The organism is Burkholderia sp. IT-111MI5 (genome assembly GCF_949752865.1).
Classification (GTDB): domain Bacteria; phylum Pseudomonadota; class Gammaproteobacteria; order Burkholderiales; family Burkholderiaceae; genus Burkholderia; species Burkholderia pyrrocinia_C.
In genome coordinates this window covers 1-113,759 of sequence record NZ_CATKIF010000044.1, presented here as the reverse complement: position 1 = coordinate 113,759, position 113,759 = coordinate 1, and the positions used below count along the sequence as shown (strand labels likewise).

The window sequence follows — 113,759 nt, the reverse complement described above, 5'->3', positions numbered from 1 at the left end:
TTCTCGACCTTTTCTTCGTTCGCGATCGCCATCGTCAACAGCGCATCGCGTGCGCGGTTGCGCAGTTCGTGCACGGTGTCCTCGTCGAACGCCTCGATTTCGAGCATTTCGTTGAGCGGCACGTAAGCGATCTCTTCGAGGCTCGTGAAGCCTTCGTCGATCAGGATGTCGGCAACTTCTTCGTCGACGTCGAGACGCGCCATGAACAGCGCACGCAGCCGGTCGCGCTCTTCACCCTGCTTCAGGGCGGATTCGTCCGGCGTCATGATGTTGATCTGCCAGCCGGTCAACTCGCCGGCAAGGCGAACGTTCTGACCGCTGCGGCCGATCGCGACAGCCAGCTCGTTCTCGTCGACGACGACGTCCATCGAATGCTTTTCTTCATCGACGACGATCGACTGGACAGCTGCCGGCGCGAGCGCGCCGATCACGAACTGGGCGGGATCCTCCGACCATAGCACGATGTCGATGTTTTCGCCACCGAGCTCGTTGCGCACGGCCTGCACGCGCGAGCCGCGAATGCCGACGCAGGTGCCGATCGGATCGATCCGCTTGTCGTACGCGATGACGCCGATCTTCGCGCGCACGCCCGGGTCGCGGGCCGCCGCCTTGATCTCGAGCAGGCCCTGCTCGATTTCCGGCACTTCCATCTCGAACAGCTTCATCAGGAACTCGGGCGCCGTGCGCGACAGCTCGATCTGCGGGCCGCGCGCGGTGCGGTCGACCTTCGCGATGTACGCGCGCACGCGGTCGCCCACGCGCAGGTTTTCCTTCGGGATCAGCTGGTCGCGGCGCAGCAGCGCTTCGACACGGCCCGATTCGACGATGAAGTTGCCCTTGTCGAGGCGCTTCACCGTGCCCGTCATGATCTTTTCGCCGCGCTCGAGGTAATCGTTCAGGATCTGCTCGCGCTCCGCGTCGCGCACCTTCTGCAGGATCACCTGCTTCGCGGCCTGCGCGCCGATGCGGCCGAACTCGATCGACGGTACGGGTTCCTCGACATATTCGCCGACTTCGACGTCGGGCTTCTGCTCACGTGCTTCGAACAGCAGGATCTCGCGATCCGGCTCCTGCAAGCCTGCCTCGTCGGGCACGACGAGCCAGCGACGGAAGGTTTCGTGCTCGCCGCTTTCGCGATCGATATGGACGCGGATTTCGGCGCCTTCGTCGAACAGCTTCTTGGAAGCGGACGCGAGCGCAGCCTCGAGGGCGCCCAGCACCACATCCTTGTCGACGTTTTTCTCGCGCGCCAGCGCATCCACCAGCATCAACACTTCGCGACTCATTATTTGCGGCTCCTAAAGTCAACTTGCGGAATCAGGCGGGCTTTGTCGATATCGGCCAGCGTGAAATCCAGCATGGCCGCCTCGCCCTTCTTCCCTTCAAATTCCAAACCGATCGTTTCGCCATTCGGCGCGTGCAGAATGCCCCGGTACGTCTTGCGCCCGTCCAGCGGCTTTTTCAAGGTCACGGAAACTTCGCTGCCGGCGAAGCGCTCGAAGTCGGCCAGCTTCTTCAACGGGCGGTCGAGCCCCGGGGACGAGACTTCGAGCCGTTCGTAATCGATGTTTTCGACCGTCAAGACGTGCTGGAGCTGACGCGTGACCTTTTCGCAATCTTCGAGCGAGATGCCGGCAGGCTGATCGATATAGATGCAAAGCATGCCGCGCCCGGTGCGCTCGAGATCCACCAGCTCGTAGCCGAGCCCGGTGACCGTGGTTTCTATCAGTTCCGTCAGTTGCACAGTGTCCTCTCAGGTGTTCGCGCCCGCCGCTCGCGATTCACCCGCGGGCGCGCGCCTTAGCCGGCGCAGGAAGCGCTACCCGAGATGCCTAACCGTTTCAGCAAAAAAAAATGGGCGGAACGCCCATCTTTCTTACTGGTGGTCGCACCTGAGCCGCACATTGAATCCGTACGCCCAGCGACTCCGCGATTATAGCGATTTTTGGCGCAAACGCCAAGCCAGCCGGTGAAAGCAGCGTTTCGACTGCCTTTACGGACCGAAAATGCGAAATCGGGCTACCCGATCAACCGGCGCAATCCGGCCGCACCGGAGATCGGGCATGCCGGCTGCCATCCAGCGGCACGCGGCATATATATACAGTCGAAATCAAGAAACGCAACGCGTCGCGCCGACAAAACCGGACGGATGCCGATCCTGCCGGCACGCCGGCGGCTTTGCGCCGCCGCATGCCGCGATACGCTTAGCGGCTGCGCGTGCGGCTGCGCTGCGGACGCGGGCTACCGCCGCGCGGGCCGCCGCCGTTGCCGGCGCCTTCGGTACGATTACCGTTCGGATTGCGATTGCCGCCCTTGCCGCCGCCTCGCTTGCCGCCCGCCGGGCCCTCACGCTTGGGGCCCGCGCCGTACGACGCGCGGTTGCCGTCGACATCACGGCCGCCGCCAGCGCGGTTGCCATCTCGGCCGCCGCCGCCCGAGCGGTTGCCGTCGCGGCCGCCGCCAGCACGGTTGCCGTAGCCCGACGGCGCAACCGGCAGGCTGCCGTAGCCGCTCAGGCCCGGCAGACCCGGCCCGCCGCGACGGCCACCGCCACGGCGCGGCTGGTCAAGCTGCCCGTGCGTCGTCAGCACCGGCTCGCGACTGATGAAGCCCATCGACGTCAGCATCGGATCGGGCTGGCGGCGCTCTGCCTGGCCGGCACCGCCACGCTTGCCTTTCTCCTCGGACGGTGCCTTCAGGCCGACGGTCGCCATCAGCTTGCGCACCTGCGCGTCGTCGAGCTCCTCCCAGCGACCGCGCTTCAGACCGCGCGGCAGCGGGATCGGGCCGTGACGCGTACGGATCAGGCGGCTCACCATCAGGCCGGCCGCCTCGAACATCCGGCGCACTTCGCGGTTGCGGCCTTCGGCCAGCGCGACGTGATACCAGTGGTTCGTGCCTTCGCCGCCGCCATCGCGGATGCGCAGGAAATTGGCGGGGCCGTCGTCCAGCTCGACGCCGTGCAGCAGCTTTTGCCGGTTGCCTTCGGTGAGCTCGCCGACCACCCGCACCGCGTACTCACGCTCGACGCTGTAGCGCGGATGCATGAAGCGGTTCGCGAGGTCGCCCGACGTCGTCAGCATCAGCAGACCTTCGGTATTGAAGTCGAGGCGGCCCACCGCAAGCCATTTCGCCGTCTTCATCGGCGGCAGGCGGTCGAACACCGACGGACGGCCTTCCGGATCCGCATGGCTGACGATTTCGCCCGTCGGCTTGTGGTACAGCAGCACGCGCGGCGGCTTGTTCGGCAGCTTGCGCTTGACCGGCTTGCCGTTGATCCGCACCTGGTCGGTCGGCATGATGCGCTGGCCGATGTGCGCGGGCTCGCCGTTCACCGACACGCGGCCGGCGACGATCAGCTCTTCCATTTCGCGACGCGAGCCCATCCCCGCTTCCGCCAGCACCTTGTGCAGCTTCGGCGCATCGTCGTCCGGCGACAGCACGCGCTTGTTCGCCGGCTGGCTGCGGCCGCGACGCAGCATCGGCGCACGCACGCCGCTGCCGCCCGCGGAATTGTCCGCGTCGAATGCGGGCGACGTCACGTATGCGAACAGTTCGTCCTGGGACGCATCGCCCTCCGCCTTGGCCGGGCTGCCTTCAGCCTTCGGTGCGCCGCCACGGCCGCCTTGTGCACCCTGGCCGCCCTTGGCAGCGCCTTCGCGCTTGCCGGCCGGCTTGCGGCCGCCCTTGGCGGCGCCTTCCTTGCGCGGTGCGCGCGCGGGCTGCGCTTCGACGGCCTCGGCCGGCTGCGCGTCCGCGCCTTCGCCGCCCTGCGGCTCGCCTTCGGCGCCCTTCGACTTGGCCGCCGCGCGACGCCGCGCGATCAGGCTGCGCGGGCCTCGCCGCAGACCGCGGCGGGGACGCTCGTCGCCACCCGCGGCCGAAGCGTCCTGCTCCGGTGCATCGTCGGCACGCGCTGCCTGCACGGCAGGCGCGGACGATTCAATATCGTGGATATCTGTCAAAACAACCTCAAAATGTCAGGTCTCGCGCCCGGCGCGGGCGCGGCAAGAAGTTGGCCGCGTTCAGGCGCGACGCTGTTCGGGTTCTGCTTCGTCGTCCGGCAGCGCGTCGGCGCCGATGGGCGCACTGGCGCTTCGTACGGCATCGGCGAGACTGTCGGACGTGTCGTCCAGCATCTCGCCGTCCGCGGGACGCGAACGGGAGGCGTCGGCCTGGCCAACCTCGCCGGGCATGTCGCCGGCCGCTTCCGCTCCGTCTCCGGCAGCCGCTTCGGCGGCCGGCTTGCGATCTTCCTCGCTCCGATCCGCGCGCAGCGGCTCGGGCTGCACATCGGTCGGCACTGCTTCGGCGCCAACCTGTTCCGTTTGTTCCGTTTGCCGGCGATCAGCATCGAGCGTATCGCGGTTCGGCATTTCCTGCGTCGACGCGACATCGGTCGCGGCATCCCCCGGCAATTCGGCCAATTGGCCGGCGGACGCTTCATCCGCCTGCGCCTGCGGCACGTCGTCTGCTGCGTCACCGGCTTGCGGCGTGTCGTCGGCAACCGGTACGGCGCCGTCGAAGTCCATTGCGTGCTGCGCAAGCAGCGCGGCCTCGATGTTCGCTGCCGGCTCCTCGAGCGCCGGCAGCTCGTCGAGCGCCTTCAGGCCGAGATCGTCGAGGAACTGCTTGGTCGTCGCATACAGCGCCGGACGCCCCGGCACGTCACGATGACCGATCACCTCGATCCAGCCGCGATCCTCGAGTTGCTTGACCACCTGCGTATTGACCGTGACGCCGCGAATCTCTTCGATGTCGCCGCGCGTGACGGGTTGCCGGTACGCGATGATCGCGAGCGTTTCGAGCACCGCGCGCGAATATTTCGGCGGCTTCTCGGGATGCAGGCGATCCAGATAGTGACGCATCGCCGGCTTGCTCTGGAAGCGCCATCCGGTCGCCAGCGCCACCAGTTCGACGCCGCGGCCGGACCAATCCTGTTTCAGATCTTCGAGCAACGTGCGGACCGTGTCAGCCGACACGCCGTCGGCAAAGAGCTTGCGCAAATCGCCGAGCTTCAGCGGTTCCTGCGCGCAGATCAAAGCAGTCTCGAGGACGATCTTCGCCTCTTGGGTATTCATGCAGCTAGGCCAGACCCTGTGGTCAAACGAACCGGATCAACAAACAGACGAAAGGAACGGAAGACGCGCTCGCCCGATTCTGATCGGTCATATTGATGGGAGCACGAACCGGGGGCGGCGAACCAACTTCAGGCCAGGCCCAAACCGGACGGAACAGCACGGCTCAACGACGGAACCGCGTGACTGAGCGCCATATTACGCAAAATTGCCCGGTGCGTAAAGATGAGCAGATCGGCCCGCCGCCAGTGCGCCGCGCCCGCTCCGGCCCTGCTTCAGCGGGCAGCCGCGCCGCGCGCGAGGAACCGGCGCAGCCGCTCGACGCCCGCGTCGAGTCGTGCCGGATCGCATGCGTAGCACCAGCGCACGAATCCTTCCCCCTCCGGGCCGAATGCCCGCCCGGGCGCAAGGCCGAGCCCCGCATCGCGCACCAGCGTCTTGCAGAACGCGAGACTGTCGGCCGCGCCCGGCAGGCGCAGGAACAGGTACATCGCGCCCGGCGGAGGCGGCACCTCGACGCCCGGCAGCGTCCGCAGCGCGGCGACCAGGTGATCGCGCGCTTCGCGCAGCGCCGCGACGAACGACCGCACGAACGGCTCGCCGTCGCGCAGCGCGACCTCGCCCGCGGCCTGCACGAAGCCCGGCGCGCACGACGTGTTGTATTCGACGAGCTTCGACAGATCGCCCATCACCGATGCCGGCGCAATGAGCCATCCCAGCCGCCAGCCCGTCATCGCCCACGCCTTCGAGAACGAATTCACGACAACGACCCGCTCGTCGCGCGATGCGATATCGAGGAACGACGGCGCGCCGCCATCGCCGAACGCAAGCCGTTCGTACACCTCGTCGGCGACCAGCCAGATGCCGTGACGCCGACAATGGGCAAGCACGGCCCGCTGATCGTCGCGCGACATCGTCCAGCCGGTCGGATTGTTCGGCGAGTTGACCAGCAGCATCCGCGTATCGGGCGTCAGCGCGTCGAGCAGCCGGTCGACATCGAGCTGCCAGCCCGCGTCGCCATAGCCGAGCGGCACGCATTCGACCTGCGCGCCGAGGATCTTCGGAATCTCGACGAGATTCGGCCACAGCGGCGTGACCGCGACGACGCGCTCGCCCGGGCCGACCAGCATCTGCGCGGCCAGCATCAGCGCGTTCACGCCCGAACTCGTCACGGCGACCGTGTCGGCCGCCGTCGCACCATGACGCGCGCTCACGTAGGCCGCAATCGCGTCGCGCAGCGGCGCAGTGCCGAGGTTGTGCGTGTAGAAGGTCGCGCCGTCGCGCAGCGCCGCTGCCGCGGCGTCGCGGATGAAATCCGGCGTCACGCGGTCGGACTCGCCGAACCAGAACGGCAGCACGTCCGGCACGCCGAAGCCGGCGTTCGCCACCTCTCGGATCAGCGACGGACGCAGCGCGTGCACCGCGGCGCGCGCCGCCGGCTCGTCGGTCGTCGGGGAAAAACCTGCGGAATGCGTCATCGAGAACCACCGCCCAGGAACACGATCCACGTAGTGTACCGGCCCGCAAGCCGGGCCGCGTCGCTTCCGCGCACGTCAGTCGAGGTCTTCCGCCCTCGCCGGCATCTGCCGCACGAGTTCCCAGATCGCCTGCGCCGCGGGCGACAACGACCGGTCGCGGCGGCGCACCAGTTCGACCGTGCGCTCGGTGCGCGGCGTGAGCGGCCGCGCGACGAGTGTCGAGCCGGCCGGCAGCGGCAGCGACAGCCACGGCTGCACGCTCACGCCGACGCCGGCCTCGACGAGCCCGAACACGGTCGCCGAATGCCCGAGTTCCTGCATCACCGTCGCATTGACATGATGGGCGGCCAGCGCGGCATCGATCAGCGGCCGGCTTCCCGACGCGTGATCGAGGAGCACGAGGCGCTCGCCGTCCAGCGCCGTCCACGGCACCTCGGAACGCGCCGCGAGCGGATGATCGGCACGCGCGACGAGGCAGAACGAATCGGTCATCAGCGGTTCGCAGACGAGATCGGCGACCGTAAGCGGCCCGATCACGACGCCGAAATCGACTTCGCTCGACTTCACCTTGCGCAGCACGTCGCTCTGCACGTCGTCTCGCAGGCCAAGCGTCACGAACGGAAACTGGCGCTCGCACGATGCAACCACGCGCGGCATCAGCCTGCAGGCGATCGTCGGGCTCGCCGCGACGATCACGCGCCCGCGGCGCTGCTCACCGATCTCGCGAATCTCGCGCAGCGTGTCGTCGAGATCGTCGATCAGACGCGACACGCTCGCGATCAGGTTCGCGCCGACGTCGGTGAGTTGCACGTCGCGCGTCGTGCGGTCGATCAACTTCAGCCCAAGCTCGGCCTCGAGCTCTCGCACGCAGCGGCTGACCGCGGACTGCGTGAGCCCGATCTCGTCGCCCGCGCGACTGAAGCTCTTGAGCCGCGCTACCTCGATGAATACGCGAAGCTGGCGCAGCGTGACGTTCATCTCCTGACCTCATCAATCGTCGATATCGATGCACGATTTTAATGCGTGAATCCGGCTTCGATGCGCGAATCCGGCACTGGTCGCACATGTTTCGCTGCGGTGCAATACACAAGCAAACGCACGCAGCACGGGCGAACTGCACAAGATTGGTGATTGTCCCGATTTGCTGGCGGGTTATTTTGGCGTCTTATACGCCCCTAGCTGACTTAGCCGTTAGCTCGCTGCCAAGCGGCTCTCGAGGGATTCGCCTCCGACGTGGCACGCTTCGTGCATTACCTGGCGCACAGGGCGTAGGTTTCGTCGGATGGAAAGGCAGAAACGCCGCTGCCGGCCAACCGGACGCCCCCACCCGGCACTCGACGATCGAGTGCTTGAAGAGTGCGCGGCGCAGGGCAGCGCACCGGAGTTAGCTTCGCTGAGGTGAGGACATGATGCTGTTCGACGATTTGAGAGATAACGAGTGGGCGCTGGTCGAAGGTCTGTTTTGCTCGGAACCCGCACGGAGTGAGCGGCGCGGCCGCCCCCGAGTGGAAGCACGCTCGGTGGTAAACGCCGTGTTGTGGGTGCTGTCGACGGGTGAAGGCTGGTCGAAGCTGCCGGGCCGCTATCCGTCGCCGCCGACCTGCCGCCGTCGCTTCGACGAATGGCAGGCGGATGGCACGCTCGCCGAAATCGTGAAACGACTCGGCACGAGCGGCCGGCAGATCTCGCTGCGCGGGCGCATCGGCGCGAGCGCCGCGAAGCCGCCCGCACCGCCGAGCCGCGACCGGCTGCGCGGCGCCTTCTGGACCAATCCGGAATCCTGGCGCGCCCCCGTCAAGATGGCGTAACGAATGCTCGATCGGGCGGCTTCGGCCGCCCGGTTTCTTTCCGCGACGCGATCTTTTCGCGACGCCTGCGTTGCTGTCGAATACCGTTGTCGTGCCGCGATACAACTATTTACCAATATTTACAGCAAGCCTGCACTCCCACGCTTACCTTAGCGAAATATCAACAGGCCGCACCGACGGCTTGAAGGGAGCCCCGCCATGAGACCAATGTCACTGCTCGTCGCATGCGGCATTGTCATTTCCCTGGCGCTGACCGCTCCAGCTCACGCCGACGATCGCGCAAAACCGCCTCATCGCCAGCAGGATCACCGCAATACTCTCCGCCAGCCGCCGTCTGCAGCCCCGTCCGGCCGGCAAACCGTGCCGCGCGGCGACCTGCGCGGCGACATCGCCAGCAATGCGCGTGCGCGCATCGGCTCGCAGCCGTCCGACATGCCGCGTCATCCGTAGTCCTGCCAATTTCAGGATATCGTCGAAGAAAATGCCCGCTTTCGGGAACTGCGCCGCATGCGACGAGTCACATCGTTGCCATGAGCACAGCGTGGCAACAGCAAAAGTATCCGGTACGCCCGTATCCTCGCGATACGGGCTTTTTTTTGACGTCGCCGGCTTGCGCGGCGACGCCCGAGGCGGGATGGTCCGCCGCTACAGGCGGCTTTCGAGAATCGCCACGGCGCTGGCTTCGCTCAATGCGTAGTCGTCCATGCGGCGATCGGTCCAGGAAAGTAATTTCTCGTCGCGCTCGAGGCGCGAAAATTCGGCTCGACCACTGTCGGTCAGCACGGCGATGTCCACCGGTGCGTGAAAACCCGGCGCGGGGGCAACGGTCTTCTGCCTGACCGTGTCCATCAGCCCGAGCGACCGGAGATACTCGAACACGCCCGGGCGGCGTGCCCACGGTACCTGGCGGTACTGCACTCGTCTCAATGCGTCGAGCACCGCTTCGTTGGAATACGTGGCCATCTCGATTCTTTCTTAAAGTGCAGCGACAATGCGAAGCGGTGCGCCGGGCAGGGTCTCCGCCCGCCGATACCGCCACCGATTCTGGAGGCCGACGTTCGGCGTCGCTTCAGGGCCGGATCGTCAGCCGTCCATAAAAAGACACCATACCCCAATCAAATTGATTCTGTTCGATTCATTTGTACTTCTCTTCATCTGTTTCATGCTCTGCCGCAAGCGGCGACGAGTCATCTCGATCGCCGCCGTTGCGCTGTTCTGGCTGCTCGCGACAGGCTGGCTCACCGCGCCGCTGATCGCGTGGAGCGAGGCGGGCGTCGTGCCGGTCGAGCACCCGGACATGCATGGGCGAACCACGCTGATTCTGCTCGGCACCGGCACGCGCCGCACCGACTCCGGGCTGCAGCCGCCGCCCGATGGCATCGCGCGCATCCACAAGGTGGCGGCGCTTTATCGCGTGTGCCGGCAGCAGGCCGAGCGCTGCACCGTATTGATGTCGGGCGGCGACCCGCAGCATCACGGCGAAACCGAGGCAGCCATATACGGCCGCCAGCTCATCGCGGAAGGCGTCGCCCCCGGCGACCTCGTTCTCGAACCGAACAGCCGCACAACCTACGAAAACGCGAAATTCACTGCGTCTATACTACGCCCACAGTATGACGACGCACGCATTCTCGTCACCTCGTCGTATCAGATGCGCCGTGCTCTGCTCGATTTCCGCCGATTTGGCATCGATCCGCAGCCCGTTTATGCGAATCGCCGGCGTGCGCAAACGGGCTGGCTGCCACGCTGGCGCAACGTGGCCAACGCCGAGCAGGCGCTGCACGAGCTGGTCGGCATCGCGCAATTCCACGTCTACCGATGGCTCGGATGGTTCTGACGACTGCGCGAAAACGGGAGCGGAATGGCAGTACTGCCCAGGATGGCAGGCGCGTGACGAAGTGCGCGAAGTGTTGCGCGACTTCAACGCGGCCTTGCGTCGCGCCACGATCCGGTGCACATTGATCCGTCACTTTTGTTACACTCGACACGCACTCGTTTGCAGTCGCCAGACAAAACGGCAACATTCGGGTTCATCACCACTTAGCGGAGGTAAAGCAATGAAGAAGACGTCCCTGGCTATCCTGGTAGCGATGTCGGCGCTGACTGGCGCAGCGTATGCGCAAGAGAGCACGGAAATCAAGACCATTACCGATCCGGCCAAGATCTCCGAGATCGAGCAGCGCGCACAGGCGCTGCAGCAGCAACAAGCGGCCGAAGCCGCTCAGCCGGCGATGCAGGAAGAGCATCACCACGGCAAGAAGGCTGCTCACCACAAGGCTGCTGCGAAGAAGGCCGGCAAGAAGGCTGCCAAGGCCGCTCCGGCAGAAGCTGCCAGCCAGTAAGTTCGGCGGTACCGCACAAGCGAAAAGCCGAATCCGGGCAACCGGGTTCGGCTTTTTTGGTTGCGGTGCCCGCGCGCTGTGCTAAAGTCGCGCACCGAAATTTTCCACCCGTGCGCACCCCGGTGCGGAGGACAGCATGAGCAACATTCAACTCGACATCGAGTGGACCGAAGCCGCCACTCGCCAGATCAAGCAACTGATGCCCCGCGGCTCGGCCGACGCATTCCTCGCGCTGCCGCCGATCGAGTGCCTGCCGATGGAAGGCGACGTGCTCTTCCTCGGCCCGCAAGGCAAGCAGCAACCGTTCATCGTCGCCGAGCGCCAGTATCATCACGACGGCGACGCCGACTGGACGATCATCCTGATCCTCGACGTACCCGGCACGTCGCACTGACGCGCTACTGCGACCGGACACGTCCGGTCGCCCCCCCTGCTCAGACGAGCTTCGACAGCACGCGGATTTCGGAACTTTCGATCCAGTCCGCGGCCGCTTCGCGATAAGCGAGAATGTGCGCGGAACGCGCATGGGCGGCCAGCGCCTCCTCGCTCTCCCAGCGCTCGACGAACACGAACCGAGCGGGCTCCTTCAGATCCCGGTGCAGGTCGTACTGCAATGCACCGGCTTCGTTGCGGGTCGGCTCGACGATCCCTTCGAGCGCGGTGCGCAGCTTGTCCTCGGCGCCCGGCTTCGCGACGATCAGCGCCACGACTGCAATTTCCGCCATTCCCGACTCCTTCATCCAGAAAATTCCGAGAATACGCGAATCACGCATCGCGCATCGGCCACGCCGATGCAGCACTGCACGACGGCCCAAAAAAATAGCCCGCGCTTCGGAGAAGCGCGGGCGAAACCGTCGCCCTACGAGGATAGGCGACGGGGCCATCGAGATCCGCGCGCTGGCGCACGGATCGTCATCAGTTGCGCCGGCACTTGTCATGCCGGCATTTGAAAACGTCGAGACCGTTGATCGAGCGCTCGCGACGCACGCCCGGCATCTGACGCCATCCTCCCTGCTCTAACGATTCCAACATATAAAGCAGTTTGCGTGCCAAGCGTCGAACACCGGTCATACCATTGATTCATAAGGACAATTTTTCGGTCGACAACAATGTGACACGTGTTCTGCCGCCGTAACGCACGGATGTTACGTAACGTCACGATGAGGGACCGAACCTCTCGCACATGCGCACGCAAGCCGCACGCCGGCGAGCGGCCATAAAAAAAGCCCGCCATTCGGCGGGCTTTGCACGGATGCGGAGAAGCGTCGGGATCAGCGGAGCTGATTCACGAGCAGCCCCATGATCTGACGAGCCGGCGACGACGTGTCGATCGAACCCGAATCGTCGACGACCGCGACGCGCGTCTGGTCGGCCGTGAGTGCTTTCACGTTGACGCGGTACTGCTTCGCCTGCTTTTCCTTCTTGCCGTGGAACAGCTGGCTCCAGAAGCCCTGCTCGGCCGAACTCAGGTCCTTCGGATCGACATAGCGCACGAAATACAACCCCTTCGAGCGATCGCGATCGTCGACCGTGAAGTTCGCGCGATCGAGCGCGAGACCGACGTGCAGCCACGATCGGTCGTACGGCTCGCCGAGCGTGACTTCGGACGGCACGGCCGCGTCGGCCGCATCGTTACCCTGCGCCGATGTGCGCGAGACATTCTGCGCGGCGATCGCGGCGGCAGCCTTCGACGATGCGTCGGCGTCGGCCTTCTTGTCCTTCGGCACCGCGTTGTCCTTGATGTTCGCGATCGGCGGCTCGCCGTTCTTCGCGCGCTGCTCGTTCTGCGCGAGCACGGCCATCAGCCGCTTCAGGTATTCGGTCTCGAGCGCCGGATCGTTCGGCTTCGGTTCCCACTTGCTCGAATCGTTGTTCGCGCCGGTGATCGCCTCGCGCATCCCCTTCTGGCTGATGAACACGTAGGTGCCGCCGTTCGGTGCCGAATCGAGACGCGTGCGGTACTTGTTGCGCTCGGCCGTCACGTACGAGTTGCCCATTGCCTTCGAGATCACGCTGCGGATCAGGCCGTCGTTGATCTGCGGATGGGTTTCGTTCCAGTCGGTTTCCATCACGCCCTTGTCGCGCTGGTCGACGACGAGCAGGAAGCCCTGCTCCTGCCAGAAACGACGCACCTGCGGCCAGATGGCGGCCGGCTGCTTGCCGTCGATCACGAGCCAGCTCTCGGTGCCGTCGCGCTGGATATGCATGCCGGCCACGGCTGGCGCGACGGTGTCCAGCGCAGGCGCCGCCTGCTGGACCTGCTGAAGCGCAGACAGGGAAGTCGCGCCGCCCTGGGGCGGCAGCGAACGCTGATCGGCCGTCTCGTCGAGCATGTTGGGCGGCACTGCGAGCGACGCTTCCTTCGATTTCGAATCGCTCTTGTAGTCCACTTTCGTGGGCGACGACGTACCGCAACCGGCGACGAGCGCGCCAGTGGCGAGCACTGCAGCGAACCGCATGGTAAGACGAAGATCAGTCATGTTCGGGGAATCCTCTTCCGCTAAATCACGGCGCTTTCCGTGGATCAACCTTGCATTTTACCGGGGCCGCGCCGCGATGTGCAAAAAAGCGACCGGCAAGAAAAAACCCGCGTCAGCATGAACTGACGCGGGTTCTTGTCTGGTCGGGGCGAGAGGATTTGAACCTCCGACCACCTGCACCCCATGCAGGTACGCTACCAGGCTGCGCTACGCCCCGAAAGAAGAAAAGTATAACAGACACTTTTCAGATTTAGAATCGGGTCGCATGCATTTTGTGAATGTTCTTGTGAAATTTTTTGGCGTGACGGTGCCGATACGAGTGAAGCCGCGCATGCTGGCGCGATCTGCGCTCCCACTGCACGGCGCCCGCATCGCATTCACCGCTTGCGCGCAACGCAGATGACCGTCAGGCCGGCAACGCGATTGAACCGGAACATCGGCAACTCGACGCGACAGATCGTCTTGAGCAAGCCGTTGACGAGCGGATGGTGCCGGCGCAATTGCGACGCCGGCTCGCGCGGATGCCGACGCGCCCGCTCGCCCAGCCGCAGCGCTGCAGCAAGCGGAAACGTGAGGCCGAAGTAATAGGCGCCGCGCTCGACGTCGAGCCCCGCACGACGAACCACATCCTCGAGACCGCCGAGCGTATACCTGCGCTTGTGCTCGAGAAAATCGTCATGGCCGCTCCAGAGGAACTGGAACGCGGGAACCGTGATCAGGAACCGGCTGCCCGGAGGCGCCCCCTTCACATACTGCGCCAGCAGCCCGACGTCGTCGTCGACATGCTCGAGCACGTCCATCAGCAGAACGAGATCGGCATCGAATCGCTCGACGGACCGTCGAAAGTGGATGGGTTTGCCGGCCGTCTCTTCGTCGGTATCGTCGGCGTAGCTCGTATCGACACACCACGCTTCCGTCGCCTGCGTGCGTTCGAGCAAGTGTTTCGAGAAGAAGCCGGAGCCTGCACCGACGTCGAGTATCCGGTTCGCGCCCGCCCCGCCCAGGAACCGACGGATCGCGCTCGCCTTCGACGCGTAGTACCAGTGGTCGCCCACACCCGCACCCAATACATCGACTTCCTTCAGATCCATGACGCTTCCCCGTGATGGCCAAGTGTTTTGATCCGTACAGCCATAAAGCTGATCTTACCTCGCCGTTGCCGCCGATCGTACCTGTCGACGCCGCACGGCCGGGAAGGATCGCACCGGCTGGGCGACCGCGATTCTGCATACGATCCTCGGCCTCTGTCGGCAAACGATTTTCGCGGACTACCTGCCGACCAACGTGCATGGCGCATCCGGAATTGCCGCGTCTGCCGCCCAAGCTCAAAAAACCGGCGGGCATGATGACCGCGCTGCAACGCGCGCACGCCGATCATCTGCGGGCGGCATTCGATCAGGTCACCGCGTCGTACGGCTCGATGACGTCGTACATCGTGCACGGACTACAACTCGACCAGGCGACGCTGAACGCAATCCGGCGGCGCATGCTGGTCTGATCGGCCCCGCAGGCGAGCACGACGGGGCCGGATCGCCCGCTTGCTTCGACCGCCTCGACCGACGCGTCGCGAATCCGGTGAAAACCCGCGCCGGCCAAGGCTGGCAGCGGATTCGCCCGTTCGTCCAGAAACACGTCGGCCGAGGGCCCGCACAAACCAAACGACCGTTTGATCCGGCCGCCCCGCCACCCCGAATCCATTGCCCCGCAGCCCGTCGGCTCGCCGTGCCCGGGCGCCCGTTGTTTGGTAACGCCGCTCTAGCGCGCTATGACACACTGCACGGCATCGACGCTCGCGCCGTGCAGTGCCGTGGCGCGCGCCGCCGTCGATCACGACAAGACATGGAGACAGACGATGCGGAATGCGGTCCGGCGCGGCCATCGCTCGCCTTTGGCAATTTTCGACTGGATTTCCGGCCCGCGACGCGCGGCCGCCCCGGTCTCGCACAAGACATCCCGCGTGTTCGGCTGCGGCACGCTGGCGCTCGCGCTGCTCTGCACCGGCTGTGCGGAATCGTCCGCGCAGCGCGACGGCAACGCGTCGGTCGCGTCGACTAAGATCGAGCGCACCAAAGCCGAACGCCTCGCCCGCGAGCAGCAGATCGCGCGCACCGTGCCGTCGCTCGCGTCGATCAGCCTGACGCAACCGCGCCCGTTCACGCTGCGCGACTCGGGCCAGAACGGCGCGATGACGTTCCTGCGCGACGTCGATTTCCGCATCGTCAACAACCTCGGCTTCTTTATCCATCAGTTGTCGGCCACGCTCGTGCCGACGCAGGCCGGCGCGCCGATCGTGTTCGACGATCCGACGAGCTTCGAGATCGACGTGCACGAAGGCACGGTCACGCTCGACAACGCGAAGCTGACCGCCCTCTTCAATACCTATATCTTCGGTTACCGCAACGCACCGCTGCGCAAGCTCGCCGTGTCGGCCGGCGACGGCGTGATCCACCTGCAGGGCGAAATGCAGCGCGACGGCTGGGTGCCGTTCTCGCTGACCGGCACCCTCGCGATCCGCGACGGCAGTCAGCTCGTGTTCCACCCGACCGGCGTGCGCGTGTCGGGCATCAACGCGCAGCCGGTGATGCGCGCAGCCAACGTGAAGATGGCCGACCTGCTGAAAGTCCAGACGCCGATCGCGCAGCTCGCCGGCGACGACCTCGTGATGTCGGTCGACAAGCTGATGCCGCCGCCGCGCCTGAAAATCACGATCACCGCGCTGCGCGTGACGCCGGCCGGCCTCGACCTTACGCTCGACGACGGCACGCATGCGGGCTTCGCGATGCCTGCGAACGCGCCGCAGCAGGCGATGGTCATCCGCGGCGGCGACGTGAAGTTCATGCGCTCGATGCCGATGAACGCCGACATTTTGATCGGTCCGGTCGATTCGACGAAGCGCGACCAGAATTTCGTGTTCGACCTGTATCACTATCGCGACCAGGTGTCGGCCGGCTACTTCAATTTCGACGAAAGCGGCGTGATGGCCATCCGCATGCCTTCGTACACGGGCCCCGCCAGCGGCGCGCTGCTCGGCAATGCGGCCGCACGCCTGAACGACAGCTTCCTCGCCACGCAGCAGAATGCGCTGCGCGATGTGCGCCAGCACTGGGAAGCCTACGCGCTCGCGGCGGACACCGCACGACCGGGCATGCAGAAGGTCGCGATGCGGCGCACGTCGACCACGCCGTTCAACGAGCGGCACGTGTCGAACCGCAACCCGACGATCCATCTGCGCAACGTCGACTTCAACCTGTCCGGCGATATCGGCTTTCATGTCGAGGATCTCGACGTCGAACTCGTGTCGAAGCGGCCCGGCGAGCCCGTCGACCTCGACGATCCGAACCAGTACGACATCCGCATTCTCGGCGGCACGGTCGTCGAGTCGTGGAAGGCGATGTCCGCGCTCTTCAACAACTACCTGCTCGACTACTCGCCACGTTCGCTGAACGACCTGCAGCTCAGTGCGGACGGCCAGAACCTGCGCGTCCAGGGCGGCATCAAGCTGTGGAATCACGTGCCGGGCGTCTGGCTGCCGACCGACATGAAGGGCTCGCTGACGGTACTCGACGACCGGCACCTCGCGTTCAAGCCATCCGAGGTGTCGGTGCTCGGCATTCCGCAGGCGAAGCTGCTGCGCTCGCTCGGCATCGAGCTCGCTTCGCTGACGCCGCTGCAGCGGCGCGGCGCGGAACTGCGCGGCGACACGCTCGTGCTCGACCAGTACACCGTGTTCCCGCCGCCGGTGCTGAACGGCAAGCTCGGGCAGGCAACGGTCGAGCGCGACGGGCTGCGCCTCACGTTCCGGCGGGCGGCGGGCGCGCCCGCGCCGAAGCGGCCGCAGATCGATGCGCCGAGCTACATGTGGATGGAAGGCGGCGACATGAAGATGTTCAACGTGCTCGAACTGAACGTGCGCGCGCTGATCCGGAATTCGGCCGAGGCCGGCCCGATGCGTTTCGACCTGTACGGCTACCGCAGCCAGGTCGCGCAGGGCTCGGTGAGAATGCTGCCGGACGGCACGCTGGTCGTCGACATGGGACAGAAGAACCCACTCGCGTCGCGCTGATCCGCGCGCGCGACACGCATGAAAAAAGCCCGGTGGCGCTTCGCCAACCGGGCTTTTCATTTCGTCCTCGTACTTCGCGCTTCAGTCGTGCTTCAGTCCGTCGATCACGTCGAGCAGCGCCTGCCGCAACGCGACGACGTCGACGGTTGCGCCCGGCTTGCCGGGCACACGCGCGTCGGTGGCCTGCTCCTCGGCGGATTCGACCGGTTCCGCCGCAGCCCGCCCGCCGCTCGGCGAATCGAGCCGATTGCGTGCACCGTTGATCGTGAATCCCTGCTCGTACAGCAATTCGCGAATCCGCCGGATCAGCAGCACTTCGTGATGCTGGTAATACCGACGATTGCCGCGCCGCTTCACCGGCCGCAGCTGAGTGAATTCCTGTTCCCAATAACGCAGCACATGCGGCTTGACCCCGCACAGTTCGCTGACTTCGCCGATCGTGAAGTAGCGCTTCGCGGGAATCGGAGGCAAAACGACTTTCTCAACCGTGGTGGTCATCGTCGGTTAACCGTCGGTAAAGGGTGCGCGGCGGCCGCGCGGAGACGTCAGCGGGGCTTACTCCGCGCCGTTTTCGACCAGCGCCTTCAGCTTCTGGCTCGCGTGGAAGGTTACCACCCGGCGGGCCGCGATCGGAATCGCCTCGCCCGTCTTCGGATTGCGGCCCGGACGCTGCGGCTTGTCGCGCAGCTGGAAATTGCCGAACCCCGACAGCTTGACGCTTTCGCCGTTTTCAAGCGCGTCGCGGATCACCTCGAAAAACGCCTCGACCATGTCCTTCGCTTCACGCTTGTTCAGCCCGACGCTGTCGAACAGCAGCTCCGCCAGTTCCGCCTTCGTCAGCGTGGGCGTCTCGGCGGACGCCGGCGCCGAAGCGTCGCGGTTCATGGCGCTGCGTTGCGCCGTCAGGAGGGCTTCGAATTCACTCGAGGTCATGTCGTTCATATCTGCCATACAGCGCGTTGAATCAAAACTTACGATGGGAAAAAGCCGCCCGCAAGCGGGCGGGCCCTCTCCTTAGCCGCGCAGGCGCGCACCGGCACGAGCCATCCGCTCGACCAGCGTCTGGATCGCCTGATCGACGACCTCGTCCTGTAGCGTGCCAGCCGCGTCCTGCAGCGTCACGCGGAAGGCAAGGCTCTTCTCGTGCGCGGCAAGACCACCGGAAGTATTTGATTTTGCACGAAATTCGTCGAAGAGTACAACCTTCTGAACGAATCGGCAGGCTTCTTCGGCAAGCGCCTTCTTCATTTCGTCGAAAAGTGCCTGAACCTCGACCGCCTGATCGACGACAACGGCGATATCGCGACGTACCGGCGGGAATTTCGACACGTCGGTCGGCGCGGGCAGCGCACGCGTAATCAGCGCGTCCGCATCGATCTCGAACATCACCGGCGCGTGCGGCAGCTCGTACTTCTGCATCAGGCGCGGGTGCAGCTCGCCGATCCAGCCGACCGCGCGGCCATCGACCTCGATGCGCGCGCTGCGGCCCGGATGGAGGGCCGGATGCTCTGCCTTCACGAAACGTGCGGCCGCAGGCGCGAGCAGCGCCTCCAGATCGCCCTTCACGTCGAAGAAATCGACCGGGCGGGTCGCGACGCCCCACTGCTCGTCGAGTGCCGGACCGTACGCAAGCGCGCCGACACGCTTCGGCTGCGAATGACCCTCGACGGCCAGCTCGCCGGCCTTCACCGACGGATCGGCGAGGAACACGCGGCCCGACTCGAACACGCGCACGCGATCGGCACGGCGGTTCAGGTTGTGGCGCAGCACGGCGATCAGACTGCCGAACAGTGTCGTGCGCATCACCGAAAGCTGGCTCGCGATCGGGTTCAACAGCCGGATCGGGTTGTCGTTGCCGGCGAAATCGTGCTCCCACTCCGCATCGACGAAGCTGAAGTTGACGGTTTCCGCATAGTCGCGCGCAGCGAGCGCATGACGGATGTCGTGGATCGAGCGCCGCGTCTCGTTGGTCGCACGCATTTCGCTCGTCGCGACCGGGGGACGCGCGGGGATCTTCTCGAAACCGTAAATGCGCGCCACTTCCTCGATCAGGTCTTCCTCGATCTCGATATCGAAGCGGTGCGACGGCGGCGTGACGAGGAACGCGTCGTCGTCACGCTCGAACGGCAGGCCGAGGCGCGTGAAGATGCTGGCGATCTCGTCGGCGCCGATCTTCACGCCGATGATGCGGTTCGCGCGCGACACGCGCATCTTCACCGGCGCGCGCTGCGGCAGGTTCACGGACTGATCGTCGACCGGGCCGGCCTTGCCGCCGCAGATCTCGAGAATCAGCTGCGTGATGCGCTCGACGTGCTCGACGGTCGTCGCGTAATCGACACCGCGCTCGAAGCGATGCGCCGCATCGGTCGAGAAGTTGTACTTGCGCGCACGGCCGCGGATGCTGTCCGGCCACCAGAACGCGGCTTCCAGGTAGATGTTGGTCGTGTCGAGCGTGACGGCCGTGCTGTCGCCGCCCATGATGCCGGCCAGGCTTTCGACCTGGCGGTCGTCCGAAATCACGCCGACCGTTTCGTCGAGTTCGACCGTATTGCCATTGAGCAGCTTCAGCGATTCGCCGCGCTTGCCCCAGCGCACCTCGATGCCACCGTGGATCTTGTCGAGATCGAACACGTGCGACGGGCGGCCGAGCTCGAACATCACGTAGTTCGAGATGTCGACGAGCGCGGACACGCTGCGCTGGCCCGAACGCTCGAGGCGCTCGACCATCCACTGCGGCGTCTTCGCATGCGCGTTCACGCCGCGGATCACGCGACCCGAGAAGCGGCCGCACAGATCCGGTGCGGCAATGCGCACCGGCAGCGTTTCGTCGAGCTCGACGCGCACCGGGCGGATGTCGACCGGCGTCAGCGGCGCGCCGGTGATCGCAGCCGTCTCGCGCGCGATGCCGAACACGGACAGGCAGTCGGCCTTGTTCGGCGTCAGCTTGATTTCGAAGATCGTATCGTCGAGATTGAGCGTCTCGCGGATGTCCTGACCGACCGGCGTGTCTTCCGGCAGGATCAGCAGGCCGCTGTGATCCTCGGACAACTTCAGCTCGCGCGCCGAGCACAGCATCCCCTGGCTCTCCACGCCGCGCAGCTTCGACAGCTTGATCGCGAACGGCTTGCCGCCCTCTTCCGCCGGCGGCAGTTCCGCGCCGACCAGCGCGACCGGCACCTTGATGCCGGGCGCCACGTTCGGCGCGCCGCAGACGATGTTCAGCGTCGCGCCGGTGCCGGCGTCGACCTGGCAGACATTGAGCTTGTCCGCATCCGGATGCTTGACGACTTCGAGCACGCGGCCGACGACGATCTTCGACGTCGGCGGCGCAGCCTTGCTCAGCGATTCGACTTCGAGCCCCGCCATCGTCAGCGCGTGCGACAGTTCGTCGGTCGTGAGCTGCGGGTCGACAAAGGTTCTCAACCAGGATTCAGGGAATTGCATGGATGTCTACGTTCGAAACAGGTTAGATCGACGCCCGGGGCCCCATCGGATCGTCCGTCGGGGCGTGCGCGGGCACAGGTCGGCGCGGCGAGCGGCGTTATGCGAACTGGCGCAGGAAACGCAGGTCGTTCTCGAAGAACAGCCGGAGATCCTGGACGCCGTAGCGCAGCATCGTCAGGCGCTCGAGGCCGCTGCCGAACGCGAAGCCGATGTAACGCTCGGGATCGAGGCCCATGTTGCGAATCACGGTCGGATGCACCTGCCCCGAGCCGGAGATCTCGAGCCATTTGCCGGCGTTCTTGCCTTGCTCGAACATCATGTCGATTTCGGCCGACGGTTCCGTGAACGGGAAATACGACGGACGGAAGCGCACGAGGATGTCGTCGCGCTCGAAGAATTTTTTCAGGAAGTCGGTATAGACGCCCTTGAGGTCGGCGAAACTGATGTTCTCGTCGATCCACAGCCCCTCGACCTGATTGAACATCGGCGAGTGGGTCGCATCGCTGTCGACGCGATACGTGCGTCCCGGCGCGATCACCTTGATCGGCGGACGGTTCATGCGCGCGTAACGCACCTGCATCGGGCTCGTGTGCGTGCGCAGCAGCAGCTGGCGGCCGTCGGCGTCCTTGCCTTCGACGTAGAAGGTGTCCTGCATCGAACGCGCCGGATGGTTCTCCGGGCTGTTCAGCGACGTGAAGTTGTACCAGTCGGTCTCGATTTCGGGACCGTCGGCCACGTCGAAACCGATCGAGCGGAAAATCTGTTCGACGCGCTCCCACGTGCGCATCACGGGGTGCAGGCTGCCTGCACCGGCGCCGCGGCCCGGCAACGTCACGTCGATCGCCTCGGCGGCGAGGCGCTGGTTCAACAGCGCGTCGGCCAGCGCCTGGCGACGTGCGGTCAGCGCGGCTTCGACCTGCTGCTTCACGACGTTGATGCGTGCGCCTTCGGTCTTGCGTGCTTCGGGATCGAGCTTGCCGAGGCCCTTCAGCAACTCGGTCAGCGCACCCGACTTGCCGAGAAATCGTGCTTTCTCGTTTTCGAGCGTGGTGATGTCGGCAGCCTGTTCGAAGGACTGCTGCGCGTCGGCGACAATCTGGTCCAGATCCATAGATCCCATCATTTCCAACGTCATTCGGTCTTGGCGAGCGAAATCGCCCACCAACAAAAAACGGCCCCCACGCTCTCTTCTTTCGCTGCCCCCCGAGGGGGCGATCGGCCCTCTTGGGGCGGCCCAGCGAGGGCCGATAAAAAAAGGGGCTCGGAAGAGCCCCGTTTTCGCTGCAGCGGCCGAGACTACCGGATCATCGCTGCAACTAACCACGCAGTGCTAATTTCGCAATTAGGCTGCAACGGCGGCTTTCACCTGCTTGACGATCGCAGCAAAAGCAGCCTTGTCGAACACCGCCATGTCGGCCAGCACCTTACGGTCGAGTTCGATCGACGCCTTCTTCAGGCCGTTGATGAACACGCTGTAGGTCATGTCGTGCTGGCGAACTGCCGCGTTGATACGCGTGATCCACAGTGCGCGGAACACACGCTTCTTGTTGCGGCGATCGCGGTACGCGTACTGACCAGCGCGCATCACCGCCTGCTTGGCGATGCGGTAGACGTTATTGCGGCGGCCGCGATAACCCTTGGCCAGGTTGATGATCTTCTTGTGGCGGGCCCGTGCGGTTACCCCACGTTTGACTCGAGGCATGTTTCTCTCCTTAGAGTATCGATTGAGGGGTTACGCGAACGGGAGCATCGCGCGGACGGAGTTCAGATCGGAATCATGAACTGCCGTTGCGCCGCGCAGATGGCGCTTGTTCTTCGTGGTTTTCTTGGTCAGGATGTGGCGCTTGAAGGCTTGACCGCGCTTGACGGTACCGCCCGGACGCACCACGAAGCGCTTTGCAGCGCTCTTCTTGGTCTTCATCTTAGGCATGACGAACAACTCCAGTTTATTAGATGGCGATGGGTGTGCGGTTGGCTTGCGCCCTTGACCCGCCCTTCGAAACCCAGTCCACTTGTGTACGGCGTACCGCTTGCGCAGCCGCCGTCATTGTTGGCGCGCCGCCCTGACCGGGCAACGCGCCGAACCACTTCCGAACCTGCGCGCGAAGCGCGCGAGCCCGTTACTTCTTTTTCTTCGGCGAGAGCACCATGATCATCTGGCGCCCTTCCATCTTCGGCATCTGCTCGACCTGGCCGACTTCCTCGAGATCCGTGCGCAGACGCTCAAGCATCCGCATACCGATTTCCTGGTGAGCCATTTCGCGACCGCGGAAACGCAACGTGATCTTCGTCTTGTCGCCCTCTTCGAGGAAGCGCACGAGATTGCGGAGCTTGACGTTGTAATCCCCGTCATCGGTACCCGGGCGGAACTTGACTTCCTTGACCTGGATGACCTTCTGCTTCAGCTTCGCTTCGTGCTGCTTCTTCGATTCCTGGTACTTGAACTTGCCGTAATCCATCAGACGGCAAACCGGGGGAACCGCTTGCGGCGCGATTTCCACCAGGTCAACATCCAGTTCTTCCGATTTACGGAAAGCATCAGCGAGTTTTACGATACCGAGCGGTTCGTTCTCGATCCCGACCAGACGCACTTCCGGCGCAGTGATTTCACCGTTGATGCGATGCGACGACTTATCAGTAGCGATGTTACGTTTCCTCTAAAAATTAAAAAAACGAGCCGCGCTGCCAGGGTGGTTACTTGAACGAGCGCAGGTCTTCCTGCAGACGCTCAACGAAGGCATCGACCGGCATCACGCCAAGATCGACGCCGCCACGGGCACGCACGGCTACCGTTTGCGCATCACGCTCCTTATCGCCCACGACGAGGAGATAAGGCACCTTTTCCAGCGTGTGCTCGCGTATTTTATAGCTAATCTTCTCGTTGCGCAAATCCGCCGTCACTCTAACCCCTTGTTTTTGCAACGATTGGGCCAGAGATTGCGCATATTCGACCTGACTTTCGGCGATATTGAGCACAACAGCCTGCATCGGCGCGAGCCAGACCGGCATCGCACCAGCGTGGTGCTCGATCAAAATGCCGAGGAATCGCTCCATCGAACCGACGATCGCACGGTGCAGCATCACGGGCCGGCGACGGCTGTTGTCTTCCGCCACGTACTCGGCGCCGAGGCGTTCCGGCAGCATCATGTCGAGCTGCAGCGTGCCGCACTGCCACGAACGGCCGAGCGCGTCCTTGATGTGGTACTCGATCTTCGGACCGTAGAACGCACCTTCGCCCGGCAGCTCTTCCCACTGGAGGCCGCACGCCGTCAGCGCTTCACGCAGGCCCTGCTCGGCACGATCCCACGTTTCGTCGGAACCCATGCGCTGCTCCGGACGCAGCGACAGCTTGATGTCGATGTGATCGAAGCCGAAATCGCCGTACACGCTCATCGCGAGCTTGTTGAACGCGATCGACTCGGCAATGATCTGGTCTTCCGTACAGAAGATGTGCGCATCGTCCTGCACGAAGCCGCGCACGCGCATCAGGCCGTGCAGCGCGCCCGACGCCTCGTTGCGGTGGCACGAGCCGAATTCCGCGTAACGCAACGGCAGGTCGCGGTACGAACGCAGGCCGTGCTTGAACACCTGGACGTGCCCCGGACAGTTCATCGGCTTGATCGCGTAGTCGCGCTTCTCCGACTCCGTCGTGAACATGTTCTCGCGATAGTTCTGCCAGTGGCCCGACGCTTCCCACAGCGAGCGGTCCATGATCATCGGCGTCTTGATCTCGAGGTAGCCGGCTTCGTTCACGCGGCGGCGCATGTACTGCTCGACCTGCTGCCACAGCGCCCAGCCCTTCGGATGCCAGAACACCATGCCCGGCGACTCTTCCTGCATGTGGAACAGATCGAGCTGCTTGCCGAGCTTGCGGTGGTCGCGCTTTTCCGCTTCCTCGAGCATGTGCAGATACTGATCCTGGTCTTCCTTCTTGGTCCAGGCCGTGCCGTAGATGCGCTGCAGCTGCTCGTTCTTCGAATCGCCGCGCCAGTACGCGCCCGCGACCTTCATCAGCTTGAAGACCTTCAGCTTGCCGGTCGACGGCACGTGCGGGCCGCGGCACAGATCGGTGAAGCCGCCGTGCGAATACAGCTTGATTTCGTCGCTCTGCGGAATCGACTCGATGATCTCGGCCTTGTACTTCTCGCCGAGACTGCGGAAATAACCCGCGGCCTCGTCGCGCGACACGACACGGCGCGTCACGGGCTCGTCCTTCTTCACGAGTTCCTGCATGCGCTTTTCGATCTTTTCCAGATCTTCCGGCGTAAACGGACGGTTATACGAGAAGTCGTAATAGAAGCCGTTGTCGATCACGGGGCCGATCGTCACCTGCGCATCCGGATACAGGTCCTTCACCGCGTATGCGAGCAAGTGCGCCGTCGAGTGACGGATGATGTCGAGGCCGTCGGCATCCTTGTCCGTGACGATGGCGAGCGACGCGTCGCGGTCGATCACCGTGGACGTATCGACGAGTTCGCCGTCGAGCTTGCCACCAAGCGCAGCCTTCGCAAGGCCGGGACCGATCGAGGCTGCAACCTCGGCAACTGTCACCGGATGCTCGTATTGTCGAACTGAGCCGTCAGGCAAGCGTATCGAAACCATACCAATCTCCGTGATGCCGACAGTGGGCGGCAGACCAGGCACGCGATGTAAAAGTCACGCGCGGAATTTTCGCGACAAAAAAAATGCGGCCCCGCTTTCGAGGGGCCGCATTCGATACTTCACTCAAACTGAAAGGGCGAAAACGTTCCTCGACTAGCGTCGCTCCGAAGTGGTTTCGGTCAACGTTCGCGGTGTCATAACCGTATTCGCCTTGTTCGCGTTGAGCTATTTACTGCATCGAACACCCGGAGACCGGGCATTCTCAATTCGTTGGTAGGCTCGATTGGACTCGAACCAACGACCCCCACCATGTCAAGGTGGTGCTCTAACCAGCTGAGCTACGAGCCTAGAGAAGCTGAAATTATATGGAGCTGCTATCGGTTTGGCAAGCGTTTTTATGCAGTCGCAGCAAAATAACGGTGTTCCAACCCCATCATGCCTTGCGACCGGCCCGCACCACGCCCTGCACCTCACCGAGCAGCGTACAGGCGCGCTGGACTTGCGCCGAGTTCGACACCTCGACCGTGAACTGCATGAATGCCGCATTGCGGCGACTCTGCGTCTTCACGCCCACCACGTTGATCTTTTCGCGTGCGAACACTTCGGAGATGTCGCGCAACAATCCTTGCCGGTCGCTCGCCTCGATCATCAGGTCGACCGGATAGACGGATGCGCCGCGCCCGCCCAGCACGTCGGCCGACCAGGTCGTCTGCAGCACGCGTTCCGGCGCGCGCTCGACCATCCGGCGAAACGTCGGGCAGTCGCTCCGATGGATCGACATCCCCTTGCCGCGCGTGACGAAGCCGCTGATCGGATCGGGCGGTGCCGGCCGGCAGCAACGCGCGAGCTGGGTCAGCAGCGCGTCGACGCCCACCACCAGAACGCCGGTCGACGCACCGTGCGCAACGCTCGCGCCGCTGCTGCGCTTTTCGAAATCGGCAGGCGCCTCGGGCGCAGGTTCAGGCGGCGGCGCATCGGACAGCGCGTGCTCGACATTGCGCAGGCTGAATTCTTCCTTGCCGACGACCGAGAACAACTCCTCGGGCGACTTGAAGCCGAGCTTCGCGGCGAGGTTGTCCAGGTTGACCGACGTCTTGCCCTCGCGCTGCAGCGTCTTTTCGACGAGCGCCCGGCCATGCGCAACATTTTCTTCCTGCTCGATCGAGTTGAACCACGCCCGCACCTTCTGGCGCGCGCGCGAGCTCTTCAGGTAACCGAGCTGCAGGTTCAGCCAGTCGCGCGACGGCCCGCCCTCCTTCACCGCGACGATCTCGACCGTCTGGCCGTTCGCGAGCGGCGTGTTCAGCGGCACCATCACGCCGTCGACGCGCGCGCCGCGGCAACGATGACCGAGCTCGCTGTGCAGGTGGTACGCGAAATCGACCGGCGTCGCGCCCTGCGGCAGCGCGATCACGCGCGCCTGCGGCGTCAGCACGTAGATGTGGTCGTCGTCGAGCGACGTCTCGCGCAATTGCGCCCACGCCTGGTCGCCCGATACCCCCGGGCCGTCCTCGACATCGTCCTTCCATGCGAGCAACTGACGCAGCCACGCGATCTTCTCGTCGTACTTGTCGCTCGCCGAGAACTGGCCGCCGTAGCCGCGCGCGCCGGCCTCCTTGTAGCGCCAGTGCGCGGCGACGCCGTACTCCGCGAAGCGGTGCATCTCCTGCGTGCGGATCTGCACTTCGAACGCACGGCCGTCGTCGCCGATCACGACCGTATGCAGCGACTTGTAGCCGTTCGGCTTCGGCCGCGAGATGTAGTCGTCGAACTCCTTCGGCACCGGCTGCCACAGGTGATGCACGATGCCGAGCACCGCGTAGCAATCCTTGATGTCGGGCACGATCACGCGAAACGCGCGCACGTCGTACAGCTCGGCGAAATCGAGCTCCTTGCCGCGCATCTTGCGCCAGATGCTGTAGATATGCTTCGGCCGGCCGCTCACGTCGGCCTGGATGTGCGCGTCCGCCAGCTCGTGCTGCAGCCGACCGATCGCCTGCGTGACGTACGCCTCGCGTTCGATGCGCTTCTCGTCGAGCAGCTTCGCGATCCGCTTGTAGGTGACGGGATCCTCGAAGCGGAACGCGAGATCCTCGAGCTCCCACTTCAGTTGCCAGATCCCGAGGCGGTTCGCGAGCGGCGCATAGATCTCGAGCGTCTCGCGCGCGACGTCGGGCGGCGGGTCGATCTTCGCGGCCGCGTAGTAGCGCAGCGACTGCAACCGCGACGCGAGCCGGATCAGCACCACGCGGATGTCCTGCGCAAACGCGAGCAGCATCTTGCGCAGCGCCTCGATCTGCGTGCGCCGCTCTTCCGCCGCGTCGCGCCCGGCGTCGGGCACCGCGTTCTGCGCGGCGCGCAGGCTGACGGTGCCGAGCCGCAACAGCTTGCGCACGTCCGACACGAGCCGCGCCACTTCGTCGCCGAAACGTTCGGTGAGCTCGCGCTCCGGGTCGTTCAGGTGCGGCGTCAGTACGAACAGTGCGGCGGCCTGCATCGCGGACGGATCGACGTTCAGCGTGCGCATGATCGACGCCGTGCCCGCCGAGTGATCGGCGAGCAGTTCGCCGGACGACAGCCGTGCGTCGCCGGCCCGCTCGCGCACGAACGCGAGCACGTCGTCGAACGACGGTGCCGCGACGGGGGAAGTGGAAACGGACTCGGTCATTGCACGGCCTGACGGAATGCGGTCATCGTCGGTTAATGCTCAACTCAACTCAGCGCGGCTCAGCTCCGCTGCGCGGCGACGACCACGATCTCGACGAGCAGCGCCGGATCCGCGAGCTTCGCCTCGACGGTGGCGCGCGGCGGCGTGTTGCCCTGCGCGACCCATGCGTCCCACTCCGCATTCATGCCTTCGAAGTTCGCCAGATCCGAGATGTAGATCTGCACCGACAGCAGATGCGCCTTGTCGCTGTTCGCTTCGGCGAGCAGGCGGTCGATGTGGCCGAGCACTTCGCGCGTCTGGCCCCTGATGTCCTGCGCGGTGTCTTCGGCGATCTGGCCGGCCAGATACACGGTACCGTTGTGGATCGCGGTTTCGGAGAGACGGGCCCCGACGTGATGACGAATGACTGCCATGGAATGTTCCGGTCTTGAGTGGGTGAAGAATCGGACGACGGCACGGCCCGCGTGCCGCCGAACCGCATATTATGACGCGTTTATGCGTCGCCTTCGACGAAAAACCGCCGCGCGAGCGCAATCTGGTCGGCGCCGATGAACGCCGGCGCGTGGCCCGCACCCGGAATCTCGACCTGCGTCACATGCCGGCCGCGACGCACCATGTCGGCCACCGTCTCGCGCGACAGCAGGTCGGACGTCTCGCCGCGCACGACGAGCAGCGACGCGTCCGTCGTCTCGATGGCGTGCCACAGTGCGGCCTCGCCGAGCGCGGCCAGTTCGGGCGTCGTCGCCTTGAACGGCTCGGCGATGCGCGGATCGTAGCGCATCGTCCAGCCGCCTTCGGGCAGTTCGCGCAGCAGCGGCCCGTTGAGCTCGCGCCACTCGTCGGCGGTCAGCGCGCCGAACGGCAGCGACAACGACGTCAGATAGTCGACACCCTCCTGTTCGGTCGCAAAGCGCGGCTGCACGCCGAGATACTCGCCGATGCGCGTCAGCGAATCGGGTTCGATGCGCGGGCCGACGTCGTTGACGATCATCCGCCGCAGCGGCGAACCGGGCAGCCCCGCGAACGCGATGCCGATCAGGCCGCCCATCGACGTGCCGAACCAGTCGACCGATTCGACGTCGAGCCGCGCGATCAGCGTCACCATGTCGGCCACGTATTGCGGGATCGCATAGAGCCGCGGATCGGCGAGCCAGTCGGACCGGCCGCGCCCGACGACATCGGGGCAAACGACGCGATAGGTATCGGACAGCGCGGCGGCGAGCCTGTCGAAATCGCGCCCGGAACGGGTCAGGCCATGCACGCAGACCAGCACGCGCGGATTGGCGGGGTCGCCCCATTCGGTATAGGCGACGTGATGAAGGCCGGCAGCGCTCGCACACTGCACGCGCCGCTGGCGAGGAACCGGGGGATTCGCTTGGGTCGTTGGCATCGTTGGCATCCTGTCGAACGGGGGCGCGCAGCGAGGCAACGCTGGTGCGGCCCAATGCAGACGATTGTAAACCGCTTCGGTCGCGCGGCGCGGCCCGACACGGTCCGCCGCCGGCCATCCGTGCCGCGGAATGCTGCGCGCGTGATGTTCGCCGGGCGCCCTCTTTCGACGAAACGATCCGCACAATCGCGCGCAACGTCAGCTCTCGTCCCAGTGCCACGCCGCCTGCAAGCGCTCGCGCATGAAGTCGACGAACGTCCGCACGCGCAACGCGAGATGCCGCCCGCCCGGATAGACCGCATGCAGCGGCGCCGCCGGCGCCGCATACGCAGGCAGCACCCGCACGAGCCGGCCCGCCTCGAGATCGGACGCGACGTCCCAGATCGACTTCAACGCAATGCCCGCGCCGTCGAGCGCAAGCATGCGCGCCGCGCCCCCGTCGTTGGTCAGCACCGCCGCCGCGACCTCGACCGCGATCGGGCCGTCCAAGCCATCGAACCGCCATTCCGCCTGCAGTTGCTCGCCCATCACGATGCAACGGTGCGCACGCAGCTCGCCGGGATGCACCGGTAAGCCGCATTCGGCCACGTATGCCGGCGACGCGCACAGCACGCGGCGGTTCGGCGCCAGTTCCCGCGCGATCATCGACGAATCGGCGAGACTGCCGATCCGCACCGCGACGTCGATCTCGTGCGCGAGCAGATCGACGACCGTGTCGGTCAGAATCAGTTGCACGCACACCTGCGGATGCCGGCGCCGGAACTCGGCGACGAGCGGCGCGATCCGCAGGCGCCCGATGTCGCCCGGCGCAGTCACGCGCAGCAGGCCGCTCACCGTGCCGCGACGATCCTGCATCAGCGTTTCCGCCAGGTCGACTTCGGCGAGGATGCGCAGCACCTGTGCATGGAACAACGCGCCCTCGTCGGTCAGCGTCTGCCGGCGAGTCGTCCGGTGCAGCAGGCGCACGCCGAGCCGTGCCTCCAGGTGCGCAAGCCGTTTGCTGATTACCGACAGCGACAAGTCCTGCTCCCGCGCCGCCGCCGACAGGCTGCCCGCCGCGACGACGATCGAGAAGGTTTCCAGCGCGGGCAGGTCGTCGATCAGCATTCGAGCATCCTCAAGCCGCCACCCTTTCCTTTTTTCGAACAATCCATTCGCTTCCCCTCGGTATTTATATCGAATTCGGAAACCTACCATGACGTCACTGCGCCATCCAGGCGCACCATCATGAAAAAGGAGAATCCGATGTCTGCGTTGCAACGATTCCTGCGCCGCTCGATTGCCGGCACGCTCGCGACGACGTTTGCCGCAGTCGCGCTACCGCCCGTCACCGCCAATGCGGCCGACCTCGCGGCTCCGCTGCACCTGACGGTCGCGGCCGGACTGCCTGCCGCGCAGGCGAACGACCAGATCCTTGCGGCGCGCCGCTACGCCACGTTCTGGGACACCGGAGACGAGACGCTTGCGCGCGCGGCACTCGCTGCCGACTTCACGGATCGCACGCTGCCGGCCGGACGCGCCCAGGGCCTGCCGGGGCCGCTCGCGGCATCACGAACGATGCGCGCGGCGATTCCCGACCTGCATTGCGAGATCGAGCAGATGATCGTCGCCGGCGATCGCGTCGTCGTCCACCTGCGGTTTCGCGGGCATTTCACCGCGGTCTTCGGTAACACGACCGGTCATGGACAGGCAGTCGATTTCATCGCGACCGACATCTACCGGATCGCGGCCGGCCGGATCGCCGAGAACTGGCACATCGAAGACAACCTGACACTGATGCGCCAACTCGGCGTCGCAAACTGAGGGCCCGGCCGATGACGAACTACGATCCTTCGATGCGCACGGCCCGCCGCGCGTTCCTCGCACAGGCCGGTGCCGGCGCCGGGCTGGCCGCCGCCGGCGCGGTACTCGGCAGCGCAGCGCGGGGCGCAAGCACCGCAACGGCCGGGTCGCTTGCCGCGCCGACCGCCGCGGACGGCAAGTTCTGGCCGGACGACATCCGCCTGGCGATCTCGATCTCGATGCAATTCGAAGCCGGCGGGCAACCGCCCAAGGGCGCGGACAGCCCCTTCCCGCCAGTCGCGTTTCCACCGTCCGTGCCGGTCGATCTCGCGTCAGCCACCTGGTTCGCATACGGCTACCGGGAAGGGATTCCGCGCCTTCTCGACCTGTGGGACCGCCACGACGTGAAAGTCACGTCGCACATGATCGGGGAAGCCGCGCGCCGCCATCCCGAACTGGCCCGCGAGATCGTCGCGCGCGGCCACGAAGCGGCCGCGCACGGCCCGACCTGGCGCTCGCAGTTCGCAATGAGCCGCGACGACGAGCGACGCTTCCTGACCGAAGCGCGCGACATGGTCGAGGCGGTGACCGGCACGAGGCCGATCGGCTACAACTGCAACTGGTTGCGGCGCGGGCCAAACACGCTGTCGTTGCTGCAGGAACTCGGCTACGTCTATCACATCGACGACGTCAGCCGCGACGAGCCGTTCATCGAGACCGTGAACGGGCACGATTTCGTGGTCGTCCCGTACACGCTGCGCAACAACGACATCCTGCTGATCGAAGGCCGCAATTACTCGCCGACGATGTTCCTGGAGCAGATCAAGCTCGATTTCGACCAGCTCTACGCGGAGGCCGGGCAGCGACGCAGGCTGATGTCGATCAGCGCACACGACCGGATCAGCGGCACGCCGCAGATGGTCCGTGCGTGGGACGAATTCCTGCGCTACGCGCGATCGCATCCGGGTGTCGCGTTCATGCGCAAGGACGAGATCGCGCGTTACGCGCTCGGCAGCGCGGCGACACTGCGCGAAACCGAGACGATCTGACCGGATTTCTTTCTTCTCAACGGAAACGAACCATCATGAACGATTCATTCAATGGCAACGCGGTGCTCGTGGTCGGCGGGAGCTCCGGGATCGGCGCGGCGGCCGCGCAGGCATTCGCGCAACGCGGCGCACGCGTGACGATCGCTTCGCGCGACGCACGCAAGGGCGAGGCGATCGCGGCCGCAATCGGCCGCGGCACGCGCTTCGCACCGCTCGACATCACGCGAACCGACGAAGTCGACGCATTCTGCGCACGCGCCGGCCGGTTCGACCACGTCGTGATTTCCGCCGCCCAAACCGCAACGGGCCCGGTCCGCTCGCTCGCACTCGACGCCGCGCAGGCCGCGATGGACAGCAAGTTCTGGGGCGCGTATCGCATCGCGCGGGCAATCGACATCGTCCCGGGCGGCTCGCTGACGTTCGTGTCGGGGTTTCTCGGCGTGCGACCGAGTGCATCGTCGGTACTGCAGGGCGCCATCAATGCGGCACTCGATGCACTGGCCCGCGGCCTGGCACTCGAACTGGCCCCGGTACGCGTCAACACGGTGTCGCCCGGCCTGATCGCCACGCCGCTGTGGGACAAGCTCGCGACCGACGCGCGCGACGCCATGTTCGCCGGCGCCGCGCAGCGGTTGCCGGCGCGCCGCGTGGGCCGGCCCGAGGATGTCGCAAACGCGATCGTCTATCTGGCTGCGACGCCGTACTCGACCGGTTCGACCGTACTCGTCGACGGCGGCGGCGCAATCGCGTAATACATCGAGAAAGGTCCGTGACACGGGCGCGACCGCCATGAAAACGCGCATTCCCGCGCGCCAAAAGACAGCGCCCCGCATGCATCGAAGCATGCGGGGCGCCGCAGCCGCGCAACAGCGCGCGGCGCCAAGCTCCGTCGGCTTACGCGACCGCGCTCACGTCGAGCGGTGCGCCCGTCTTCGCCTGGATCTCGTCGGCGCTCACGCCGTCGGCGAGCTCGAGGACCTTCAGGCCGGCCGGCGTCACTTCGATCACGCCGAGATCGGTGATGATCAGGTCGACCACGCCGACACCCGTCAGCGGCAGGTTGCATTCGTCGAGAATCTTGTGCTGATCGCCCTTCGCGACGTGCTCCATCAGCACGACGACGCGCTTCACGCCCGCGACGAGGTCCATCGCGCCGCCCATCCCCTTGATCATCTTGCCCGGGATCATCCAGTTCGCGAGGTCGCCCTGCTTGCTGACCTGCATCGCACCGAGGATCGCGAGGTTGATGTGGCCGCCGCGGATCATCGCGAACGAGTCGGCCGACGAGAAGATCGACGAACCCGGCAGCGTCGTGACGGTCTGCTTGCCGGCGTTGATGAGATCGGCATCGACTTCATCCTCGGTCGGCGACGGGCCGATGCCGAGCAGCCCGTTCTCCGACTGCAGCCACACCTCGACGCCTTCCGGCACGTGGTTCGCGACGAGCGTCGGCAGGCCGATGCCGAGGTTCACGTAGAAGCCGTCCTGCAGTTCCTGCGCCGCGCGCGCGGCCATCTGGTCACGATTCCAGGCCATGTCAGTCTCCTTTCGCGCGTACGACGCGTTGTTCGATGCGTTTTTCCGGCGTCGCGTTCAGCACGATGCGCTGCACGAAAATCCCCGGCGTATGAACCTGGTCCGGATCGAGTGTGCCGTTCTCGACGATCTCCTCGACCTCCACCACGGTGATCTTGCCGGCCATCGCGCACATCGGGTTGAAGTTGCGCGCGGTGCGGCGATAGATCAGGTTGCCGGACTTGTCGGCCTTCCACGCCTTCACGAGCGCGACGTCGGCCGTCAGCGACGGCTCGAGCACGTAGTGGCGATCGCCGAACTGGCGCGTTTCCTTGCCTTCCGCGATCACGGTGCCGTAGCCCGTATTCGTGAAGAACGCGGGGATGCCCGCGCCGCCCGCGCGCAGCTTTTCGGCGAGCGTGCCCTGCGGCGTGAATTCGAGCTCGAGTTCGCCGGCCAGGTACTGGCGCTCGAACTCCTTGTTCTCGCCGACGTACGACGAGATCATCTTCTTGATCTGGCGCGTTTCCAGCAGCAGGCCGAGACCGAAACCGTCGACGCCCGCGTTGTTGCTGATGCAGGTGATGCCCTTGACGCCCGAATCGCGCAATGCCGCGATCAGCGCCTCCGGAATCCCGCACAGGCCGAAGCCGCCCACCGCGAAGGTCTGTCCGTCGCGGACGATCCCTTCCAGCGCGGCAGCCGCGCTTGGATAGACTTTGTTCATCTGTTGTCCCTTCCTTTATGGAAACCAGCAAAACCGGTTCACGCGCCCACGTGGGCCGCAAGCCCGCCGCATCATTCTATGCATGCGCGGCGATGCGTGCGTCGAGGCGCGCTGTTTTTATGTCGCGGCGAACTGCCGCGAGATGCCTGAAAGGGTACGATGCGGCGCGGATGCGGCACAATACGCAAAAATACATAAGCGTTTGCCTCCGGTTGCCTGCGCCATGCCCGCTCTCGATTACCAGACTGCCTTCCACCTCGCGCCGCTCGGCCTCGTGATGTCGCGCGACCGCGTAATCGAGGACTGCAACGACGCGCTCGCGTCGATCTTCCGCTGCGCGCGGGCCGACCTGATCGGAAAATCGTACGAGGTGCTCTACCCGTCGACGGACGAATTCCAGCGAATCGGCGAGCGCATCTCGCGCGTGATGGCCGCAAACGGCATCTATTCGGACGACAGAATCATGAAACGGGCCGACGGCGAGCTGTTCTGGTGCCACGTGACGGGCCGCGCGCTCGACCGCACCGCGCCGCTCGCGGACGGCGTCTGGACCTTCGAGGACTTGAGCGCGACGCGCCGCGTCGCGGTCGAACTGACTCCGCGCGAGCGCGAGATCGCCGCGCAACTCGCGACCGGCAAGACCAGCAAGCAGATCGGGCGCGTGCTCGACATCAGTTCGCGCACGGTCGACATCTACCGCGCACGGCTGATGCGCAAGTACGGGACGAACAACACGCCGGAGCTGGTGCAGCGCCTGCTGGGGCAATGAACGGGCAGTGAATGGCGGCGCCCGGATGACAATCGGCCGCGCATGGCGGCCGATTCGGGTAACAAACGGGCATCGCGACTCACCGGCGCGACCGCGCCGGTCTCGCCGTATCGGCGCTCAGACGATTTTCGTCGCGAGCGCGCGCTCGATCGTGTCGCGCAGCAGTTGCGGCAGCGGCACCGACTTGCCGAGCGCGTAATCGACCCACACGCAGCGCGCGTTGCCGCGCGCATAAACGTGCTGCGGATCGTCCGCACGCGTGAGCTCGAAACCGGTGTCGAAGCTGCTTCGGCCGGGTTTCGCGGCCGACATCTTCGCGATCACGTCGCCCGGATAATGCAGTTGCTTGAGGAATTCCATCGACGCCGTGACGATGACGGGCCCCTGCCCCTCGCCGTTGCCGCCGGCGATGCCGAGTTCCTCGAACCACGAGATCCGCGCCTGCTCCATGTAGCGGAAATAGACCGTGTTGTTCACGTGGCCGAACGCGTCCATGTCGCCCCAGCGGATCGGCATCGACATCTCAAAAACGGGTGAGTAATCGCTTGTTGCGCTCATTGCAGTCTTCTTTGTTGCTGAATGTCATCCGCTCAGGCGAGGCCGAAGCCGTCGTCGGCGGAGATGATCGAACCATTGATGAACTGCGACTCGTCGGCCGCGAGCAGCAACAACAGCCCGTCGAGATCCTGCGGCTTGCCGACGCGCCGGCGCGGCAGCATCGACTGCAGCTTCTGGCCCTGCTCGGTTTCCCACAGGTAATGATTGATTTCGGTATCGATATAGCCCGGACAGATCGCGTTGACGTTGATCCCGTGGCGCCCCCATTCGAGTGCCATCGCGCGCGTCATCTGCACGACCGCGGCCTTGCTCATCGCGTACAGCCCGATCTGCGGAAACACGCGCAGGCCGGCCACCGACGCGATGTTGATGATCCGGCACGGCGGCTTGCCGTTACCGTTGCCGTTCGCGCGCATGATCATCCGCTTCGCGACTTCCTGCGCGACGAAAAACGCGCCGCGCGTGTTGGTATCGAACACGAACTCGAAATCGGCCGGCGTCACGTCGACGAGCTTCTGCATCGTCGACACGCCGGAATTGTTCACGAGGATGTCGATCGTGCCGGCTTCCGTCTCCGCGTGCGCGACCGCCGCCTTGATGCTCTGGACGTCGGTGACGTCGAGCGACACGACGTGCGCGGCACCGCCCGCCGCCTCGATCTCCGCGCGCAGTTCCTTCAGGCGCTCCACGCGTCGGCTCGCGAGCACGACCTTCGCGCCGGCCTGCGACAGCACCTGCGCAAAACGCTGCCCGAGGCCGCTCGACGCGCCCGTGACCAGCGCAACCTTGCCTTCCAGATTGATCGATCGACCCATTTGCACATCCCCTTTCGATGTCATTTCGCCAGCCCGGGCAACACGGCCCGGCCGGCATAACCCTAGCACAAAAAATAGAACGATCGTGCTAATCTAGACGCATGCTGTTGCGGCAAGCGTTTCGTTTCGCAGACAATACGCTCCCGAATAAAAGCATTCTAACGGTTAGAGGAACGCCAATGACCCCCGCAAGCCTCATCGAGCAATACGGCCCGCGCGAATCGATGGAATACGACGTCGTGATCGTCGGCGGCGGCCCCGCCGGGCTGTCGGCGGCGATCCGGCTCAAGCAGCTGGCCGCCGAGAAAGGCACCGAGATCGGCGTGTGCGTGCTCGAGAAGGGTTCCGAGATCGGCGCGCACATCCTGTCGGGCGCGGTGATGGACCCGCGCGCGATCACCGAACTGTTCCCCGACTGGAAGGAACAGGGCGCGCCGCTCACCGTCGAGGTGACGGAAGACCGCTTCCTGTTCCTGTCCGAGAAGAGCGCGGTGACGACGCCGAACTGGGCGCTGCCCGAGAACTTCAAGAACCACGGCAATTACGTGATTTCGCTGGGCAACGTCACGCGCTGGCTCGGCACGCAGGCTGAGGCGCTGGGCGTCGAGATCTTCCCGGGCTTCCCGGCCGCGGAGATTCTCTACAACGACGACGGTTCCGTGAAGGGCGTCGCGACCGGCAACATGGGCGTGGGCAAGGACGGCGAGCCGACCGAGAACTTCCAGCTCGGCATGGAGCTGCACGCGAAGTACACGCTGTTCGCCGAAGGCTGCCGCGGCCACCTCGGCCGCCAGCTGATCTCGAAGTTCAAGCTCGACGCGAACGCCGATCCGCAGGCGTACGGGATCGGCATCAAGGAACTGTGGGAAATCGATCCGGCGAAGCACAAGCCGGGCCTCGTGATCCACACGGCCGGCTGGCCGCTGAAGTCGGATACCTACGGCGGCTCGTTCCTGTATCACATGGACAACAACCAGGTCGTGGTCGGCTTCGTGGTCGGCCTCGGCTACACGAACCCGTACCTGTCGCCGTTCGAGGAATTCCAGCGCTACAAGACGCATCCGTCGATCCGCGCGTTCCTGGAAGGCGGCAAGCGCGTGTCGTACGGTGCGCGCGCGATCACCGCGGGCGGCCTGCTGTCGCTGCCGAAGACGGTGTTCCCGGGCGGCGCGCTGATCGGCGACGACGCGGGTTTCCTGAACGCATCGCGGATCAAGGGCAGCCACGCGGCGATCAAGACCGGCATGCTGGCGGCGGACGCCGCGTTCGACGCGGTGCAGGCCGGCCGTCAGTCGGACGAACTCAACGCGTACCCTGACGCCTTCAAGCAGTCGTGGCTGTACACGGAGCTGTACCGCGCGCGCAACTTCAAGCAGTGGATGGCGAAGGGGCTGTATCTCGGCACGCTGATGGTCGGGCTCGAGCAGAAGGTGATGGGCGGCAACGTGCCGTGGACGCTGCATCACCAGCACGCAGACCACGAGACGCTGAAGCCGGCGTCGCAGTGCGAGCCGATCGAGTATCCGAAGCCGGACGGCAAGCTGACGTTCGACCGTCTGTCGTCGGTGTTCATCTCGAACACGAACCACGAGGAGAACCAGCCGGCGCACCTGACGCTGAAGGATGCGAGCGTGCCGGTGAACGTGAACCTGCGCACGTACGCGGGGCCGGAGGGGCGCTTCTGCCCGGCGGCAGTGTACGAGTTCGTGAAGAACGACGACGGCAGCGATCGGCTGGTGATCAACGCGCAGAACTGCGTGCACTGCAAGACCTGCGACATCAAGGACCCGACGCAGAACATCGTGTGGGTCACGCCCGAAGGCGGCGGCGGGCCGAATTATCCGAACATGTAACTTGCCGGAACGCGCCGCCACGAGCGGCGCGTTTTTTTGGGCCGCTGCACACTGCTGCAAACGAAACGGGGCGCTGCATCACGCAGCGCCCCGTTTGCATTCGTCGCTCGACGGTCGAGACGAGGCGCACCGCGCCCCGCCCGCTTGCGTCAGGTCGCACTGCCCGCGATCTTCGGCGTCGTCGTCTCGACGTCGCCGCACTGCGCGCGATGGCGCAGCGCATGGTCGATCAGCACCAGTGCGAGCATCGACTCGGCGATCGGCGTCGCGCGGATGCCGACGCACGGATCGTGGCGACCGAAGGTTTCCACCGTAGCCTCCTCGCCGGCCTTCGTGATCGAGCGGCGCGGCGTGCGAATGCTCGACGTCGGCTTGATCGCGATCGACACGGTGATGTCCTGTCCCGTCGAGATCCCGCCGAGCACGCCGCCCGCATGGTTGCCGACGAAGCCGCCCGGCGTCAGCTCGTCGCCGTGCACGGAGCCGCGTTGCGCGACGCTGTCGAAGCCCGCGCCGATCTCGACGCCCTTCACCGCGTTGATGCTCATCATCGCCTTCGCGATGTCCGCATCGAGACGGTCGAACACGGGTTCGCCCCAGCCGACCGGTACGCCCGACGCGACGACGTCGATGCGCGCGCCGATCGAATCGCCATCCTTGCGCAGCGCATCCATGTAGGCCTCGAGCTCGGGAACGACCGCCGCGTTCGGCGAGAAGAACGGATTCTCGCGCACGTGCGACCAGTCGACGAACGGCACGTCGATCTCGCCGAGGCCGCTCATGTAGCCGCGCACCTCGACACCGAAGCGCTCGCGCAGCCACTTCTTCGCGACCGCGCCCGCGCCGACGATCGGCGCGGTCAGGCGTGCAGACGAGCGGCCGCCGCCGCGGTAGTCGCGGATGCCGTACTTCTGCCAGTACGTGTAATCGGCATGGCCGGGACGGAACGTCTCGACGATGTTGCCGTAGTCCTTGCTGCGCTGGTCGGTATTACGGATCAGCAGCGCGATCGGCGTGCCGGTCGTCACGCCTTCGAACACCCCCGACAGGATCTCGACCTCGTCGGCCTCCTGCCGTTGCGTCACGTGCCGCGACGTGCCGGGCTTGCGGCGATCGAGCTCGACCTGGATGTCGGCTTCGGTCAGCCCCATCCCCGGCGGGCAGCCGTCGATCACGCAGCCGATCGCGGGACCGTGCGATTCGCCGAAGGTCGTGACAGTGAAAAGCGTGCCGAGGGTATTGCCGGACATGATGGAACCGCCCAAAGAGAAATGGGCAAACCGATGCGCCGCCCGGGCCGCAGGCAGGTCGATCGTTTGCCGGTCGAGAAAAAGAGGTAAGCCGCTATTATGCCAGCCGTCCCGACAGAGCGTGCCGCATGAGACGCAGGCCGGGCGCACGGTACGTGCACGCGCAGCCCCGTCGGTGCGGCCGGAAGCCCGTTCCGGCCCGCTTCCAGGCGAAATACTCGCCCGGCGCGATACCGGCGGGCACCCCGCCCGCCTACTTCCGAGCGCCGCGCAGCTCGGTCACCGCGGCCTGCAGCGATTCGGGCGTCGCGACCGACGCCGGAATCGGCTCGCCGACCGCCAGCGTCAGCCGGCTCATCACGCCGCGCTTGATGGGCCGCGGCATCCGCGCATCGGAATGCCGCGAAAAATAGCTGCCCCACAATCCGCGCAATGCCATCGGAATCACCGGCGCCGGCGTGCGGCTCAGGATCTCGGTGATGCCGTGATGGAACGTGTTGATGTCGCCCGTCTTCGTCAGCTTGCCCTCGGGGAAGATACACACGAGTTCGCCGTCCTTCAGCGCGGCCTCGCACGCGTCGTACGCGCGCGCGAGCATCCCGGGGTCCTCGTGGCGCGGCGCGATCGGGATCGCCTTCGCATGCCGGAACACCCAGCTCGCGAAGCGCGTCTTGAAGATCCGGTGATCCATCACGAAACGGATCGGGCGCGGGCTCGCGGCGGCCAGCACGAGCGCATCGACATAGCTGACATGGTTGCAGACGAGCACGGCCGCACCCTCCGCCGGAATCCGCTCCGCGTGCACGAGGCGAATCCGGTAGAAGGTGTGCACGAGCACCCACGCGACGAAGCGCAGCAGGAACTCGGGCACGAGCAGGTAGATATACGCCGCGACGATGACGTTCAGCAGCGCGGTGACGAGGAACAGGCCCGGGATGCCGACGCCGGCCTTGGTCAGCCCCATCGCCATCACGGCCGACAGGATCATGAACAGCGCGTTCAGGATGTTGTTCGCGGCGATGATCCGCGCACGGTGCGTCGGTGCGCTGCGGCTCTGGATCAGCGCGTACAGCGGCACGCTGTAGAAGCCGCCGAACATCGCGAGCAGGAACAGGTCGGCGAGGATGCGCCAGTGGCGCGCGCCGGCCAGGAATTCGCCGACCGACAGCAGGTGGCCGGGCGACGGCAGCGCGTGGCTCGCGAAATACAATTCGATCGCGAACACGCTGATGCCGATCGAGCCGAGCGGCACGAGGCCGATCTCGACGCGCCGCTGCGACAGGCGCTCGCACAGCAGCGAACCGAGGCCGATGCCGACCGAGAACGTCGCGAGCAGGATCGTGACGACGTCGGGGCTCGCGGACAGCACGTCCTTCGCGAAATTGAAGAACGACGTGAGGAACGTCGCGCCGACGAACCACAGCCACGAGATGCCGAGCAGGCTCAGGAACACGGTGCGGTTCTGCCGCGCGAGCCCGAGGTTGCGCCAGGTCTCGCTGAACGGATTCCAGTTGATCGCGAGATCGGGCTGCGGCGCCGGCGTGGACGGCACGCGCTGCGAGACGAGCCGCCCCGCGATCGCGATGACGACGACGCTCACCGCGAGCACGCGCTCGCCGCTGCCCTCGATGCCAGCGGCCGCGCCGCCGATGATCGTGCCGATCAGGATCGCGATGAACGTGCCCATCTCGACGAGACCGTTGCCGCCGACCAGTTCGTGCTCGCCGAGATGTTGCGGCAGGTACGAATACTTGACGGGCCCGAACAGCGTCGAGTGCATCCCCATCATGAACGTGCACAGATACAGCAGGGCCGCGCTGTGCGTGACGAAGCCGGCCGCGCCGACCAGCATCAGCACGATCTCGAAGGTCTTCACGAAGCGCGTGAGGGTCGCCTTGTCGTACTTGTCGGCGATCTGGCCGGACGTCGCCGAGAACAGCACGAACGGCAGGATGAAGATCGCGGAAATCAGGAATGCGGCGGTCTTCGCGTCGACGCCGGAGAACCGTGCTGTGTGATAGGTGACGAGCGACGTGAAGCCGATCTTGAAGACGTTGTCGTTCAGCGCGCCGAGGAACTGGGTCGTGAAGAACGGTGCGAAACGGCGCTCGCGCAGCAGGTCGAACTGCGATGCGTGGGCGCGCCGTTCGTCGCGCCGCCCCGAAGTGGCTTGCGTTTGATCGCTCATGCGGAATACGCGCGCGTCGTCTTGGCGAAGCTGCGCGGGCCTTGTCGTGTTGTCGTTGAAAAAACGGCGGCGCAGGACAAACCTGCGCCGCCGCGTGCCGGATGGCGACGCCCGCGCGTCAGGGCGCCGGGCGCGGCGTGGTTCACGGCTTGTGCGCTTCGGCTTCCGATTCCGGCCAGTCGCGGATGTACGCCTTCAGCATCCGGTTCTCGAAGCTCTGTGCCTCGACGACCGTCTTCGCGACGTCGTAGAACGAAATGACGCCCATCAGCACCTTCTTGTCGAGCACGGGCATGTAGCGCGCGTGGCGCTCGAGCATCATCCGGCGCACTTCGTTGACGTCCGTTTCCGGCGTGCACGTGAGCGGCTCGTCCATCACCTTGCGCACCTGCACGTCGCCGATCGCACCGCCGTTGACGTGCAGGCGCAGGATGATCTCGCGGAACGTCAGCATCCCGACGAGATCGCCGTACTCCATCACGACGAGCGAACCGATGTCGTGCTCGGCCATCGTATCGACCGCTTCGCGCAGCGGCTTATCGGGCGTCACCGTAAACAGCGTGTTGCCCTTCACTTTCAGAATATCGCTGACGCGCATCGTAGTCCCCTCATGCTTGAATGCAAAACCTCTTTCGATCCTATCGGAAAGCCTGTCAAAAGGAAAGCACGGGCCGGCGCGGCAGGCCGCCCCCGCTTGCGGACACCGGCCGCCGGCCGCACAATGGCCGCATGAACAGCGGCCCGAGGAGACGGCCATGGCGCATACGCATTCGGAGCAATTCGCCAGCTTCGCTGATTTCTACCCGTATTACCTGAACGAGCACCAGAACCTGACGTCGCGGCGGCTGCACTTCATCGGCTCGCTCGGCGTGATCGGCTGCGTCGCGATGGCGATCGCGACAGGCCACTGGTTGTGGCTGCCGGCAGCTGTCGTCTGCGGCTACGGGTTCGCGTGGGTCGGACACTTCTTCTTCGAGAAGAATCGTCCGGCCACGTTCCGGCACCCGATCTACAGCCTGATGGGCGACTGGGTGATGTTCAAGGACATCTGCATCGGCAAGATTTCACTGTAGCCGCCGGCCCCGCACTCACGCGGGCCGCGGCGGCCGTGCGTGCGGGTCGGACACGCCGTCCGGCGCCTGCCCCGGGATACCCGTCGGCTGTGCGCCCGCGAGCCGGTGCGCGGCGATCAGCGACGCGAGCGACACGTCGAACCGCTCGTTCGACAGCACCTCGAGCAGCGCCGCGCCGTCGACATGGCTGCGCCGCCGCTGCAACTGGTAGGTCAGCTCCGTGCGGTCGATCACCAGCACGTCGAACAGTTGCGCCAGGGTCAGCTGCTCCGGGTTCGCCAGCAGGACATAGCGCGGCGCGGCATCGCCGCCGTCCAGCCGCGCGACCCATTCGCGTTCCTCCATGGTCGTCAGCAGCCGTTGCGCGGTTTCCATGTCGCAGCGCAGCATCGCCGCGAGCCGCAGCGCCGCGTACCCGGGCTTGCCGGCCGCGCGCGCCTCGGCAAGCCGCGCGAGCAGTTCGAGCGCATCGAGCAGGTCGCTGCCCGGATAGTGGATGCGATGGAACTGGCCGACGCGGATCGCCGGCAGCGCGGAGGTCACCATCGCACCGAGCAGCGCGACGAACCAGCTGAGATACACCCACAGCAGGAACACCGGCAGCGCCGCGAATGCGCCGTACACGGCCGTATAGGTCGGAATGCGCCGCACGTAGTAGCCGAAGCCGCGCTTCGCGAGTTCGAACGCGACGGCCGCGAACAGCCCGCCGATCACCGCGTCGCGCCACGCGACCGTGCAGTTCGGCAGGTACACGTACAGCAGCGTGAACGCGAGCACCGTCAGCGGCAGCGACGCGAGCGCGAGCAGCCACTCGACGATCGACGTCGACGGCGCGGCGCCGGTGAACGCCAGCGACTGCGTGAACAGGTACGACGAGATCGACAGGCTCACGCCGAACAGCAAGGGCCCAAGCGTGATCAGCGCCCAGTACGCGAGCACGCGCTGCGCGAACGGCCGCGGCTTGCGCACCCGCCAGATCAGGTTGAACGCCGATTCGATGGTCATCATCGTCATCACCGACGTGACGACGAGCACGATCAGGCCGGCCGTCGTCAGCCCCTTGGCCTTCGACGCGAACTGGTTCAGGTACTTGAAGATCTGGATGTTGAACTGCGCGGGCATCAGGTGATCCGCGAGGAACCCCTGCAGCGACAGCTGGAACGACGCGAACATCGGGAACGCGGTGAACAGCGCGAACGCGACCGTCACGAGCGGCACGAGCGCCAGCATCGTCGTGAACGTGAGGCTGCCCGCCACTTGCGGAATGCGATCCTCGGCGCTGCGCCGGGCCGCGAACTGCGCGAGGCGCTTGATGGTGTCGAGATCGACGTTCAACTTCGGCAAACGGCTTCTCCTTCTTGATGCCGCGCGCCCGCAGGCGCGCCGCCGCCGCGCTGCGCGACGGCTTCAGCCCCTATAATAGCCGCTCGATCCAGCAGGGGCCGACTGCACCGGGCACGCGCGCGGCCGCACGCGGTTCCGTAGCCCATGAAAGACATCCTCGTCCTCTATTACAGCCGTCACGGCGCCACGCGCGATCTCGCGCTCGCGATCGCCAACGGCATCGACAGCGTGCCGGGCATGCAGGCACGCATCCGCACCGTGCCGCCCGTGTCGACGGTCTGCGAAGCCAGCGCCCCCGACATTCCCGCCGACGGTCCGCCCTATGCGGAACTGCGCGACCTCGAGGAATGCGCGGGCCTCGCGCTCGGCTCGCCGACCCGCTTCGGCAACATGGCCGCCGCGCTCAAGTATTTCCTCGACGGCACGACGCCGCAATGGCTGTCGGGCGCGCTGACCGGCAAGCCGGCGAGCGTGTTCACGTCGACCGGCAGCCTGCACGGCGGCCAGGAATCGACGCTGCTGTCGATGATGCTGCCGCTGCTGCATCACGGGATGATGATCGTCGGGATCCCGTACACCGAATCCGCGCTCAGCACGACCCGCACCGGCGGCACGCCGTACGGCGCGTCGCATGTCGCGCAGCACGGCCGCGCCGACCCCGAAAGGCTGTCGGCGGACGAAAAGGCGCTCGCGGCCGCGCTCGGCGTGCGGCTCGCACGCGCGGCGGCCGCCCTCTCCAACGCCCAGGCCGCCGACGCCGCATGAACGCGCCCGCCCGCCCCGCCGTCGCTGCCCGGCCGCGCTGCGCGCTGGCCGCCGTCGCGTGCCTCGTCGCACTGATCGCACTGTCGCTCGCGTGGGAGCTGTGGCTCGCGCCGCTGCGCCCGGGCGGCTCCGCGCTGATGCTGAAGGCCGTGCCGCTCGCGCTCGCACTGCCCGGCGTCTGGCGGCGTAACATCTATACGATGCAGTGGGCGAGCATGCTGATTCTCGTCTATTTCGCCGAAGGCATCGTGCGCGGCATGTCCGATGGCGGGTTGTCCGCAACGCTCGGCTGGTGCGAGACCGCACTTGCCGTCGGCTTCTTCGTGGCGGCGCTGGCGTACGTCGCGCCGTTCAAGCGCGCGGCGAAAAAGTCGCGCGCCGCGTCCTGACCCTTACGCGACAAGGTAATGATGTCCTCCGAAGCTTTCGTTTCCGCGTGCCGCGACGCGATCGGCGCCGACCATGTGCTGACCGATCCGCACGATACCGAACCGTTCCTGACCGACTGGCGCCGCCGCTACAAGGGTGCCGCGTGCGCGGTGCTGAAACCCGCGAACACGGCCGAAGTCGCCGCGCTCGTCAAGCTGGCCAACGCGCACGGCATCGCGCTCGTGCCGCAAGGCGGCAACACGGGCCTCGCCGGCGGCGCGACGCCCGACGCGAGCGGCAGCCAGGCCGTGCTGAGCGTCGCGCGCCTGAACCGCGTGCGTGCGCTCGATCCGCACAACAACACGATCACCGTCGAAGCCGGCGTGATCCTCGCCGACGTGCAGGCACGCGCCCGCGAAGGCGGCCGGCTGTTCGCGCTGAGCCTCGCGGCGGAAGGCAGCTGCACGATCGGCGGCAACCTGTCGACCAATGCTGGCGGCACCGCGGTGCTGCGCTACGGCAACGCGCGCGAGCTGTGCCTCGGGCTCGAGGTCGTGACGCCGCAGGGCGAGATCTGGGACGGCCTGCGCGGGCTGCGCAAGGACAACACCGGCTACGACCTGCGCGACCTGTTCATCGGCGCGGAAGGCACGCTCGGGATCATTACCGCTGCCGTGATGAAGCTGCATCCGCTGCCGGCCGCGCAGGTCACGGCGCTCGCCGCGCTCGAATCGCCGCACGCGGCGCTCGACTTCCTCGCGCTCGCGCAGCGTGCGGCCGGGCCGCTGCTGACCGGCTTCGAGCTGATGTCGGATTTCTGCATGCAACTGGTCGGCAAGCACTACCCGCAACTGCGCTACCCGTTCGCGCAGACGCATTCGCAGACGGTGCTGCTCGAACTGTCCGACAACGAAAGCGAAGCGCATGCGCGCGCGCTGTTCGAGAAACTGATGGAAGAAGCGTTCGAGGCCGGGCTCGTGGTCGACGCGGTGGTCGCGGAGAATCTCGCGCAGTCGCGCGCGTTCTGGGACCTGCGCGAGCACATCCCGCTCGCGCAGGCCGACGAGGGTCTCAACATCAAGCACGACATCGCGGTGCCGATCTCGTCGGTCGCGCGGTTCATCGACGAGACCGACGCGGCGATCCAGCAGGCCGCGCCGGGCGCGCGGATGGTCACGTTCGGCCACCTCGGCGACGGCAACCTTCACTACAACGTGCAGATGCCCGAAGGCGGCGATCCGAAGGCGTTCCTCGCCGCGTTCCAGGCGCCGATCAACCGGATCGTCTACGACAACGTGCACCGCCACCACGGCACGATCAGCGCGGAACACGGGATCGGCCAGTTGAAGATCGACGACGCGCAGCGCTACAAGTCGCCGGTCGAAACGACGCTGATGCGCACGCTGAAGACCGCGCTCGACCCGCGCGGCCTGATGAATCCCGGCAAGGTCCTGCGCTGAAGCCGCCCACTCCGGAGCGAAGCCCGTGAAAGTCCGCATCCTGTCCGACCTGCATCTCGAAAGCAACCAGCCCGACGTAATCGCGCATGCCGACGCGGATCTCGTCGTGCTCGCCGGCGACATCCACAATCACGCGGAAGGCCTGCGCTGGGCCGCCGAGACGTTCGACCCGGCCGTGCCGGTGATCTACGTGCCGGGCAACCACGAGTACTACGACGGGGAATTCGGCGCGCTGGAGGCGGCGATGCGCGACGCGGCGCATGCGCTCGACAACGTGCATTACCTGAACAACGGCGTCTACGTCGATCCCGAACAGCGCTTCCGCGTGCTCGGCACGACGCTGTGGGCCGATTTCTCGCTGTTCGGCGGCGACGAAGCCAGCATCGCCACCTCAATCGAAGCCGCGCTGCGCGTGATGCTCGATTTCAAGGGATTGATCCAGGTGACCTGGCCGCACGACGCGGCGCTGCATGCGGCACCGGGCGCGGCGGAACGGGATTTCTCGCCGGCCGACGCGATCGCGCTGCATCGGCAAGGCCGCGCGTGGCTGGAAGCGCAGCTCGCGGTGCCGTTCGCGGGGCGGACAATCGTCGCCACCCATCATGCGCCGCACCGTCGCTCGCTGGCGGAACGCTATGCGGAAGACCTTGCGTCGGCGGGGTTCGTCACGGATATGGCTGAACTCGTGCGGCCGCCGGTGGATTTGTGGATCCACGGCCACACGCATACGTCATTCGACTATGTTGCGGACGGCGGCACGCGCGTGGTGTGCAATCCGCGCGGCTATATCCGCCGGCGCACCGGCGAACTGGAAAATACCGCGTTCGCGTGGGACAAGGTCGTCGAGCTCGGCTGAACGCCAAGCCCGCCCGGCCGCGTTGCGCGGCCTTCTCCGACCGGGACTGATACGGGTCGTACGGGCCGATATGGCCCGATCAGCGGTCGCTGCGGCGCGATCCGTGCTGTGCCGCGCGCACGCGCACCGGCACCGGCTTCATCCGTGCCTTCGCCTTCATCGCACGCAGCAGGTCGCGGGTCGCCGCGGCGGCAGCGGCCGCGCCAAGCAGGACTCCAAGGCCGATCATCAGGTGCGTATCCATTGCTACTCCGGGGTGACGTATATCGATTACTTTAACAGTATCAAACTGTCAGACACGCGTTCGTAAAAAAATGTTGCGTGAAGGACAAATCTCGTCAGATTGCAGTCAACCGCGCGCTCATGTCGCACGCGTGTACTGCTCGAGCGCGGCTTCGTCGGCGGCGAGCGTGGACGGCAGTTCGTCACGCAGGAAATCGACCCAGGTACGGATTTTCGCGTCGAGGTACTGACGCGACGGATAGAGCGCGTAGATGTTCATCACGTGCGACCGGTATTCGGGCATCACGCGCACGATATGCCCGCTGCGCAGCCAGCCGATCGCCGAATAAAGCGGCAGCCCGCCGATCCCCATCCCCTCCCGCACGGCCACCGCGAGCGCCTCGGCGACGTTCACGCGAAACGGCGGCGCCGTGATCGGAACGACTTCTTCGCCGTTCGGCCCCGCCAGCGCCCATTCGTCGTAGTGAAAGCCCGGCGCGACCATCCCGAGGCACACGTGCTGCGCGAGATCCGCCGGCCGCTGCGGCACGCCGTGCGCCTCGACGTAGCCGGGCGATGCACACACGACGCTGTAGCTCTCGCCAAGCCGCTGCGACACGAGCCCCGAATCGGGCAGGTCGCGGCCGACGACGATTGCAACGTCGTACCCCTCGTCGAGCAGGTCGGGCATCCGCTGCGCGAGCGTCAGCTCGACGTGCACGTCCGGATAGCGCTCGCGATAGCGCGCAATGGCCGGCACCAGGTAGTGCTGGCCGAGGCTCGTGAAGCAATGGACCTTCAGCTTGCCGGACGGGCGCGCGTGCGCGTCGCCGGCCTCGGCTTCGGCCTGGTCGACGTACGCGAGGATCTGCTCGCAGCGCTGCAGGTAGCGCTCGCCGGCTTCGGTCAGCGCGATCCGGCGCGTCGTGCGGTTCAGGAGACGCGTGCGCAGGTGCGCCTCGAGATCCGAGACCGCGCGCGACGCATAGGCGGTGGTCGAATTCATCTGCTGGGCGGCCGCGGTAAAGCTCCCCGCGTCGACCACGCGGACGAATACCCGCATGTTTTGTAACGTATCCATCCGATTACCCGTTTGAATCCGGACGGATTGTTGCACAGAGTCGAACAAGTATTGTCTCAGGATTCGTAAAAATGACTTGCACCGTTGTCCGTTTATTCAGGAATCACTGAAAAATATAATCGCATCCGACTCATCTATATCCGAAAGGGAGAAAATCGTGCAGTCTCCGGCGACAAAAGGGACGCTCGCACTGGCGGTTCTTGCAGTCTCATTAATAATGGCCGGATGCGCGAGCATGGGCGACAACAAGCCGCAGTCGGCCCGCATCGAAGCGAACACGCTCGACGCCGGCGCCGCGATCCGAGCGGCCGACCGCGACGCGGGCTGGCCCGCGGCAGACTGGTGGCGCGCCTACCGCGATCCGCAGCTCGATTCCTGGATCGCCGCCGCGCAGGCCGGCAACCCGACGCTCGCGGCCGCCGAGGCACGCGTGCGCGAAGCGCAGGCGATGGCGCGCGTCGCCCGCTCGGCCGAACTGCCGCAGATCAACGGCAATCTTTCGCTGATGCGCGAGCACTGGCCCGACAACGTGTTCTACGGCCCGGGCCCGCTCGCGAACGCCGATACCTGGAACAACACCGGCACGCTCGGCCTGTCGTACCACCTCGACCTGTGGGGCAAGGACAAGAACACGACCGAACGCGCGCTCGACACTGCGCATGCGACCGCCGCCGACGCGCGCGCGGCGAAGCTCGAACTCGAAGTCAACGTCGTGCGCGCGTATGTCGGCATGTCGATGAACTATGCGCTGCTCGACCTCGCGCACGAAACGTTCGAACGCCAGCGCTCGCTCGCCGATCTCGCGCGCAAGCGGCTGCAGGCCGGCCTCGGCACGCAGCTCGAAGTGAGCCAGGCGGAATCGACGCTGCCCGACTACGAGCGCCAGATCGACAGCTATGAAGAAGCGATCCAGCTCGCGCGCCACCAGCTCGCCGCACTGGCCGGCAAGGGCCCGGGCGCCGGCGACGCGATCAAGCGGCCGCAGCTTGCGCTCGACGCGCCGGCCGGCCTGCCGTCGGCGCTGCCGGCCGACCTGCTCGGCCGCCGCCCCGATGTGGTCGCGGCGCGCTGGACGGTCGACGCGCAGGCGCGCGGCATCGATGTCGCAAAGGCCTCGTTCTACCCGAACATCGACCTGCTGGCGACGGTCGGCGGCTTCGGCGTGACCGCGCCGTTCACCGACTTCCTGCGCGCGATGAACGGCGGCTGGACGGCCGGCCCCGCGCTGACGCTGCCGATCTTCGAAGGCGGCCGGCTGCGCGCGCAGCTCGGCGCGGCGAATGCCGGCTACGACCAGGCGGTCGAGCGCTACAACCAGACGATCGTCGGCGCGCTCAAGGACATCGCCGACCAGGTCGTGCGAATCCGCTCGCTCGATACGCAGAAGAAGGACGCCGCGCGCTCGGTGGCCGCCAACGACCGCAGCTACCAGTTGTCGCGCGAGGGCTTCCGCCGCGGGCTGACCGATTACGTGAACGTGCTGATCGCGCAACAGCAGTTGCTGCGCGCGCAGGAGACGGCGGCCCGCATCGATGCGGAACGCCTCGCCGCGCACGCGCAGCTGATGGCCGCGCTCGGCGGCGGCGTCGAGACGGGCAAAGACGTTCCGGCGGACGACCAACCCGCCGACGGTGCCAACCCGTCGGACGCGAAGCCCGCGGCGGCCGTTGCCCGGCCCGCGCAGGTCGCCGCGACCGGCACGCCGGCCGCACGGTAACGCGGAGCGACCGCCATGTCAGCCTCCTCCCCCGCTTCCACGCACGCCGGCGGTCCGCTCGCGGCCTGGTCCGCCGCGTTCGGCGACTGGGCCCGCAGCGACGGCGCCGCGTGGCTCTACCTGTTCAAGGCGCTGCTCGCCGCGTTCATCGCGACCGGCGTATCGATGCGGCTCGACCTGCCCGCGCCGAAAACGGCGATGACCACGGTGTTCATCGTGATGCAGCCGCAAAGCGGCGCGGTGCTCGCGAAGAGCTTCTACCGCGTCGCCGGCACGATCTTCGGGCTCATCGCGACGCTCACGTTCGTCGGCTTGTTTCCGCAGCAGCCGCAGCTGTTCCTGCTGGCGGTCGCACTGTGGGTCGCGCTGTGCACGGCCGGCGCCGCACGCAACCGCAACTTCCGCAGCTACGGCTTCCTGCTGGCCGGCTACACGACCGCGCTGATCGGGCTGCCCGCTTCGCAGCACCCGGACGGCGCGTTCATGAGCGCGCTGACGCGCGTTGCCGAAATCATGGTCGGGATCGTGTCGGCCGGCGTGGTCAGCGCGCTCGTGTTTCCGCAGTACACGGGCGAGCAGATGCGCACGACGGTGCGCAAGCGCTTCGGCAGCTTCGTCGACTATGTCGCTTCGGCGCTGTCGGGCAAGCTCGACCGCGCGCATATCGAAACCATCCATACGCGCTTCGTCGCCGACGTGGTCGGGTTCGAGGCCGCGCGCAGCATGGCCGTATTCGAGGATCCGGATACGCGGATGCGCAGCGGCCGCCTCGCGCGGCTGAACAGCGAGTTCATGAGCGCGTCGAGCCGTTTCCATGCGCTGCACCAGTTGATGAACCGGCTGCATGCGGCCGGCGCGCAGGCCGCGATCGACGCGATCGAGCCGTACTTCCGCGAGATCGCGCCGCTGCTGCTGACGCCCACGGGCGAACCCGTGCGCACGTCGACCGACGCGGGGCACGCGGCCGAGCAACTGCTCGCATGGCGCGACGCGCTGCCGCGCCGCATCCGCGCGACCCGTGCGGCGCTCGAAACGCAGCCGGACTTTCCGCTGCTCGACTTCGATACGGCCGCCGAACTGCTGTACCGCTTCATCACCGACCTGCACGAGTACGCGGCGACCTATGCGTCGCTGTCGACCGCGACGCACGAACGCGAGCGCTGGATCGAACGCTACGAGCCGCGCACCAACATGACGGCGATGGTGATCGCAGCGATTCGCACCGCGACCGTGATCCTCGTGCTCGGCTGGTTCTGGATCGAGAGCGCATGGCCGAGCGGCGTGACGCTCACGCTGACGGCGGCGGCCACCTGCGCGCTCGCGTCGTCGACGCCGCGCCCGACCGCGATGTCCGCGCAGATGGGCATGGGAACGGCACTCGCCGTGTGCACGGGTTTCCTGCTGACGTTCGGCATCTATCCGCACATCGACGGCTTCCCGCTGCTGTGCGTCGCGCTCGCGCCGCTGCTCGCGATCGGCATCTTCATGACGCTGAAGCCGAAGCTCGCGGGCTACGGGATGGGCTACCTGATCTTCTTCAGCTTCCTCGCCGGCCCGGACAACATCACGCACTACGATCCGACCAGCTTCATGAACGACGCGCTCGCGCTCGTGCTGTCGATGCTGGCGTCGGCGATCGCGTTCGCGGTGCTGTTCCCGCCGACCGCGCCGTGGCTCAAGAAGCGGCTGTTCGCCGACCTGCGCCACCAGGCCGTCGCGGCCTGCCACGCGCGGCTCGCCGGCTTGCGCACGCGCTTCGAGAGCGGCGCGCGCGACCTGATGTACCAGGCCCACACGCTGTCGGCCGACCAGCCCGACGTGCAGCGCGACGCGCTGCGCTGGATGTTCGCGGTGCTCGAAACCGGCAACGCGGCGATCGACCTGCGCCACGAGCTGGCGACGCTGCCGTCCGACCCGCGCTATGCGCCGGCGATGCCGTGGCGTCGCGCGATCGAGACGATGCGCGGCTCGCTGTCGACGCTGTTCGCGAAACCGAGCGCCGCGCGCTTCGATGCGACGCTCGCCGCGACCAATGCCGCAATCGATGCGACCCGGCAGACGCTCGACGCGTTCGAGCCGACGCGCGACGAGCGCCACCGGCTGCAGCGCATCCTGAGCCATCTGCATTTCGTGCGCACCGCGCTGCTCGATCCGGAATCGCCGCTCGAGCCGCTCAACCGCAACCGCCCCGTGCGTCCCCAACCAGGAGCCTCGTCATGATGCCGCGTGAAATCGCCATTCTCGATGCCTACATGCCCACGGTGGTGCTGATGTTCGTCCTCGGCGCGCTCGCGACCTGGGCCGTCGACCGCCTGCTCGCCTATACAGGCCTCTACCGTCTGGTCTGGCACCCGTCGCTGTTCCGGGCCTGCCTTCTCGTCTGCATTTGCGGCGGACTGAGTCTTGCCGTTTACCGTTGATTCCGAACCATCATGATTCTCAGAAAACTCTTCGGCTTCGTCGCGACCGCCGTCATCCTTCTCGTCGCGATCCTGATCGGGCGCTCGCTGTGGGTGCACTACATGGACGATCCGTGGACGCGCGACGGGCGCGTGCGCGCCGAGATCGTCAACGTCGCGCCGGACGTGTCGGGCGCGATCGTCGAGCTGCCCGTGCATGACAACCAGCTCGTGAAAAAAGGCGACCTGATCATGCAGATCGACCCGTCGCACTACCAGATCGCGGTCGAGCAGGCGCAGGCGGCCGTCGCCGCCCGCCGCGCGGAACTGCAGATGCGCCGCGACGACGCGGCCCGCCGCGCCGATCTCGATGCGCTCGTCGTATCGAAGGAAAACCGCGAGAACGCGGCGCACAGCGCGTCGAGCGCCGATGCGCAGTACCAGCAGGCAATCGCCGCGCTCGACGCCGCGAAGCTCAATCTCGAACGCACGCGCGTCGTCGCGCCGGTCGACGGCTACATCACGAACCTGCAGACGTTCAAGGGCAACTACGCGGTGGCCGGCCAGGCGAAGCTCGCGATCGTCGACAGCCACTCGTTCTGGGTCTACGGCTACTTCGAGGAAACCAAGCTGCCGCGCGTGAAGATCGGCGCGCCGGCCGAGATGCGGCTGATGAGCGGCGGCGTGATGAAGGGCCACGTCGAAAGCATCTCGCGCGGCATCTACGATCGCGACAACCCGCAGAGCCGCGACCTCGTCGCGGACGTGAACCCGACCTTCAACTGGGTGCGCCTCGCGCAGCGCGTGCCGGTGCGCATCCGGATCGACGAAGTGCCGGCCGACGTGGTGCTGTCGGCGGGCACGACCTGCACGGTCATCATCGATCCGATCAAGCAGAAGAAATCGTAAGCGCGGAGCGGCCTGGCGCGCTCAGGCCGCGATGCGAAAACGCCCGACCAGCGACTTCAGCGCCTGCGCCTGTTCGTCGAGCGCGTTCGCGGCGGCCGCCGCCTGTTCGACGAGCGCCGCATTCTGCTGCGTGCCGGCGTCCATCTGCGTGACCGCGCGGCCGATCTCTTCGATCCCGGCGCTCTGCTCGTCCGATGCCGCGGAAATCTCGCCGATGATGTCCGTCACGCGCTTGACCGCGCGCACGACGTCGTCCATCGTGCGGCCCGCGTCGTGCGCGAGCGCCGCGCCGTTCGCGACGCGCTCCACCGATGCGCCGATCAGCGCGCGGATCTCCTTCGCCGCGGTCGCCGCGCGCTGCGCGAGCAGGCGCACCTCGCCCGCGACCACCGAGAAGCCGCGCCCCTGTTCGCCGGCGCGCGCGGCCTCGACCGCCGCATTCAACGCGAGAATGTTGGTCTGGAACGCGATCCCCTCGATCGTGCCGATGATCTCGCGAATGTTCTTCGCGCTGTCGTCGATCTCGCTCATCGTCGCGACCACGCGCCCGACGACTTCACCGCCCGTTTCCGCAACGGCCGACGCATTGGCCGCGAGCGTGCTCGCCTGCCGCGCGTTCTCGGCGTTCTGCCGCACGGTCGACGTGAGCTGCTCCATGCTGGCCGCGGTGCGTTCGAGCGCGACGGCCTGCTGCTCGGTGCGCCGCGACAGGTCGAGATTGCCGGTCGAGATCTCGCCGGACGCGGCCGCGATGGCCTCTGCGCTGACGGCGATCTCGCCGACGGTCGCCGCGAGCCCCGTCTGCATCTCGGCCAGCGCGCGCACCATGCTGTCGCGGTCGTGCCGGCCGAGCGCGATCGGCCGCGTCAGGTCGCCGCGCGCGATGTCGGCGGCAATCGCCTTCGCGTGCGCGGGCTCGCCGCCGAGCTGCGACGCGAGGCGCCGCACGACGCGTTCGGCGATCGCGATCGCGAGCACGATCAGCGCGGCCGTCATGATCGCGATCATCGCGAACGACGACGAGAAGATGGTGGCGGACGCATCGAGCGTCGCCTTCGATTTCTCGCCGCGCGTCTTCACGAGTTCGGCGACGAGCTTTTCGAGCTTGCCGGTTTCGACCAGCAGCGACACGTCCTGCGTGCCGACCTGCCAGTTCATCTGCGACAGGTCGAGCGGCTGCGCGCGCACGAGCGCGACGAAATCGCGCAGATGCGCGCTCCACGTGCCGACGGCCGTCGAGAACGCGCGCAACCGCGCCGAATCGCCGGCGTCGGCCGGATCCGCGTAGCGCTGCAGCGTGCCGAGCGCCTGGCCGATCGACGCGAGCCCCGCACCGACCTCCGCGCCCAGCTCGTCGCGCTCCTTCGCGGTGGTCGCGGTCAGCAGCATCTTCTGCGCACGGCTCGCCCGCAGCACCTCGGCACGGACTTCCTGCGCCGCGCGGCTCGCGACGTGGCCCTGCTCGTAGACCGACGAGATCGACGCGTTCAGCCGGCTGATCTGCCACAGCGAAAACACGCCGATCGCGAGCGTGCCGGCCAGCAGGATCGCGAACGCGGCGCGCAAGGTCGCCTTGACGGTCCACGGCCGGCGCTCACGACGCTCACGACGCGCCGCGCGCGGGCGCCGTGCGGCGCGACCGGCGGCAACGTCGGGTGCGGCGGCGGCCGCACCCGGCCGCGGATGCAATGATGCTGCTTTCATCGATATATCCCCGTATGGATCACGCTGCCGGAAAGGTCGGTTCCGGCGTTCCGCGATGGCAGGCCATGCCGCGCGTCCTGCGCCTGCACGGCGGATAGCCGGTGCCGGGCGCGGCGCACCTGTGGTCATTGGGTCGTTCTACGGCCGCCACCGCCGTTTCTTGAGTCCGGTAAAACACGCAACCGGGCTCCGGCGCGGCCTCGCAATCAGGCAGACGCGCCGCCAGCGTTATACCCGGTCAAAAAAACGGGCAGCGGCCGATCTGTCGGATGAATGTCCGATTCGCGATAAAACTTGGCCTGACATTCCTGATGCGCCACATTACACTTCTTTGACGCATCAACGATTCCAAACGCGCCGATCCCCATCAGAGCGCGCCCGTTACCTCAACTCGTTCAGCTCACATGGAAACCAGCCTCGACACCGGAGCCGCCGGCGCAGCCGCCGCGCAGCCGTCCGCGCCCCCCGCATCGCGCACCGTCTATCCGGTGCTCGGCGCGATCAGCTTCTCGCACATGCTCAACGACATGATCCAGTCGTTGATCCTCGCGATCTATCCGATGCTCAAGAGCCAGTTCGCGCTGTCGTTCGCGCAGATCGGCCTGATCACGCTCACCTACCAGATCACCGCGTCGCTGCTGCAGCCGCTCATCGGCCTCTATACCGACAAGCGTCCGAAGCCGTATTCGCTGCCGGTCGGCATGGGCTTCACGCTCGCGGGGCTGCTGCTGATGTCGGTCGCGACGAGCTTTCCGATGCTGCTGGCGGCCGCGGCGCTGGTCGGCTGCGGCTCGTCGGTATTCCATCCCGAGTCGTCGCGCGTCGCGCGGATGGCGTCGGGCGGCCAGCACGGGCTCGCGCAGTCGGTGTTCCAGGTCGGCGGCAACGCGGGCTCCGCGCTCGGGCCGCTGCTCGCCGCGCTCGTGATCATTCCGCACGGCCAGCACAGCATCGCGTGGTTCTCCGCGGCCGCGCTCGTCGCGATGGTCGTGCTCACGCAGATCGGCCACTGGTACAAGAAGCATCCGTCGATGAAGAAGAAGGCCGCGGCGGCCGGCCACCCGACGCTGTCGCGCGGCCGCGTGATCGGCGCGATCGGCGTGCTGGTGCTGCTCGTGTTCTCGAAGTACTTCTACCTCGCGAGCATCAACAGCTATTTCACGTTCTACCTGATCGACAAGTTCCACCTGTCGGTGCAGGCCGCGCAGATCCACCTGTTCGTGTTCCTCGCGGCCGTGGCGGCCGGCACGCTGATCGGCGGGCCGGTCGGCGACCGGATCGGCCGCAAGTACGTGATCTGGGTGTCGATCCTCGGCGTCGCGCCGTTCACGCTGCTGCTGCCGTACGCGAACCTGTTCTGGACGAGCGTGCTGACCGTGATCATCGGCATCGTGCTGGCGTCGGCGTTCGCCGCGATCCTCGTCTATGCGACGGAACTGATGCCCGGCAAGGTCGGGATGGTCGCGGGCCTGTTCTTCGGCTTCGCGTTCGGCCTCGGCGGCGTCGGCGCGGCCGTGCTCGGCCAGCTCGCCGACGCGACGAGCATCACGTTCGTCTACAAGGTGTGTTCGTTCCTGCCGCTGATCGGCGTGCTGACGGTGTTCCTGCCGAACCTCGAAAGCAGCCGGCGCAAGAAGGCGTGACAAGCCGGCCGCGGCGTGCTCGCCGCGGCCGGCCCAAAGGCTTGTACGGAGAAAACGACGGCGGCTTCAGGCCGCCGTCGCCGCATGGAGCGTCAGGAAACGCTTGAGGATGCCGGACGAATAGCTGCTCGCGATCGCCGACAGGAAGTGCGAGAACGACTGCGTCGCATGATCGTCGGCCGTATCGGAGATCGTGCGCACCAGCGCGAACGGCACGTCGTGCTCCGCGCACACCTGCGCGATCGCCGCGCCTTCCATTTCGACCGCGAGCGCGTCCGGCAGCGCATCGCGCAGCGTGACGACCTCGCGCTCGCTCGACACGAAGCGGTCGCCGCTGATGACGAGCCCTGCGTGCAGCGTCGCGCCGGCGAGCCCGAAGCGTTCGGCGAACAACGCGCCCTCTTCCGCGACGAACAGCATGCACGCGGCCCTGAGACGGGCCGTCAGTGCCGCGTCGGTCGCGAAGCGCGTGATGCCGAGCAGCGGCACCTCGTAGCGCGGAAAGAGCGGCGATGCGTCGAGATCGTGCTGCAGCAGCATGTCGGCCACGACGACGTCGCCGACGCGCACCGTGCGCGACACGCCGCCCGCGACGCCGGTAAACACGACGCCCGCCACGCCGAACACATGGATCAGCGCGCTGACCGTCGCGGCGGCCGCGACCTTGCCGACCCGCGCGAGCGTGACGACGCAGGCCGCGCCGTGCACGGTGCCGACGTGGTAATCGCGGCGGCCGAACGTGATCGTCTTCATCGCGCCGTCGGCGCGCATCGCGGCGATCAGGTCGCCGAGTTCCTCGGGCAGCGCGGCCAGAATGCCGAGCGGGCGCGTCGCAGGCATATCAACCATGTCGGTGCTCATCATTCCACCGCCTGCAGTTTCGCGACCGCGAGCGCGAGCCACTTCTCGCCGTGCCGCTTGAACTTCACCTGCGCCTTCGCATCGGTGCCGCTGCCTTCGAGCGCGGTGACCGTGCCTTCGCCGAACTTGGTATGGAACACCTGCTGGCCGACCCGAAAGCCGGCGCCGGCCGCGCGCTGCTTGTCCGCGAACGCGGGCAGCGGCGCGGACACCGCCGCATCGACGATCTGCTCGCGGCTGCCGCCGCCCGGCCGCGCGAACCAGTCGCGCCCGTATCCCGCGTTGTCCGAACGCCCGCCCCAGCGCGAACCGGCCTCGACCTTCGGCGTCAGCCACTTCAGCACGTGCTCCGGCAACTCGTCGAAGAAGCGCGAGCGCACGTTGTAGCGCGTCTGGCCGTGCAGCATCCGGCTCTGCGCGAACGACAGATAGAGCCGCTCCTTCGCGCGCGTGATCGCGACGTACATCAGCCGGCGCTCCTCCTCGAGGCCGTCCGATTCGAGCACGCTGTTCTCGTGCGGGAACAGCCCTTCCTCGAGGCCCGTGATGAACACGGCCGAGAATTCGAGCCCCTTCGCCGCGTGCACCGTCATCAGCTGCACGGCGTCCTGCCCGGCCTGCGCCTGGTTGTCGCCGGCCTCCAGCGACGCATGCGACAGGAAGCCGGCGAGCGGCGTCATCGTATCGGGGTTCTGCGCCGGATCGCCGGGCGACGCGGGATCGAGTACGTCGACCGCCGGATCGTCCGTCGCCGCGCCGAGTTCGGGCGCCGCGATCGCGCCCGCGCGCAGCGGGATCGAGCGGGCCGGCGTGTCGAGCCCGTAGCCTTCCTCCGCGACGAATGCGGTCGCCGCGTTCACGAGTTCCTGCAAGTTTTCGAGACGGTCCTGCCCTTCACGCTCGCCCTGGTAGAAATCGGCGAGGCCGCTCGCGCGCACGACGTACTCGACCGTGTCCGGCAAATTCATTTGCTGCGTGTCGGCGCGCATCTTCGCGACCAGGTTCGCGAACCCGCCGAGACTCGTGCCGGCCTTGCCCGTCACGTACGGAATCGCAGCGGCCATCGAGCAGCCGTACAGGCGCGCGGCGTCGGCGAGTTGCTCGATCGAGCGCGCGCCGATCCCGCGGGTCGGGAAGTTCACCACGCGCACGAACGCCGTGTCGTCGTTCGGGTTGTCGATCAGGCGCAGGTACGCGAGCGCATGCTTCACTTCCTGACGCTCGAAGAAGCGCAGGCCGCCGTACACGCGGTACGGGATGCCCGACGACATCAGCGTGTGCTCGATCGAGCGCGACTGCGCGTTACTGCGGTACAGGACGGCCACTTCGCTGCGCGCCATCCCGGTGTTGATCAGCGAGCGAATCTCTTCGACGATCCAGCCGGCTTCCTGCGAATCGGTGCTGGCCTCGTACACGCGCACGGGCTCGCCGTGGCCCGCGTCGGTGCGCAGGTTCTTGCCGAGGCGGTGCGCGTTGTTCGAGATCAGCTGGTTCGCCGCATCGAGGATGTTGCCGTGCGACCGGTAGTTCTGCTCGAGCTTGATCAGGTTGCGCACGCGGAATTCGTCTTCGAAATCGCGCATGTTGCCGACGTTCGCGCCGCGGAACGCGTAGATCGACTGGTCGTCGTCGCCGACCGCGAAGATCGCGTTCTGGCCGCCCGCGAGCATCTTGAGCCACGCGTATTGCAGCTTGTTGGTGTCCTGGAACTCGTCGACGAGGATGTGCTTGAAGCGCGCCTGGTAGTGCGCGCGCAGCGGCGCGTTGTACGCCAGCAGCTCGTAGCAGCGCAGCAGCAGCTCGGGGAAATCGACGACGCCCTCGCGCTGGCACTGCTGGTCGTACGCCTGGTACAGCTCGACGAACTTGCGGTTGAAGCTGTCGGTCGCGTCGACCTTGTCGGGACGCAGCCCCTGCTCCTTCGCGTTGTTGATGAAGTACTGGACGTTCTTCGGCGGGTACTTCTCGTCGTCGACGTTCGCCGCCTTCATCAGCCGCTTGATCGCGGACAGCTGGTCGGCCGTATCGAGGATCTGGAAGGTCTGCGGCAGGCCGGCATCGCGCCAGTGCGTGCGCAGCATCCGGTTGCACAGGCCGTGGAACGTGCCGATCCACATCCCGCGCGTGTCGATCGGCATCATCGCCGACAGGCGCGCCATCATCTCGCGCGCGGCCTTGTTCGTGAAGGTGACGGCGAGCACGGTGGGCGGCGACGCGTAGCCCTGCTGGATCAGCCATGCGATGCGCGTGATCAGCACGCGGGTCTTGCCGCTGCCCGCCCCTGCGAGGATCAGCGCCGGTTCGTTCGGCAACGTGACGGCGGCGTGTTGTTCGGGGTTCAGATTGGCGAGCAGATCGGGCATGGAGCGGCGGCGGACGGGCGAGAAAAATGCGGACCCGACATTATAAGTCGGCGGCGCGATGCCGTTCCCGATCTGTTCGGTCGAGCGCCGCAAGCGCGTTGCGGCCGCTTCGCGACAAGCCCGCGCCGGCAACGCGATGGCTGGTCGATGTGCATCCATTTATAATTGTCGGATTCGGCATCCAATTCACGCATTTTTCGGCAGATTTCCAACATGAGCGACAACACGCTTGCGAAGAGCTTCGAGCCCCATACCATCGAGTCCCAATGGGGGCCGGAGTGGGAAAAACGCGGCTATGCCGCCCCGGCGTTCGATCCGTCCCGCCCCGATTTCGCGATCCAGTTGCCGCCGCCGAACGTGACGGGCACGCTGCACATGGGCCATGCGTTCAACCAGACGATCATGGACGGCCTCGCCCGCTATCACCGGATGCTCGGCGAGAACACGCTGTGGGTGCCCGGCACCGACCACGCGGGGATCGCCACCCAGATCGTCGTCGAGCGCCAGCTCGACGCGCAGGGCGTGTCGCGCCACGACCTCGGCCGCGAGAAGTTCGTCGAGCGCGTGTGGGAATGGAAGCAGCAGTCCGGTTCGACGATCACGGGCCAGGTGCGCCGCCTCGGCGCATCGACCGACTGGTCGCGCGAATACTTCACGATGGACGACAAGATGTCGGCCGCCGTGCGCGACGTGTTCGTCACGCTCCATGAACAGGGCCTGATCTACCGCGGCAAGCGCCTCGTCAACTGGGATCCGGTGCTGCTCACCGCGGTGTCGGATCTCGAAGTCGCGAGCGAAGAGGAAAACGGCCACCTGTGGCACATCCGCTACCCGCTCGTCGACGGCTCGGGCACGCTGACCGTCGCGACCACCCGCCCCGAGACGATGCTCGGCGACGTCGCGCTGATGGTTCATCCGGAAGACGAGCGCTACGCACACCTGATCGGCAAGCTCGTCACGCTGCCGCTGACCGGCCGCGAGATCCCGGTGATCGCCGACGACTACGTCGACCGCGAGTTCGGCACGGGCGTCGTGAAGGTCACGCCCGCGCACGACTTCAACGACTACCAGGTCGGCCTGCGCCACAACCTCGCGCCGATCGAGATCCTGACGCTCGACGCGAAGATCAACGACAACGGCCCCGAGCAGTATCGCGGCCTCGACCGCTTCGACGCGCGCAAGGCGATCGTCGCCGATCTCGACGCGCTGGGTTTCCTCGACTCCGTGAAGCCGCACAAGCTGATGGTGCCGCGCGGCGACCGCACGGGCGTCGTGATCGAGCCGATGCTGACCGACCAGTGGTTCGTCGCGATGACGAAGCCGGCACCGGAAGGCACGTTCAATCCCGGCAAGTCGATCACCGAAACGTCGCTCGACGTCGTGCGCAACGGCCAGATCAAGTTCGTCCCGGAAAACTGGACGACCACCTACTACCAGTGGCTCGAGAACATCCAGGACTGGTGCATCTCGCGCCAGCTGTGGTGGGGCCACCAGATTCCCGCGTGGTACGGCGAGAACGGCGAGGTGTTCGTCGCGCGCAGCGAGGAAGACGCGCGCGCGAAGGCCGCCGCGCAGGGCTACACGGGTGCACTGAAGCGCGACGAAGACGTGCTCGACACGTGGTTCTCGTCGGCGCTGGTGCCGTTCTCGTCGCTCGGCTGGCCGAACGAGACGCCTGAACTGAAGCACTTCCTGCCGTCGTCGGTGCTCGTCACGGGCTTCGACATCATCTTCTTCTGGGTCGCCCGGATGGTGATGATGACCACGCACTTCACCGGCAAGGTGCCGTTCCACACCGTCTACGTGCACGGCCTCGTGCGCGACGCGGAAGGCCAGAAGATGTCGAAGAGCAAGGGCAATACGCTCGACCCGATCGACATCGTCGACGGCATCGATCTCGAGACGCTGGTCGCGAAGCGCACGACGGGCCTGATGAATCCGAAGCAGGCCGCGACGATCGAGAAGAAGACGCGCAAGGAATTCCCGGACGGCATTCCCGCGTTCGGCACCGACGCGCTGCGCTTCACGATGGCGTCGATGGCGACGCTCGGCCGCAACGTGAACTTCGACCTCGCGCGCTGCGAAGGCTATCGCAACTTCTGCAACAAGCTGTGGAACGCGACGCGCTTCGTGCTGATGAACTGCGAAGGCCACGACTGCGGCGCCGACAAGCCGGAAGTCTGCGGCGCGGGCGACTGCGGCCCCGGCGGCTACCTCGACTTCTCGGCGGCCGACCGCTGGATCGTGTCGCTGCTGCAGCGTACCGAGGCCGACATCGCGAAGGGCTTTGCCGACTACCGCTTCGACAACGTCGCGACCAGCATCTACAAGTTCGTGTGGGACGAGTACTGCGACTGGTATCTCGAACTCGCGAAGGTGCAGATCCAGAACGGCACGCCGGAACAGCAGCGCGCCACGCGCCGCACGCTGCTGCGCGTGCTCGAGACGGTGCTGCGTCTCGCGCACCCGGTCATCCCGTTCATCACCGAAGCGCTCTGGCAGAAGGTCGCGCCGCTCGCGGGCCGCTATCCGCAAGGCAAGGCCGAGGGCGAAGCGTCGCTGATGACGCAGGCGTATCCGGTTGCCAACCTGCAGAAGATCGACGAGGCGTCCGAGCAGTGGGCGGCGGACCTGAAGGCGATCGTCGACGCATGCCGCAACCTGCGCGGCGAGATGAACCTGTCGCCGGCGACGAAGGTGCCGCTGCTCGCGGCCGGCGATGCCGAGCGCCTGCGCTCGTTCGCGCCGTACGTCCAGGCGCTCGCGCGCCTGTCGGAAGTGCAGATCCTCGCGGACGAAGCGACGCTCGACAAGGAAGCGCACGGCGCGCCGATCGCGATCGTCGGCCCGAACAAGCTGGTGCTGAAGGTGGAAATCGACGTCGCGGCCGAACGCGAGCGCCTGTCGAAGGAAATCGCGCGCCTGACGGGCGAAATCGCGAAGTGCAACGCGAAGCTCGGCAACGAGGCATTCGTCGCGAAAGCGCCGCCGGCCGTGGTCGAACAGGAGCAGAAGCGCGTCGCCGAATTCCAGAGCACGCTCGAGAAACTGCGTGCGCAGCTCGATCGGTTGCCTGCGTAACAAACCGTAAGGCCGTTTGCGTTCACTATAATGCGGACGTGAACATACATCGTCTGACAAGTCGATTACAGGAATAAAGGTTCGATCATGTTGAAAGTCACCAAGGCGGTATTCCCCGTTGCCGGCCTCGGCACGCGGTTCCTGCCGGCAACGAAGGCGAGCCCGAAGGAAATGCTGCCGGTCGTCGACAAGCCGCTGATCCAGTACGCAGTCGAGGAAGCGATCGCCGCGGGCATCACCGAGATGATTTTCGTCACCGGGCGCAGCAAGCGCGCGATCGAGGATCATTTCGACAAGTCGTACGAGGTCGAAGCCGAGCTCGAGGCGCGCGGCAAGGAAAAGCTGCTCGAGCTCGTGCGCAGCATCAAGCCGAGCCATGTCGACTGCTTCTACGTGCGTCAGCCGGAAGCGCTCGGCCTCGGCCATGCGGTGCTGTGCGCGGAGAAGCTCGTGGCCGACAACCCGTTCGCGGTGATCCTCGCGGACGACCTGCTCGACGGCAACCCGCCCGTGATGAAGCAGATGGTCGACGTGTTCGACCACTATCACAGCTCGGTGATCGGCGTCGAAGAGATCCCGCCGTCGGAGACGAAGTCGTACGGGATCGTCGACGGCAAGGAATGGGAAGAGTCGATCGTCAAGATGTCGGCGATCGTCGAGAAGCCCGCGCCGGAAGTCGCGCCGTCGAACCTCGGCGTGGTCGGCCGCTACATCCTGAAGCCGCGGATCTTCGAACACCTGCGCGCGCTGAAGCCGGGCGCGGGCGGCGAACTGCAGCTCACCGACGCGATCCAGGCGCTGCTCGCCGACGAACAGGTGCTGGCCTACAAGTACCAGGGCACGCGCTACGACTGCGGCAGCAAGCTCGGCTACCTGAAGGCGACGGTCGAATTCGCGCTGCGCCATCCGGAAGTCGGCGCGGAATTCGACGAATACCTGCGCACGCGCGGCGGCGCGCAACCGGCCGCCTGAGCGCGGCAAGGGCTCGCCCCGGCGGGCCCGCCCTCACCTCACCGGTCGGCGCTCAGCGCGCTTCGGCCGGCTTCACCGAGACGACGCCCGGCATCCCGCCCGCGTCGTCTTTTTTCGTCTTCACGAGCCAGCCGCCGCCATCGCCGAACGGCACCTTCGCGAGCGCGCTCTTCACGAGCGCCGGCGCGGCCTGCTGCGTGCCCGGTTCGCGATCGCGCAGCGCGGCCGTCACGCGATAGACGTCGGCGCCCGATTTCGCATCGACGAAACGCAGCGTCAGCACGTGGCGATACACGCCACCCGCGAACGGCAGCGCGAACGGCGACGGCCCGTCCACCGTCACGCACGCGCTGCTCGCGGCGCCGCACTGGTCGGCGATGGCCGCGACCGCCGCCGGCTGCGTCGCATAGGCGATCGACAGCCGGTAGCGCGCGTCCTTGAGCGGCTGCGCGTCGAAGCCGCGGCGCGCGAGTTCGTCGCGCACGAGCGCCTCGACCTGCCGGTATTCGGCATCGTCGGCCTGCGCGGCCGTCCGGACGAAATCGTAGCCGTGCGCGCCGGCTGCAAATGCATTCGGCTGCCCGACCGCACTCACGCCGCTCGTCACGCCGGCGCAACCCGTCAACAACGACGCCGCCAGCGCGGTCGCTGCCCATTCCTTTCTCATGGCTTTCCCCAGTCCTGCCGTCGCGCCCGGCCCTGTCAGGCGGACGGCTCGTCGATCGCGGGCAGCGACACCGTCACCGCGGTGCCGACGCCCACTTCGCTGTCGACCGACACGCTGCCCCCATGGCGCGTGACGACCGTCTTCACGAATGCCATGCCGAGCCCGGAACCCGGGATCTCGGGCCGCTCGCCGGCATGGAATCGCTTGAAACGCTCGAACAGATGCCGCTGATCTTCCGGCGCAATGCCGTACCCCTGATCGCGAATCGTACAGAACATCCGCTTCGACGCGTGCTCGACCGTCAGCGTACACGTGATCACGGTGTCGGACGGACTGTATTTGACTGCGTTGTTCAGCAGGTTCACGAACGCGCGCGTGATCAGCGAGCGGTCCGCGCGCACCCAGCACATGTCGGTGCCGACCTCGGTGTCGATGCGGATGTGCTTCGCCTGCGCCTGCGGCCATACCTCGTCGCTTGCATCGATCAGCACGTCGACGAGGCTCGTCACTTCGAGCTGGTACGCCTGCGACTCCGCGCGCGCCAGCTGCACGAACTCGTCGGCAAGCGACAGCGCGCGGTGCGCGTAGCGCTCGACCCGCGCGAGCAGCCCGCGCATCGCATCGGTCTCGACGCGGTCGCGCTCGATCTCGACGAGCGCGAGGATCGAAGCCTGCGGCGAGCGCATGTCGTGCGACAGCAGGTGCAGCGCTTCCTCGCGATGCCGCTCGGCCGCGTGCAGTTCGGTCACGTCGACGAGGCCGGCAATCCAGCCCGTCACGCGGCCCTGCGCATTCGTGCAGGCGGCGTAGCGTAACAGATGGTCGAGCCCGTCGCGGTCGCGCACCTCGATGCCGCGCGCCATCGCGTCGTGCTCGGCCTCGAGCGTCGGGTCGAGCGCGGCCGGCCAGTGCTCGCGGATCGCCGCATCGTGTTCGGCGTTGCCGTCGACGGTCTTCATGAACGTCAGCTCGCCGAGCGCGGTGCGCAGCGGCCGCCCTTCCGGCAGCGGCAGCGCGAGCCGCGACCCGTAGCGCTTCGCCGCATGGTTCGCGATCAGCACGGTGCCGGCCAGGTCGGTCACGAAGATCGGCTCGGGCATGCTGTCGAGGCTGTCCCACACGAAGCGCTTCATGTCCTGCACGCGCTGCGCGGCTTGCGCCATCAGCGCCATCTGGCGCTCGAGCACGTCGCCGCCGACGCTGCGCGTGCGCGGCGCCTCGGGCAGCAGGTGCGGCTCGTCGGCGAGCCGCTGCAGTTCGCGGCGCAGGTACGACATCGTCATTTCGAGGCGCCGCCAGTTCCAGATCGGGTAGACGGCGATCAGCCCGAAGATCGCCGGCGCCGGCGACAGCCAGATGCGCGCCTCGAACAGCAGCGCCATGCTCGCGACGACGGCGAGCGCGGCGAGGCTCAGCGTCAGCAGCAGCGCGCGCCACGGCGACAGCATCAGGAAGCCGCCCAGCAGCGCGGCGAGCGGCAGCAGCGACGCGGCGAACAGCCCCGCGCGCGATGCCGGCGAGATCGCGCTGCCGGTCGCCAGCATGTCGAGCACGTTGGCGTGGATATACACGCCGGCGAGCGGGCCGAAATCGCCGGATACGGGCGTCGCGAAGCGGTCGTACAGCCCGGAAGCGGTCACGCCGACGACGACGATCTTGCCGCGCAGCGCGTCGGGCTTCACGCGCCCTTCGAGCACGTCGTCGAACGACAGCGTCGGATACTCGGGCGTGTTGCGGCTGAACGGAATCAGGTAGCGGCCCTCGCCGGCCGCGTCGCGCGACAGGTCGTGCGCGTTCGCGCCCGGCGCGCCGCCGGCCGGATGCAGCCGGCCGGCCTGGATCGCGCGGTACACGGGCACCATCAGTTGCGGCCAGCGCACGCGGCCGTCGCTTTCGAACAGCGCGACGCTGCGCACGATGCCGTCGCGATCGACTTCGAGATTGATGTGACCGAGCCCCGTCGCGCGCGCCGCGAGCGTGGCCACCGGCGGATCGACGGTACGCGTGCCGTCCGCCTGCTCGGGGCTCAGCAGCACCGGCAGGAAGGTCGGCACGTGGCTCATCGCGTCCGCGAACGCGCGATCCTCCGGCGACGGTTCGGTAAACAGCACGTCGTAGACGACGGCGGCCGGCTGCGCGCGCGCCAGCGTGTCGAGCAGCCGCGCATGCACGTCGCGCGGCCACGGCCAGCGGCCGAGCGCCGATACGCTCTGGTTGTCGATGTCGACGACGACCACGTCGGGCGACAGCGGCAGGCTGCGCAGCATCAGCAGCCGGTCGTAGATCAGCCCGTCGACGCTCGACGACAGGCGGCCGAGCGCACACGCGAGGATCACCGCGATCCCGAGGCAGCCGATCGCGATCCATTCGATCAGGAAGCGGCGGCCGAGGTGCCGCCGTGGGGAAACGGAGCCGGGTTTCATGCGCCGCGGGTCAGCGCGACAGCGTGAACGCGCTGACCGGACTGGTCTTCTCGTAGAACTTGCCGCCTTCGAACTCCTCGACGGTCACCGCCCAGAAATAATCGCCCGGCGGCAGGTGCGCGACGGTGATCTGGCGCGCATGCAGGCCGACCTGGTCGACGACCGGCGCGCTCAGGTCCTTCGAGCGCGACAGCACGAACCGGTAGCGCGCGTCCTTGCCCGAACCGTTCGGCGACCAGCGGAACTCGTAGCCATCCGCACCGGGCGACGCGCTCGCGTCGAGCCCCATCACGCGACGCTCGAACGCATAGGTGCGCGGCAGCCCCTCGAGGCCGTTGGCATCGATCGCGGCGATCCGCACGAAGTAGTTCCCGTTCGGTACGTCGCGGAAGACCGCGCGCGGCGAATCGGTGCGCGTTTCGCGGAACAGGTCCAGCAGCCCCGCATCGTGCGCGAGCTGCACGCGGTACGCATGCGCGTTCGCCTGCGGCACGACGTCGAACGCGACGTCGGGTTCGTCCTGCACCTTGTCGGGATGCGCGAGCGCCGGCGCGGCCGGCAGCGCGACGGGCGCGCCGACCGCACCGGACGACGTCGCGACGCTGCCGAAGTTCGCATGCACGAGCGTCGGCTTGGCCGATTGCCGGCCGCCCGCGACGCCGACGGTGCCGTCGAGCACTTCGACGCGCGTCGACGCATTGCCGGCCGCGTCGTAGTTCACGCGAAAGCGCGTGCCGCGCACGCCGGCCACGACCGACGGCGAGCGGATCTGGAAGCGGTCGTCGCGTTTCTTCAGATGAGTGACTTCGCTGTCGACCGAGCCGCGCGTGAGTTCGAACTGGCGATCGAGCGCGCCGGTCAGCACGGTGCGGCGCAGCGCCTTCAGGTCGAGCTGGCTGTCGGGCGGCAGGCTCATGTGCGTGCCGTCGGCGAGTTCGAGCGTTACGAAGCCATTCGCACCCGTGCGCACGCGGTCGCCCTCGACGAGCGTCGTATCGTTCGCCAGCGGCGCGTACGCGTCGCCGGACGCGCGCTCGGCCGTGCCCTGCACCGCGACGACGCGCGCGGTCAGCTTTTCCTTGCGCAGGCGCGCGACCGGCAGCTTCAGCGCGATGCCGGGCTGCAGGTGCTTCGGCGCGGGCACGCCGTTGATCTGCTGGAGCAGTTGCCAGTCGTCCGCGCCCTGCAGGTAGCGCGCGGCGACGTCGTACAGCGTGTCGCCCGCCTGCGTGCGGTAGACGACCATCTTGCCCGCCGCAGCGGGCGGCTGCGCGGCCGCATGCTGCGCGGCGACTGCAAACGTGACCGCGCAGGCCGTGCGCAGCGCCATCGTGCGCAGGTTTGCCGTACGCTGCGAGATTCCCGCGGTCACTCCGGTTCTCCCTGGCCGACCCGCTCGAGCCGGTAGCCGTAGCCGTAGATCGGCGCGAGGCGATAGCCGTTTTCGGGCCGCAGGCCGAGCTTGGTGCGCAGCATCGAGATGTGCGTATCCATCGTGCGCGACGGGATGTCGGTCGCCTGCTTCCACACGAGATCGAGAATGTGTGCGCGCGACAGCGGCCGGTCGAGATGCTGGAACAGCAGCAGCGCGAGTTCGAATTCCTTCTGCGTCAGGCTCACGGGCTTGTCGCCGACGTAGGCCTGCTTCAGGTTCACGTCGAAACGGAATTGATCGAATTCGCGAACGGTCGCCTCGGCGTTGACCGGATACGCGCGGCGCAGCAGAGAGCCGATGCGCGCGCGCAGGATCGGGCCCGACACGGGCTTGACCACGTAGTCGTCGGCGCCGGCGTTGAGGATCTGCGTGATCCCCGCCTCGTCGTCGCGGCTCGTCATGAAGATGATCGGCAGGCTGTGCTCGGTCTGGTTGGCGCGCACCCACTTGAGCACTTCCTCGCCGGACATGTCGGGCACGTTCCAGTCGAGCACCAGCAGATCGAACGTTTCGCGCTGCAGACGCTTCTTCAGGGCCTTGCCTTCCTTGAACGCGTAGCACGTATGGCCAACGGCCGTCAGCGTTTGACTGACGAAATCCGTCTGGGCCGGATCGTCATCCAGTACAGCAATTCTCATAGCACCCCGCAAATCGAAATCGATTCGTCCAGTTCAGCTCCCCGCACCCACCTCGCAGCGCAACGCGCGCGGCTTCCTTCCGGATACGGGCCGGCGAGCCGTCGTTCGCCGCTCGCGCCACCTGCGCAAACCGGCGACCCCGGCTAAATATCTCAAAAACGGGGCGCGGACGAACCGGCGATTTCATCATAGTAGTATGAAATTCGCCAAGAAATTGCGCGGACTACCGTTCTTTCTTCGAATAATCCTTCCTGTCGCGCAATCTGACGCCTAATCGGCGCCCGCCACCGTTTCGGTGAAATCGTCGGTCGACAAGCGTTGCACCAGCGGTTGCGACAGCGCCGGTTGCGCAAGCATCCGCTGCAACTGCCCGCGCACGCGCTCCCACGCGCTGGCCGCGTAGTCCGGCTGGCCCGCCGCCCATGCCTGCGCCAGATCGAACACGCGTTCGATCGTCGCACCGCAGTAGGTCAGGCCCGAGCCGTCGTCCTGTGCGGCATCGCGCAGCCGTTCGTCGAGCCACTCGGCCAGCCACGGCATCTCGGCCGCGGCCGAATCCGCGTAGGCCTCCAGCGCGGCACGCGCGTGGCGATCCTGCTGCGGATCGAGCTCGATACGGCTCAATTCCGACGCACGCTCGGGCGCAATGCATTCCGCTCCGGACGGACTTCGAAGGGTCCCTGGTCTGAAGGACATGTCCTCTCCCCGTTGTACGACGGCAGCGTCAGGCATGGCCCCCGTGCCCGCCATACGACGTACCGCGGCCGGCACCTCCGCTGGGAGCGGACGACCGGCCGGGTCAGTATACGCAGCCAGTCACGAAGCGAGGTTTAAGAATTGTCAGAGGCTCGACCGGCCGGCGCCGGGCGTTGCCGGCCCGCGCACCGCGAGCGGACGCCGCGGCCGGGCGCGCGATGCGGGCCGTCAGCGGCGGCGCATCAGGAACACGAAGGTCTTGTCCTGCGTCGTCGATTCGACGATCTCGTTGCCCGTCTGCTTCGCGAACGCGGCGAAATCGCGCTGCGAGCCGGGATCGGTCGCGAGCACCTTGAGGATCTGCCCGCTTTCCATATCGGCAAGCGCTTTCTTGGCACGCAGGATCGGCAACGGGCAATTGAGCCCGCGCGCGTCCACTTCCTTGTGAATCTGCATCGGCTGTCGACCTTCGAATGTCACGCCACACGAGGCGCTGGAGGAAGCCGCGATTTTACCGCAGCGCCGCCCTGCCCGCCCGGGCAGCCCGCGGCCCGGCGCCGCGGGCACCGGCGTCACGTGCCGGAGAAGCCGCCCGCGAGCCGTTCGCGCAGGTGCCGCACGAGCGCGCGCACCGCGCTCGGCACGACCGGGCTGTACGGGCGGATCGCGAAGACGTGGTCGCCGAACGCGCCCGACGGCCGCCAGCCGTCGAGCAGCGCGACGAGCCGGCCGGCGTCGAGATCGCGCCGCGCGCTGAAATCGGGCAGCAGCGCGATGCCGAGCCCGCCGAGCGCGGCCTCGCGCATCGCCTCGCTGTTGTTCGCCGCGAAGCTGCCGCGCACCGGCACGCTCACGCGCTGGCGCCGCCGGCCGTCCGGCTCGAAGCTCCATGCGGCCGGTTCGTTGTCGCGCAGGTAACACAGGCAGCTGTGGTCGACGAGTTCGCTCGGGTGCCGCGGCGCGCCGCGCGCGTCGAGGTAGTCGCGGCTCGCGACGAGCAGCGAGCGCGTGTCGCACAGCTTCCACGCGACGTGGGTCTGCGGCGCAGTGGTCGTATGGCGGATCGCGAGGTCGAAGCCTTCCTGCGTCAGTGAATGCAGCCGGTCCGACAGGTCGAGCTCGATGTGCACGCCCGGATGCTGCCGCAGGAAATCGGGCAGGTGCGGCACGACCTGCTGGCGCCCGAGCGCGACCGGCGCCGTCACGCGCAGCAGGCCGCGCGGCTCGCCGGCCAGGTCCTTCACGCGCGCGAAATGCTGCCCGATCGACTCGAACGCGTCGCGCGTGCTGTCGACGAGCGTCTGGCCCGCATCGGTGAGCCGCACGCTGCGCGTCGTGCGGCGCACGAGCGGCACGCCGGCCGCCTTTTCGAGATCGGCGATGCGCTGGCTCATCGCGGCCTTGCTGATGCCGAGCCGCTGCGCGGCGGCCGTGAAACTGCCGGCCGCGGCCAGTACCGTCAGCGAATGGATATGCGGCCAGAGCGCCTGGACATTTTGCTGATTCATCCGTCGATTATTCAGAATTCTGAACAGTGAATCAAGTTTCGCGGCCTTCTCCCGCCCCGCAGGTTTCCCTAGACTAGGTTCCGTTCCCCCTCATCCCCAGGAGACACGATGAATCCGGTTCCCGCGTACACGTCCGACGCCGACGTCGGCCACTATGTCGACGGCGCGCCCGTCGCCGGCCGCAGCGGCCGCTTCCAGGACGTCCTCAACCCGGCGCTCGGCCGCGCGGTGCGCCGCGTGGCGCTCGCGGACAACAGCGAAGTGCAGCGGGCCGTCGCATCGGCCCACGCCGCGTTCCCGGCCTGGGCCGAGACGCCGCCGATCCGCCGCGCGCGCGTGCTGCACCGCTTCCTGCAGTTGATGAACGAGCACCGCGACACGCTCGCGGCGATCATCACGGCCGAGCACGGCAAGGTGTTCTCCGACGCGCAGGGCGAAGTCGCGCGCGGCATCGACATCGTCGAATTCGCGTGCGGCGTGCCGCAGCTGCTGAAGGGCGACTTCACCGACCAGGTCAGCACCGGCATCGACAACTGGACGATGCGCCAGCCGCTCGGCGTGGTCGCGGGCATCACGCCGTTCAACTTCCCGTGCATGGTGCCGTGCTGGATGTTCCCGGTCGCGATCGCGACGGGCAACACGTTCGTGCTGAAGCCGAGCGAGCGCGACCCGTCGGCGGCGCTGTTCATCGCCGACCTGCTCACGCAGGCCGGGCTGCCGGCCGGCGTGTTCAACGTGGTGCAGGGCGACAAGGGCGCGGTCGACGCATTGCTCGACCACCCGGACGTGCAAGCCGTCAGCTTCGTCGGCTCGACGCCGATCGCGGCCTACGTGCAGCAGCGCGCGGTGCAGTCGGGCAAGCGCGTGCAGGCGCTCGGCGGCGCGAAGAACCATCTCGTCGTGATGCCCGATGCGAACATCGAGCAGGCGGTCGACGCGCTGATCGGCGCCGCGTACGGCTCGGCCGGCGAACGCTGCATGGCGATCAGCATCGCGGTGCTGGTCGGCGACGTGGCCGACCGGATCGTGCCGGCGGTCGCCGAGCGCGCACGCAAGCTGGTGATCGGCGACGGCATGCAGCCGGAAGTCGAGATGGGCCCGATCGTCACCGGCGAAGCGCTGAAGCGCATCGAAGGCTATATCGAGCAAGGCGTGAGCGAAGGCGCGCAACTGGTGGTCGACGGGCGCGGGCTGCGCGTGCCGGGCCGCGAGGCAGGCTTCTTCACCGGCGGCACGCTGTTCGATCACGTGACGCCCGACATGCGGATCTACAAGGAAGAAATCTTCGGGCCCGTGCTCGGCTGCGTGCGCGTGAAGGATTTCGGCGCAGCGGTCGACCTGATCAACGCGCACGAATTCGGCAACGGTGTGTCGTGCTTCACGAGCGACGGCGGCATCGCGCGCGAATTCGCGCGGCGCATCCAGGTCGGCATGGTCGGCATCAACGTGCCGATTCCGGTGCCGATGGCATGGCACGGCTTCGGCGGCTGGAAGAAGAGCCTGTTCGGCGACATGCATGCGTACGGCGAGGAAGGCGTGCGCTTCTACACGCGCCAGAAGTCGGTGATGCAGCGCTGGTCGTCGAGCATCGGCAAGGGCGCCGAATTCGCGATGCCGACCGCGAAGTAAGCCGGCCGGTGCGCCGCCCGCCTGATCGATCGGCGGGCGGTGCGCCGGCAGAATGCGTCAGCCGGCCTTCTTGCCGTGCGCACCGTCGGCGGTCGGCAGGTACGACAGCTCGAGCCGGTACGCGAGCGCGACGAACAGGCTCTGCGCGAGGCCCATCGTGGCCGTCAGCGCACGGAACCCGAACGTCTCGCTGTCCTGCACCATCAGCGTCACCTCGGCCTCCCGCGCGAGCGGGCTCATCCGGCTGTCGGTGATCGCGATCAGGCGCGCGCCGCGCTGTGCGGCCTGCTGCGCGACCTGCACGGTCTCGTCCGCATACGGCATGAACGAGATGACGATCATCACGTCGCCGTTGCGCACCGACCGGATCTGCCCGAGATGCATGCTGCCGAGCGCGCTGAACAGCCCGATGCGCTTGTCGGTGTGCTGCAGCGCGTAGTCGAGATACACGGCGATCGGAAACGCGCGCCGCGAGCCGGCGATCCAGATCGCCTGCGTGTCGGCGAGCAGCTCGACGGCCTGCGCGAGCGCCTGCGGGTCGAGCGTCTGCCGCAACTGCTGCATCCCGGCAATGCTGCCCTTGATGAATTCGTCGGCGATCTGCTCGGGCTGCAGGCTCGACGAGCCCGATTCGATCACGTCGCGCAGCCGCAGGTTGTATGCGCGCCCCGGCGCGATCTGCTGCGCGAGCCCTTCGCGGAACAGCCGCTGCATCTCGGAGAAGCCGGAGAAGCCGAAATGCTTCGCGAAGCGCACGACCGCCGACGGCTGCACGCCGCACGCCTCCGCGAGCGACTGGATGCCTTCCAGGCCCAGCTGGTCCCGATGCGTTTCCACGTGGCGCGCAATGACCTTCAGGCGATTGCTGAGGCCGTCGTATTCCCGCGTCAGGTGCTGCAGGAACTGCTCGACGGTGGCAGGAGGTTTCTCGGATGAACTCATCGGATGGCGCGAAGTTGACGGCCCCGGTGCGCGCGCGATGCTGACGGACGCGGCCCGAGGCTCACCTGGATACATGCATGAAGGGCGAATTTAATCACGTTTGCGGCACGGCCCGCGCCGCGCGTTTCGCTCCCACGCGCTCGATCATCACCTGCACACGCTCCACGGCAAGACTGGAAACGATTGTCCAACGCTCTCGCGGCGTCGTAAAGATTAGGGTGTCTACCGAGACTATCGGGGCCGACGGCCGGCGCGAAGCGGCGCGCAGTGCGCCGCATCCGGCCTGCCCTGCTCAACGATAGTCGACCCATACGCCGCCCGCGTCGGCAGAACGCACGCAGTTCTCGACCCATCGGACGCCCTCGACGCCCGCGTGGACGTCCGGAAAGCGGATGCCCTTCAGCGCCGCGGCGTCGCCGCGATCGGCCGCGTCCATCGCGAGTGCGAAGCGCTGATAGAGATTGGACCACGCCTCGAACAACCCTTCCGGATGCCCGGCCCCGATGCGATCCTCGCGCAACGCATTCGGATGCAGATACCCCATCCCGCGATCGAGCACCTGCGCGGGCTGCCCCTGCACTTCGTAGCGCAACTGGTTCGGATGCTCGTCCCACCATTCGACGCTCGCCTTCGAACCGATCACGCGCACCTTCTGGCCGTGCATCGAACCTGCGTTCACCGCGCTCGACCACACGTAGCCGATCGCGCCCGTGTCGTATTCCATGATCGTGAACGCGTTGTCCTCGAGCGGCGCGCGGCTCTTCACGAAGCTCTGCCGCGAACACATCAGCCGCCGGATCTTCAGCTCGGGCGCCATCACCTCGGAGATGTACAGCGGATGCGTGCCGATATCGCCGAGCACGTAGCTCGGGCCCGCGAACTTCGGGTCGACGCGCCAGCGCGCGGCCGCGCTCGCGGCCTCGACGCCGTCGCTGTGGAAACCGTGCGCGAACTGCATCTGCACGATGCGGATCTCGCCGAGATCGCCGCGCGCGATCATCTCGCGCGCCTGTTCGATCATCTGGTGGCCCGAATAGCCGTATGCGACGCCGACGATCCGGTTCTTCTCGACCGACAGCCGCTGCAGCGTCTCGGCCTCGTCGGTCGTGAAGCACAGCGGCTTCTCGCAGACCACGTGCAGCCCCGCGTTCAGCGCGGCGCGGCAGATCTCGAAGTGCGTGTTGTTGGGCGTCGCGATCGACACCGCGCGAATGCCGTCCGGGCGGCGCGCCTCGGCGTCGAACATCGTCGCGTAGTCGGGATAGCAGCGCTCGGCCGCGACGCCGAGCTTCACGCCGAACTGGCGGCCGCGTTCGGGATCGATGTCGAACGCGCCGGCGACCAGCTCGAAGCTGCCGTCGCGCAACGCGGCCGACCGGTGGCTGTAGCCGATCTGGCTGCCGAGCCCGCCGCCGACCATGCCCCAGCGAATCGAGTGTCCAAGCAGAATCTGTCCGTCAATCATGATGGTGGTGTTCCTGGTCCGTGTTCAGGGTTTCGGTGGTTCAGGCGTTCATGCGGATGTTCATGCGAAGCCGGCCGACGCGAGAAACGCGCGGCTCGCGGCGACGTCGCGCAGGCTCGTGCCCGCATTGCGCGGATCGCGTTCCTGCTCGATCGTGATGTAGCCCGCGTAGCCGATGTCGTCGAGCGCGCGCCGGATCGACCGGTAGTCGAGCACGCCGGTGCCGATCGGGCACATCACGCCGCGCGCGCATGCGGCGAAGAATGCGATGTGCTCGCCCATCACCGCGTCGTACACGGCCTTGTCGATGTCCTTGAAATGCACGTAGTCGACGCGCGCCGCATGGCGGCGCAGCCAGGCTTCCGGGTCCATGCCCGAGTAGTACAGGTGGCCCGTGTCGAGACAGAGGCCGACCGTGTCGGCCGGCAGGTCGGCGACGATCCGGTCGATCTCGTCCGCGAACTCGATGTAGCCGCCGGCATGCGGATGGATCACCGCGCGCACGCCGAACTCGTCGCGCGCGATCGTCGCGATCTGCCGGATGTGGTCGACCATCCGCGCCCAGCGTTCGCTGGACAGGCGCGGCGCGCGATCGGAGTGGCCGGCCGCATAATCGCGTTCCTCGTGCCCCCAGTCCATCACGACCAGGTACGGCACCGCGTAGCGCTGGCCGTCCTGCGTCGGCAGCTTCGGCAGCCGCGTGATCAGCGCGCAGATCTCGCGCGTCTGGCGCAGCAGGTTCGGCAGGTTCTCCGGCGATACGAGATCGTCGAAGATCGTGCCGGCGGTGATGCTCAGGCGCTGCCGCTCGAGCTCGGCGCTCACCACGTCGAGCTCGAGCGGGATATAGCCGTACGGCCCGAGCTCGATGCCCGAGTAGCCGGCCTGCGCGGCCTCGGCCAACACGTGCCGCCACGGCGGCAGGTTCGGGTTCTTCACGTCGTCAACGCCCCAGCAGCACGGGGCACAACCAATCTTCATCGTCATGTCGGTCAGTCCGGCAGGAAAGCGGCGCACGGCCGCACGAATCGTCGCGACGCGGCCGGTTCAGCCGCGATAGAACGCGGGGCGCTCGGCCATCGCGATCGGTTCGACCGCGCCGCTCTTTTGCGCCCGCACGCATGCGTCGGCCGCGACCGCCGCCGCGTAGCCGTCCCAGGCCGACGGGCCGGTCAGCGCACCCTGCCGCACGCCGTCGATGAACGCCTGCAGCTCGACGTCGTACGACGCGATGAAGCGCACCTTCCAGTCGGTCATGATGTCGACCGATTGCCGCGCTGCGCGCTTGAGCCCCACGGCCGGCGGATCCGGCAGCTTCGCGATGCCCTGCTCGCCGACCACCTCGCACTGGATGTCATAGCCGTACTGGCAGTTCACGAAGATCTCGACGTCGATGCGCACGCCGCTCGCGGTTTCCAGCAGCACGATCTGCGGATCGGCGAGATGCGCGGACGCATGGCGCGTCTTCTTCGGATAGACGACCTGCGCGCTCGCGTAATCCTCGCCGAGCAGCCAGCGCAGCACGTCGAGCTCATGGATCAGCGTGTCGGTGATCGCCATGTCGGTCGTGTAGCGCTCGCCGACCGACTGGTTGCGGTGCGCGCAATGCAGCACCAGCGGCGCGCCGATCTCGCCGCTGTCGATCACGCGCTTCAGCGCGCGATAACCTTCGTCGTACGGCCGCATGAAGCCGACCTGCACGAGCCGTTTGCCGTGCGCGACTTCCGCTTCGACGATCCGCATGCAGCCGTCGGCCGTCACGGCGAGCGGCTTCTCGCAGAACACGGGCTTGCCGTGCGCGATCGCGTCGAGCACGAACGCTTCGTGGGTCGGCCCCCACGACGTGACGAGCACGGCCTGCACGTCGGCGGCCGCGACCACTTCATGGCCGTCGCCGTAGATCTCGGCATCGAGCCCGTACTTCGTCACCGCATCGCGCGCCTGCTGCGGATCGATGTCGTTGACGGCCACGACGCGCGCGCCGGACAGCGTGCGAGTCAATCTGCGGATATGGTCCTGGCCGATCGCGCCACAGCCGATCACGCCGATTTGCAAGGTCATCTAGGGGTCTCCAGTCGTTCATCAACGGCGCGGCCCGTGCCGCGCCGGTCGGTAATCGTTCAGCGCACCGTGCGATCGAAATGACGATCGACGTAGCGCTGCATCGTGTCGCGCATGTAGCGCGACGATGCTTCGGCACGGTCCTCCCACGCGAACACGCACGACGACATCACGCCGTCGAAGCCCGCGGCGCCGAGCGCGCGGAAAAACACGTCCCAGTCGATCTCGCCCTGTCCGATGTCGAGATGCTGGTGCACGCGGATCTGGTTCGAACCCGGCGGATTCACGATGTAGCGCAGCTGGCTGCTCTTGCGGTGGTCGAAGGTGTCGGCCACGCGCACGTGCGCGAGGATCGGTGCGGCCTGCGCGATCATCGCGGCCATGTCGTCGCCGTAGTAGAACGTGTGCGGCGCGATATACGACAGCTTCAGCGACGGCGAGCCGAGGTTCGTCACGATGTCGATCGCCGGCTGCAGCTGCTCGATCCAGTCCTCCGGATGCGGCTCGACCGACAGCACGATGCCCTCGCGTTCGAGAATCGGCAGCAGCTCGTCCATCGACCGGAACCACGCGGCTTCGCACAGCTCCTTCGGATTCGCGCCCGGCCGCTCGCCGACCGAGCGCTCCGGCGACGCGCCGCGCCCGAACTCGGACACCATCAGCGCGCACTCCATTTCGACCGCGACCTCGATCGCCTTCTTCCAGCAGCGCACGGCCCATTGACGCTCGTCCTCGAACGGACTCGCCCAGCGGTACATCGGCTGCAGCGACGCGAGGCCGACACCGCTCGCACGCATCGCCTGGCGAAACGCGGCCATGCGTTCGCGCGTCGCGCGCGGCATCACCCACCAGTCGAGGAAATCGCTGCGCGGCGACAGCTCGATCTGGTCGTAGCCGAGCTCGGCCACCGCGTGCGGCAGCCGGTCGAGCGGCAGGTGGCGAATCATGTAGGGGTCCAGCGCGATCTTCATAAGGCATCCTTGTCGATATCGGATTCCGGTCGGACAGGCAGGGTCAGCGACGCTTCTTCTTGTTGCGATACTGGTCGGCGATCACGGCCGCGACGATGATCGCGCCCTTGACCATCTCCTGGTAATACGCGTCGATGCGGATGAACGTGAAGCCCGACGTCATCACGCCGAGGATCAGCACGCCGATCACGGTGCCCGTCACGCGGCCGAGGCCGCCCGACAGCGACGTGCCGCCGATCACGACCGCGGCGATCGCATCGAGCTCGTACATCACGCCCATGCCCGACTGGCCCGAGATCGCGCGCGCGGCCGTCACGGTGCCGGCGATCCCGCTCAACAGGCCCGCGATCGCATAGACGAACACCAGGTGACGCGTGACGTTGATGCCCGACACGACGGCCGCGTGGCGGTTCGCACCGATCGCATAGGTGTACTTGCCGAAGCGCGTGTAGCGCAGCACGACGTGGAAGATCGCGGCGATCACGAGAAAGATGATCACCGGATTGGCGCCCGCGCCGATGGCCGCGAACTGGTCGGTCAGCATCGACACCGGCATCCCGTTGGTGAACCATTTCGCGAACCCGCGTGCGGCGACCATCGTGCCGAGCGTCGCGATGAACGGCGGAATGCCCGTCATCGCGATCAGCGAGCCGTTGAGCAGGCCGACCAGCAACCCGACGCACACGCCGGCCAGCACCGGCCAGATGATCGGCAGGTCGGTCAGGTGCGGGAACACCGCGCGCGGGAAGTCGGACACCTGCGCGAGGCTCGCCGACACGACGGCGGCCGCCGCGACGACCGACCCCGACGACAGGTCGATCCCGCTGGTGATGATCACGAGGTTCACGCCGACCGCGATGATGCCGATCACGGCCATCTGCAGCACGATGATCTCGAGCCGCTCGGCGTTGAGCAGGAAGCTCTGGCCGACGACGATCCAGCCGACGATCTCGAAGAACAGGCTGATGCCGACCAGCACGAGAAAGATGCTCAGCTCCGGCGGCCACTTCGTGTGCCGCGTCTTGATTGTCATGGTCTGCGCGTCCGCGACCGGGTTCAGGTTGCCCATTGCTTTGTCTCCAATCTTGTTTCGGCTCAACGCGACGCGAGATCCATGATGCGGACCTGGTCGGCGTCCTTGCGTTCGACGATGCCGGTCATGCGCCCTTCGTGCATCACCATCACGCGGTCGCTCATCCCCAGCACCTCCGGCATCTCCGACGAGATCATCAGCACCGCGACGCCCTTGCCGGCGAGCGCGCTGACGAGCCGGTGGATCTCGGCCTTCGCGCCGACGTCGATGCCGCGCGTCGGTTCGTCGAGGATCAGGATGCGCGGCTGCGTGAGCAGCCAGCGGCCGATCAGCACCTTCTGCTGGTTGCCGCCCGACAGGTTCTGGATTTCCTCGTGCAGGCCGGGCGATTTCACGCGCAGCATCCGGCTCATTTCCTCGCAGTCGCGCTTCAATTGCGCCTGCTGCACGAAATTGAACTTCACGTAGCGGTTGCTGAGCACCGCCGCTTCCATGTTCGCGAGCAGGTCGAGATTCAGGAAGCAGCCGCTGTCCTTGCGGTCCTCGGTCAGGAACGCCATCCCGTGCTTCATCGCCTGCGCGGGCGTCGCGATCCGCACCGGCTTGCCGTCGATCCGGATCTCGCCCGACGTGGCCGGCACGACGCCGAACAGCGCCTCAGCGACGTTCGAGCGCCCCGAGCCGACCAGGCCCGCGACGCCGAGAATTTCTCCTGCACGCAGCTCGAAGCTCACGTCGCGGAACACGCCGTCGACGGCGAGATTCTTCACCGACAGCACGACGTCGCCGATCGGCACCTCTTCCTTCGGGAACATCTGCGTGATCTCGCGCCCGACCATCATGCGGATGATGTCGTCGCGCGTGACGTCGCTCGACGCATGCGTGCCGATGTACTTGCCGTCGCGGAACACCGAGAACTCGTCGGCGATCTCGAACAGCTCGTTCATCTTGTGCGTGATGTAGACGATGCCCTTGCCCTGCTCGCGCAGCTGGCGAATGATCCGGAACAGGTGCGTGACTTCCTTGTCGGTCAGCGCCGACGTCGGCTCGTCCATGATCAGCACGTCCGAGTCGAACGACACGGCCTTCGCGATCTCGACCATCTGCCGGCTCGCGACCGTCAGCGTGCGCACGTCGGTTTCCGGATCGATGTCGATCGACAGCCGCTCGAACAGCGCGGCCGTGCGGCGGCGCAGCTCCGCGTGATCGATCAGGCCGAAACGGTTCTTCGGTTCGCGGCGGATCCAGATGTTCTCCGCGACCGTCATGTACGGCATCAGGTTGAGTTCCTGGTGGATCATCGCGATCCCGCGGTCGAGCGCATCGAGCGGGCCGTTCAGCACGACGGGTTCGCCGTTGATCAGGATCTCGCCCTGATCGGGCGTGTAGACGCCCGCGATGATCTTCATCAGCGTCGACTTGCCCGCGCCGTTCTCGCCCATCAGCGCATGGACGGTGCCGCGGCGCACGCGGAACTGCACGCCGTCGAGCGCGACGACGCCGGGAAAGGACTTGCCGACGCCGCGCACCTCGAGCACGCAGTCGGCCACGGAAGGAGCCGGCGAGCCGGACGACCCGGATGCGCCGGGCGATCCTCCGGATGAAGCGGCCGGCGCGTCGACGCCGGCCATCGGGCACGCGATCCTGGCTGTAAACATGGACGTTCCTCGACAAGTCGCGCGAGCCCGGCCAGGCCGGGCCCGCGCAGTTCAACGGAAAAGCCGGTCAGTGCTTGGCGTACTGGTTCATGTTCTCGGGCGTCACGAGCTCGAACGGCACGTTCACGAAGCGGTCGACGGGCTGCTTCTTCGCAAGCTTCAGCGCGGCGGCAACCGACTGCGCGCCCTGCCCGATCGCGTTCTGGTACACGGACACCTTCAGCTCGCCGCTCTTCATCGATGCGAGGCCGTCCGGCGTCGCGTCGATGCCGGCGACGACGGTCTTCGGCGTCCACTTGCGCGCGGCCTTCAGCGCGTTGATCGCGCCGATCGCCATTTCGTCGTTGTTCGACACGATCGCATCGAACTTGGTCCCGGAGCTCAGCCAGTTCATCGTGATGTCCTGGCCCTGCGTGCGGCTCCACTTGCCTTCGCGCTTGTCGACGATCTTCATGCCCGCGCAATCCTTCGTCGCGATCACGTCCTCGATGTCCTTGGTGCGGGCACGCGCCGATTCGTTGGACAGCTCGCCCATCAGCACGAGGAGGTCGCCCTTGCCGCCGAGCAGCTTGCACACCTGGCGCGCCTGCAGCGTGCCCGACTGCTTCTCGTCGGACGCGACGACCGCGACGCCGGCCGGCAGCTTGTCGAAATCGACCGGCTTGCGGTTCACGTAGACGAGCGGAATCTTCGCCGCCGTCGCCATCTTCGTGATCTTCGGCGTCGCGTCGGTGTCGACCGCGTTCACGATGATCGCGTCGACCTTCTGCGCGATCATGTTCTGAACCTGGCTCAACTGCTTGCCGACGTCGTTGCCGCCGTCCTCGATCTGCACCGTCGCACCGTCCTTCTTCGCTGCGTCGTTGATGCTGTTGCGCAGGATCGTCAGGAACGTGTCGTCGAACGACGCCATCGTCACGCCGATCTTCTCGGCGTGCGCGAGCGGCGCAGCCAGGATCGCGGCGGCCGCGACGGCCATCAGCTTGGTCTTCATGATCACTCTGTCTCCTCATCTCCGGGGGGCGGAAGACGGCGCGTTGCGCGCCGCCGGGCCGAGTCCGATACGGACTGAAGCATCCGGATGAAACTGTAGATCACTTCCTCGAAAATTTGGAAATTTATTTCTACGTGATTTCACCTAGGGAACTGAATTTCCAAAAAGTCTAGACTGCGTCCGTAGCCCGATTCCTTGCGGCAGGCAGCCTCGCGTCGTGCAGCGCACGTTGCGGACCGCCGCCGGAGGATCGGTCCCCTAAACTGCCGGCAGCGCCGAACGCCGGCCGCGAGCGTGATACGTGATATGAGCCTGCTGAACTTTCCGAGTGACCGCCCCATCGATCTCGCCTGCCTCGGCCGCGTGGCCGTGGATCTCTATGCGCAGCAGTACGGCAGCCGCCTGGAAGATGCGCGCAGCTTCCAGATGTATCTCGGCGGCTCGTCGGGCAACGTCGCGTTCGGCGTCGCCCGGCTCGGGCTGAAGACCGCGATGATCTCGCGCGTCGGCGACGAGCAGATGGGCCGCTTCCTGCGCGAGACGCTCGAGCGCGAAGGCTGCGACACGAGCCAGCTGCAGACCGACCGCGAACGCCTCACCGCGCTGGTGCTGCTCGGGCTGAAGGATCGCGACACGTTCCCGCTGCTGTTCGTGCGCGAGAACTGCGCGGACATGGCCGTGCGCGCCGACGAGATCCGCGAGGACTTCATCGCCGGCTGCCGTGCGCTCGCGATCACCGGCACGCATCTTTCGACGCCGGCCACGCGCGAAGCGTCGCTGACCGCGCTCGGCTACGCGCGCCGCCACGGCGTCGTGCGAATCCTCGATATCGACTACCGGCCCGTGCTGTGGGGGCTGACCGCGCGCGGCGCGGGCGAGAACCGTTACGTGCCGGATGAGCAGGTGACGCGGCAGTTGCAGCAGGTGCTCGGCGAATTCGACCTGCTGGTCGGCACCGAAGAGGAATTCCTGATCGCGGGCGGCGTGCCGCACGACCTGATCGGTTCGTTGCAGGCGGTACGCGGGATCACGAACGCCACGCTGGTCGTCAAGCGCGGCGCGCTCGGCTGCTGCGTGATCGAAGGCGACATCCCCGCGCGCATCGACGCTGCGCCGACCTTCCTCGGCGAACGCGTCGAGGTGCTCAACGTGCTCGGCGCGGGCGACGCGTTCCTGTCCGGCCTGCTGTCGGGGCTGCTGCGCGGCCGCGACTGGGCCGAATCGACGCGCATCGCGAACGCATGCGGCGCGATCGTCGTGTCGCGCCATGCATGCTCGGCCGCGATGCCGACGCCGGCCGAACTCGCGCACTGGTTCGACGGCAGCCGCAATCCCGTGGTCGACGCGGACCGCACGCTCGCGCACCTGCATCGCGTCACGGTGCCGCGCCGCGAATGGGACGACCTGTGCGTGATGGCGTTCGACCATCGCAGCCAGTTCTACGAACTCGCGGTGCAGGCCGGCGCGGACGAAGCGCGGATCAAGACACTGAAGCGCCTGCTCGTGCGCGCTGCCGAACAGGTCGAGCGCGATCGCCATATCGAAGGCCACGTCGGCGTGCTGATCGACGGCGGCGCGTACGGCAGCGACGCGCTCGCGTCGGCCACCGGGCGCGGCTGGTGGGTCGGCCGCCCGGTCGAGCTGCCGGGCTCGCGGCCGCTGCGCTTCGACGAGACGCGCTCGGTCGGCTCGTCGCTCACGCACTGGCCGACCGAGCAGGTCGTGAAATGCCTGGTCCACTACCACCCCGACGACGACGTCGACCTGCGCGTCGAGCAGGAGCAGCGCGTGCTGGAGCTGTGGGAAGCCACGCGCGCCAGCGGCAACGAGCTGCTGCTGGAAGTCATTCCGCCGCGCGCGGTCACGCCGGCCGGCACCGAGGACGATGCGGTGCTGCGCGCGGTCGCGCGCTTCTACAACCTCGGCGTGATGCCCGAATGGTGGAAGCTCACGCCGCTGAGCGCCGACGGCTGGGCGCGGCTCGCTGCGCTGATCGCCGAGCGCGACCCGCATTGCCGCGGCGCGGTGATCCTCGGGCTGAACCAGCCGCTGCAGTATCTCGTCGACAGCTTCCGCTCGGCGACCAACCCGATCGTCAAGGGCTTCATGGTCGGGCGCACGCTGTGGGCCGATGCGTCGCTGAACTGGCTCGCCGGCCGGATCGACGACCAGGCGCTGATCGACGAAGTCGCCGGCAACTTCGCGCAGCTCGTGGACGCGTGGCTCGGCCGCCGGGGCGCCGCGCGCGCCGCCGCGGCCTGATGCGCGTGCCCGTCATGACCGATCCGATTCTTCTTCACCGACCGACGATGACCCCTACCGTGAGACTGACCGTCAGCCAGGCGCTCGTGCGCTACCTGGCCGCCCTGCGCGCCGAAGTCGTCCAGCCCGACGGCCGCACCGAGATCCTGCCGTACTGCGGCGGCGTGTTCGCCATCTTCGGCCACGGCAACGTGGCCGGGCTCGGCGAAGCGTTGCATGCCGAGAAAGACCGGCTGCCGACGTTCCGCGCGCATAACGAGCAAGGGATGGCCAACGCGGCCGTCGCGTTCGCGAAAGCAAATTTCCGCCAGCGGATGATGGCCGCGACGTCGAGCATCGGCCCCGGCGCGACCAACATGCTGACGTCGGCCGCGCTCGCGCACGTCGGCAGGCTGCCGCTGTTGCTGCTGCCCGGCGACGTGTTCGTGTCGCGGCTGCCCGACCCCGTGCTGCAGCAGGTCGAGGATTTCGAACAGGGCGACGTCAGCGCGAACGACTGCTTCCGCCCCGTCACGCGCTACTTCGACCGGATCACGTCGCCCGAGCAACTGCTCGTCGCGCTGCCGCGCGCGATCCAGGTGATGACCGACCCCGCGCAGTGCGGCCCCGTGTGTCTCGCGCTGCCGCAGGACGTGCAGACCTTCGCTTACGACTGGCCCGAGGCGTTCTTCGCGCCGCCGGTGATCCGGATGCGCCGCCCACCGGCGGACCCGCTCGAACTCGCCGACGCGCTCGACGTGCTGAAGGCCGCGAAGAAGCCGCTGATCGTCGCCGGCGGCGGCGTGCTGTACAGCCAGGCGTGGGACGCGCTGCGCGCGTTCGCCGACACGCACGGCGTGCCGGTTGCCGAATCGCAGGCCGGCAAGGGCAGCCTCGCGTGGGATCACCCGCTGAACCTCGGGTCGATCGGCGTGACGGGTTCGCCCGCCGCGAACCGCGCCGCCGCGCAGGCCGACGTCGTGCTCGCGGTCGGCACGCGGCTGCAGGACTTCACGACCGGCTCGCACGCGCTGTACGGCGACGCGACGCTACTGAGCCTGAACGTGCAGCCGTTCGACGCGGGCAAGAAACGCGGCCGGCAACTCGTCGCCGATGCGCGCACGGGCCTCGGCCAATTGTCCGCCGCGCTGGCCGGCTGGCGCGCCGACGCGGCATGGACGGCCGCCAACCGCGACCAGGCCGCCGCGTGGAACGCGCGCGTGACCGAGCTGACGACGCGCGTGCCGAAGGACACGCTGCCGTACGACGCGGACGTGATCGGCGCGGTGCGCGACTCCGCGGCCGACGCGGGGCGCGACAGCGCACGCGACGACCTCGTCGTGTGCGCGGCCGGCACATTGCCGGCCGAGCTGCACAAGCTGTGGCGCAGCGGCGTGCCGGGCAACTACCACATGGACTACGCGTATTCGTGCATGGGCTACGAAGTCGCGGGCGGCCTCGGCGCGAAGCTCGCGCGGCCCGAGCGCGAAGTGATCGTGATCGTCGGCGACGGCTCGTACATGATGCTCAACGCCGAGCTCGCCACTTCCGTGATGCTCGGCCGCAAGCTGATCGTCGTGATCCTCGACAACCGCGGCTACGGCTGCATCGAGCGGCTGCAACTGAATTGCGGTGGCGCGAGCTTCAACAACATGCTCGACGACTGCGTGCCGGAAGGCGGCGCGCGCTCGACGATCGACTTCGCGATGCATGCGCGCGCGATGGGCGCCGACGCCGTGCACGTGCGCGACGTCGGCGAGCTGCGCAGCGAAATGAAGCGCGCCCGCGCGGCGAAGACGAGCCAGGTGCTCGTGATCGACACCACGCACAAACGCACGACCGACGACGGCGGCGCGTGGTGGGAAGTCGCAGTGCCGCAGGTATCCGAGCGCGCCGGCGTCGAAGCGGCGCACCGCGCGTATCTCGACGCAAAGACCCGGCAGCGGCGCTGATGCCGCGCGCTGCCTGCCCATCCGCCCCGCGAAAAACACATTCGAACCAAGGAAGCACGTCATGAGCTGGAACGTCCGCATCGGTATCAATCCCCTGTCGTGGATGAACGACGACCTGCCGTCGCTCGGCGGCGAGACGCCGCTCGAAACGGCGCTGAAGGAAGGCGCCGAAATCGGCTACGCGGGCTTCGAGCTCGGCAACAAGTTTCCGAAGACGGGCCCCGAGCTGAAGGCGAAGCTCGCCGAGTTCGGGCTCGTGTGCGTATCGGGCTGGTATTCGGGCTTCCTCGCGGAAGTCGAACCGGGCATGACCGACGCCGATGCGGTCGCCGCAGAAATCGCGCGATGCCGCGCGCACATGACGAAGCTTCAATACAACGACGTGAAGGTGGTCGTGTACGGCGAATGCGCGGGCACGATCCAGGGCAGCATCGACACGCCGGTCGCGAAGCGGCCGCGCTTCGTCGACGACGCAGCATGGCGGCGCTACGCGGCGCGCCTCGATGCGTTCGGCGCGCACCTGCTCGACACGTACGGGATCAAGCTCGCCTACCACCACCACATGGGCGCGTACGTCGAGTCGCCCGACGACGTCGACCGGCTGATGGCGCTGACCGATCCGGCGAAGGTGTTCCTGCTGTTCGACACCGGCCACGCGTATTTCGGCGGCGCGGCCGACCCGGTGACGTTGCTGAAGAAGCATGTGTCGCGCGTAGTCCACGTGCATTGCAAGGACGTGCGGGCGCAGGTCGTCACGCAGGCGCGCAACGACGGCTGGAGCTTCCTGAATGGCGTGATCAACGGCACCTTCACGGTGCCCGGCGACGGCGCGCTCGACTACGACGCGACGCTGCGCACGCTGAAGGACGCCGGCTACGAAGGCTGGCTCGTCGTCGAGGCCGAGCAGGATCCGGCCGTCGCGCCGAGCTACGCGTATGCGAAAAAGGGCTATGAATCGCTGCGCGCGATCGTCGACCGGTTGAGCGCGTGAGCATGCAAGTGCCCGAACGCTCGAGCCCCACCCTATTGCGGAGCCCCACCCCATGACGATTTCTCCCCTGCTGGTCAAGGCATCTGCCGACCGCGAAATCTGCAACGTCACGCCCGAGTCGGCCGGCTGGAAGCATGTCGGTTTTCGCGCGCTGCGCCTGAAGGCGGGCGACACCGAAACGCTCGACACCGGCGCGCGCGAGCTGTGCGTCGTCGTGCTGACGGGCACGGTGCGCGCGGACGTCGACGGCGCAACCTACGATGCGCTCGGCAAACGCGACAGCGTATTCGAAGACGTGTCGCCGGACGCGTTGTACGTGCCGGGCGGCAAGACCGTCACGCTGGTCGCGACGCGCGATGCGGAAGTCGCGCTGTGCACCGCACCGTACGCGAGCGGCGACAAGCCGGTGCGGCGCCTCGACGGCGAACGGATGCGCCGTTCGGTGCGCGGGCAAGGCACCAACACGCGCTACGTATGCGACATCCTGATGGGCGACAACCCGGCGGCCGACCGGCTGCTGGTCGTCGAAGTCGTCACGCCGGCCAGCCATTCGAGCAGCTATCCGCCGCACAAGCACGACCGCGACGCGGCACCCGACGAGACCTCGCTCGAGGAAACCTATTACCACCGGATCGATCCGCCGCAAGGCTTTGCGTTCCAGCGCGTGTACACGGACGACCGCAGCCTCGACGAAGCGTGCGCGGTCGAGAACCACGACGTCGTGATGGTGCCGCGCGGCTACCACCCGGTCGTCGCGCCGCACGGCTACAACCTGTACTACCTGAACGTGATGGCCGGGCCGAGCCGCGCGTGGGCGTTCAAGAACGACCCCGCGCACGAGTGGATGCTCGACGCGGCGCCGAAGCGCTGAACGAACGACGGGCGAGCGCGCGGCCCGTGACGAGGCGACGCCGGCGCGCGAACACGACTTGCGACGATACGGAGCCGCCATGGTGACGACCTTCCTGCGCATCGATCACGCGCCCTTCGACGACGATGCGCCGAACATGGCGCTACCCCACTTCAACGCCGACGTTGCGCGCCGGCTCGGGGAAATCGCGATCAATATCGCATCGCGCCGCGGGCTGCCGATCGCGGTCGGCATCGTCGGCGAAGCGGCACCGCTGTTCTACTGCGCGCTCGACGGCAGCCGTGCGGAAGACAGCGACGCGATCCGCCGCCGGCAGAACACGGTGCTCCGCTTCGGCCTGAGTTCGCTCGAGGTCGGCGCGCAGTTTCGCCGCGCCGGCTGGTCGCTGCGGTCGCAGGGCCTGTCGGACGACGACTACGCACTCGACGGCGGCGGCGTGCCGTTGCGAGTCGCCGGTGCCGGCCTCGTCGGTGCGATGACGATCGCGGGGCTCGATTCCGAACGCAATCACGCGCTCGTCGTCGAGAGCCTGAGCTGGCACGTCGGCGCGAACGCGCTGGCGATGATCGCTTGACGACGCAATCGGCACGATCGGCGCATGCTCGCCGATCGTGCCGATTTGCCGACTCGCGCGATCAGTTCAACCCGCCGCTCACGACGAGGTGTTCGCCGGTCATCCAGCGTGCATCGTCCGACGCGAGGAACACGGCGACCGACGCGATGTCGTTCGGCTCGCCGAGGCGGCCGAGCGGCGTCTGGCCCAGCACCTGCGCTTCGAGATCGGAACCGATGATGCCCGCGCTGTGCGTGCCTTCGGTCACGACCATGCCCGGGTTGATCGCGTTCACGCGAATCTTGCGCGGGCCGAGCTCGAGCGCGAGCACGCCGGTGATCGCGTCGACCGCGCCCTTGGTGCCGCTGTAGACGGCGCTGGCGGGCGGCGTGATGCTGGTCACCACCGAGCTGATGTTGATGATGCTCGCGCCTTCGCCGAGATGCTTGACGGCCGCCTGCGTCGTGAGCAGCACGCCGAACACGTTCGTATCGAACTGCCGGCGGTAGTGCTCTTCGGTGATCGCTTCGATCGGCGCGAATTCGTACACGCCGGAATTGTTGACGAGCACGTCGAGACGGCCGTACGTGTCGATCGCCGTATCGACGATGCGCTGCGCGTCGGCTGCCTTCGACACGTCGCCGCCGACCGCCACCGCACGGCCGCCGGCTTCGACGATCGCGCTCACCACCGCGTCGGCACCCGCCTTGCTGCTCGCGTAATTGACGACGACCGACGCGCCTTCCGCGGCCAGCGCCTTCGCGATCGCGGCACCGATGCCCTTCGATCCGCCCGTGACGATCGCTACCTTGTTTGCCAGCTTGCTCATGATTTCATTCCTCAGTCAGATGACTATCGATGGATGGCGCCGGTCGCCGCATCGATGTTGCGGCCCGGCATGAGTGGCAATTTAAGGTGCCGCGCGGCGGCGATAAAGCGGCTCGACGCGAATTGTCTGGCGGGGCCAGCCGAACAATCGGTCCGGCGCCGTCAGCCGGCGCTCAGCCACGCGTTGGCGATGTCCCCGGCCAGGCCGTCGAGCGCGCCGTCGTAGACGATCCGTCCGCGCCCCATTACCGCGACGCGCGTCGTCAACCTCGGCGCAAGCTGCAGTCGCTGCTCGATCAGCACGATCGCGACGCCGTCGTCCTGCAGCGCGGCGAGGCACGCACCGACTTCGTCGACCGCGAGCGGCGCGAGCCCTTCGGCCGGTTCGTCGACGATCAGCACGCGCGGGCTGCCGGCGAGCGCACGCACCAGCGCGAGCACCTGCTGCTCGCCGCCCGACAGCCGCCCGGCCTTCACGTCCGCGCGCGCGGACAGCAGCGGAAAACGGTCGAACAGGCGGTCGAGCGCCGCGCGTTCGGCCACGCCACGCATGCCGCGCAGCCCGAGCTTCAGGTTGTCGCGCACGGTCAGCAGCGGAAACACGTCGCGGCTTTCGGCAACGTAAGCGACGCCGCGCCGCGCGATCTCGAACGTACGCGCGCCCGCGCATTCGGCGCCGGCGATGCGCACCGAGCCGGCCGTGCGCACGAGCCCCATCACGGCCTTCGCGAGCGTCGAGCGCCCCGAGCCGTTGCGGCCGAGCAGCGCGAGCGTCTCGCCCGGCGCGAGCGCGAGATCGACGCCGTCGAGCACGGGCTGCAATCCGTACCACGCGCGCAGGTCGCGAATGTCGAGCAGTGCGCTCGTCATACGCTGCCCTCCCCGAGATACGCAGCGCGCACCGCCGGATCGGCACGGATCGCATCGGGCTCGCCGGTCGCGACCACCGTGCCGCGCACGAGCACCGTGATGCGTTCGGCGAAGCCGAACACCGCATCCATGTCGTGCTCGATCATCAGCACCGTGCGGCCCTGCGTCGTCGCCCGGATCAGTGCGATCATCCGCGCCGCCTGCGCGCGGCTCATGCCGGCCGTCGGCTCGTCGAGCAGCAGCGTGCGCGCACCGCTCGCGAGCGCGATCCCGAGATCGAGCGCACGCTGCTCCGCATAGCCCAGCTCGGCGGCCGGCGTGTCGCGCCGCGCGTCGAGACCGATGTCGTGCAGCACGCGCGCGGCCGCGAGATCGACCGACGCCGATTCGCGCAGCCGGTTCCACCAGCGCCGCCGCTCGGCCGGCGCATGCAGCGCCGCGCAGCGCAGGTTGTCGAATACGGTCAGCCGCGCGAACGCGCTCGTCTGCTGGAAACTGCGGCCGATGCCGAGGCGGCTCGCGACGACCGGCCCGCGCCCGCGCAGTTCGACGCCGTGCAGCACGATGCGCCCGCGCGTCGGCCGCGTTGCGCCTGCAATCACGCCGAACAGCGTCGACTTGCCCGCGCCGTTCGGCCCGATCAGCGCATGGCGCTCGCCGGCCGCGATGCTCAACTCGACGCCGTCGAGCACCGTTTGCGCACCGAAGCGCTGCACGACGCCATGCAGCGCGATCGCGTTGCCGTTCATCGCCCGTCCTCCCGCTTGCCGGCCTGCGTGCCCTGCACGAGCCGCGCGCGCCAGCCCCACAGCAGCGTGCCGATGCCGGCCGCCGAGCACGCGACGGCCCAGCCGGCCGGCATATCGGCATCGATGCCCCATGCGCCGAACGCGAAGCCCGTGCCGTCGTCCTGCGCGAAGCGCCATGCATAACCGAGTTCGGCCGCGCAGACGATCGCGACGCCCCAGAACACGCACGCGCCGACGCCGCACAGCATGCGCCACCGCTCGGCCGCCGGCGCGCTGCGGCGCAACGCATGCGCGAGCGCTTGCGCGATGCCCGCGATCCCGCGTGGTGCGGCCACGACGATCACGACGAACAACACGCCGAGATACAGCGCCCACGCGCGCGACACGCCCGCGACGACGATGCTCAGCGCGGTCAGCATCGCCGCGCCGGCCGCCGGCCCGAAGAACGCGCCGGTGCCGCCGATCACCGCGGCGATCAGCACGGTCGCGGAGCGTGCCATCGACACGCTGTCGGGCGTCGCTATTTCGACGTCGATCAGCGTCAGCGTGCCGGCGATGCCCGCGAAGAACGACGCGCAGGTGACCATCGCGAGCCGCACGCGGCGCGGATCGGTGCCGAGCGCGGCGACGCGTTCCGGGTTGTCGCGCACCGCGTTCGCGAGCCGCGCGAGCGGCGTGCGCGTCAGCGCGTGCATGGCCCACGCCGACACGACACACCATGCGGCGATCACCGCGTACGCCTGCACCGGCGCGCCGAAATGCCAGCCGCCCCACGGCGTGCCGCTCGCGCGATCGATCGGCACGCCGCCGATGCCGCCGAACCACGCGGGCACGCTCCACGCGGCGGCGGCGACGCATTCGCCGAGCCCGAGCGTGATCATCGCGAACGCGGTGCCTGAACGGCGCGTCGCGAGCAGCCCGGCGACGAAGCCGAAGCCCGCGCCGGCCATGCCGCCGACGAGCGGCAGCAGCGGCAGCGGGCCGCCGAAACGGTTGAACCAGTGCGCGGCCGCGAAGGCGCCGAGGCCCGCGAACGCCGCATGCCCGAACGACAGCAGCCCGGTCGTGCCGAGCTGCAGGTTGTACGACAGCGCGAGCACGACGAGCGCGGCCGTCTGCGCGAGATAACCGAGCACCGCGCCGTGCGGCCACAGCCACGCGGGCAGCACGACGCACGCGGCGAACAGCGCCCAGCGCGCAAGGCCGGCGAGCGCGCGGCTACGCATCTGCACGCTCGCCGAACAGCCCGCGCGGCCGTGCGACCAGCACCGCGACGAGCAGCAGGTACGGCACCAGCGGCGCCAGCTGCGCGATCGACACCGCGGCCACGCTGTCGGGCAGCGCGACGCCGGCCCATAACGCGAGGTCGCGCAACGACGTGTCGCTCGCGGCCGCGAAGGTCTGCGCGAAACCGACCGCGAGCGACGCGGCGAACGCGCCGCCGAGCGAGCCGAGCCCCCCGATCACGACGACCGCGAACACGACCGACCCGACGGTCTCGGCCAGCGCGGGTTCGATCACCGCGAGCGGCGCGCCGATCACGCCGGCCAGCGCCGCGAGCGCGGTGCCCGCGCCGAACAACAAGGTCATCACGCGCGGCACGTCGTAGCCGAGCGCCTCGACGGCCGCGCGGTGCGTGAGCGCCGCGCGCACGACGAGCCCGATGCGCGACACGCGCAGCAGCGCGCCGAGCGCGACCAGCATCGCCGCGGACATCCCCATCATGAACAGCCGGTAGCGCGGCAGCGCGAGGCCGAATACGGTCACGGGCGCACCGTCGAACAGCGTCGGCACGGGCGCCGGCAGCGGCGCGAGCCCCCACAGCAGTTTCGCGCCCTCGCCGATCAGGTACGCGAGGCCGAAGGTCAGCAGCAGCTCGCTCGTGTGGCCGCGCGCCTGCACGCGGCGCAGCAGAGCGCGTTCGCAGCCGGCGCCGAGCAGCCCGACTGCGAGCGGCGCGAGCACGAGCGCGGGCCAGAAGCCCGCGCGCGCCGCGATGCTGTAGCCGACATACGCGCCGAGCATGTAGAAGCTCGCATGCGCGAAGTTCAGCACACCCTGCACGCTGAAGATCAGCGTGAGACCCGCCGACAGCATGAACAGCAGCAAACCGTAGCTGAGGCCGTTGAAGGCCTGGAGCGCGACCGCGTGCACCGCGAACCGTCAGGCCGCGAGCGGGTCGAGCGCGGCGCGCAGCGCGTCGGGCAGCGGCACCGGGCGACGCGTGCCGCGATCGACGTACACGTGCACGAAATGCCCCTGCGCGGCGGGCGATGCGTCGCCTTGCGCGAACAGCCCGACCTCGTAGCGCACGCTCGACGTGCCGAGCTTCGCGACGCGCAGCCCCGCGTCGACCGACTGCGGAAACACCAGCGGCGCGAAGTAGTTGCACTGCGTCTCGACGACCAGCCCGATCGTCTGCCCGTGCTCGACGTCGAGCACGCCCGCGCGGATCAGGTACTCGTTCACGACGGTGTCGAAGTAGCTGTAGTAGACGACGTTGTTCACGTGCCCGTAGACGTCGTTGTCCATCCAGCGGGTCGTGATCGGCAGGAAGTGGCGGTAGGCGTCGCGCGGACGCGGCTGCGGCTTGTCGGACATGGCGATGGCGGTCAGGACGATGGGGACGATGAAGACGAAGCGCGGCGGCCGTACGGCACGGCGCGCCGGCAACAAGCGAAGCGCCGCGTCGCGGTCGCGCGCGGCACGGCGGATGAAACCCTGCGGACGGGCCGGCCCGTCACTGCCCCGGCCGGTCGACGAATTCGAAGTCGAGGCCGCGCGCGCGCATCCAGTCGGCGAGCGCGACGCCCGTGCCGGCGCGCCACGGGCGCAGCAGCGGCGGATCGACGAGCCGGTATTCGAGCAGTTCCGGCGACAGCGCGACCGTGCCCGACGCGCGCACGTGGTACGCGATGATCAGTTCGTTCTTGCGGATGAATTCGTACACGCCGACGAGCGACACATGCTCGGCCTTCAGCGCCGTTTCCTCGAACACCTCGCGCGCGATGCCGTCCTCGGGCGTCTCGCCGTTCTCGAGGAAACCGGTGATCAGCGCGAACATCCCTTCGGGCCAGGCCGCGTTGCGCGCGAGCAGGATCTTGCCGTCGAGCTCGACGATCGCGGCGACGACGGGCAGCGGGTTGTTCCAGTGAACATAGCCGCAGGTGTCGTCGGGGCACGCCTGGCGGACGCGGCCGCCCTCATGTTCGGGATCGGCGCGCTCGGTCAGCGGGCTCGCGCAGCGCGGGCAAAAGCGGTAGTCGGCGGTGGTCATCGATGGGGATCTGGCGGACGCGCGGCGGCCGCCTGCCGGCCGCCCGCGCACCCGCTCGGCGCGGGAAAGGCCTCATTCTAGCGAGTTTGCCCGCCCCGCAGACGATCCGGCCCCTCGGGCGTCAGCGTCGCAGGCGGCCCTTTGCGGCGATCGCCGCGAAGCCGGCGGCACCCGCGAGCAGCGCGGCCACCGCGACCCACAGCGCGGGGGAAAACGACCCGAAGCGCGCCGCAAGCGGCGCCGCGACGAGCGGCCCGATAATCTGCCCGACCCCGTACGACGCGGTCGCATAGCCCATCAGCCCGGCCGCGCGCTCGCCGTGCAGGCGCCGCGCCTCGCGCATCGCGAACAGCGTGATCGCGGTGAACGGCAGCCCGAGCAGCGCGCTGCCGACCGAGAAGCCAAGCGCGTTCGGCCACACGATCCCCGCCGCGATGCCGAGCGCCTGCGTCGCGCAGCCGGCCGCCAGCAGCAGCCGGTTGTCCCAGTGCCCGGGCAGCCGCGCGGCGGCGATCGCGCCGACGATCAGCGCCGCGCCGAACATCGGCCAGAACAGGTCGGGCCACGGCGAACCGACGGGCAGCGCGGTGCGTGCGATCACGGGCAGGAACGTTGCGGTGATGATGTAGCCGAAGCCCGGCGTTCCGTACAGCACGACGAGCCACGCGGCATCGGCTCGATGGCGGCGCGCGTCGGCCGGCGCCGCGGAGGCCGACGGGGCCGCGGCGGCCGCGTGCGGCGTGGTGCCGGCCGGCGGCACGGCTTGCACCGGCGTGACCGCAAAGGTGCGCCAGATCGCGACCGACAGCACGGCCGACAGCGCCGCGAAGCCGAGCCAGCCCGACGCCGCCGGCCGCCCGGCCAGCGCGCTGCCGATCAGCCCCGTCAGCACGATGCCGACGCCGGGCCCCGCGTAGATCACCCCGCTCCACTCGGGCGCGTGCAGCTCGGCCAGGCGCCGCAGCCCCCATTGCGACATGAACACGAACGTCCACGCGCTGACGACGCCCGCGACGAAGCGCACCGCGAGCCACACGGGCAGCAGGTGGCCGATGCCCATCGCGGCGGTGAGCAGCACGGTGGCCGCGAGCCCGAAGCGGACCATCCGCGCAGGCGCGACGCGCAGCGCCGCGCAACTGACCGCGCCGGCGAAGTAACCCGCGTAGTTCGCCGATGCGAGCCAGCCGCCGGCCTTCAGGCCGATCGAACCGTCCGCGAGCATCAACGGCAGCAGCGGCGTGAACGCGAAACGGCCGACGCCGAGCACGACGGCGAGGCCGACCATGCAGGCCAGCGCGGCCGCGCGGGCGCGGCGGTCGGCCTGATCGGACGGAAGCGCGCCGGCGGCGGCGGTCGGGGCATCGGAGCGGGACATGGCGGGATGGGCCGGCGCGCGACGCGCCGGCCGGATCGGAAACCGGAATGCGTCCATCGTAGCTTGACCAGATGATCTCGAAAAATGAATAATTAAGAATCCATTCATCGCTTGGAGAGAATCATGGACCTGGCGGCGCTGGCGATTTTCCGGGCGGTCGTGCGCGAGAACGGCGTGACGCGCGCGGCGGCGAAACTCAATCGCGTGCAGTCGAACGTCACGACGCGCATCAAGCAGCTCGAGGAGGAACTCGGCGCGGCGCTGTTCGTGCGCGACGGCCGCCGGCTCGTGCTGACGCCGGCCGGGCACACGCTGCTGCCGTATGCGGAGCGCCTGCTGGCGCTCGCCGACGAGGCGCGCGACGCGGTGCGCGAAGACACGCCGCGCGGGCGTTTGCGGCTCGGCACGATGGAAAGCACCGCCGCGAGCCGGCTGCCGACCGTGCTCGCGCGCTATCACCATACGTGGCCCGACGTGTCGCTCGAACTGGTGACGGGCACGACGGGCTGGCTGATCGGCAAGGTGCGCGACTTCGAGATCGACGCCGCGCTGTTCGCGCGCCCGCCCACGCCGGACACGCTGCCCGACACGTTCGAGACGGTGCCGGTCTTCCGCGAGGATCTGGTGCTGCTCACGCCGCGCGGCCATCCGCCGGTGCGCACGCCGCGCGACGTGATCCTGCCGACGCTGATCGCGTTCGAGCGCGGCTGCGCGTATCGCAAGTACGCCGAGCAGTGGTATGCCGCGCATGGGATGAAGCCGGCGCGCGTGCTCGAACTCGGCTCGTATCACGCGATCGTCGCGTGCGTCGCGGCCGGCGCCGGCATCGCGGTCGCGCCGCGTTCGGTGCTCGACCTGCAGCCCGAGACCGGCAACATCGCCGCGCACACGATTCCCGAACTCGAAGGGATCGATACGCTGCTCGCGTGGCGGCAGGGTTACGCGTCGGCGGCGCTCGCCGCGCTGCGCGACGCGCTTGAGGAGGCCGCGCGGCAGCCGGACCCGGCGCAGAAGCCGCGCGTGGCGCAGCCGGCCTGACGGGATCCGCCGACGGACGCACGACGACGCACCCGCGCGCCGCCCGTCTGCATGGCTGGCTACCGCTCGTGCGTCATGCATGGCGGCAGATCAGCCACCCGCACCCCGTGTAAACGCGAAACGACCCGACCGGCCAATGACCGAATCGGGTCGTTTCGTTTCATGCGATTCCGTCAAAAGAACCGCGCGGTGCCGGCCGGCGCTCCGCCCTCGCGGGCGCCGCGTCGGCCAGGCCGATCAAAGACGCTCTTCGACCCAGCCCTTGACGCCGGCCAGCGCGCCCGGCAGGTTCGCCGGCTCGGTGCCGCCAGCCTGCGCCATGTCCGGACGGCCGCCGCCCTTGCCGCCGACCTGCTGCGCGACGAAGTTCACGAGCTCGCCGGCCTTGACCTTCTTGCTCGCGTCGGGCGTGACGCCTGCGATCAGGCTGACCTTGCCGCCTTCGACGGCCGCCAGCACGATCGCCGCGCTCTTCAGCTTGTCCTTCAGCTTGTCGACCGTTTCGCGCAGCGTCTTCGCGTCGGCGCCGTCGAGCGTCGCGGCCAGCACGTACACGCCGCCGATTTCGACGGCCTGCTGCGCGAGTTCGTCGCCCTGGCTCGATGCGAGCTTCGACTTCAGCGCGCCCAGTTCCTTCTCGAGCGACTTCACCTGGTCCTGCACCTGCGCGATGCGCTGCGTGAGCTCCGACGGCTGCGCCTTCAGCGCGGCCGCCGCTTCGTTCATGCGGGCGTCGAGATCCTGCACGAAGCGCACCGCGTTGTCGCCGGTGATCGCCTCGACGCGGCGGATGCCGGCCGCGACGCCGCCTTCGACGACGATCTTGAAGAAGCCGATGTCGCCGGTGCGGTGCACGTGCGTGCCGCCGCACAGTTCGCGCGAGAAGCCGAGGTCGAGCACGCGCACTTCATCGCCGTACTTCTCGCCGAACAGCGCCATCGCGCCGCCCTTCACCGCTTCGTCGTACGGCATCACGCGCACGATGCCCGGCGCGTTCGCGAGGATTTCGTTGTTGACGATCTGCTCGACGCGACGGATTTCGTCGTCGGTCATCGGCGCGTTGTGCGCGAAGTCGAAGCGGGTCTTGTCGGCATCGACGAGCGAGCCCTTCTGCTGCACGTGCGCGCCGAGCACTTCACGCAGCGCCTTGTGCATCAGGTGGGTCGCCGAGTGGTTGCGCTGCGTGCGCGCACGACGGTGCGCGTCGATTTCCGCGCGCAGCACGTCGCCGACCTTCAGCGTCCCCTGCTCGAGCGAGCCGTGGTGGCCGATCACGTCGGCCTGCACCTTCAGCGTATCGGCCACCGCGAAGCGCGTCGACGCATTCGCGAGCACGCCCTGGTCGCCGACCTGGCCGCCCGATTCCGCGTAGAACGGCGTGTGGTCGAGCACGACGACCGCATCCTGGCCGGCCTTCACTTCGTTGACCGACGAGCCGTCGACGTACAGCGCGACGACCTTCGCGTCGTCGAACGCGATTTCCTCGTAGCCGTGGAAGGTGGTCTTCGCGCCCGTGTATTCGAGGCCCTGCGTGGCCTTGAACTTGCCGGCCGCGCGTGCCTGCTCGCGCTGACGCGCCATCGCGTCGTCGAATGCCGGCTCGTCGACCGTCATGCCGCGCTCGCGGCACACGTCGGCCGTGAGGTCGAGCGGGAAGCCGTAGGTATCGTGCAGCTTGAACGCGAGTTCGCCGTCGAGCACCTTGCCGCCGTTCGCTTCGACGTCGGCCAGCGCGCCCTCGAGGATCGACATCCCGTGCTCGATCGTTTCGAAGAAGCGCTCTTCTTCCTGGCGCAGCACGTCGGTCACGCGCTGTTCGGCTTCCTTCAGCTCCGGATACGCGACGCCCATCTCGGCGACGAGGTCGGCCACCAGCTTGTGGAAGAACGAACCCTTGCGGCCGAGCTTGTAGCCGTGGCGAATCGCGCGGCGCACGATCCGGCGCAGCACGTAGCCGCGGCCTTCGTTGCCGGGGATCACGCCGTCGACGATCAGGAACGAGCACGCGCGGATGTGATCGGCGATCACCTTCAGCGAGTTGTTGGTGAAGTCGCTGATCTCGGTCACGCGCGCGGCGGCCTTGATCAGGTTCTGGAACAGGTCGATCTCGTAGTTGCTGTGCACGTGCTGCAGCACCGCGGCGAGGCGCTCGAGGCCCATGCCGGTGTCCACCGACTGCTTCGGCAGGCGCGTCATGTTGCCCTGCGCGTCGCGGTTGAACTGCATGAACACGAGGTTCCAGATCTCGATGTAGCGGTCGCCGTCTTCCTCGGCCGACCCCGGCGGGCCGCCCCACACGTCCGGGCCGTGGTCATAGAAGATTTCCGTGCACGGGCCGCACGGGCCCGTGTCGCCCATCGTCCAGAAGTTGTCGGACGCGTAGCGCGCGCCCTTGTTGTCGCCGATCCGGATGATGCGCTCGGCCGGCACGCCGACTTCCTTCGCCCAGATGTCGTACGCCTCGTCGTCTTCCTGGTAGACGGTGACCCACAGCTTTTCCTTCGGCAGCTGGTAGACCGTGGTCAGCAGCTCCCACGCGAAGCGGATCGCGTCGTGCTTGAAGTAGTCGCCGAACGAGAAGTTGCCGAGCATCTCGAAGAAGGTGTGGTGGCGCGCCGTGTAGCCGACGTTCTCGAGGTCGTTGTGCTTGCCGCCCGCGCGCACGCTGCGCTGCGCCGTCGTGGCGCGCGAATACGGGCGCTGGTCCGTGCCGAGGAAGACGTCCTTGAACTGGACCATGCCCGAGTTCGTGAACATCAGCGTGGGGTCGTTACCGGGCACGAGGCTCGACGAGCGGACGATCGTGTGGCCCTTCGATTCGAAGAATTTGAGGAATTTCTCGCGGATTTCGGCAGCTTTCATGGCGTGCGGGGACAGTCTGGCAAAGACGGCTTCAAACGCCGGCGCCCCAGGCGGGGCGCGCGGCGGCATGGATTCTGAAACGATCGATTATACGGGATCGGAGCCGGCTTCCGGGCAAAGCGCCGGCAAAGCGGCTCGGCCATCCGGCCGGCCCGGCTGGGCCACCCGGATGGCCGATTCGCCTTAAGATGCGCTTCATGCCAATCGGCCTTGCCCGACAAGGAAGGCCAGCCATGAAAGGAGACGATTCGACGATGGGTGCCCTGAGCCATATCCGCGTGCTGGACCTCACCCGCGTGCTCGCGGGCCCGTGGTGCGCGCAGACCCTCGCCGATTTCGGCGCGGACGTGATCAAGGTCGAGCGCCCCGGCGCCGGCGACGACACGCGCCACTGGGGGCCGCCGTACCTGAAGGACGCGGACGGCGCGGATACTGCCGAGGCCGCGTACTATCTCGCGGCGAACCGCAACAAGCGCTCGGTGACGATCGACATCGCGACGCCCGAAGGCCAGCAGATCGTGCGCGAACTCGCCGCGCAAAGCGACGTCGTGCTCGAGAACTACAAGGTCGGCCAGTTGAAGAAATACGGGCTCGATTACGAATCGCTGCGCGCGGTGAAGCCCGATCTCGTCTACTGCTCGGTCACCGGCTTCGGCCAGACCGGCCCGTACGCGCACCGCGCGGGCTACGACTTCATCGTGCAGGGAATCGGCGGCTTCATGAGCATCACCGGCGAGCGCGACGGCGAGCCGGGCGGCGGCCCGCAGAAGGCCGGCGTCGCGATCGCCGATCTCGCGACCGGCCTCTACTCGACGATCGCCGTGCTTGCCGCGCTCGCGCACCGCGACCGTACCGGCAAAGGCCAGTACATCGACATGGCGCTGCTCGACGTGCAGGTCGCGCTGCTCGCGAACATGAACACCAACTTCCTCGCGAGCGGCAAGCCGCCGATGCGCTGGGGCAACGCGCATCCGAACATCGTGCCGTACCAGACGTTCCAGACGAGCGACGGGTGGATCATCGTCGCGGTCGGCAACGACGGGCAGTTCCGCAAGTTCGTCGAGGCCGGCGGCCGGCCCGAACTGGCCGACGACGAGCGCTTCGCGACGAACCCGTCGCGCGTGCGCCACCGCGACACGCTGGTGCCGATCCTCGCGGAGATGGTGAAGGCGCGCGGCAAGGCCGACTGGATCGGCGTGCTCGAAGCGGCCGGCGTGCCGTGCGGGCCGATCAACGATCTGGAGGAAGTGTTCGACAACGAGCAGGTCGTCGCGCGCGGGATGCAGGTGTCGCTGCCGCACCCGTGCGGCGCGGACGTGCAGCTCGTGCGCAACCCGATCCGGATGAGCGCGACGCCGCCCGACGCGCGCACGGCCCCGCCGCTGCTCGGCGCGCAGACCGACGACGTGCTGCGCGACATGCTCGGCTACGACGACGAACGGATCGCGGCGTTGAAGGCGAAGCAGGCGATCTGACGAGCGGCCGCGCTTCAAGCGCCGCGCGGCGGCGCCTAGCGCGCGAGCGCGTCCAGCCAGTCGCGCGCGGCCGGCCAGTCGCCGAGCCCGCTGTCCGCGTTGATGTGGCCGCGCGGGCCGATGTCGCGGAATTCACTGCCCCACGCATGCGCGCAGCCGCGCGCGAACGCGAGCGAGCCGTACGGATCGTCGCTGCTCGCGACCACGCAGGTCGGAAACGGCAGCCGCTCGTGCGGCACGGGCCCGAAGCCGTGCGCGTCGGCCGGAAACGCCGGCCCGGCGGGATCGGGCAGCGCGACGAGCAGCGCGCCGCGCACTTTCGCGAGCGCGGCCGGGCGCGCATAACGCGTCGCCCACCACGCGGCGGTCAGCGTGCCGAGGCTGTGGCCGGCGATCAGCACCGGCCCGCGCGCGGCTTCGACCGCGCGATCGAGCGCGAGACACCAGCCGTTGCGGAACGCGCGGTCCCAGTCGGGCATCGCGACGCGCGAGAAACGCGCATCGGCGCGCTCCCAGCGGCTTTGCCAGTGAAGCGGGCCCGAATTGGCGTAGCCCGGCAGGACGAAAACGAGGGGGGCGCTCATGAAAGGATTCGTCGACGAATGGTGTGGTTTTGTGAAGTCGACGAAGTGTCGCACACCCTCCTCTCCCTGATGCTGCCTGTCAAAAAAACCGGAAGGATGTGCAGCGGGTCGTGACGCGCTCGGGACGGCATCACGACCGGCCGGCGCTCAGGCGCGCCGGCTTCGATCAGCGTACGCCGGCGCCGACCAGGCCGCCTGCCGCCGCGCCGGCAACCGTGCCGACCGGGCCGCCCGTGATCAGGTAGCCGAGCGCGCCGCCCGCGGCCGCGCCGATACCGGCATTGCGTTGCGTATGCGTCATCGCGCATGCGCCGAGTTGCGACAGTGCCGCGACGATCACCGCGGTACGAACCAGAAAAGTGGTCTTCTTCATCATGATTATTGGCTTCCTCCCGCCACGCAATTACGCGAATGGCGGCATTGAATCGGTGAAGCCACCATAGGAAAACCCGAACGGCGCGAGCAATCCGATTTACGTCGTGTTACAGCCGACACACTATCGAGATATTGCGGCACGCGTCGCGAACACAACGGCCCTCACCCGCAAGCCGCGCGGGACGGACCCCGGTCAGGTAGAATTACAGGATTAAACCGGCGCGACGCGCCGACACAACCTGACGCCAACCGCATGAGCACCGAACGCAACGACGCCCCCGCGGCTTCCAACTTCATCCGCAACATCATCGACGACGACAACCGCACCGGCAAATGGGGCGGCCGCGTCGAAACGCGCTTCCCGCCCGAGCCGAACGGTTATCTTCACATCGGCCACGCGAAGAGCATCTGCCTGAACTTCAGCGTCGCACGCGACTACGGCGGCGTGTGCCACCTGCGCTTCGACGACACGAACCCGGAAAAGGAAAGCGTCGAGTACGTCGACTCGATCGTCGACGCGGTGCGCTGGCTCGGTTTCGACTGGCGCAAGGACGCGGTCGATCACCAGTATTTCGCGAGCGACTACTACGACAAGCTGTACGAATTCGCCGAGCTGCTGATCAAGCGCGGCAAGGCGTACGTCGACAGCCAGAGCGCCGACGAAATGCGCGCGAACCGCGGCTCGCTGACGGAAGGCGGCAAGCCGTCGCCGTTCCGCGACCGCACGCCCGACGAGAACCTCGACCTGTTCCGCCGCATGAAGGCCGGCGAGTTCAAGGAAGGCGAGCACGTGCTGCGCGCGAAGATCGACATGGCTTCGCCGAACATGAACATGCGCGACCCGGTGATCTACCGGATCCGCTACGCGCACCACTACCGCACCGGCGACGCATGGTGCGTGTATCCGATGTACGACTACACGCACTGCATCTCGGATGCGCTCGAAGGCATCACGCATTCGCTGTGCACGCTCGAGTTCGAGGATCACCGCCCGCTGTACGACTGGGTGCTGAACGAACTCGCGGAAGCCGGCGTGTTCACGCGCCCGCTGCCGCAACAGATCGAGTTCTCGCGACTGAACCTCACGTACGCGATCACCAGCAAGCGCAAGCTGCTGCAGCTCGTCACCGAAGGCCACGTCGACGGCTGGGACGACCCGCGGATGCCGACGATCGTCGGCGTGCGCCGCCGCGGCTTCACGCCGGAAAGCATCCACCTGTTCTGCGAGCGGATCGGCGTGACGAAGATCGATTCGTGGATCGACATGAGCATCTTCGAAGGCGCGCTGCGCGACGACCTCGACGACAAGGCCGCGCGCACGGTCGCGGTGCTCGATCCGCTGAAGCTCGTGATCGACAACTATCCGGAAGGCCAGGAAGAAGCGTGCACGGCGCCCGTGCATCCGCACCATCCGGAGCGCGGCGTGCGCACGTTCCCGATCTCGCGCGAGCTGTGGATCGAGCGCGAGGATTTCGTCGAGAACCCGCCGAAGGGCTATTTCCGCCTGTTCCCGGGCAACAAGGTGCGCCTGCGCTACGGCTACGTGATCGAATGCACGGGCTTCGACAAGGATGCCGACGGCAACGTGACGGCCGTGCACTGCAACTACTTCCCGGACAGCAAGTCGGGCACCGAAGGCGCGAACACGTACAAGGTCAAGGGCAACATCCACTGGGTCAGCGCGAAGCATGCGCAGCCGGCCGAAGTGCGGATCTACGACCGCCTGTTCAAGGAGCCGCATCCGGACGCGGGCGGCGCGAACTTCCTCGAAGCGCTGAACCCCGATTCGAAGAAGATCGTGCAGGCGTACGTCGAGCCGGGCAACAGCGACATCGCGCCGGAAACGCGCCTGCAGTTCGAGCGGCACGGCTACTTCGTTGCCGACCGCGTCGATTCGAAGCCGGGCAAGCCCGTGTTCAACCGGATCGTCGGGCTGCGCGACAGCTGGGGCAAGCCGGCCTGACGGCCTGCTCCGCGTGCGGCGCGCGGCCTCGGGCCGACGTCGCGCGACCATGAAAAAACCGGCTCGAGGGCCGGTTTTTTATTGCATGCAACGAAGCGAAGCCAGCGACGCGGCGACGAAAGCCTCCGCGTTCATTCACACCTCCGACAGCCGCCGATGCAGTTCCGCGAGCGACAGCTTCGTGCGGAACAGCCGCGCGAGGCTGCGGCTCGCATACGCGTCGATATCGCCCGGCGCGGTCCAGCGATACGCATCCATCTCGGGAATCATCGAACCGTCGCGACGGCTCGGGAACAGCGACGTGCACGTGCACAGCGCGGGATCGATCTCGCCGTCCGCCACCTGCACCGCGAACAGGTGCAGGTCCTTGTCGTGCCGGTACGCGAAGCGGCCGAGATCGAGCAGCCGGGCCGGCGCGAACTCGATGCCGGTTTCCTCGAGCAGTTCGCGCAGCGCCGCGTCGGCCGGCGTCTCGCCGGGTTCGCCCTGCCCCTTCGGGATGTCCCAGTGCGTGGTATCCGTCGCGTGCGCGAGGAACACGCGGCCGGCCGCATCGAGGATCACGACGCCGCACGACACCGCGCGCGGCGCGCCGCCCCGTTTCATCACACGCGCGCTCAGTGCTTCTGCAACTGCCACCTGCCCGCGGCCGTCTTGCAGTAGACGGGCTTGAGCGTCATCGCCTGGCCCTTCGCGGTGATGTCGGTGGTGATTTCGCGGCAGGTCTTGCCGTCCGTCTCGGTCGTGGTCGGCGTGAGCTTCGCCTCGATCTGCGTACGGTTGCCGCTGTTCTGCCAGGTCGTGGTCTCTCCGTCCTTGCCTTCGTCGCGCACCTTCTCGGCGGCCTTCGACAGCGACGCCGTGTCGGCCTTGCTGAAATAGCTGAGCGGCGTGTTGGTCAGAAAGTTCAGGTTGTTCTGCGCGTGGGCGGGCAGCATCGCGGCAACGCACGCGGCGCCGGCCAGCACACGCGTGACGACGGAAAGGGATGCACGCATCGACATGTTGTTCTCCTTGGATGTTCGATCGAACGGCGCGGTGCATGCCGGCGAACCGGCACGCGCCACGCCCGTCAGCGAGCGAGCATAGCATGCGTGCCGCGTGCAGCACTTTTAGCGGGCCGCCTGCGTCGACCCGGGTTGATATCCGTCAGTCAGCGTGCCCAGGAACGCGATCACGTCCTTGATCTCGGCCGCGTTCAGCGCCGGCTGCTCGCCGCGCTTGCGGTCGAACGGCGGTTCGCGGTTGATGTTCGGCCAGTAGCGCTTCGGCAGGTCGTCGTAGATATGCACCTTGCCGTGCACGACCGGGTAGAACTTCTCCGGATGAATGTCGCGCTCGACGTAGAAGCGCATCACGTCCTCGAGCGAGTGATACACGCCGTTGTGGAAGAACGTCTTGCGCAGCGCGACGTTGCGCAGCGACGGCGTGCGGAACAGCCCGCAGAATTCGTCGCGGCCCTTCAGGTCGGTGCGCTCGGGGCCGCACGCGCCGAGATCGTGAAAGCGCGGGTCGCGGTTGACGGGCAGCGCGCGGTTGCGCGGCACCGCGATCGCGATCAGCCCGAAATCGCTGAATTGCGGCGGGCCGCCTTCGAGCGTGCGCTGGCTGATGTGGCAGCTCGCGCAATTGCCCTTCTTCTCGTCGTTGAACAGTTGCAGACCGTGCAACTCGGCGGGCGTGAGCTGCGCGCGGCCGGCCAGGTACGCGTCGTACTTGCTCGTGTACGGATCGAACAGCGCCGGCTGCTGCTGGAACGCATCGAGCGCACGCAACACCGCGTCGAAGACGGCCTGATCGTCGCCGAGCACCCGCTCGCCGAATGCCTTGCGGAACGCGTCCGCATACGGCGCCGCGCGCACCGCCTGCGCGACCCGCGCCGGCGAGCTGCTCATCTCGAACGGCGACAGCAGCGGAATGCGCGCCTGCGCGTCGCGCGTGTCGACGCGGCCGTCCCAGGTCAGCCCGCCGGTCGGGCCCGCGTCGATGCTTTCGTCGCCCTCGTCGGGCGAATCGTGGAAGTGCTCGCTGAACGGCGGGATGCCGCGCAAGTACTTCAGCGACGGCGCCGCGCGGAACCCGATGCGATGCATGTCGTCGCCGCCGAGCTGCACCGACAGCGCGTTCGGCGGCCCGAACGCATGTTCGGCGCTGTGGCACGACGCGCACGCGAGCTTGCCGGAGCCCGACAGCGACGGATCGGAGAACAGTTGCTTGCCGAGCGCCGTCATCTGCTTCACGCCCTCGAACACCTGCGCACGCGTCTGCGGCTGGCTGGCCGGTGCGACCGCGGGCGCGGCCGGCGCGGCCTGGGCGGCCGGCACGACGGCCGCGGCCGGCGAATTCGCGCCGGGCCGCGCATCGCAACCGGCCAGTGCCGCGAGCCCGGCAGCCAACGCCAGGGCCGCCGCGGCATGGATCAACGATCGCGCGGACGCAAGGGATTTCGGGGTGGTGGGCATCGTCGTTCTATGGGTAGCGGTGGGCAATCGGCTGGAGCTTATGTCAGTTCCGTGACCATCGCGTGACGTTCCGCCGACAGTCAATTGAAAGCGCCCCTACACCCGCCTGTCAAACGGGTTCCAGATAATGCGCGCAGCCGGTCGGCGCCCAGCGCCTGTCGCGCCGGCCCTGCGCCAACCCGGTTCCCACACGCGACCAACGACGAAAGAGAGAACATCGCATGAAGAAGCACGCCTGGATTCGCTATACGCCGATCGCCCTCGCGGCCGCGCTCAGCCTGACCGCCTGCGGCGGCGACGACGTCACGCAACAGGGCCTGTCGGCCGTCAAGAACGTTGTCGTGATCTACGCGGAAAACCGCAGCTTCGACAACCTGTACGGCAACTTCCCGGGCGCGAACGGCCTGCAGAACGCGACGGCCGCTAATTCGGTGCAGAAGGATCGCGACGGCTCGACGATGGCGACGCTGCCGAAGGTCTGGGGCGGCCTGACCGCGACCGGCATCACGCCGGCAGTCACCGAGGCGATGACGGCGAACCTGCCGAACGCGCCGTTCGCGATCGACGATCCGAACGGCTTCAACCAGCCGATGAGCATCGCGACGCGCGACATCGTGCACCGCTTCTACCAGGACCAGATGCAGATCAACGGCGGCAAGAACGACATGTACGCCGCGTGGACCGATGCCGGCGGCCTGACGATGGGCCACTACACGCCGGACCCGTCGAAGCTGCCGCTGTGGAAGATCGCGCAGCAGTACGTGCTCGCCGACAACTTCTTCATGGGCGCGTTCGGCGGCTCGTTCCTGAACCACCAGTACCTGATCTGCGCGTGCGCGCCGTTCTACGCGAACGCGAACACGAGCCCCGCGGCCGGCAAGATCGCCGTGCTGAACGCGGACGGCAAGTCGCTGAAGGTCGCCGCGAATTCGCCCGCGTCCGCGCTGAGCGGCCCGCCGAAGTTCGTCAACGACGGCGCGATCACGCCCGACTTCTTCGCGGTCAACACGATGCAGCCGCCGTATCAGCCGAGCGGCAACAAGGCGGCCACGGGCGGCGACCCGCTGCTCGCCGACCCGGCCAACGCGTCGACGATGCCGCCGCAAACGGCCACCAACATCGGCGACCTGCTGACCAATGCGAACGTGTCGTGGGCATGGTATAGCGGCGCGTGGGGCCAGGCGCTGCAGGCGAGCCAGAACGGCACGTCGAACGTGATCTACGGTGCCGACCTGTCGACGCCGAACTTCCAGCCGCACCACCAGCCGTTCAACTACTTCGCGAACCAGGCGCCGGGCACCGCGAACCGCGCGCAGCACCTGCTCGACGGCGGCGCGAACGGCGCCGAGTTCATCAAGGCGATCGACGCGGGCACGCTGCCGGCGGTGACGTTCTACAAGCCGCAGGGCAACCTGAACGAGCACCCGGGCTACACGGACGTCACGTCGGGCGACCAGCACATCGCCGACGTGATCGCGCACCTGCAGGCGAGCCCGCAGTGGAAGAACATGGTCGTGGTCGTCACGTACGACGAAAACGGCGGCTTCTGGGATCACGCCGCGCCGCCGAACGCCGACCGCTGGGGTCCGGGCACGCGCATTCCGGCGCTGATCGTGTCGCCGTATGCGAAGAAGGGCTTCGTCGACCACACGCAGTACGACACGGGCTCGATCCTGCGCTTCATCACGCGCCGCTACTCGCTGCCGCGCCTCGCGGGCCTGCAACAGCGCGACGACGCGCTGAAGGCCAACGGCGCGCAGCCGATGGGCGACCTGACGAACGCGCTCACGCTGTCGCCGAACCTGTAACGGCATCGCGACGAACGGGCCGGCGGCGCTGCCGGTCCGGACGAACGAAGGGCGGCCTCGCGGCCGCCCTTTTTCTCACGAGTGCGAGCTGTTGTCGCGCCCCTTCGTCACCACCCGTACTTGAGCTCGACGCCGACATAGTCGGCGTTGTGCCCGCCCGCCTGCCGGATCGCATCGCCGACCTGGAAATGCACGGCCTCGACCGCGCCGATCAGGTTCGCGGCGATCGTCCAGTCCGCCCGCAGCTGCACGTACATCCCCGTCCACAACCCGCCCTTGCCGGCCGTGCCCGGCACCACGGCGTTGCCCTGCTGGTAGACGGCGTCGCCGGTCGTCTCGCGCCACTGGAAACCGAGCGCGCCGAGCAGCGCCAGATTCGGCGACGGCTTCAGCGTCACCGACGGCTTCACGTGGATCAGGTTCGAGTAGCCGGTGAAGCCCGCGAGCGTGAAGTAATAGCCGTTCGGAAACAGCGGATTGAAGGTGCCGATGCGGCCGTCGTGCGGATGCCGGTCGCCCGACGCCGCGTCGACCTGCAGCGCGACGCGCGGCGACCACGGTGCATCGAGCCGGTAGCCGGCGATCGAGCCGAGCGCCCACGCGCGGATCGAGCTGCTGCCGACCGTCCCCGTCTGCAGCATCGTTTCGAGATCCCAGTCGAAGCGCCCCTGCGTGCCCGTGTAGCGCAGGTCCCACACGTCGCGGCGCTCGGCGCCGCTCGCATCGAGAAAGCGCGCATTGCTGCGGTTGTAGCGCGACCAGTAGCCCGACAGGTCGCCGGGCCCGACCGACTGCCGTTCGAAGCGCACGCCGCTGAACGTGAGGTTGCGGTTCGACACGTCGTCGAACGCGGACACGGTGCGGTTCTGCACGGGCTGCGTCGCATACGCGATGAAGCGCCACTTTTGATATTCGTAGTCGGCCCACACCGCATCGAACGCCTGCCGCACGTTCGGGCCGTCGCGCGCGGCGATGAAACGCTGCAAGTCGAACGCCATCTCCTGGCGGCCGACGCGGAACTTGAACGTGCCGCCGCCGAGCGCCCCCGTGTAGGTCGCGAATGCCTGTTCGAGATCGAGCGGATTCCTGTCGACCGGCGAGATCGTGTTCTTGCCGAACGCACGGTCGTCCTGCAACTGCACGAAGAACTGCCAGTGCTGGCCGAGATGCGCATCGGCATGCACTTCGACGCGCTGGATCAGGTACGTGTCCGATTGCGCGGAGCCGATTCCGAACAACGGCGCGTCGTTGGTTTCCAGACGCTCGCGCAGGTTCACGCCGAGCGAAAGATAGGATGACGGATCGTTGCCGAGCGGGATGTATTTCAACCCGTCGAGCGGCACGCGCGGCACGCATGGATTCGCGAGCACCGACCAGTCTTCCTGCCAGCGGTTGAACAGCACGGTCGGCCGCTTGGCCGTGCACGTCGATGCGGTGCCGCCGGCCGACGTCGATGTCGATGTCGATGTCGATGTCGATGTCGATGTCGATGTCGATGTCGATGTCGGTGTCGGTGTCGATGTCGGTGCAGCTTCCGCGATCGCCGCGTCGGCACCGGCGAACAGCAGCCCCGCGACAACCGACGCGCGGGCAACCCGGTCGAAGCGACTGCCTCGGGTCGTCGCGGCACGCTGCCCGCTTGTCGCGGCCATCCGTTCGCGACCGCCTGCGTCAATCCGGGCCGCTCGCCCGCCGCCGCCGCGACGCGTCCCTCCACGCTGCACGATCATGCATGCTCCTGCGTGCCGGCACCGGCGGACACCCCCGCGCATGCCGCCAGCACCGCGAGCGTGCCGGCGGGCACAAGCAGCGCCCAGAACCCGATATGGCGAAAGCCCAGCGCGCCGCATATCGCGCCGAGCGCGAACGCGACGATCGCCGGCAGCATCTTCGCGAAGCGCGCGCGTGCCGTCGTGCGCACGCTGTCGGCCGTGCCGGCGGACAGCAGGTCGACGACATCGAGGATCGCCTGCGTGACGTTGCCGGTCATCACCGTGTTCGGCACGCCGGCGCGCGCGATCACGCGCGGATGCGCGTTCTGCACGCCCATCGCGAACGTGCCGACGAAACCGGCCACCAGCACCGGCAGGCTGTCGGATTGCGTCACGGGCGTCGCCCACACGCCGGCCGCGCAGAAGCCGAGCAGCAGTACGGCCTGCACCGTATGCAGGGCTCGCGCGCCCTGCCATGCGGGCCGCGCGGAAAGCGCGCGCGCGATCAGGCTGCTCGCGACGACGCCGCACACGAACGCAGGAAACACGCTGAGCTTCAGCAGGATGCCCTGCCCGAACCCCGCGACGCCCGCGCCGATCAGCACGAAGTTGCCCGTCACGTGCGCGGTGAACAGTCCGAACAGCGCGACGAAGCTCAGCGTATCGACGAAGCCGGCCACCGCGGAAAGGATCGTGTCTTCGTGCTTCATCGCGCCGCGCTCGCGTGGATCTCGGCGACGTAGCCGCCCGGGAACTGCACGAGCGCCGCATCGCGCCCGTCCGCCGTATACGACGGCACGAGCACGTTCACGCCCGCGGCCTGCGCCTGCTTCAGCGTCGCTGCCAGATCCGGCACTTCGTAGCCGGTCGTCTCGTGCCCGTACGGGTAAGTCAGTTGGCCGTCCGTCACGAGTACGGTCATCTTGCCGAAGCCCGACGTGATGCGAATGCGGCGATAGGTGTCGTTCGGCCGGCCGATCTCGATGCCGGGCGCCTTGAGGTTGTCGGACACCACCTTGCCGTTCGAGAACTTGACGAAATCATGGACGAACTTGCGCACGCTCTGCGGCGACACATACACGCGGTTCTCGGGGATCGTCTGCAGCGCCGCGTAGTTCGGCGCCTGCGTGTGCCAGTACAGCTGCATCTTCACGCCGCCCGTCCACGCGATCACCGCATCGCGGCCGATCGGATCGGGGAACGTGTCGACGATCACTTCAGCGCCATGCTCGCGCGCCACCTTCATCGCCGCGTCCATGTCGGTGACGAGATAACCCGTGCGCTCCGCGCCGAACGGCCAGGGCACGGGCGTCTTGAAGCCGAACACGGAGATCGTGCCCGCCGGCGTGAAAACGAGTTGCGACATCGTCTGGCTCGGGGTCGGCGTGACCTGGAACACGCCCTGCTTCGACTTGCTGCCGCCGAACGTCGCGACGAAGCTGTCGGTGAAGCGATCGAAATCCTCGGGGGCGACGTATACGTGCGTCGTGTCGTATTGCGGCCCGACGGCGAGCGTCGGCGTGGCCGCCGGCGGCACGGGCGGCTTCGCGTACGCCGCCGGCGCCGCGACGAGGCCGGCAGCGATCGCAAGCGCGAGCAAGGCGGAACGAATCGTTTTCATCACAGGATTTCCTTGTTGTTTCATCGTCATCGAGTGGTACGGCCGTCGCCGGCCGTGTGCTTCGCATCGGCGAGCAGCGTCGCGAGCACGAGTGCGGCGATCAGCCCGAGATGCTCGAAAAAGCTGTTGAGCGCCATGAAATGATCGGCGCCCGTGCGGTTCCAGAAATCGTTCGCCACCGCCATCGCGACAAGCGTCAGCATGCCGAGGGCGCCGGCGCCGAGCCACGTGAAGCGGTTCAACACCACGCACAGCGAGCCGGCAATCTCGACCGCGATCGCGAGCGCCGCCCAGAGCGCGGCCGGATGCAGGCCGAAATGCGCCTGCTCGGCGACCGCGCCGCCGAAATCCAGCGCCTTCGCGACGCCTCCGATCAGGTACGCGGACACCAGCGCGAGGCGCACGAGCGGCAGGACCCACGGCTGCGCCAGCAGCGCGCGAACCCACGCCGGGTTGCCGAAACCGCCGGAGTTGGTCGGGGCCGCCATGTCAGACCGCCCAGCACGAACAACCGAACGCGCCCCAGAAGCCCTTCGCATCCGACGTCGGCAATGCGCTGCCCCACGCGCTCGCATGTGCATGGGCGTGCACGTTGCACGCGCTCGAGCAGCCGCACATCGCGGCGGCCGCCGCACGCTGCAGCGGTGCGCCGTTGCGCTGTGTCGCGCCCCAGCCGCCGTAGCCGCCGTACTCGCGCACCGGCGACCAGTCCGGCATCGCGGGCGGAATCGGCGCGTCGTGCGACGCGAACGGCCCCGCGCCCCACACGATCTTGCCGCCGACCACCGTCAGCAATGCGGTCGTATCCACGATATCGTCCTCCGCACATGTGAAGAAATCGCGATCCGGGACCATCAGGTCGGCAAGCTGCCCGACCGCTACACGCCCTTTCTTCCCCTCTTCGTTCGAGAACCACGTCACGTATTCGGTCCACATGCGCAGCGCGGTCTCGCGATCGAGCAGGTTGCGCTGCGGATACATGCGCAGCCCGCCGACCGTCTTGCCCGTCACGAGCCATGCGAGCGACACCCACGGGTTGTACGACGCGACACGCGTTGCGTCGGTGCCGGCCGACACCTTGAGCCCCTTGTCGAGCATCTTCGCGACGGGCGGCGTCGCCTCGGCCGCCTGTGCACCGTAGCGCTCGACGAAGTATTCCCCCTGGTACGCCATCCGGTGCTGCACCGCAACACCGCCGCCCAGCGCCGCAATACGATCCATCGATTTTTCGGAGATCGTCTCCGCATGATCGAAGAACCAGTTCAACCCGTCGAGCGGAATTTCGCGGTTCACCTTTTCGAACACGTCGAGCGCGCGGCTGATCGTTTCGTCGTAGGTCGCATGCATGCGCCAT

General features: G+C 67.4%; 102 protein-coding genes, 2 tRNA genes and 2 pseudogenes (1 of these 106 running past the window's edge). 35 read left to right on the top strand and 71 right to left on the bottom strand.

From position 1 onward, the window contains the following. From nusA to ACM6JT_RS25180, 6 genes are all read right to left on the bottom strand, one after another. A protein-coding gene (nusA, locus tag ACM6JT_RS25205) for a transcription termination factor NusA (protein ID WP_034184027.1) crosses the window boundary here: on the bottom strand, positions 1-1,286 show its 5' portion. The gene continues 190 nt to the left of window position 1, outside the view; 1,286 of the gene's 1,476 nt are visible here — the first part of the coding sequence; the start codon lies at positions 1,284-1,286; its stop codon lies beyond the left edge, outside the window. Further along, the gene (gene rimP, locus ACM6JT_RS25200; protein ID WP_011351796.1) at positions 1,286-1,744 is read right to left on the bottom strand and encodes a ribosome maturation factor RimP; all 459 of its coding nucleotides are present in this window, start codon (positions 1,742-1,744) and stop codon (positions 1,286-1,288) included. The genes nusA and rimP overlap by 1 nt, the downstream gene beginning before the upstream one ends. Positions 1,745-2,204: 460 nt before the next feature. After that, positions 2,205-3,965 (bottom strand): 23S rRNA pseudouridine(2605) synthase RluB, encoded by a 1,761-nt coding sequence (gene rluB / locus ACM6JT_RS25195; RefSeq protein ID WP_034184026.1) that lies wholly within the window; start codon positions 3,963-3,965, stop codon positions 2,205-2,207. Positions 3,966-4,025: 60 nt separating this feature from the next. Further along, on the bottom strand, positions 4,026-5,081 hold the full coding sequence (gene scpB, locus ACM6JT_RS25190) for an SMC-Scp complex subunit ScpB (RefSeq protein ID WP_034184025.1): 1,056 nt from the start codon (positions 5,079-5,081) through the stop codon (positions 4,026-4,028). Positions 5,082-5,353: 272 nt separating this feature from the next. Further along, on the bottom strand, positions 5,354-6,556 hold the full coding sequence (locus ACM6JT_RS25185) for a pyridoxal phosphate-dependent aminotransferase (protein ID WP_414857536.1): 1,203 nt from the start codon (positions 6,554-6,556) through the stop codon (positions 5,354-5,356). Positions 6,557-6,631: 75 nt separating this feature from the next. Continuing rightward, complete coding sequence (locus tag ACM6JT_RS25180) at positions 6,632-7,534, bottom strand: LysR family transcriptional regulator (protein ID WP_034184023.1); 903 nt, start codon at positions 7,532-7,534, stop codon at positions 6,632-6,634. Between the two features lie 431 nt (positions 7,535-7,965). Between ACM6JT_RS25180 and ACM6JT_RS25175 the strand changes: the two are divergent. After that, a pseudogene (locus tag ACM6JT_RS25175) lies at positions 7,966-8,361 on the top strand (transposase); the annotation flags it as partial. A gap of 201 nt (positions 8,362-8,562) precedes the next feature. Beyond that, a complete protein-coding gene (locus ACM6JT_RS25170; protein WP_105393023.1) occupies positions 8,563-8,814 on the top strand; it encodes a hypothetical protein in 252 nt (83 codons plus the stop codon). Between the two features lie 195 nt (positions 8,815-9,009). Here the strand turns inward: ACM6JT_RS25170 and ACM6JT_RS25165 are convergent, their stop codons facing one another. After that, complete coding sequence (locus ACM6JT_RS25165) at positions 9,010-9,327, bottom strand: hypothetical protein (RefSeq protein WP_006495354.1); 318 nt, start codon at positions 9,325-9,327, stop codon at positions 9,010-9,012. 157 nt (positions 9,328-9,484) lie between these two features. On the opposite strand from ACM6JT_RS25165, the gene ACM6JT_RS25160 reads away from it, so the two are divergent. The 3 genes from ACM6JT_RS25160 to ACM6JT_RS25150 all read left to right on the top strand — a co-directional run bounded on the left by ACM6JT_RS25160 (position 9,485) and on the right by ACM6JT_RS25150 (position 11,100). Further along, positions 9,485-10,201, top strand: coding sequence for a YdcF family protein (locus ACM6JT_RS25160; RefSeq protein ID WP_414857535.1), 717 nt, complete (start codon positions 9,485-9,487; stop codon positions 10,199-10,201). A gap of 220 nt (positions 10,202-10,421) precedes the next feature. Further along, on the top strand, positions 10,422-10,706 hold the full coding sequence (locus ACM6JT_RS25155) for a hypothetical protein (RefSeq protein WP_034184020.1): 285 nt from the start codon (positions 10,422-10,424) through the stop codon (positions 10,704-10,706). Positions 10,707-10,842: 136 nt separating this feature from the next. Beyond that, positions 10,843-11,100 (top strand): hypothetical protein, encoded by a 258-nt coding sequence (locus ACM6JT_RS25150; RefSeq protein WP_034184019.1) that lies wholly within the window; start codon positions 10,843-10,845, stop codon positions 11,098-11,100. 40 nt (positions 11,101-11,140) lie between these two features. Here ACM6JT_RS25150 and ACM6JT_RS25145 read toward each other — a convergent pair whose 3' ends face one another. The 4 genes from ACM6JT_RS25145 to ACM6JT_RS25130 form a co-directional block, all read right to left on the bottom strand. Next, positions 11,141-11,431: a putative quinol monooxygenase gene (locus ACM6JT_RS25145; RefSeq protein ID WP_131948517.1), complete on the bottom strand. Its 291-nt coding sequence runs from the start codon at positions 11,429-11,431 to the stop codon at positions 11,141-11,143. A gap of 546 nt (positions 11,432-11,977) precedes the next feature. Then, entirely contained in the window at positions 11,978-13,186 is a 1,209-nt protein-coding gene (gene bamC, locus ACM6JT_RS25140; protein ID WP_034184017.1) for an outer membrane protein assembly factor BamC, read from the bottom strand. A 140-nt stretch (positions 13,187-13,326) separates the two neighbouring features. Further along, positions 13,327-13,403, bottom strand: a tRNA-Pro gene (locus ACM6JT_RS25135). Between the two features lie 160 nt (positions 13,404-13,563). Continuing rightward, the gene (locus tag ACM6JT_RS25130; RefSeq protein ID WP_034184016.1) at positions 13,564-14,277 is read right to left on the bottom strand and encodes a class I SAM-dependent methyltransferase; all 714 of its coding nucleotides are present in this window, start codon (positions 14,275-14,277) and stop codon (positions 13,564-13,566) included. Positions 14,278-14,407: 130 nt separating this feature from the next. On the opposite strand from ACM6JT_RS25130, the pseudogene ACM6JT_RS25125 reads away from it, so the two are divergent. From ACM6JT_RS25125 to ACM6JT_RS25115, 3 genes and pseudogenes are all read left to right on the top strand, one after another. Next, a pseudogene (locus ACM6JT_RS25125) lies at positions 14,408-14,461 on the top strand (hypothetical protein); the annotation flags it as partial. A 70-nt stretch (positions 14,462-14,531) separates the two neighbouring features. After that, positions 14,532-14,684: a tyrosine-protein phosphatase gene (locus ACM6JT_RS25120; RefSeq protein ID WP_414857533.1), complete on the top strand. Its 153-nt coding sequence runs from the start codon at positions 14,532-14,534 to the stop codon at positions 14,682-14,684. Between the two features lie 354 nt (positions 14,685-15,038). Further along, positions 15,039-17,249 carry a hypothetical protein gene (locus tag ACM6JT_RS25115; protein WP_414857532.1) on the top strand — a complete coding sequence of 737 codons (2,211 nt, stop codon included), beginning with the start codon at positions 15,039-15,041 and terminating at the stop codon, positions 17,247-17,249. 81 nt (positions 17,250-17,330) lie between these two features. On the opposite strand, the gene ACM6JT_RS25110 is transcribed toward ACM6JT_RS25115, so the two are convergent. The 13 genes from ACM6JT_RS25110 to ACM6JT_RS25050 all read right to left on the bottom strand — a co-directional run bounded on the left by ACM6JT_RS25110 (position 17,331) and on the right by ACM6JT_RS25050 (position 30,460). Further along, positions 17,331-17,747: a MerR family transcriptional regulator gene (locus ACM6JT_RS25110; protein WP_131948519.1), complete on the bottom strand. Its 417-nt coding sequence runs from the start codon at positions 17,745-17,747 to the stop codon at positions 17,331-17,333. A gap of 57 nt (positions 17,748-17,804) precedes the next feature. Continuing rightward, entirely contained in the window at positions 17,805-18,191 is a 387-nt protein-coding gene (locus ACM6JT_RS25105; RefSeq protein WP_040144036.1) for an integration host factor subunit alpha, read from the bottom strand. A gap of 72 nt (positions 18,192-18,263) precedes the next feature. Then, a complete protein-coding gene (gene pheT / locus ACM6JT_RS25100) occupies positions 18,264-20,693 on the bottom strand; it encodes a phenylalanine--tRNA ligase subunit beta (protein WP_414857531.1) in 2,430 nt (809 codons plus the stop codon). Between the two features lie 97 nt (positions 20,694-20,790). Beyond that, positions 20,791-21,804, bottom strand: coding sequence for a phenylalanine--tRNA ligase subunit alpha (pheS, locus tag ACM6JT_RS25095; protein ID WP_034184012.1), 1,014 nt, complete (start codon positions 21,802-21,804; stop codon positions 20,791-20,793). A gap of 231 nt (positions 21,805-22,035) precedes the next feature. Continuing rightward, entirely contained in the window at positions 22,036-22,395 is a 360-nt protein-coding gene (gene rplT, locus ACM6JT_RS25090) for a 50S ribosomal protein L20 (protein ID WP_004192938.1), read from the bottom strand. Positions 22,396-22,425: 30 nt separating this feature from the next. Then, positions 22,426-22,623: a 50S ribosomal protein L35 gene (gene rpmI, locus ACM6JT_RS25085; RefSeq protein WP_004191477.1), complete on the bottom strand. Its 198-nt coding sequence runs from the start codon at positions 22,621-22,623 to the stop codon at positions 22,426-22,428. 190 nt (positions 22,624-22,813) lie between these two features. Continuing rightward, positions 22,814-23,338 carry a translation initiation factor IF-3 gene (gene infC, locus ACM6JT_RS25080; RefSeq protein WP_071734130.1) on the bottom strand — a complete coding sequence of 175 codons (525 nt, stop codon included), beginning with the start codon at positions 23,336-23,338 and terminating at the stop codon, positions 22,814-22,816. Between the two features lie 49 nt (positions 23,339-23,387). Next, entirely contained in the window at positions 23,388-25,295 is a 1,908-nt protein-coding gene (gene thrS, locus ACM6JT_RS25075) for a threonine--tRNA ligase (protein WP_105390704.1), read from the bottom strand. Between the two features lie 271 nt (positions 25,296-25,566). After that, a tRNA-Val gene (locus ACM6JT_RS25070) sits at positions 25,567-25,643 on the bottom strand. 85 nt (positions 25,644-25,728) lie between these two features. Continuing rightward, entirely contained in the window at positions 25,729-27,963 is a 2,235-nt protein-coding gene (locus ACM6JT_RS25065) for a RelA/SpoT family protein (RefSeq protein ID WP_034184010.1), read from the bottom strand. 59 nt (positions 27,964-28,022) lie between these two features. After that, entirely contained in the window at positions 28,023-28,376 is a 354-nt protein-coding gene (locus ACM6JT_RS25060; RefSeq protein WP_034184009.1) for a RidA family protein, read from the bottom strand. A gap of 80 nt (positions 28,377-28,456) precedes the next feature. Continuing rightward, positions 28,457-29,353 (bottom strand): alpha/beta fold hydrolase, encoded by an 897-nt coding sequence (locus tag ACM6JT_RS25055; RefSeq protein WP_034184008.1) that lies wholly within the window; start codon positions 29,351-29,353, stop codon positions 28,457-28,459. 198 nt (positions 29,354-29,551) lie between these two features. Continuing rightward, positions 29,552-30,460, bottom strand: a complete 909-nt coding sequence (locus tag ACM6JT_RS25050) for a LysR family transcriptional regulator (RefSeq protein ID WP_034184007.1) — start codon at positions 30,458-30,460, stop codon at positions 29,552-29,554. Between the two features lie 138 nt (positions 30,461-30,598). On the opposite strand from ACM6JT_RS25050, the gene ACM6JT_RS25045 reads away from it, so the two are divergent. The 3 genes from ACM6JT_RS25045 to ACM6JT_RS25035 are packed head-to-tail and all read left to right on the top strand — an operon-like array spanning position 30,599 to position 32,936. Then, positions 30,599-31,156, top strand: a complete 558-nt coding sequence (locus ACM6JT_RS25045; protein ID WP_105390711.1) for an ester cyclase — start codon at positions 30,599-30,601, stop codon at positions 31,154-31,156. A 32-nt stretch (positions 31,157-31,188) separates the two neighbouring features. Next, on the top strand, positions 31,189-32,184 hold the full coding sequence (locus ACM6JT_RS25040; protein WP_414857530.1) for a polysaccharide deacetylase family protein: 996 nt from the start codon (positions 31,189-31,191) through the stop codon (positions 32,182-32,184). 35 nt (positions 32,185-32,219) lie between these two features. After that, positions 32,220-32,936 (top strand): SDR family oxidoreductase, encoded by a 717-nt coding sequence (locus ACM6JT_RS25035; protein ID WP_034184005.1) that lies wholly within the window; start codon positions 32,220-32,222, stop codon positions 32,934-32,936. Positions 32,937-33,078: 142 nt separating this feature from the next. Here the strand turns inward: ACM6JT_RS25035 and ACM6JT_RS25030 are convergent, their stop codons facing one another. Both ACM6JT_RS25030 and ACM6JT_RS25025 read right to left on the bottom strand, forming a co-directional pair. Continuing rightward, positions 33,079-33,720 carry a CoA transferase subunit B gene (locus ACM6JT_RS25030; protein ID WP_034184004.1) on the bottom strand — a complete coding sequence of 214 codons (642 nt, stop codon included), beginning with the start codon at positions 33,718-33,720 and terminating at the stop codon, positions 33,079-33,081. A gap of 1 nt (position 33,721) precedes the next feature. Next, positions 33,722-34,426, bottom strand: a complete 705-nt coding sequence (locus tag ACM6JT_RS25025; protein ID WP_034184003.1) for a CoA transferase subunit A — start codon at positions 34,424-34,426, stop codon at positions 33,722-33,724. Between the two features lie 223 nt (positions 34,427-34,649). Here ACM6JT_RS25025 and ACM6JT_RS25020 point away from each other — a divergent pair, with 223 nt between their 5' ends. After that, the gene (locus ACM6JT_RS25020; protein ID WP_034184002.1) at positions 34,650-35,195 is read left to right on the top strand and encodes a PAS and helix-turn-helix domain-containing protein; all 546 of its coding nucleotides are present in this window, start codon (positions 34,650-34,652) and stop codon (positions 35,193-35,195) included. 117 nt (positions 35,196-35,312) lie between these two features. Here the strand turns inward: ACM6JT_RS25020 and ACM6JT_RS25015 are convergent, their stop codons facing one another. Together ACM6JT_RS25015 and ACM6JT_RS25010 are read right to left on the bottom strand one after the other, a co-directional pair. Then, the gene (locus tag ACM6JT_RS25015; protein ID WP_034184001.1) at positions 35,313-35,753 is read right to left on the bottom strand and encodes an acyl-CoA thioesterase; all 441 of its coding nucleotides are present in this window, start codon (positions 35,751-35,753) and stop codon (positions 35,313-35,315) included. A gap of 32 nt (positions 35,754-35,785) precedes the next feature. Beyond that, entirely contained in the window at positions 35,786-36,568 is a 783-nt protein-coding gene (locus ACM6JT_RS25010) for an SDR family oxidoreductase (RefSeq protein WP_034184000.1), read from the bottom strand. 179 nt (positions 36,569-36,747) lie between these two features. Between ACM6JT_RS25010 and ACM6JT_RS25005 the strand changes: the two genes are divergently transcribed. Continuing rightward, the gene (locus ACM6JT_RS25005) at positions 36,748-38,421 is read left to right on the top strand and encodes an electron transfer flavoprotein-ubiquinone oxidoreductase (protein ID WP_414857529.1); all 1,674 of its coding nucleotides are present in this window, start codon (positions 36,748-36,750) and stop codon (positions 38,419-38,421) included. Between the two features lie 149 nt (positions 38,422-38,570). Here the strand turns inward: ACM6JT_RS25005 and aroC are convergent, their stop codons facing one another. The 3 genes from aroC to ACM6JT_RS24990 form a co-directional block, all read right to left on the bottom strand. Then, complete coding sequence (aroC, locus tag ACM6JT_RS25000) at positions 38,571-39,671, bottom strand: chorismate synthase (RefSeq protein WP_034183402.1); 1,101 nt, start codon at positions 39,669-39,671, stop codon at positions 38,571-38,573. 253 nt (positions 39,672-39,924) lie between these two features. Beyond that, positions 39,925-41,859: an MFS transporter gene (locus tag ACM6JT_RS24995; protein WP_217590434.1), complete on the bottom strand. Its 1,935-nt coding sequence runs from the start codon at positions 41,857-41,859 to the stop codon at positions 39,925-39,927. A gap of 142 nt (positions 41,860-42,001) precedes the next feature. Further along, positions 42,002-42,457 (bottom strand): CBS domain-containing protein, encoded by a 456-nt coding sequence (locus tag ACM6JT_RS24990; RefSeq protein WP_006488504.1) that lies wholly within the window; start codon positions 42,455-42,457, stop codon positions 42,002-42,004. A gap of 157 nt (positions 42,458-42,614) precedes the next feature. Between ACM6JT_RS24990 and ACM6JT_RS24985 the strand changes: the two genes are divergently transcribed. After that, positions 42,615-42,932, top strand: coding sequence for an Mpo1-like protein (locus ACM6JT_RS24985; protein ID WP_034183400.1), 318 nt, complete (start codon positions 42,615-42,617; stop codon positions 42,930-42,932). Between the two features lie 15 nt (positions 42,933-42,947). On the opposite strand, the gene ACM6JT_RS24980 is transcribed toward ACM6JT_RS24985, so the two are convergent. Then, positions 42,948-44,276: a YihY family inner membrane protein gene (locus tag ACM6JT_RS24980; RefSeq protein WP_414857528.1), complete on the bottom strand. Its 1,329-nt coding sequence runs from the start codon at positions 44,274-44,276 to the stop codon at positions 42,948-42,950. A 144-nt stretch (positions 44,277-44,420) separates the two neighbouring features. On the opposite strand from ACM6JT_RS24980, the gene wrbA reads away from it, so the two are divergent. The 4 genes from wrbA to ACM6JT_RS24960 are packed head-to-tail and all read left to right on the top strand — an operon-like array spanning position 44,421 to position 47,726. Then, entirely contained in the window at positions 44,421-45,041 is a 621-nt protein-coding gene (gene wrbA, locus ACM6JT_RS24975) for an NAD(P)H:quinone oxidoreductase (protein WP_034183398.1), read from the top strand. Continuing rightward, entirely contained in the window at positions 45,038-45,430 is a 393-nt protein-coding gene (locus tag ACM6JT_RS24970) for a DUF2069 domain-containing protein (RefSeq protein WP_243565468.1), read from the top strand. The genes wrbA and ACM6JT_RS24970 overlap by 4 nt, the downstream gene beginning before the upstream one ends. A gap of 18 nt (positions 45,431-45,448) precedes the next feature. Further along, complete coding sequence (locus tag ACM6JT_RS24965; protein ID WP_034183396.1) at positions 45,449-46,870, top strand: FAD-binding oxidoreductase; 1,422 nt, start codon at positions 45,449-45,451, stop codon at positions 46,868-46,870. 25 nt (positions 46,871-46,895) lie between these two features. Further along, positions 46,896-47,726 (top strand): metallophosphoesterase, encoded by an 831-nt coding sequence (locus ACM6JT_RS24960; protein WP_034183395.1) that lies wholly within the window; start codon positions 46,896-46,898, stop codon positions 47,724-47,726. 79 nt (positions 47,727-47,805) lie between these two features. Here ACM6JT_RS24960 and ACM6JT_RS24955 read toward each other — a convergent pair whose 3' ends face one another. Together ACM6JT_RS24955 and ACM6JT_RS24950 are read right to left on the bottom strand one after the other, a co-directional pair. After that, a complete protein-coding gene (locus tag ACM6JT_RS24955) occupies positions 47,806-47,970 on the bottom strand; it encodes a hypothetical protein (protein WP_165948056.1) in 165 nt (54 codons plus the stop codon). Between the two features lie 117 nt (positions 47,971-48,087). Beyond that, on the bottom strand, positions 48,088-49,029 hold the full coding sequence (locus ACM6JT_RS24950; RefSeq protein WP_105390696.1) for a LysR family transcriptional regulator: 942 nt from the start codon (positions 49,027-49,029) through the stop codon (positions 48,088-48,090). Between the two features lie 157 nt (positions 49,030-49,186). Between ACM6JT_RS24950 and ACM6JT_RS24945 the strand changes: the two genes are divergently transcribed. Genes ACM6JT_RS24945 through ACM6JT_RS24930 form a run of 4 tightly spaced genes read left to right on the top strand, consistent with a single transcriptional unit; the run spans position 49,187 to position 54,054 of the window. Beyond that, complete coding sequence (locus ACM6JT_RS24945) at positions 49,187-50,746, top strand: efflux transporter outer membrane subunit (RefSeq protein ID WP_414857527.1); 1,560 nt, start codon at positions 49,187-49,189, stop codon at positions 50,744-50,746. A gap of 15 nt (positions 50,747-50,761) precedes the next feature. After that, on the top strand, positions 50,762-52,966 hold the full coding sequence (locus ACM6JT_RS24940; RefSeq protein WP_131946475.1) for an FUSC family protein: 2,205 nt from the start codon (positions 50,762-50,764) through the stop codon (positions 52,964-52,966). After that, positions 52,963-53,166: a DUF1656 domain-containing protein gene (locus tag ACM6JT_RS24935; protein ID WP_011351756.1), complete on the top strand. Its 204-nt coding sequence runs from the start codon at positions 52,963-52,965 to the stop codon at positions 53,164-53,166. The genes ACM6JT_RS24940 and ACM6JT_RS24935 overlap by 4 nt, the downstream gene beginning before the upstream one ends. 12 nt (positions 53,167-53,178) lie before the next feature. Continuing rightward, complete coding sequence (locus tag ACM6JT_RS24930; RefSeq protein WP_034183392.1) at positions 53,179-54,054, top strand: HlyD family secretion protein; 876 nt, start codon at positions 53,179-53,181, stop codon at positions 54,052-54,054. A 21-nt stretch (positions 54,055-54,075) separates the two neighbouring features. Here ACM6JT_RS24930 and ACM6JT_RS24925 read toward each other — a convergent pair whose 3' ends face one another. Continuing rightward, a complete protein-coding gene (locus ACM6JT_RS24925) occupies positions 54,076-55,758 on the bottom strand; it encodes a methyl-accepting chemotaxis protein (protein WP_034183391.1) in 1,683 nt (560 codons plus the stop codon). A gap of 404 nt (positions 55,759-56,162) precedes the next feature. On the opposite strand from ACM6JT_RS24925, the gene ACM6JT_RS24920 reads away from it, so the two are divergent. Beyond that, a complete protein-coding gene (locus ACM6JT_RS24920; protein WP_034183390.1) occupies positions 56,163-57,401 on the top strand; it encodes an MFS transporter in 1,239 nt (412 codons plus the stop codon). A 66-nt stretch (positions 57,402-57,467) separates the two neighbouring features. On the opposite strand, the gene ACM6JT_RS24915 is transcribed toward ACM6JT_RS24920, so the two are convergent. After that, positions 57,468-58,265: a 5'-methylthioadenosine/adenosylhomocysteine nucleosidase gene (locus ACM6JT_RS24915; protein WP_407971371.1), complete on the bottom strand. Its 798-nt coding sequence runs from the start codon at positions 58,263-58,265 to the stop codon at positions 57,468-57,470. Next, the gene (locus ACM6JT_RS24910) at positions 58,262-60,625 is read right to left on the bottom strand and encodes a UvrD-helicase domain-containing protein (RefSeq protein ID WP_034183475.1); all 2,364 of its coding nucleotides are present in this window, start codon (positions 60,623-60,625) and stop codon (positions 58,262-58,264) included. The genes ACM6JT_RS24915 and ACM6JT_RS24910 overlap by 4 nt, the downstream gene beginning before the upstream one ends. Before the next feature lie 213 nt (positions 60,626-60,838). On the opposite strand from ACM6JT_RS24910, the gene ACM6JT_RS24905 reads away from it, so the two are divergent. Both ACM6JT_RS24905 and galU read left to right on the top strand, forming a co-directional pair. After that, on the top strand, positions 60,839-63,706 hold the full coding sequence (locus ACM6JT_RS24905; protein ID WP_217590429.1) for a valine--tRNA ligase: 2,868 nt from the start codon (positions 60,839-60,841) through the stop codon (positions 63,704-63,706). 87 nt (positions 63,707-63,793) lie between these two features. Continuing rightward, complete coding sequence (galU, locus tag ACM6JT_RS24900) at positions 63,794-64,678, top strand: UTP--glucose-1-phosphate uridylyltransferase GalU (protein ID WP_034183387.1); 885 nt, start codon at positions 63,794-63,796, stop codon at positions 64,676-64,678. A 52-nt stretch (positions 64,679-64,730) separates the two neighbouring features. Here galU and ACM6JT_RS24895 read toward each other — a convergent pair whose 3' ends face one another. The 7 genes from ACM6JT_RS24895 to ACM6JT_RS24865 form a co-directional block, all read right to left on the bottom strand. Further along, positions 64,731-65,345: a DUF4136 domain-containing protein gene (locus ACM6JT_RS24895; RefSeq protein WP_034183386.1), complete on the bottom strand. Its 615-nt coding sequence runs from the start codon at positions 65,343-65,345 to the stop codon at positions 64,731-64,733. Between the two features lie 35 nt (positions 65,346-65,380). Beyond that, positions 65,381-67,768, bottom strand: coding sequence for a CHASE2 domain-containing protein (locus ACM6JT_RS24890; RefSeq protein ID WP_414857526.1), 2,388 nt, complete (start codon positions 67,766-67,768; stop codon positions 65,381-65,383). A 10-nt stretch (positions 67,769-67,778) separates the two neighbouring features. Next, positions 67,779-69,140, bottom strand: a complete 1,362-nt coding sequence (locus ACM6JT_RS24885; RefSeq protein WP_414857525.1) for a FecR domain-containing protein — start codon at positions 69,138-69,140, stop codon at positions 67,779-67,781. Continuing rightward, complete coding sequence (locus tag ACM6JT_RS24880) at positions 69,137-69,841, bottom strand: response regulator transcription factor (protein WP_034183383.1); 705 nt, start codon at positions 69,839-69,841, stop codon at positions 69,137-69,139. The genes ACM6JT_RS24885 and ACM6JT_RS24880 overlap by 4 nt, the downstream gene beginning before the upstream one ends. A 270-nt stretch (positions 69,842-70,111) precedes the next feature. Next, positions 70,112-70,537, bottom strand: coding sequence for a peptidase (locus ACM6JT_RS24875; RefSeq protein ID WP_105390692.1), 426 nt, complete (start codon positions 70,535-70,537; stop codon positions 70,112-70,114). Positions 70,538-70,765: 228 nt separating this feature from the next. After that, a complete protein-coding gene (locus tag ACM6JT_RS24870) occupies positions 70,766-70,993 on the bottom strand; it encodes a sulfurtransferase TusA family protein (protein ID WP_006402122.1) in 228 nt (75 codons plus the stop codon). Between the two features lie 116 nt (positions 70,994-71,109). Next, entirely contained in the window at positions 71,110-72,045 is a 936-nt protein-coding gene (locus ACM6JT_RS24865) for a LysR substrate-binding domain-containing protein (protein ID WP_414857524.1), read from the bottom strand. A gap of 108 nt (positions 72,046-72,153) precedes the next feature. Between ACM6JT_RS24865 and ACM6JT_RS24860 the strand changes: the two genes are divergently transcribed. Then, the gene (locus ACM6JT_RS24860) at positions 72,154-73,674 is read left to right on the top strand and encodes a CoA-acylating methylmalonate-semialdehyde dehydrogenase (protein ID WP_034183380.1); all 1,521 of its coding nucleotides are present in this window, start codon (positions 72,154-72,156) and stop codon (positions 73,672-73,674) included. Positions 73,675-73,731: 57 nt separating this feature from the next. On the opposite strand, the gene ACM6JT_RS24855 is transcribed toward ACM6JT_RS24860, so the two are convergent. The 8 genes from ACM6JT_RS24855 to ACM6JT_RS24820 form a co-directional block, all read right to left on the bottom strand. Further along, positions 73,732-74,616, bottom strand: a complete 885-nt coding sequence (locus tag ACM6JT_RS24855) for a MurR/RpiR family transcriptional regulator (protein ID WP_034183379.1) — start codon at positions 74,614-74,616, stop codon at positions 73,732-73,734. Between the two features lie 292 nt (positions 74,617-74,908). Continuing rightward, positions 74,909-76,081, bottom strand: coding sequence for a Gfo/Idh/MocA family protein (locus ACM6JT_RS24850; protein WP_217590426.1), 1,173 nt, complete (start codon positions 76,079-76,081; stop codon positions 74,909-74,911). Between the two features lie 60 nt (positions 76,082-76,141). Beyond that, positions 76,142-77,068 (bottom strand): TIM barrel protein, encoded by a 927-nt coding sequence (locus tag ACM6JT_RS24845; protein WP_414857523.1) that lies wholly within the window; start codon positions 77,066-77,068, stop codon positions 76,142-76,144. 60 nt (positions 77,069-77,128) lie between these two features. After that, positions 77,129-78,142: a Gfo/Idh/MocA family protein gene (locus tag ACM6JT_RS24840; protein ID WP_414857522.1), complete on the bottom strand. Its 1,014-nt coding sequence runs from the start codon at positions 78,140-78,142 to the stop codon at positions 77,129-77,131. Between the two features lie 59 nt (positions 78,143-78,201). Continuing rightward, a complete protein-coding gene (locus ACM6JT_RS24835) occupies positions 78,202-79,113 on the bottom strand; it encodes a sugar phosphate isomerase/epimerase family protein (RefSeq protein WP_243565458.1) in 912 nt (303 codons plus the stop codon). 43 nt (positions 79,114-79,156) lie between these two features. Further along, positions 79,157-80,182: an ABC transporter permease gene (locus ACM6JT_RS24830; protein WP_034183374.1), complete on the bottom strand. Its 1,026-nt coding sequence runs from the start codon at positions 80,180-80,182 to the stop codon at positions 79,157-79,159. A gap of 26 nt (positions 80,183-80,208) precedes the next feature. Next, positions 80,209-81,804, bottom strand: coding sequence for a sugar ABC transporter ATP-binding protein (locus ACM6JT_RS24825; protein ID WP_407971368.1), 1,596 nt, complete (start codon positions 81,802-81,804; stop codon positions 80,209-80,211). Between the two features lie 67 nt (positions 81,805-81,871). Next, positions 81,872-82,798 (bottom strand): sugar ABC transporter substrate-binding protein, encoded by a 927-nt coding sequence (locus ACM6JT_RS24820; RefSeq protein ID WP_243565456.1) that lies wholly within the window; start codon positions 82,796-82,798, stop codon positions 81,872-81,874. Between the two features lie 306 nt (positions 82,799-83,104). Between ACM6JT_RS24820 and ACM6JT_RS24815 the strand changes: the two genes are divergently transcribed. The 5 genes from ACM6JT_RS24815 (at position 83,105) to ACM6JT_RS24795 (ending at position 89,427) form a co-directional block, all read left to right on the top strand. Beyond that, positions 83,105-85,060, top strand: coding sequence for a bifunctional 5-dehydro-2-deoxygluconokinase/5-dehydro-2-deoxyphosphogluconate aldolase (locus ACM6JT_RS24815; RefSeq protein ID WP_414857521.1), 1,956 nt, complete (start codon positions 83,105-83,107; stop codon positions 85,058-85,060). Positions 85,061-85,107: 47 nt separating this feature from the next. Continuing rightward, positions 85,108-86,991, top strand: a complete 1,884-nt coding sequence (gene iolD, locus ACM6JT_RS24810; protein ID WP_105390710.1) for a 3D-(3,5/4)-trihydroxycyclohexane-1,2-dione acylhydrolase (decyclizing) — start codon at positions 85,108-85,110, stop codon at positions 86,989-86,991. Positions 86,992-87,052: 61 nt separating this feature from the next. Further along, positions 87,053-87,982, top strand: coding sequence for a myo-inosose-2 dehydratase (gene iolE, locus ACM6JT_RS24805; protein WP_131946742.1), 930 nt, complete (start codon positions 87,053-87,055; stop codon positions 87,980-87,982). Positions 87,983-88,034: 52 nt separating this feature from the next. Next, the gene (gene iolB / locus ACM6JT_RS24800; RefSeq protein WP_105390686.1) at positions 88,035-88,853 is read left to right on the top strand and encodes a 5-deoxy-glucuronate isomerase; all 819 of its coding nucleotides are present in this window, start codon (positions 88,035-88,037) and stop codon (positions 88,851-88,853) included. Between the two features lie 79 nt (positions 88,854-88,932). Further along, positions 88,933-89,427 (top strand): heme-degrading domain-containing protein, encoded by a 495-nt coding sequence (locus tag ACM6JT_RS24795; RefSeq protein WP_131946744.1) that lies wholly within the window; start codon positions 88,933-88,935, stop codon positions 89,425-89,427. A 61-nt stretch (positions 89,428-89,488) separates the two neighbouring features. Here ACM6JT_RS24795 and ACM6JT_RS24790 read toward each other — a convergent pair whose 3' ends face one another. The 8 genes from ACM6JT_RS24790 to ACM6JT_RS24755 form a co-directional block, all read right to left on the bottom strand. Beyond that, positions 89,489-90,235 carry an SDR family NAD(P)-dependent oxidoreductase gene (locus ACM6JT_RS24790; protein ID WP_034183367.1) on the bottom strand — a complete coding sequence of 249 codons (747 nt, stop codon included), beginning with the start codon at positions 90,233-90,235 and terminating at the stop codon, positions 89,489-89,491. A gap of 161 nt (positions 90,236-90,396) precedes the next feature. After that, positions 90,397-91,104 (bottom strand): ABC transporter ATP-binding protein, encoded by a 708-nt coding sequence (locus ACM6JT_RS24785; RefSeq protein WP_414857520.1) that lies wholly within the window; start codon positions 91,102-91,104, stop codon positions 90,397-90,399. Next, positions 91,101-91,853 (bottom strand): ABC transporter ATP-binding protein, encoded by a 753-nt coding sequence (locus tag ACM6JT_RS24780; protein ID WP_414857519.1) that lies wholly within the window; start codon positions 91,851-91,853, stop codon positions 91,101-91,103. The genes ACM6JT_RS24785 and ACM6JT_RS24780 overlap by 4 nt, the downstream gene beginning before the upstream one ends. Next, complete coding sequence (locus tag ACM6JT_RS24775; protein ID WP_414857518.1) at positions 91,850-93,079, bottom strand: branched-chain amino acid ABC transporter permease; 1,230 nt, start codon at positions 93,077-93,079, stop codon at positions 91,850-91,852. The genes ACM6JT_RS24780 and ACM6JT_RS24775 overlap by 4 nt, the downstream gene beginning before the upstream one ends. Further along, the gene (locus ACM6JT_RS24770; protein WP_034183363.1) at positions 93,072-94,007 is read right to left on the bottom strand and encodes a branched-chain amino acid ABC transporter permease; all 936 of its coding nucleotides are present in this window, start codon (positions 94,005-94,007) and stop codon (positions 93,072-93,074) included. The genes ACM6JT_RS24775 and ACM6JT_RS24770 overlap by 8 nt, the downstream gene beginning before the upstream one ends. Positions 94,008-94,016: 9 nt before the next feature. Next, positions 94,017-94,454: an acyl-CoA thioesterase gene (locus tag ACM6JT_RS24765; protein WP_111017938.1), complete on the bottom strand. Its 438-nt coding sequence runs from the start codon at positions 94,452-94,454 to the stop codon at positions 94,017-94,019. Between the two features lie 139 nt (positions 94,455-94,593). Continuing rightward, positions 94,594-95,130: an NUDIX domain-containing protein gene (locus tag ACM6JT_RS24760; protein ID WP_034183361.1), complete on the bottom strand. Its 537-nt coding sequence runs from the start codon at positions 95,128-95,130 to the stop codon at positions 94,594-94,596. Positions 95,131-95,251: 121 nt separating this feature from the next. Continuing rightward, the gene (locus ACM6JT_RS24755; protein ID WP_414857517.1) at positions 95,252-96,505 is read right to left on the bottom strand and encodes a YbfB/YjiJ family MFS transporter; all 1,254 of its coding nucleotides are present in this window, start codon (positions 96,503-96,505) and stop codon (positions 95,252-95,254) included. 123 nt (positions 96,506-96,628) lie between these two features. Between ACM6JT_RS24755 and ACM6JT_RS24750 the strand changes: the two genes are divergently transcribed. Beyond that, a complete protein-coding gene (locus ACM6JT_RS24750; RefSeq protein WP_414857516.1) occupies positions 96,629-97,543 on the top strand; it encodes a LysR substrate-binding domain-containing protein in 915 nt (304 codons plus the stop codon). Between the two features lie 237 nt (positions 97,544-97,780). On the opposite strand, the gene alaS is transcribed toward ACM6JT_RS24750, so the two are convergent. Next, entirely contained in the window at positions 97,781-100,405 is a 2,625-nt protein-coding gene (gene alaS / locus ACM6JT_RS24745; protein WP_414857515.1) for an alanine--tRNA ligase, read from the bottom strand. Positions 100,406-100,659: 254 nt separating this feature from the next. On the opposite strand from alaS, the gene ACM6JT_RS24740 reads away from it, so the two are divergent. Beyond that, complete coding sequence (locus tag ACM6JT_RS24740) at positions 100,660-101,880, top strand: CaiB/BaiF CoA transferase family protein (RefSeq protein WP_414857650.1); 1,221 nt, start codon at positions 100,660-100,662, stop codon at positions 101,878-101,880. A gap of 35 nt (positions 101,881-101,915) precedes the next feature. Here the strand turns inward: ACM6JT_RS24740 and ACM6JT_RS24735 are convergent, their stop codons facing one another. Next, positions 101,916-102,464, bottom strand: a complete 549-nt coding sequence (locus tag ACM6JT_RS24735; RefSeq protein WP_414857514.1) for an RBBP9/YdeN family alpha/beta hydrolase — start codon at positions 102,462-102,464, stop codon at positions 101,916-101,918. 166 nt (positions 102,465-102,630) lie between these two features. Then, positions 102,631-102,840 carry an ornithine acetyltransferase gene (locus tag ACM6JT_RS24730; RefSeq protein WP_006497729.1) on the bottom strand — a complete coding sequence of 70 codons (210 nt, stop codon included), beginning with the start codon at positions 102,838-102,840 and terminating at the stop codon, positions 102,631-102,633. A 252-nt stretch (positions 102,841-103,092) separates the two neighbouring features. Between ACM6JT_RS24730 and ACM6JT_RS24725 the strand changes: the two genes are divergently transcribed. Continuing rightward, the gene (locus ACM6JT_RS24725) at positions 103,093-104,802 is read left to right on the top strand and encodes a glutamine--tRNA ligase/YqeY domain fusion protein (protein WP_034183356.1); all 1,710 of its coding nucleotides are present in this window, start codon (positions 103,093-103,095) and stop codon (positions 104,800-104,802) included. A 135-nt stretch (positions 104,803-104,937) separates the two neighbouring features. Here the strand turns inward: ACM6JT_RS24725 and ACM6JT_RS24720 are convergent, their stop codons facing one another. From ACM6JT_RS24720 to ACM6JT_RS24710, 3 genes are all read right to left on the bottom strand, one after another. Beyond that, complete coding sequence (locus ACM6JT_RS24720; RefSeq protein WP_243565606.1) at positions 104,938-105,408, bottom strand: NUDIX hydrolase; 471 nt, start codon at positions 105,406-105,408, stop codon at positions 104,938-104,940. Between the two features lie 11 nt (positions 105,409-105,419). Continuing rightward, positions 105,420-105,806, bottom strand: a complete 387-nt coding sequence (locus ACM6JT_RS24715) for a hypothetical protein (RefSeq protein ID WP_414857513.1) — start codon at positions 105,804-105,806, stop codon at positions 105,420-105,422. 108 nt (positions 105,807-105,914) lie between these two features. After that, on the bottom strand, positions 105,915-107,264 hold the full coding sequence (locus ACM6JT_RS24710) for a cytochrome-c peroxidase (protein ID WP_414857512.1): 1,350 nt from the start codon (positions 107,262-107,264) through the stop codon (positions 105,915-105,917). Between the two features lie 221 nt (positions 107,265-107,485). Between ACM6JT_RS24710 and ACM6JT_RS24705 the strand changes: the two genes are divergently transcribed. Next, positions 107,486-109,072 carry an acid phosphatase gene (locus tag ACM6JT_RS24705; protein WP_034183352.1) on the top strand — a complete coding sequence of 529 codons (1,587 nt, stop codon included), beginning with the start codon at positions 107,486-107,488 and terminating at the stop codon, positions 109,070-109,072. A 107-nt stretch (positions 109,073-109,179) separates the two neighbouring features. Here ACM6JT_RS24705 and ACM6JT_RS24700 read toward each other — a convergent pair whose 3' ends face one another. From ACM6JT_RS24700 to ACM6JT_RS24680, 5 genes are all read right to left on the bottom strand, one after another. Beyond that, positions 109,180-110,724, bottom strand: a complete 1,545-nt coding sequence (locus ACM6JT_RS24700) for an alginate export family protein (protein ID WP_414857511.1) — start codon at positions 110,722-110,724, stop codon at positions 109,180-109,182. A 74-nt stretch (positions 110,725-110,798) separates the two neighbouring features. Beyond that, the gene (locus ACM6JT_RS24695) at positions 110,799-111,494 is read right to left on the bottom strand and encodes a YoaK family protein (protein ID WP_034183350.1); all 696 of its coding nucleotides are present in this window, start codon (positions 111,492-111,494) and stop codon (positions 110,799-110,801) included. Continuing rightward, positions 111,491-112,405, bottom strand: a complete 915-nt coding sequence (locus ACM6JT_RS24690) for a glyoxalase (protein ID WP_414857510.1) — start codon at positions 112,403-112,405, stop codon at positions 111,491-111,493. Before ACM6JT_RS24690 ends, ACM6JT_RS24695 begins: the two co-directional genes overlap by 4 nt. A gap of 26 nt (positions 112,406-112,431) precedes the next feature. After that, a complete protein-coding gene (locus ACM6JT_RS24685; RefSeq protein WP_034183348.1) occupies positions 112,432-112,893 on the bottom strand; it encodes a DoxX family protein in 462 nt (153 codons plus the stop codon). A gap of 1 nt (position 112,894) precedes the next feature. Further along, positions 112,895-113,759, bottom strand: an 865-nt coding sequence (locus tag ACM6JT_RS24680; protein WP_414857509.1) for an amidohydrolase family protein, incomplete at its 5' end; no start/stop codon positions are given.

Coding starts and splice junctions, on each gene's coding strand:
- ACM6JT_RS24755 (WP_414857517.1), bottom strand. CDS start 96,505: ATGTCCCGCTCCGATGCCCCGACCGCCGCCGCCGGCGCGCTTCCGTCC.
- ACM6JT_RS25130 (WP_034184016.1), bottom strand. CDS start 14,277: ATGGATCTGAAGGAAGTCGATGTATTGGGTGCGGGTGTGGGCGACCAC.
- ACM6JT_RS25165 (WP_006495354.1), bottom strand. CDS start 9,327: ATGGCCACGTATTCCAACGAAGCGGTGCTCGACGCATTGAGACGAGTG.
- ACM6JT_RS24905 (WP_217590429.1), top strand. CDS start 60,839: ATGAGCGACAACACGCTTGCGAAGAGCTTCGAGCCCCATACCATCGAG.
- ACM6JT_RS25185 (WP_414857536.1), bottom strand. CDS start 6,556: ATGACGCATTCCGCAGGTTTTTCCCCGACGACCGACGAGCCGGCGGCG.
- ACM6JT_RS25105 (WP_040144036.1), bottom strand. CDS start 18,191: ATGAACGACATGACCTCGAGTGAATTCGAAGCCCTCCTGACGGCGCAA.
- ACM6JT_RS25060 (WP_034184009.1), bottom strand. CDS start 28,376: ATGGCAGTCATTCGTCATCACGTCGGGGCCCGTCTCTCCGAAACCGCG.
- ACM6JT_RS24965 (WP_034183396.1), top strand. CDS start 45,449: ATGATGTCCTCCGAAGCTTTCGTTTCCGCGTGCCGCGACGCGATCGGC.
- ACM6JT_RS24855 (WP_034183379.1), bottom strand. CDS start 74,616: ATGAGTTCATCCGAGAAACCTCCTGCCACCGTCGAGCAGTTCCTGCAG.
- ACM6JT_RS24750 (WP_414857516.1), top strand. CDS start 96,629: ATGGACCTGGCGGCGCTGGCGATTTTCCGGGCGGTCGTGCGCGAGAAC.
- ACM6JT_RS24820 (WP_243565456.1), bottom strand. CDS start 82,798: ATGAAGACCAAGCTGATGGCCGTCGCGGCCGCCGCGATCCTGGCTGCG.
- ACM6JT_RS24850 (WP_217590426.1), bottom strand. CDS start 76,081: ATGATTGACGGACAGATTCTGCTTGGACACTCGATTCGCTGGGGCATG.
- ACM6JT_RS24705 (WP_034183352.1), top strand. CDS start 107,486: ATGAAGAAGCACGCCTGGATTCGCTATACGCCGATCGCCCTCGCGGCC.
- ACM6JT_RS25120 (WP_414857533.1), top strand. CDS start 14,532: ATGACCGCGCTGCAACGCGCGCACGCCGATCATCTGCGGGCGGCATTC.
- ACM6JT_RS25010 (WP_034184000.1), bottom strand. CDS start 36,568: ATGGGTCGATCGATCAATCTGGAAGGCAAGGTTGCGCTGGTCACGGGC.
- ACM6JT_RS24935 (WP_011351756.1), top strand. CDS start 52,963: ATGATGCCGCGTGAAATCGCCATTCTCGATGCCTACATGCCCACGGTG.
- ACM6JT_RS24870 (WP_006402122.1), bottom strand. CDS start 70,993: ATGCAGATTCACAAGGAAGTGGACGCGCGCGGGCTCAATTGCCCGTTG.
- ACM6JT_RS24990 (WP_006488504.1), bottom strand. CDS start 42,457: ATGCGCGTCAGCGATATTCTGAAAGTGAAGGGCAACACGCTGTTTACG.
- iolD (WP_105390710.1), top strand. CDS start 85,108: ATGACCCCTACCGTGAGACTGACCGTCAGCCAGGCGCTCGTGCGCTAC.
- ACM6JT_RS25040 (WP_414857530.1), top strand. CDS start 31,189: ATGCGCACGGCCCGCCGCGCGTTCCTCGCACAGGCCGGTGCCGGCGCC.
- scpB (WP_034184025.1), bottom strand. CDS start 5,081: ATGAATACCCAAGAGGCGAAGATCGTCCTCGAGACTGCTTTGATCTGC.
- rplT (WP_004192938.1), bottom strand. CDS start 22,395: ATGCCTCGAGTCAAACGTGGGGTAACCGCACGGGCCCGCCACAAGAAG.
- ACM6JT_RS24865 (WP_414857524.1), bottom strand. CDS start 72,045: ATGAATCAGCAAAATGTCCAGGCGCTCTGGCCGCATATCCATTCGCTG.
- ACM6JT_RS24910 (WP_034183475.1), bottom strand. CDS start 60,625: ATGCCCGATCTGCTCGCCAATCTGAACCCCGAACAACACGCCGCCGTC.
- ACM6JT_RS24955 (WP_165948056.1), bottom strand. CDS start 47,970: ATGGATACGCACCTGATGATCGGCCTTGGAGTCCTGCTTGGCGCGGCC.
- ACM6JT_RS24725 (WP_034183356.1), top strand. CDS start 103,093: ATGAGCACCGAACGCAACGACGCCCCCGCGGCTTCCAACTTCATCCGC.
- alaS (WP_414857515.1), bottom strand. CDS start 100,405: ATGAAAGCTGCCGAAATCCGCGAGAAATTCCTCAAATTCTTCGAATCG.
- pheS (WP_034184012.1), bottom strand. CDS start 21,804: ATGGATCTGGACCAGATTGTCGCCGACGCGCAGCAGTCCTTCGAACAG.
- ACM6JT_RS24785 (WP_414857520.1), bottom strand. CDS start 91,104: ATGACGAGCGCACTGCTCGACATTCGCGACCTGCGCGCGTGGTACGGA.
- ACM6JT_RS25020 (WP_034184002.1), top strand. CDS start 34,650: ATGCCCGCTCTCGATTACCAGACTGCCTTCCACCTCGCGCCGCTCGGC.
- ACM6JT_RS24695 (WP_034183350.1), bottom strand. CDS start 111,494: ATGAAGCACGAAGACACGATCCTTTCCGCGGTGGCCGGCTTCGTCGAT.
- ACM6JT_RS24765 (WP_111017938.1), bottom strand. CDS start 94,454: ATGTCCGACAAGCCGCAGCCGCGTCCGCGCGACGCCTACCGCCACTTC.
- ACM6JT_RS24710 (WP_414857512.1), bottom strand. CDS start 107,264: ATGCCCACCACCCCGAAATCCCTTGCGTCCGCGCGATCGTTGATCCAT.
- iolB (WP_105390686.1), top strand. CDS start 88,035: ATGACGATTTCTCCCCTGCTGGTCAAGGCATCTGCCGACCGCGAAATC.
- ACM6JT_RS24740 (WP_414857650.1), top strand. CDS start 100,660: ATGGGTGCCCTGAGCCATATCCGCGTGCTGGACCTCACCCGCGTGCTC.
- ACM6JT_RS24735 (WP_414857514.1), bottom strand. CDS start 102,464: ATGAGCGCCCCCCTCGTTTTCGTCCTGCCGGGCTACGCCAATTCGGGC.
- pheT (WP_414857531.1), bottom strand. CDS start 20,693: ATGCAATTCCCTGAATCCTGGTTGAGAACCTTTGTCGACCCGCAGCTC.
- ACM6JT_RS25155 (WP_034184020.1), top strand. CDS start 10,422: ATGAAGAAGACGTCCCTGGCTATCCTGGTAGCGATGTCGGCGCTGACT.
- ACM6JT_RS24835 (WP_243565458.1), bottom strand. CDS start 79,113: ATGAAGATCGCGCTGGACCCCTACATGATTCGCCACCTGCCGCTCGAC.
- ACM6JT_RS25170 (WP_105393023.1), top strand. CDS start 8,563: ATGAGACCAATGTCACTGCTCGTCGCATGCGGCATTGTCATTTCCCTG.
- ACM6JT_RS24875 (WP_105390692.1), bottom strand. CDS start 70,537: ATGTCCTTCAGACCAGGGACCCTTCGAAGTCCGTCCGGAGCGGAATGC.
- ACM6JT_RS24790 (WP_034183367.1), bottom strand. CDS start 90,235: ATGAGCAAGCTGGCAAACAAGGTAGCGATCGTCACGGGCGGATCGAAG.
- ACM6JT_RS25045 (WP_105390711.1), top strand. CDS start 30,599: ATGTCTGCGTTGCAACGATTCCTGCGCCGCTCGATTGCCGGCACGCTC.
- rpmI (WP_004191477.1), bottom strand. CDS start 22,623: ATGCCTAAGATGAAGACCAAGAAGAGCGCTGCAAAGCGCTTCGTGGTG.
- ACM6JT_RS25110 (WP_131948519.1), bottom strand. CDS start 17,747: ATGACCACCACGGTTGAGAAAGTCGTTTTGCCTCCGATTCCCGCGAAG.
- ACM6JT_RS24925 (WP_034183391.1), bottom strand. CDS start 55,758: ATGAAAGCAGCATCATTGCATCCGCGGCCGGGTGCGGCCGCCGCCGCA.
- ACM6JT_RS25030 (WP_034184004.1), bottom strand. CDS start 33,720: ATGGCCTGGAATCGTGACCAGATGGCCGCGCGCGCGGCGCAGGAACTG.
- ACM6JT_RS24700 (WP_414857511.1), bottom strand. CDS start 110,724: ATGGCCGCGACAAGCGGGCAGCGTGCCGCGACGACCCGAGGCAGTCGC.
- ACM6JT_RS24715 (WP_414857513.1), bottom strand. CDS start 105,806: ATGTCGATGCGTGCATCCCTTTCCGTCGTCACGCGTGTGCTGGCCGGC.
- ACM6JT_RS24840 (WP_414857522.1), bottom strand. CDS start 78,142: ATGACCTTGCAAATCGGCGTGATCGGCTGTGGCGCGATCGGCCAGGAC.
- ACM6JT_RS25150 (WP_034184019.1), top strand. CDS start 10,843: ATGAGCAACATTCAACTCGACATCGAGTGGACCGAAGCCGCCACTCGC.
- ACM6JT_RS25145 (WP_131948517.1), bottom strand. CDS start 11,431: ATGGCGGAAATTGCAGTCGTGGCGCTGATCGTCGCGAAGCCGGGCGCC.
- ACM6JT_RS24985 (WP_034183400.1), top strand. CDS start 42,615: ATGGCGCATACGCATTCGGAGCAATTCGCCAGCTTCGCTGATTTCTAC.
- ACM6JT_RS24825 (WP_407971368.1), bottom strand. CDS start 81,804: ATGTTTACAGCCAGGATCGCGTGCCCGATGGCCGGCGTCGACGCGCCG.
- ACM6JT_RS25035 (WP_034184005.1), top strand. CDS start 32,220: ATGAACGATTCATTCAATGGCAACGCGGTGCTCGTGGTCGGCGGGAGC.
- ACM6JT_RS24950 (WP_105390696.1), bottom strand. CDS start 49,029: ATGGATACGTTACAAAACATGCGGGTATTCGTCCGCGTGGTCGACGCG.
- ACM6JT_RS24895 (WP_034183386.1), bottom strand. CDS start 65,345: ATGAGAAAGGAATGGGCAGCGACCGCGCTGGCGGCGTCGTTGTTGACG.
- ACM6JT_RS24880 (WP_034183383.1), bottom strand. CDS start 69,841: ATGAGAATTGCTGTACTGGATGACGATCCGGCCCAGACGGATTTCGTC.
- ACM6JT_RS24860 (WP_034183380.1), top strand. CDS start 72,154: ATGAATCCGGTTCCCGCGTACACGTCCGACGCCGACGTCGGCCACTAT.
- ACM6JT_RS24920 (WP_034183390.1), top strand. CDS start 56,163: ATGGAAACCAGCCTCGACACCGGAGCCGCCGGCGCAGCCGCCGCGCAG.
- ACM6JT_RS25180 (WP_034184023.1), bottom strand. CDS start 7,534: ATGAACGTCACGCTGCGCCAGCTTCGCGTATTCATCGAGGTAGCGCGG.
- ACM6JT_RS24890 (WP_414857526.1), bottom strand. CDS start 67,768: ATGAAACCCGGCTCCGTTTCCCCACGGCGGCACCTCGGCCGCCGCTTC.
- aroC (WP_034183402.1), bottom strand. CDS start 39,671: ATGTCCGGCAATACCCTCGGCACGCTTTTCACTGTCACGACCTTCGGC.
- ACM6JT_RS24915 (WP_407971371.1), bottom strand. CDS start 58,265: ATGATGAGCACCGACATGGTTGATATGCCTGCGACGCGCCCGCTCGGC.
- ACM6JT_RS24780 (WP_414857519.1), bottom strand. CDS start 91,853: ATGAACGGCAACGCGATCGCGCTGCATGGCGTCGTGCAGCGCTTCGGT.
- thrS (WP_105390704.1), bottom strand. CDS start 25,295: ATGGTTTCGATACGCTTGCCTGACGGCTCAGTTCGACAATACGAGCAT.
- ACM6JT_RS24845 (WP_414857523.1), bottom strand. CDS start 77,068: ATGACGATGAAGATTGGTTGTGCCCCGTGCTGCTGGGGCGTTGACGAC.
- ACM6JT_RS24685 (WP_034183348.1), bottom strand. CDS start 112,893: ATGGCGGCCCCGACCAACTCCGGCGGTTTCGGCAACCCGGCGTGGGTT.
- bamC (WP_034184017.1), bottom strand. CDS start 13,186: ATGACTGATCTTCGTCTTACCATGCGGTTCGCTGCAGTGCTCGCCACT.
- ACM6JT_RS24730 (WP_006497729.1), bottom strand. CDS start 102,840: ATGATGAAGAAGACCACTTTTCTGGTTCGTACCGCGGTGATCGTCGCG.
- ACM6JT_RS24720 (WP_243565606.1), bottom strand. CDS start 105,408: ATGAAACGGGGCGGCGCGCCGCGCGCGGTGTCGTGCGGCGTCGTGATC.
- iolE (WP_131946742.1), top strand. CDS start 87,053: ATGAGCTGGAACGTCCGCATCGGTATCAATCCCCTGTCGTGGATGAAC.
- ACM6JT_RS25050 (WP_034184007.1), bottom strand. CDS start 30,460: ATGCTGATCGACGACCTGCCCGCGCTGGAAACCTTCTCGATCGTCGTC.
- ACM6JT_RS25115 (WP_414857532.1), top strand. CDS start 15,039: ATGCGGAATGCGGTCCGGCGCGGCCATCGCTCGCCTTTGGCAATTTTC.
- ACM6JT_RS24690 (WP_414857510.1), bottom strand. CDS start 112,405: ATGAAAACGATTCGTTCCGCCTTGCTCGCGCTTGCGATCGCTGCCGGC.
- ACM6JT_RS24795 (WP_131946744.1), top strand. CDS start 88,933: ATGGTGACGACCTTCCTGCGCATCGATCACGCGCCCTTCGACGACGAT.
- ACM6JT_RS24970 (WP_243565468.1), top strand. CDS start 45,038: ATGAACGCGCCCGCCCGCCCCGCCGTCGCTGCCCGGCCGCGCTGCGCG.
- ACM6JT_RS24815 (WP_414857521.1), top strand. CDS start 83,105: ATGAGCCTGCTGAACTTTCCGAGTGACCGCCCCATCGATCTCGCCTGC.
- ACM6JT_RS25065 (WP_034184010.1), bottom strand. CDS start 27,963: ATGACCGAGTCCGTTTCCACTTCCCCCGTCGCGGCACCGTCGTTCGAC.
- ACM6JT_RS25055 (WP_034184008.1), bottom strand. CDS start 29,353: ATGCCAACGACCCAAGCGAATCCCCCGGTTCCTCGCCAGCGGCGCGTG.
- ACM6JT_RS25005 (WP_414857529.1), top strand. CDS start 36,748: ATGACCCCCGCAAGCCTCATCGAGCAATACGGCCCGCGCGAATCGATG.
- galU (WP_034183387.1), top strand. CDS start 63,794: ATGTTGAAAGTCACCAAGGCGGTATTCCCCGTTGCCGGCCTCGGCACG.
- ACM6JT_RS24940 (WP_131946475.1), top strand. CDS start 50,762: ATGTCAGCCTCCTCCCCCGCTTCCACGCACGCCGGCGGTCCGCTCGCG.
- wrbA (WP_034183398.1), top strand. CDS start 44,421: ATGAAAGACATCCTCGTCCTCTATTACAGCCGTCACGGCGCCACGCGC.
- ACM6JT_RS25015 (WP_034184001.1), bottom strand. CDS start 35,753: ATGAGCGCAACAAGCGATTACTCACCCGTTTTTGAGATGTCGATGCCG.
- ACM6JT_RS24760 (WP_034183361.1), bottom strand. CDS start 95,130: ATGACCACCGCCGACTACCGCTTTTGCCCGCGCTGCGCGAGCCCGCTG.
- ACM6JT_RS24995 (WP_217590434.1), bottom strand. CDS start 41,859: ATGAGCGATCAAACGCAAGCCACTTCGGGGCGGCGCGACGAACGGCGC.
- ACM6JT_RS25025 (WP_034184003.1), bottom strand. CDS start 34,426: ATGAACAAAGTCTATCCAAGCGCGGCTGCCGCGCTGGAAGGGATCGTC.
- ACM6JT_RS24775 (WP_414857518.1), bottom strand. CDS start 93,079: ATGCGTAGCCGCGCGCTCGCCGGCCTTGCGCGCTGGGCGCTGTTCGCC.
- ACM6JT_RS24830 (WP_034183374.1), bottom strand. CDS start 80,182: ATGGGCAACCTGAACCCGGTCGCGGACGCGCAGACCATGACAATCAAG.
- ACM6JT_RS24930 (WP_034183392.1), top strand. CDS start 53,179: ATGATTCTCAGAAAACTCTTCGGCTTCGTCGCGACCGCCGTCATCCTT.